Source organism: Bacillus cereus, from assembly GCF_002561295.1.
Classification (GTDB): Bacteria; Bacillota; Bacilli; order Bacillales; family Bacillaceae_G; genus Bacillus_A; species Bacillus_A cereus_S.
The window spans coordinates 1-115343 of record NZ_NTUG01000009.1 but is presented as its reverse complement, the minus strand read 5'-3'; the positions used below and the strand labels follow the sequence as shown (position 1 = coordinate 115343).

Here is a 115343-nt window from a genome sequence, read left to right as displayed (position 1 = left end):
CAATGGAAATGGTCAAGGAAATACGACTCCGCCAGGTAATGGAGATGGTCAAGGAAATACAACGCCGCCAGGCAATGGAAATGACCAAGGAAATACAACGCCACCGGGTAATGGAACTGACCAAGGAAATACAACGCCGCCGGGTAATGGAAATGGCGAAGGAAATACGACTCCGCCCGGTAACGGAAATGGTCAAGGGAATACAACTCCACCTAGCCAAGGAGAGACCGCTTCCAATCCCAATGGTGGTCAATAAATACAATACTTTTTAAAAGTTAAAAACATATAAGAATTACGAAAAACACTTAAGATATCGTAGAAAAATCGATAACTTAAGTGTTTTTTAGTTGTTATACATTGGTACACTCTATATGAGATGAAAATGCCTTTAAACCATTTTAGATGTTGAAGGTCCCATGAAAGTTTTGAAAATAAATTGCGGGGAAATGATAGAAAATTTGAAGAGATGGATACGGAGAAACGGGGAGAGATCCATGATAAGAGGGACTAGCTGAATGGCTTCCTTGATGCCAAAATGAAGGTGTTGTTGCTCCAGGTAACGGGTATTGCTGCCAAGTTGCTGGAAGTTCAATTCCAACATCGGAAGTTGCTGTATGAACAGGAGCAGTGTGGACAGAAGGGGCGATAACAGGGGCTACAACCGCAATTCTTGTTGGAAATACATACATAAAAGAATCACTCCTAAATTGAGTTATGGTGCAGTATATTCATGTATTTGTTATAAAGGTACATATTTCAAGACTATGATTTAGTAGTAAGTTATCACATGGAAATGGATGAAATTGAATTTAATTATGTAAAATAATAACTTTATTAAAAATAAAATTTTTTTATATGAAAATTATATTGTATCAATAGCAGTATATAAAATATCTGTAAGCGAGTTGGGGATAGATGCCACTCGCTTTTTTCTATATTTCAAAAAGAGAATGGATATATGGAAGTGAATGGTTTATTTTACTAGATTTATATAAAACTTTATTTAAAATTAATATATTTTGGTTTTTAAAAAGAGGTTAGGAAGAATCTTTTAATGAAAAACTTAGACATTATTCTTAAAAAATACTTTTATTACAGTAGGAAAAGCATAGGAAACTTATCATTATAAAATAAATTGAAATCTTCTAAAAACTCTGATACATTGAAATAGAAATGTAGTTTCGCAATGTTGTAAAGGCTTACAGTTAAGTACATGAAGACCTATTAGGATTGGAGGAAATGATAATGAAAGCTGAAGAAAAATTTTCCCCGGGATTAGATGGTATAGTTGCAGCGGAGACGAAAATTTCGTTTCTTGACACAGTAAAAGGTGAAATTGTTATTCAAGGATATGACTTAATTGAGCTATCAAAGACAAAAAGTTATTTAGACATTGTGCATCTTTTACTAGAAGAACATTTACCAAATGAGGATGAAAAGAAGGCACTTGAAAAGAAATTGAAGGAAGAATATGAAGTGCCAGAAGGTGTATTCAATGTTTTGAAAGCATTACCAAAAGAAACGCATCCAATGGACGGACTACGTACAGGCGTATCTGCACTAGCTGGTTACGATAACGATATTGAAAATAGATCGTTAGAAGTGAACAAAGCTCGCGGTTATAAGCTATTAAGCAAAGTGCCGAATATTGTGGCAAACAGTTACCATATTTTAAACAATGAAGAGCCTGTTCAACCGTTAAAAGAATTATCGTATAGTGCGAACTTCTTTTATATGTTAACTGGGAAAAAACCAACTGAGCTGGAAGAGAAAATCTTTGATCGTTCCCTTGTTTTATATAGTGAACATGAAATGCCGAACTCTACATTTACAGCACGCGTAATTGCATCTACGCAATCAGATTTATACGGTGCTTTAACAGGAGCGGTTGCCTCTTTAAAAGGAAGCTTACATGGCGGTGCAAATGAAGCGGTTATGTACATGCTGTTAGAAGCAGGAAATGTTGAGAAATTTGAAGAGTTACTGCAAAAGAAATTATATAACAAAGAAAAAATTATGGGATTTGGACATCGCGTTTATATGAAGAAGATGGACCCAAGAGCACTTATGATGAAAGAAGCTTTAAAACAGTTATGTGATGTAAAAGGCGATTATACATTATATGAAATGTGTGAAGCTGGAGAAAAGATTATGGAGAAAGAAAAAGGAATCTATCCGAATCTAGATTATTATGCTGCTCCAGTTTATTGGATGTTAGGTATTCCAATTCAACTGTATACACCGATCTTTTTCAGTTCAAGAACTGTAGGCCTATGTGCGCATGTGATTGAGCAACATACAAACAATCGATTGTTCCGTCCGCGTGTAAATTATATCGGCGAGCGACATGTGCTTAGCAAATAAAAACAACTGGGGAGTTGTTAGGGCCGCCCGCCAGGTGGGTGTTTGACCGACACCCATTCTTAATAATAACGAATTTTCGACAGAAAGGGAAGAATAGCATGATTAAAACAAATGAAATTAAACAAAAAGATGCATTATTAGAAGAAATTACGGATTATGTATTAAATAAAGAGGTGACAAGTGCAGAAGCATTCAGTACTGCTCGCTACGTATTACTTGACACACTTGGATGCGGAATTTTAGCACTACAATATCCAGAGTGTACGAAATTACTAGGACCAGTTGTACCAGGAACTATCGTGCCAAATGGTACACGTGTACCAGGTACATCTTATGTGCTAGATCCAGTAAAAGGCGCATTTAATATCGGTTGTATGATTCGTTGGTTAGATTATAACGATACATGGCTTGCAGCAGAATGGGGACATCCATCTGATAACTTAGGCGGAATTTTAGCAGTTGCAGATTATATTAGTCGCGTCCGTATTTCAGAAGGAAAAGAACCATTAAAAGTACGTGAAGTACTAGAAATGATGATTAAAGCACATGAAATTCAAGGCGTACTTGCTTTAGAAAACAGCTTAAACCGTGTTGGTCTTGACCATGTATTATACGTAAAAGTAGCGACGACAGCTGTAGTTGCGAAAATGCTTGGTGGAACACGTGAAGAAATCTTTAATGCATTATCACATGCGTGGATTGATAATTCTAGTCTTCGTACATACCGTCATGCTCCAAATACTGGTTCACGTAAATCATGGGCAGCAGGTGATGCGACGAGCCGCGGTGTTCATCTTGCAATGACTGCTCTAAAAGGTGAAATGGGTTACCCAACAGCATTATCTGCACCAGGATGGGGATTCCAAGATGTATTATTTAATAAACAAGAATTAAAATTAGCAAGACCGCTAGAATCTTATGTAATGGAAAATGTATTATTCAAAGTGTCATATCCAGCAGAATTCCATGCACAAACAGCTGCAGAATGTGCTGTGAAATTACATCCGGAAATTAAAGAAAGATTAGATGAAATTGATCGTATTACAATTACAACTCATGAATCAGCAATTCGTATTATCGATAAAGAGGGGCCATTAAATAACCCAGCTGATCGTGATCATTGTTTACAATACATTACTGCAATCGGTTTATTAAAAGGTGATATCGTTGCGGATGATTATGAGGATGAAGTAGCAGCTGACGTACGTGTAGATGAATTACGTAATAAGATGGTTGTTGTTGAAAACAAACAGTACAGTTTAGATTACCTTGATCCGAACAAGCGCTCAATCGCCAACGCTGTTCAAGTTCATTTTAAAGATGGTACTGTAACAGAAAATGTGGAATGTGAATACCCACTTGGCCACCGTTTCCGTAGAGACGAAGCGATTCCAAAAGTTGTTCAAAAATTCACTGCAAATATGGCAGGCCATTATTCTAGTAAACAACAAGAAAAAATTCATGAAGCTTGTCTAAATGAAGAAAAACTAGAAAATATGGATGTTAACGAATTTGTAGATCTATTCTTAATTTAATAATAGGGGGAATTTAGAATGGCTTGGGTTGTGAATAAACAGTCAACACAAGAGGAGCTTGCGAATCGCTTCCGAGCTTTAGTAGAAGCAAATGAAATTTTGCAAATTCCAGGTGCTCATGATGCAATGGCGGCTCTTGTGGCGAAAAATACAGGTTTTTCAGCTCTTTATTTATCGGGAGCTGCTTATACTGCAAGTAAAGGCCTACCAGATTTAGGAATCGTGACGTCTACTGAAGTAGCAGAGAGAGCAAGGGATCTAGTAAGAGCTACAGATTTACCAGTTCTTGTTGACATTGATACAGGATTTGGTGGAGTACTAAACGTAGCAAGAACAGCTGTCGAAATGGTGGAAGCGAAAGTAGCGGCTGTTCAAATTGAAGATCAACAATTACCAAAGAAATGTGGACATTTAAATGGTAAGAAACTTGTTACTACAGAAGAATTAGTTCAAAAAATTAAAGCGATTAAAGAAGTTGCGCCAAGCTTATATATTGTAGCACGTACAGATGCTCGCGGTGTAGAAGGGGTGGATGCAGCAATCGAAAGAGCGATTGCTTATGTAGAAGCAGGTGCGGATGCTATCTTCCCAGAAGCGCTTCAATCTGAAGAGGAATTTCGTTTATTTAACAGCAAAGTAAATGCGCCACTACTTGCGAACATGACTGAATTTGGGAAAACACCATATTACAGTGCAGAAGAATTTGCAAATATGGGATTCCAAATGGTAATTTATCCTGTTACATCACTTCGCGTTGCAGCGAAAGCGTATGAGCGTGTATTTACGCTTATTAAAGAAACAGGATCACAAAAAGAAGGTCTATCTAACATGCAAACGAGAAGTGAATTATATGAAACAATTTCGTATCATGATTTTGAAGAATTAGATAACGGAATTGCAAAAACAGTGTTATCTGAAGATCAATAAAACAAAGGGAAAAGGCGATGATGAGACATCTTTGGCAAAAACAACTGCTTGATGTGGAGAGTCATCGCCTTTTCATATTTCCTAATTGCTTGCAAAAGAGGTGGAAACATATGGACTCTATAGAAGATTACTCTGTAGAAAGATGGCTGAATAAAGACTTTCAGTTTGTGAATATGAGTAATACGGTTGCAGAGGCGATCAATCTACTTATCGCATTAAAAACTGATGAACTGCCTGTACTAGAGGGAAAAAGAATGATAGGTATTGTGAAATTACTAGATTGTGTGCAGTGGATGAAAGAAAACAGTGATGAAAGTACTTTTGTTCATATGATTATAGATAAATCTTTTCACAAAGGGTCAAGTTTAAATGCAATGGAAGTCATTCAACATGTACCGTTTTATGTGATAAATGAAAAAAACGGAGTGCTAGAAGGGATTATCGGTCAAAATGAGCTTTTCGCTTTTCAGAAATATATGAAACAACAATTGGAAGAAGCTAGGCATGTAATTGAATGGCTACGACTCTCTTTTGATACTGCATATGAAGGCATTGCAATTGTGGATGAAAACGGTGTTATTCAAATGTTTAATGACACGTATAGTCGCTTTGTTGGTGTAACGAAAGAAGAAGCAATCGGACAGCGCGCTGAGAATGTAATTGAGAATACACGGCTTCCGGTTGTTTTAAAAACAGGAGTACCAGAAAGAAATCAAGTGCACCGTCTACAAGGACAGAATCTAGTTGTGCACCGGATGCCAATTTGGAAGCAGGGTAGAGTGATAGGTGCTGTAGGGATGCTGATTCATGAAGGGATTTCAGATATTTATAAAATACTAGAGAGATTTGATCAAAAAGACGGTGCTGTCAAACCACTATTCTCGAAACCGAAGAAGAAGCAAATTCACTTTGAAGATATTCTCGGGGAAAGTCAGCCGATTTCTGAAACGAAAAAAATGGCTCGAAAAGCAGCTAGATCGAAAGCGTCTGTATTAATTACTGGAGAAAGTGGTGTTGGTAAAGAGCAATTCGCGCGAGCTATACACGGTGCTGGTGTAACAAACAACGGTCCATTTATTAGTGTGAACTGTGCTGCTATTCCTGATAATTTACTAGAATCTGAATTGTTTGGTTATGCAGAAGGTGCTTTTACAGGTGCGAAAAAGAATGGGAAGGCAGGGAAGTTTGAGCTTGCCAATCATGGAACGTTATTTTTAGACGAGATTGGCGATATGTCTCTATTAACGCAGGTGAAAATTCTACGCGTTTTACAAGAAAGAGAAATAGAAAGAATAGGTGGTACACATCCAATTCCTGTTGATTTCAGGCTAATTGCAGCGACAAATAAAGATTTAAAACAAATGGTGAGAGAAGGCACATTTAGAGAAGATTTATATCATCGCCTTCATGTCATCCCGATTCAGATTCCGCCGCTTCGTTTTCGAAAACAAGATATACCGCTCATCGTTGAAGAACATTTGCAAAAATTATGTCAGATGTATAATGCTGAAGAAAAGACACTTGATAAAGAAGTATTACGCCTTATGTTCCATTATAATTGGCCAGGTAATGTGAGGGAATTGATCAATGTGCTGGAAAGGTTATTCGCGTTGTCGGATGATGTGCATATACGTGCTAAGGATTTACCAGAAGAATTCTATTATCGGGATATGGAGCAAAAGAAATTAGTACCTATGATTCAGTCTTTACCAGCAAAACAAGAAGCGATGAAAGTGGTACGTGATGAGGAAGAAAGAGGATTAATTGAACGTGTTTTAAAAGAAGCAAAAGGAAATAAGTCAAAAGCCGCTGCATTGTTAGGGATTTCTAGGGCAACATTGTACAACAAATTGTCACGATTCAAAATCTAGACAATTGGTATATGAATTGTAAAACTGTCTAGACAGTTTTACGTTTTCTTTTCATTTTGCCCTTGTTTTATCAAGTTTTTAATTTGGCATAGATTTTGCATATAAATAAAATGAAGACCGAAATGATAGGGGGATACAGATGGAGAAAACAAAGTTGCAATGGGACGAATTTTTTTCGCTGAATAAGGAGCTTCATACATCCTTTTTTACGCCTGAGGATTTTTCGGGTGATGAAGATTTAATTGCAAAAACAACAGAACAATTTGTTAAACAAGAAATTGTTCCACAAATTGAAAATATTGAGCAGCATAATTATCAAGTTTCTCGCCAGTTGTTTGAAAAAGCTGGAGAACTTGGATTACTAAGTATAGAAGTTCCAGAAGAATACGGGGGATTTGAATTAGGAAAAGCAGTTTCTGGCTTGGTGGCAGAAAAGATGGGATACGCAGGAGCGTTTAGTGTTTCCTTTAACATTCATGCCGGAGTAGGAACATTGCCATATATATACTACGGAACGAAAGAGCAGAAGGAAAAGTATTTACCTAAAATTGCATCAGGCGAATGGATTGGAGCTTATGCATTAACAGAGCCAAATGCTGGATCTGATGCGTTAAGTGCAAAAACAAGTGCGGTCTTAAGTGAAGATGGAACTACATGGACATTAAACGGTGAAAAGCAGTGGATTACGAATGCTCATATGGCTGATGTATATGTTGTTTTTGCGAAGACAAATAAAGGAATGACAGCATTTATTGTCGAAAGAACATGTGAAGGTGTTTCGATTGGTCTAGAAGAAAAGAAAATGGGTATTAAAGGCTCTTCTACTGCAACATTGATACTAGAGGATGTTGTAATTCCAGCTGAAAATGTATTAGGGGAAGTTGGAAAAGGGCATCACGTAGCTCTTAATATTCTTAATTTTGCGAGATTGAAACTTGCTTTCGGAAATATTGGGACAGCAAAGCAAGCAATTGGCCTATCTGTTCAATATGGAAAAGAACGAAAACAGTTTCAGAAAGAATTAGTTGATTTCACGATGATCCAAGAGAAAATTGCAAATATGATTATTGCTACATATGGTGCAGAGAGTGCAGCTTATCGAACAGCAGGTGTAATTGATGATGCGATTCATGAGAGTGATGAAAGCATTATGCAGAAAATGTCTCAATTTGCAATGGAATGTGCGATTAATAAAGTGAATGCTTCAGAAACACTTGGAAATATTGTGGATGAGGCGGTACAAATTCACGGTGGTTATGGTTATATGCAAGAATATGAAGTAGAACGATTATATCGTGATGCTAGAATTAGCCGTATATTTGAAGGAACGAATGAAATTAACCGCTTAACAGTTGCGAAAATGTTAATGAAAGAAACGAAGTCATTAGGTGACCAAGTAGAGGAAGACACATTTGAAAATGTAGAACGAAATCATCGTTATATTTTATTATCGAAACAATTATTGAAGCAATCTTTGAAAACGCTATCTCAAACTCCTGAATTAAAAATCGAACAAGAACAAGAATATTCACGCGTATTAGCAGACATGTTGAAAGATGTATATGTCATGGAATCAGCATTTTTACGTACAAAGAAAGCGGTAAGTAAAAATGGTGACGAAAAAGAACGTACAAAACAGTTCGTAACAGATGTTCTTTGTGAAGAAGGGTATCGAAAAGTAGAATCAGCGGCAATTGTTCTTCTTTCTGCAGCAGTACAAGAAGAGCAAAAAAGAAACGCTATTCTAGATGAAATTCGCCAATTATCAGTACCTTTATATACGAACGTATTTACGAAGAAGAGAGAAATCGCAAAAGTGATTATAAATCGCGGGAAATATATTGTTTAAATAGGAGGAGAACAATATGAAAAAGATTGGTTTTATTGGTTTAGGTAATATGGGTCTTCCGATGTCTAAAAATTTAGTTAAATCAAATTACACGGTATATGGAGTCGATTTAAATAAAGATGCTGAAGCTTCCTTTGAGAAGGAAGGAGGAATCATAGGCTTATCAATTTCCAATTTGGCAGAAACATGTGATTTGATTTTTACAAGTTTACCATCACCGCGAGCTGTTGAAGCCGTCTATTTTGGAGAAGAGGGCTTAATTGAAAATAGTCATCCGAATGTAGTTTTAATTGATACAAGCACAGTGGCACCACAGCTAAATAAAAGGTTGGCAGATGCTGCAAATGCTAAAAAAGTAGATTTCTTAGCAGCGCCAGTTAGTGGTGGAGTGATTGGAGCGGAAAATCGCACATTAACTTTTATGGTTGGTGGATCAAAAGAGGTATATGAAAAAGGCTTACCGATGATGGAAGTATTAGGAGCAAATGTTTTTCATGTGAGTGAGCAAATTGATAGTGGTACAACTGTAAAGCTGATTAATAACTTACTGATTGGTTTTTACACAGCAGGTGTTAGTGAGGCTTTAACTTTAGCGAAGAAAAACAATATGGATTTAGATAAAATGTTTGATATTTTAAATGTGAGTTATGGACAAAGTAGAATTTATGAGCGTAATTATAAAAGCTTTATTGCACCAGAAAACTATGATCCAGGATTTACTGTAAATCTATTAAAGAAAGATTTAGGGTTTGCAGTCGATTTAGCGAAAGAAAGTGAACTTCATTTACCAGTGAGTGAAATGCTTTTGAATTTGTATGAGGAAGCTGGGAAAGCAGGGTATGGTGAAAAAGACATGGCTGCTTTATACCAAAAGGTAAGTGAACAATTAACCTCTAATCAAAAATAATAATGATGCTAGCAAATATAAAAAATAAAAAGGAGCGAATACAATGATTACAACAGAAATTAAACGCGTGAAAAATCATATTAATGGTGAATGGGTAGAATCTACTGGAACAGAAGTGGAAGCTGTCCCGAATCCTGCGACTGGGAAAATAATTGCTTACGTTCCGCTTTCTCCAAAAGAAGATGTGGACCGTGCTGTTGAAGCTGCAAAAGTTGCTTATGAAACATGGTCTAAAGTACCGGTTCCAAATCGCTCAAGACAGCTATATAAATATCTACAACTCTTACAAGAAAACAAGGATGAACTTGCAAAAATCATTACATTAGAAAATGGTAAAACGTTAAAAGATGCAACTGGCGAAGTGCAGCGTGGGATTGAAGCTGTAGAACTAGCAACATCAACACCAAACTTAATGATGGGGCAAGCACTTCCAAATATTGCGGGCGGGATTGATGGTTCAATTTGGCGTTACCCAATTGGAGTTGTTGCTGGAATTACACCATTCAACTTCCCGATGATGATTCCTTTATGGATGTTCCCACTTGCAATTGCATGCGGTAATACATTCGTATTAAAAACATCGGAAAGAACACCACTTTTAGCTGAAAGACTGGTAGAATTATTCTATGAAGCAGGTTTTCCAAAAGGCGTCTTAAACTTAGTACAAGGCGGTAAAGATGTTGTAAATAGTATTCTAGAAAGTAAAGATATTCAAGCTGTTTCATTTGTTGGATCTGAACCAGTTGCACGTTATGTGTATGAAACAGGAACAAAATATGGAAAACGCGTACAAGCACTTGCAGGAGCAAAAAACCATGCGATTGTGATGCCAGATTGCAACATGGAAAAGACGGTACAAGGTGTGATTGGATCGGCGTTTGCGAGTAGTGGAGAGCGCTGCATGGCATGTTCTGTTGTAGCTGTTGTGGATGAAATTGCTGACGAGTTTATTGATGTTCTAGTAGCGGAAACACGTAAATTAAAAGTAGGTGATGGTTTCCACGAAGATAATTATGTAGGACCATTAATTCGTGAATCTCATAAAGAACGTGTACTAGGCTATATTAATAGCGGTGTAGCAGATGGAGCTACTTTATTAGTAGATGGTCGTAAAGTGAATGAAGAAGCAGGCGAAGGGTATTTTGTTGGAGCGACCATTTTTGATGGTGTAAATCAGGATATGAAAATTTGGCAAGATGAAATCTTTGCTCCAGTACTGAGCATTGTGAGAGTAAAAGATTTAGAAGAAGGAATTAAGCTGACAAACCAATCAAAATTTGCAAATGGTGCCGTTATTTATACATCTAGTGGTAAACATGCACAAACATTCCGTGATAACATCGATGCAGGAATGATTGGTGTAAACGTTAACGTTCCAGCCCCAATGGCATTCTTCGCATTTGCAGGAAATAAAGCGTCCTTCTACGGTGATCTTGGAACAAATGGAACAGATGGTGTTCAATTCTACACACGTAAAAAAGTTGTAACAGAGCGCTGGTTTTAATAGATAGAACGCATATATAACTTGTTACATGCACAAAAAATCCACCACTCATTTATGAGAGGTGGATTTTTATTGTTAACTGTTTTTTTCGAACGCTAATTTTATACCAAATCCAATTAATATAATACCAGTAAGTCCTTGAATATATCTTTGTGTGGCAGGCTTTTTCATAAAGACACTTATTTTATCGATTAAAAATATATAAAAAGCAAACCATATTACAGTTAAAACAAGGTAGGTAAGTCCCATAATCAAAAACTGAATAAGTGTATTATGATTAGGATTTAAAAATTGCGGTAAAAAGGTCAAAAAGAAAACAGCAATTTTAGGATTTAAAAGGTTAGTAAGAAAACCTTGACGGAAACAAGAGCTTTTTTCATTTGCATGTTTCATAGGTAGCTCATTTGTATCTATGCTATTTTTGTCTTTTAAAGATAAGAGTGCTTTTATTCCTAAATAAACGAGATAGAGGGCACCAACGTATTTAAAAATAGAAAATAAGAAAGCTGATTTAACAATAATAGCAGAAAGCCCAATTACAGCAGCTAACGTATGAATTAAAAGAGCAATACATGTACCGAATACCGTTTTCACTCCTCCCATTTTTCCTGAAGTAAGAGTGTTTTTCGTAGCCATTGCAGTGTCTGGTCCTGGTAAAATGATAAGACAAATCGACATAATAATAAAAAGAAGGTAATTTTCCACCATCACTCCGCCTTTCTGTTTGTATATTTTGAAAATTTAATTAAAATCAGTGTATCATAATTTAAGTGTTATGTTAAATTAAATTTAAGTATGTTAAAACTTATTTAATAAAATTGTTAAAAGGGGGATGAATTGTGGGGAATATAAACATTGAAAAAAGCTAGATAGAGCAGAAAGGAAGCTGCCTTTATCTAGCCTTTTTCCTATGCATTAAGAAGGTTAAAGAAGCGATTTACCTCTTCATCTGAAACATCACTTAATTGCTTATATTTGTATTGTGGGTTTTGATCTTTATCGACTACGACAGAACGAACGCCTTCAAAGAAATCTTCGTGTCTCATGAAATTTTTAGCGAGTACGAGATCCGTTGCAAAACATTCTTCTATTGATTTTTCTTTCCCGTCAATCAGTTGTTTTAATGTTACTTTTAGTGAAAATGGAGATTTTGAGAGTAATGTTTCTTTTGTTTTTACAGCAAAAGTACTTTCGGAATTCTCTAATGAATGGATGATATTTTCGACTGTTTGGAAAGCAAAGTGTTGGTCAATTTCTTCTTGCATGGAAGCAAGTTCACTTTCGCTACTAGGTGTTGTTTCATATTTATGAATAAGTTCTTTTAAAGTACTAGGTACATTTTGATTGTGCCAATTTACTTTTTCGAGAGCATCAAGAAAAGTAGGTAACGTTTCAGATGGCATATAATGATCAGCAGCATTTATATATAACACATCAGCAGCTTTTAAGACAGATGCTGATAATGCGACGTAGCGTCCAGTTTGTCCAGGAGCTTTATTTAAGAAGTAAGCAGCACCGACATCTGGGAAAAATCCAATGTTCATTTCAGGCATTGCCCATTTTGTACGATCTGTGACAATTCTATGTTTGGCACCATTCGTAAGGCCGACGCCACCACCCATTACAATTCCATCTAAACAAGCGATAATTGGCTTTGGATAATGATATAAATAAGTATCTATTTCATACTCTTCTTCAAAAAAACGTTCTGCATGTTGTAATGCAACTTCATTTGAACGCGCTTCATATAATGTTTTAATATCACCGCCAGCACAAAAGCCTTTTGTACCAGCGCCTTTTAATACGATAATAGCGATGCGATCATCCTTTTCCCATTCTTTTAGTTTTTGCCCAATTGGTTGTAACATATCATAGGATAAAGAGTTAAGTGCTTTTGGACGGTTTAACGTAATGGATGCAACACCGTGTTCACTAGTGGAAAATAAAACATTTTCAGTCATTTTGAATCCTCCTATTATATATCTTCTCGTTCTTATTTCTCGATACAATCTAAAATGTCCTTTATAATTTATTTAGTAAGCAAGTATTGTGCCAATTCCAATGCCCTTTATAAAAGCAGAAATACTAGTAAAAAAGTGTCTAACTGTCTAAACAAATGAACATTTAGACATAATAGTAGACCTTTTGTAGAAAAATGCATATTTTGGCGAGTTCTATTTGCAGGATTTCTACGTACGAAAAGGAATATTACAACAATCATGATTGATTATAGGTTGAAAGCGGAGGATATACTATATATGACTCTTATGCTTGCCCAAAAAGAGTGTACACAGATAAGAATCATATTTTGTTATATTCGCTGAATTGTCAAACTTTTAACGGTGCTTGAGTTTGTATATAATAAGGAATAGAGAAAGGAGAGATCGGAATGCCAGGACCTTTGCTATTATCGGTTATTATTTTGTCTTCTCTCATGATAGGAATTACACAGTATTTTCATCATACAGATACGACAGAAGAAGTGAAAGATAAAGTACGTCTCGTGTTTCCGGTTTTTATCATATCTATTTCACTTTGTTTTATGTTAAATAAAGACGGATATATCGTGGCCTTATTTTCATTTTTTATTGCGATTATTTTAATTACTGTATTGTACTATGTAATGAAAGATTATTTGCAAAAATAAAATTTGATTAAAGATATCCCGCAAACTAAATTATTTTCTGTTATAACAAAGGAATCGTTTTGAAAAAAGCTTGATCAAAATGGTTTCTTTTCTTTTGGAAAGAACAATCATTGTTAGCAAAATAAGTACACAAGGAACCGGTAGACATCATCATAGTATTCTCTAAAATTATGAAATTTCACATACCGTATTATAAAATGAAAAATATGCAAACACATAAGTAAATTCTTCCGCATCTATTCACTTGTCAATCATGAGAAGCCACTATACTATTGAAGTATAGAGAATAATAAGAGGAGTTGTGTTTATATGAAATTTGAGATGCACATGAAAATTATTTCAAATGAACAAGAAACGAGATTACATATAGAAGAAAATGTTTTTCAATTAATTTTAGATGGTTATCATTTATTCGCTATGAATGAACTGTTACCTTTATATAAATCCAATCAAGAAAGAATCGGTAATGCAATCGTTCAAAAGTTAGAGTGGGAAAATGGAAAGACAACACTTAACTATCAACTTGTTTCATTACAATCAGTAAATTAAAAGAGAGAAAGGAAGGGGAAAATGAAGTTTTTTCATACAGCAGATTGGCATTTAGGAAAACTTGTTCACGGTGTATATATGACTGAAGATCAACGAATTGTTTTAGATCAGTTCGTTCAAGCTGTGGAAGAAGAAAAACCAGATGCCGTCATTATTGCAGGTGATTTATATGACCGAGCAATTCCACCAACAGAAGCAGTAGATTTATTAAATGAAGTATTACAAAAAATAGTGATTGATTTACAAACACCAGTAATCGCGGTAGCTGGAAATCATGACAGTCCAGACCGTATTCATTTTGGTAGTAGTTTAATGAAGAAACAAGGGTTACATATTGTGGGGCAATTTCAATTTCCATATGAACCAGTTGTTTTACATGATGCGTATGGAGAAGTACATTTTCATTTAGTTCCATATGCGGACCCAAGTATTGTTAGACATGTGATAAAGAATGAAGATATTCGCTCTCATGATGATGCGATGCGTATTTTTATGAATGAACTTTCAGAAACAATGAATCAAGAAGCAAGACATGTATTTGTAGGACATGCATTTGTGACTTCTTCAGGCGAAGCAGAAGAAAATACGAGTGATGCAGAACGTCCGCTTTCAATTGGTGGTGCTGAGTACGTAAATAGCCATTATTTTGATAAGTTTCATTATGCGGCGCTTGGTCATTTACATCAGGCGCATTTTGTACGCAATGAAACAATTCGTTATTCAGGCTCACCACTTGCATATTCCATCTCTGAAGAACGTCATAAAAAAGGATATTATATTGTTGAATTAGATAGGGAAGGAGAAATGACAATAGAGAAACGCTTATTTGCACCTCGACGCCAGATGCGAACTGTAGAAGCAAAAATAGACGATTTATTAAAGCATCCGACAAGCGAAGATTATGTATTTGTTAAATTATTGGATGAAAATCCTGTCTTGCAGCCAATGGAAAAAATTCGTTCTGTATATCCAAACGCAATGCATGTTGAACGTTCTATACAAAGACGAGAATTTACAGAAGCCAATGAGGTGACTGTTTCGAGACATAAGACGGATGATTTGTCTCTTTTAAAGGCTTTTTATAAAGAAATGAAGGGATCAGATTTATCAGAGGGGAAAGAATGTCTATTCTTAGAAGTATTACAAACAGTGCAAGAACGGGAAGGTGAACGAGGATGAGACCACTGCAGCTTATTATGACAGCGTTTGGTCCATATAAACAGCAAGAGGTCATTGATTTCAATGATTTAGGGGATCATCGTATTTTTGCGATTTCAGGAAATACAGGAGCAGGAAAAACAACGATATTCGATGCGATTTGTTATGTGTTATATGGAGAAGCAAGCGGAGAAGAACGAAGTGATACGAGTATGCTTCGTAGCCAATTTGCTGATGATAATGTATATACGAGTGTAGAATTAACCTTTCAACTGAAAGGGAAACAATATGAAATAAAAAGGCAGCTTGGCCATAAAAAGCAAGGGAATAAAACCGTTACTGGGCATGCTGTTGAATTATATGAAGTAATAGGTGATGAGAAGATTCCATGTGTAGATCGTTTTCATGTGACAGATGTGAACAAAAAGGTTGAAGATTTAATCGGACTTAGTAAACATCAATTTAGTCAAATTGTCATGCTTCCGCAAGGAGAATTCCGAAAACTACTAACATCTGAAACAGAAAATAAAGAAGAAATTTTACGTCGCATTTTTAAAACAGATCGTTATAAATTAATGCGCGAATTATTAGATCAAAAACGGAAACAGTGGAAAGACGTCTTGCAAGAAAAGCAAAAAGAAAGAGAACTGTACTTCCGTAATGTTTTTAAGTTACCAGTTCGAGATGGCTCGTTGTTAGAAACATTGGTGCAGCAGGAGCATGTTAATACGCATCAAGTAGTCGAAGCACTGGAACAAGAAACGGGTTGTTATGAAGCAGAAGTTGAACAGTTGCAAACGCAGCAAATAGGACAAGCGCAGCAATTAAAAGAAGTAGAAGTTCGTTTTCATGCAGCAAAATCTGTTAATGAAAAGTTCAAAGATTTAGAGCAGAAACAAGAGCAACAAGAAGCTTTACAAGCAAATCGTGAACAAATCGAAATAGAAGAAAAACGTTTTAAACTGGCGGAACAAGCAAAACGATTAGTACCATTTGAACAATGGTATGAAGAAGCAATGCAAAGTGAACAGAACGCTGAACAATTACTGAAGCAAATATTTGCTAAGAAAGAAAAGACTGTTGAATCTTTCCGATTGGCACAAGAGAAATATGAAGAATTAAAAGGTAAGGAATCTGTACGTGAAGAAGCTAAAAAAGACGTACAGAGACTAGAGGAATTAGAGTCGATTATTGCTTCATTAGCAGAGAAAAAATCCAATTTGCAAAAGGTAGAGATTCAGAGAGAGAAATTGAACGAAGGTATTCATAAATTTGAGCACCAGCTAGAAGGGCAAACTTCTCAAAAACAACAAGTAGCTGGAGAATTACAACAGTTAGAAGCAGCGCTTGAGCAATACGTAACAAAAGTGGAAGAACTGACAAATATGCGAGAAGATGCAAAAATATTAAAGCAAGCATATGACGTTTGGAACGAGAAGCAAAAATATGAAAAAGAAAAAGAATCATCTTCTCAAAAAGTAGAAATAGTTGTGAAAGCGTATGAAGAGATGGAACAACGCTGGTTAAATGAACAAGCTGGGATGTTAGCACAGCATCTTCATGATGGAGAATCGTGTCCAGTATGCGGTAGCACGACACATCCTAACAAAGCTACAGAGCGAGGAGATTCCATTGATGAGCAACAATTAAATGAACTGCGTGAAAAGAAAACAGTTGCAGAAAAACTACATATGCAAGTAGCTGAGAAATGGAATTTCTACAGAGCACAGTATGAGCAAGTAATAGAAGAAGTAGCCAACCGGGGATATCGTTCAGAAGAATTAGCAGAAACGTATCGCACATTGGTACAAAAAGGAAAACAACTAGTTGCTGAAGTGAATGCATTAAAAGAGAGTGAAGAAAAGCGTAAACAATTAGCTTCCAGTCTAAAAGGATTCGAACAGCAAGTAGAAGAGTTACAAAAACAAAAACGTGAAGCGGAAGCGATGCTGCATCGCACTGAGTTAGAGTGTATAGAACTGCGAACGTCTTATGAACATGATCAGCAAAAAATTCCTGAAAGCTTACAAACGTTGGAAGCATGGAAGAAACAGTTTCAACACGCTGTTAGCACACTCCGCTTTATGGAGGATGAATGGAAGAAAGTACAAGAAGTATATCAACATTGGCAAAATGAAAATATACGTGTGCAAGCTGAGCATGATGGGGCTATGAAGCAGGTAACTCAGACAAAAGAAAAGAAAGAAGAGACTTTACTTCGTTTTATGACAGAGCTACAGCAGGGTGGGTTTATTAATCAGCAAGCTTATAAAGAAGCGAAATTAACAGATGTAGAAATAAAACATCTGCAAGAGCACATCAAAGAATACTATTCATCGCTTGAAGTAGTAGCGAAACAAATTGAAGAATTAACAAATGAATTAGCCGGGAAAGAATGGATGGATATTACAGTTCTAGAAGAACAAATGAAAGAACTAGAAATCCAGCTTGATATTACGAAAGAAAAACGTCAGCGCGCTCAAAATGCAGTTGCATATATTTCTGATTTGCATGATAACATTAAACGGATTGATGAACAAATTCATGAAGAAGAAAAAGCTTTCCAAGAACTTGTTGATTTATATGAAGTCATGAAAGGAGATAACGAAAGTCGTATTTCCTTTGAACGATACATTTTAATTGAGTATCTAGAACAAATCGTTCAAATTGCCAATGAAAGACTTCGTAAACTATCAAACGGACAGTTCTATTTAAAACGAAGTGAACGAGTTGAAAAACGAAATCGACAAAGTGGGCTAGGGTTAGATGTGTATGATGCATATACAGGTCAAACACGTGACGTAAAAACGTTGTCCGGCGGTGAGAAATTTAACGCATCGCTTTGCTTAGCGCTCGGTATGGCCGATGTGATTCAAGCGTATGAAGGCGGAATTTCTATCGAAACGATGTTTATCGATGAAGGGTTTGGCTCACTAGATGAAGAGTCATTAACAAAAGCAGTTGATGCATTAATAGACTTACAAAAATCCGGACGATTTATCGGTGTGATTTCACACGTACAAGAGTTGAAGAATGCGATGCCAGCAGTACTTGAAGTAACGAAGCAGAAGGATGGTTGTAGTCAAACGCGGTTTGTGGTGAAATAACTTTTATAACGTACATTTTTATTCGGGTAAACCATATGTTTTGGTTTACCTTTTTTAGTCGTTCACAATTTAAAAAGATAAGATCGCTTCATCAATAAATGTTCCAGCGCGGAAAGTATATGAATTGATAAATAAGAAACCAGCCTATTTTAAGGCTGGTTTCTTATTATTTTACAGCTTCTTTTAATTCTTTACCTGCTTTAAACGCTGGAACCTTTCCAGCAGCAATTTGAATTTCTTCGCCCGTTTGAGGATTTCGTCCTGTACGAGCCGCTCTTTCGCGTACCTCGAATGTGCCAAAACCGATGAGTTGTACCTTATCACCAGTTTGTAAAGCATTTGTAATTGCATCGAATACAGATTGGACAGCTACTGAAGCGTCTTTTTGTGAAATATCAGCTGTTTGAGCCACGTTTTTAATTAATTCAGTTTTGTTCATTTTTTCACCTCATATTCATTTTTTTATCTAGGTTTGTTTTTGTAATGAGTGATAGAATGTAGCAATATTGTTGAAAGCATTGATAGAACCACATTGTTATCTTAATTTCGGTGAAAGAGGCGGAATCCCTGCAAAATATAGAGGAATTTATTTTTATTACCTTTTTAGAAAGGAGGATTTGTATAGAAAATAATAAATTTACTATATAAAATAGAAGGAGGGGGGGAATGCAATTATGATTATTCGTACAAATCAAGAAGAAATCATATTAATTCGGCAGCATGACCACGGATTGTTGGCAGGAGAATTTGCAAAAAAGTTTAGAAAAGATTTTTTTGAAGAAACAGCCTACTTAAATGAATGTGTGGATGCGATTGATCAACATGATAAAGGCTGGATTGGATTAGATAAAACACCTATTTGGAACGATGCAAAGAATGTACCATATTCTTTTATGGATTGCCCAAGCTCTTTGCGCTTCGTTTTTTACTCGATAGGCCTGAATGAAATCGAAAATTCAAATCCTTACGGTGCTATGCTATGTAGTAAACATTTCACCTCATTTCCTCTTAATCCAAAAGATCCGGAAATGGTATCATTTTATAAGCAAGAATTGGATCGTCAAAAGAAATTTTTGAAAACGCTAACAAAAGAGCGGTATAAGATGTTTGATAAGCATTATAAACTTTTGAAGTTTTGTGATGAGCTATCTTTATATGCTTGTATGAATGAACCTGGTGTAACGAAAGAAGAAGAAATTGATTTATTTAAAAAAGGATTTGAAGGCACTGAAATTTTTAACACTGTTACCGATAAATCGTTTACAGCTGAGTGGATAGATAAAGAAAAAATCCGAATTACGCCGTTTCCCTTCGAATCAGAATTTAAGACACATGTAAGATATAAATCTATACCTAAAAATATAATAGAGGAAATTGGTATTGTTAAAGCGGATGAAGAAGCAGAATGTAAGAAACTAGAATTACATTTTATGAGATAAGTATGTAGTTATATAAAAATAAGGAAAAGAGGGGAAAGAAATGTATGATGAATGCAGTAGCGAGCATTTTATGCTTGATACAAGCAAAAGGCATCCCATTTCTATAGGGGATACCTTTTGCCTGTAAATTTTATTAACTTGCAATTTTTTTATTTGAGTTTTTTAATTTCTCTGCTTGTAAAAATCGATTAGTTTCTGCTACCACAACACCACTTAATCCAATTAGACCAATTAAGTTTGGAATAGCCATAAGTCCGTTTGCGATATCAGCAAATGTCCAAACGATTCCGAGTTTTAAGTTGGCACCAATTGCAATCATAACAATGAAGATGGCTTTATAGTATTGTACAGCACCTTGTCCGAATAAATAGGCTACACATTTTTCACCATAATAAGACCATCCTAAAATAGTAGAGTAGGCGAATAAGATAATTGCAATACCAAGAATCATGCTACCAGCATTGCCAAATACAGATTGGAAAGCAAGTGTTGTTGCTTCAACACCAGTTTTTCCAGATTTCCATGCATCTGTTGTAATTAATACTAAACCAGTAATCGTACAAACAATAAATGTATCAAGGAAAGTGCCTGTCATTGATACAAGCGCTTGTTTAGCGGGTGAATCTGTTTTTGCAGCCGCCGCAGCAATTGGTGCACTTCCTAAACCAGCTTCATTGGCGAATACCCCGCGTGCCATTCCGATTTGAATTGCGGAAGCAACTGTTGCACCGATGAAACCACCAGCAGCTGCAGTACCTTGAAATGCACCAGAAAAAATAAGTGAAAATGCTTCTGGGACTTGATCAAAGTGATAAAAAATAATAATGAGACCAGAAATTACATAAAAGAAAGCTTTAAGTGGAACGAAAAATCCAGTGACTTTCCCGATTTTTTTTACACCACCTAAAATAACAATCGCAATTAAGAAAGCCATTAATATACCAGTTAAAGCAGGAGGAAATGCAAAATTTATTCTCATAGCTTCTGCAACGGAATTTGATTGCACCATATTTCCTATTCCAAAAGAAGCGGTTGTTCCGAAAATAGCAAATAAAATAGCGAGCCATCTTTTTCCTAAGCCACGCTCTAAGTAATACATTGGACCGCCGGAATATTCGCCGTTTTCATTACTAATACGATATTTTACCGCGAGGATTGCTTCTGCATATTTTGTTGCCATACCGAACAAGGCAGTGATCCACATCCAAAATATTGCCCCGGGTCCACCGATTGTAACAGCAGTTGCGACACCAGCTATATTTCCCATACCAATGGTCGCGGCCATTGCTGTCATGAGTGCTTGGAAATGACTAATATCTCCTGAAGAAGACGTGTCTTCTGATTTTCGAAATGCTAGTTTGTGAGCGTATAATAGTTTACGAAACTGTAAACCTTTTAGACGCACTGTGAGAATGATTCCGGTTCCGACTAGAAGGAATAAGGTTGGTAACCCCCATACGTAGTGATTGATTTGTTCTAATACTTTACTTACTGTCTCCATTTTTATTCTCCTTTTTAGAAAAAATAAAAAACCACTTCACATAAATGAAATGGTCTCTGGAGAAACAAGGGATAGAAAAATAAACCGATCCAAATCGGCGTTTTCTTTCGCTTGTCTCTGTCCTTTTACCTGAGAGATTATCCGCTAATACAGCGGATTTGCTCCTTCGGTGCTCTGTTTCCTCTGCACTATATGATAGGCGAGAGGGAGTCTCTCCAGAGATTCGTCCCCATGCAGTTCTACTTGTAACAAGACCTGAGAGTTTCAAAGCTGAGTCATCAACTTTTTGCCCCGTCGGTAGATCAATAGATCTTCTCCTGAATGGTTCATCCGAATTATGTGATTAAAAACTTAGTTATATTGATATGAAATGACTTTTACATAATCAATAAACAACATTATAGGTTCCTTATAAATGAATTGCAATCATTTTTTATTGGGAGATACTTTTAAACAAAAATTTTATCCCGCATTAACGGGTAGTAAGACCCCCTACTTCAAGATTTAGAGAGAAACAAGGAAGGTGGGGGATCAACTGCCCNNTAATAATCAGTGGGGGATGAAGAAAATCCCCACTGATTAAAGTTTCACTTTATCTCCTGAAATGGCAGGAGATTATAGAGGGAATTTATTTTTGGGTTATCCCGAATATACCTTCTAGTTCAGCTAACATAGATAAAGCCATGACAATATTTTGATCAGCAAGACCTAAAGATTGCGTAGCATTTTCTAAACTATCTTTTATGGGTTTCTCATTGTTTAAGCCTTGCGTAACAGATAATGCGGCATTTTCCATACAATTTGAAGCGGCTATAAACGCGGTTTTAAAATGATTTATTTTCTGCTTCAGTGCAGGATCATTCATTTTTCCTTCAGCTTTAAATGTCTCCGTATTTTTAGAAATCTCGTTGAATTGGTTTGCTATATTATTCATTTTATCTAGTAATTCAGCTGTATTTATGTTATCTGGATTTGAATTTAGTTTAGTCCATGTTGGTAACCATTCCTGTTCTACAATATTATCGTACTTTGTAGTAAGTGAATCAATTTGAGATTTTAATTCTTGTTGATAGATTTTTTTATCGATAGGTTCTTTTATAGTTTGTATTTTTGTTTCTTTCGTGTAGTTCAAAAAAACAATGGTCCCAATGCTTGTGATAATCAGTATGCTAAAAAGCCAAAACCACCATTTTTTATAGAACGATTTTTTCATTTGGTATTCCCTCCTAATATACAGAATATAAGATATATCAATCTATAATAACAAGTTACATAGTTGGAAGTTGTTTTATTTTGTCGAAAAAAGGAAGGGTTTGAGAAATAAATAATAGGATTATATAGAAATAATTAGTAAAATATTAAATGATATTACTCTTAATAACATGTAAGGAGGGGGTTTTCAATGGAGAAAAAGAGACGGAAAATATACTCTAATATAATATAATTAGGGTATTAGTTTTAGGTGGACTATTAGTGCTAATATTCATGACGAGAGAATCAAAGATTAAAGATTTTCCAGTCCCAATGTCAGCTATTTATATTGAAGATGAGAATCAAGCACATTATCAATATATAAGTTTAATGCCTATTTCGAAAATAAAGGGATGGGAGAAGATGGGCATACTGTAGTATTTCAAAAAGGAGATAGGAAAGTTATCGTATTGCGTTATCCGGGGGGAAATACATATTATTTGTTTGAAGAATAGATTCAGATATTGAAAAGTGGAAAAAATAATCGCCATGAAACAAGGAGAGAGAAGAGGATGGGATCACATGAAACGGATTCTAACATGTATAGTACCGATTTTTTTAATGGTGTTGGGAAGTTGCAGTATGTTTCATAAAGAAACAACTGATGTTATATATTTGATTCCTGAAGGCTATGAAGGAGATTTGATTGTGCTATATAATGTGCCAGATGCCAAACTGCTTGAAACAGAAGAAGGGTTTCAGGTTGTTTCGTTTACAAACGAAGGAACTGCTATCACATCTACCAAAGATATGAAATATGGTAGGGTAAATGATCAGTATTTTACGGTTGATAAGAACGGAAAGCGCAAGAAATTAGATCAAACTTGTATTCATATGATGTCAAACGGAGTTTCTACAAATCATGTGGGAGAACCTAATGAACAGACGTTTCCTTTTAATAAACTAGAAGTCACACAGTCACTGTGTGGTCCGCAATTCAATTCAGATGGAAGAAAGGTATCTGATAATGAGGAACACCCCATCGAAGAGAAACTGGAAAAACTAATTCAAAGTGTATATGACAAAGGGTTAATCCAACAAAAATAATGTCCGCAAAGTTCCTTTCATGATACGAAAAGACACGTTCCTTTTTTACCTTCCTGCTCCCATATAGATAGGGATACGCCTACATGTTGCTAAAATTGTATCAAAATAGATAGATTTTTCGGTTTTCCATTCTAAATTTTTTGATTTATAACTCATTTCTATATAACATGGAAGTAACACTTTATATAGAAACGAGTTGATAGATTGGCAATTATTAAAAAAATAGGCCGTTTTTGTCCTGTAGATGATACGGGATACATTATAAATGATTCACATATCAATAAAATTCAACCAGTTTTTCTAGAGGTAATACAAGAAGTAAAGAATATGTGTTTTCAATCGTTACAGGATGATTTGCATAGCATTTATATAAGAGGATCTGTTCCAAGAGGGATTGGAATAGAGGGGATTGCAGATATAGACACAATTATATTAGTTCGAAAAGATACGAAGGAAATGGATTTGGGATGGAGCGAAAGTATACAGCAACAATTGCTTCAAAAATTTGGTTGTATATCTGGGGTGGAATTAAGTTTTTATGATGTTGAAGAAGTGTTACATTCCAGTCGTTTTTCGTTCATAAGTTTTATGATTCAAACACATGGAGTATGTATATTCGGTGAAGATATAAGGTCTCAGCTACCTAAATATAAAGTAAGTCAAGAATTAGCTCGTGAACATCTCATACATTTACAGTCACAAATCGAACAAGCATGTGAAGAGTTAATTCATAATAAAGGCAGGGATGATGTAACCGATTGTTGTCGCTGGATTATGAAGATAGTAGTTAGAGCAGGGTTAGCTTTAACAATTGATAAAGAAGGGCTTTATTCTAGAGATCTCTATCCAGCATATGAGTTGTTTAGTAGGCACTTTCCAGAGCAAGAACAAAATATGAGGAAAGCGCTGCAATATGCAGTTAATCCTATAGAGGACATAAAAGAAATTGTAGTGTTTTTAGATGATTTTGGGAGTTGGATGATAAAAGAAGCGGATTACTATTTAGAAAACAGCGAACGAAATAAAACATAATTTTATTATGTAAACAGAAGAAATTCATTTTTTACGTTATAGGTGAGGGAATGTATAATAAGGGGGATTTTATATGTTATTAAAAACAATATTTTGCAAAGTAGATAAACAGAAAAAAGATTTGTTTTCAACTGCCCAAAAGAAATGGTGTGATTTGCAACACTTAAAGGGATTTCATGGGCAATTCGGAGGCTGGGATGAAGATGAAGCCTGTATATTTTCTATTTGGGAAAGTATGGGTACGTATCAAGCATTCATGAATGAAGTACACGATACAATTTTTTTAAATAGTAATCAAGAGGATACATATGTTTCATGTGAAATAGAGAAATTTCAAACGTTATATGACATAACAAGTATTCCTTTTATGGATGCAATTGCTAAAGGTTCATTTGTAAGAATCGCAATTTGTGATGTGAAGAGTGGAAATGAGCAACATTTTTTACATGTACAAGAAACGATTTGGAATAAAGGGATGGAACATGTAGAAGGAATGTTAGGTGGCGTTGTAGGAAGATCGATTACAAACTCAAATCGTTATGTAGTTCTATCTTATTGGCAAGATGAAATGGTACATCAACGTTATGTGAAAGGAATTTTCCCGGAGCTATATAAGTTAGCTAATGTAAAAGAGTATGTTGAAAACATAAATGGAAAGCAAGTTGTATGTAAGGAAGAATGGTCCGTTGTAGGTTTGAAATAAAGTCACAGTACGCATAAAGGTTCACTTTATAACACCTAATTTTAATTCTGCTGAAGAAGAATCTTTTTTCAAAAGGATTCTTTTTTGTTTACAAAATACTGTGGATTATTTAGATGCTTAATTGAGCCGTATTCCAAAACTATGTTTGTATATTAACTATGAAAAAGGTAAATAAATGATGTTATATGCAGCAAATATTCATTTGGTGGCAATATAGTATAAGGTAAAAAGGAAAAGAAGACCAATTATTTTCTTATAAACATGTAATTAATTGAAGACGCCATATACTCTTTCATGTTAATATATTTAAGTTATAATAGGAGGCTTACCCTTTTGTATTGTACGGTAGAAGCAGTGTGAGCTTGAAATTTTTAGAGAAAAGGATGTGCCTAACTTGCGTATAAATAAATTTATTAGTGAATCTGGAAAAGCATCTAGACGTGGAGCAGATAAATTAATTAATGAAAGAAGAGTAATTATTAACGGAAAGGTTGCAAAAATAGGTGACCAAGTACAACCAGGTGATGACGTGCGAGTAAATGGAGAGCAGCTTCGAATTGCTCGAGACCATGTGTATATCGCTTTAAATAAACCAGTAGGTATTACATGTACAAGTGAAAAGGCAGTTAAAGGTAACATTATCGATTTAGTGAATCATCCTTTACGAGTTAATCACGTTGGGCGTCTTGATAAAGATTCAGACGGTTTAATTTTGTTAACGAATGATGGCGATATTATTAATGAAATTTTACGTGCTGAAAATAAACATGAAAAAGAATATATTGTTTCAGTAGATAAACCGATTACGCCTGAATTTTTAAAACAAATGGCAGCGGGTGTTAAAATTTTAGGAACAAAAACGCTTCCTTGTGAAATAACACAGTTATCAAAATATGAATTCCAAATTATTTTAACACAAGGATTAAACCGCCAAATTCGTCGTATGTGTGAAGCTTTAGGTTATCAAGTTTACACATTAAAACGTACGCGGATTATGAATATTCAATTAAATAATTTACCAGTTGGACAGTGGAGAGATTTAACGAAGAAAGAGAAAAAAAGATTATTTGCAGACTTAAACTACGAACCACAAGATTGGTAAAAAAGATAGGGAAAATCAAAAAACATGAAAATTGTTTTTGATTTTCCCTTTTTTTATTGAACAAAAAAGATTTTTTGACACTTGCAAAAGTAAAATGAATAGGATATAGTAAATAACAATTAATGGATGTATTATAAAAGCAAAGAAAAGGACACGAGTTATTTTAAACGGTTATACAGAGAAGGAAGGAAAGCTGAGAACTTCCTAACGCAGAGAAATAACTTACCACCTTAGAGCTGCACTGGGGAAAATGAAAGTATCTAGTGCCGTGTAAGCGACGTTACCTGCAAAAGAAGCCATTGTACGATGAAGTATGATGGGAATCTGGGTGGAACCACGAATATAAGCATATTCGTCCCTATTTATTAGGGATGAATATGCTTTTTTATATTTAATTTCATAATAAGCGAAGAAAAGGACACGAGTTATTTTAAACGGTTGTACAGAGAGGGAAGGAAAGCTGAGAACTTCCTAACGCAGAGAAATAACTTACCACCTTAGAGCTGCATTGGGGAAAATAAAAGTATCTAGTGCCGTGTAAGCGACGTTACCGTAAAAGAAGCCATTGTATTTTTATGATGGGAATCTGGGTGGAACCACGGGTAAAAGCACACTCGTCCCTATTATTAGGGATGAGTGTGCTTTTTTATTATGAAATGGAGAGATGAACAATGAGAGAACAGATGATTGAAATTATATTTCCGGATGGTAGTATAAAAGAATTTGTAAAAGGAATTACTTTAGAGGAAATTGCAGGATCAATTAGTACTAGTTTAAAAAAGAAAGCAGTAGCGGGAAAGGTGAATGGGCAGGTTTTTGATTTACGCCGAAACATTGAAGGAAATGCGAAAGTGCAAATTATTACTATGGATTCAGCGGAAGGCGTAGAAATCGCAAGACATACTTCTGCACACATATTAGCGCAAGCTGTAAAAAGAATATATGGTGATGTGAAATTTGGGATAGGACCTGTTATTGAAAATGGATTTTATTATGATATGGATCTTCCAAACAGCATAGCTGTAGAGGACTTACCTAAAATTGGGAATGAAATGCAGAATATTGTGAATGAAAATTTAAAAATAGAGAGAGTTGAAATTACTAGAAAAGAAGCAGAGGAGCTTTTTCAAGATGTAAATGATCATTTGAAGTTGGAACTTTTAGAAGCGATTCCTGAAGGTGAAGTTGTTACAATTTATAAACAAGGAGAATTTGTTGATTTATGCCGTGGTCCGCATTTACCGTCAACTGGTTATTTAAAAGCATTTCGATTAACTCATGTTTCCGGTGCATATTGGCGCGGAGATAGTAATAATCAAGTACTTCAGCGTATATATGGTGTTGCGTTTTCTTCGCAAAAAGAATTAGAAAGCTATTTGCAGTTTGTAGAAGAAGCAGCAAAGAGGAACCACCGTAAGCTAGGCAATGAACTTGAACTATTTATGTTTTCAGAAGAAGCACCAGGAATGCCTTTTTATTTGCCAAAAGGGCAAATCATTCGTAATGAACTAGAGTCCTTTTTAAGAGAAATACAGCAAAAATATGATTATCAAGAAGTTCGTACTCCTATTATGATGAATCAAGGGTTATGGGAAGAATCAGGGCATTGGGATCATTATAAAGATAATATGTATTTTTCAGAGGTAGACAATAAAAGTTTTGCATTAAAACCGATGAATTGTCCTGGACATATGCTAATGTTTAAGCACAAACTACGTTCGTACAGGGATTTGCCAATCCGAATGTGTGAATTTGGGCAAGTGCATCGTCACGAATTCAGCGGTGCATTGAACGGACTACTAAGAGTTCGTACATTCTGTCAGGATGATGCACATTTATTTGTCACTCCTGAACAAATAGAAAGTGAAATAAAGTCAGTGCTACAACAAATTGACTATGTATATAGAACATTTGGTTTTGAATATGAAGTTGAGCTTTCAACAAGACCTGAAGATTCAATGGGAGATGTTGAGCTATGGAACCAAGCTGAATCAGCTCTCGAAAATGTATTGGAATCACTGAATTATAAATATAGAGTGAATGAAGGAGATGGCGCATTTTACGGTCCGAAAATTGATTTTCATATTAAAGATGCTTTGAAAAGAAGTCATCAATGCGGAACTGTTCAACTAGATTTCCAAATGCCAGAGAAATTTGATTTAAATTATATTGATGAGAGAAATGAGAAAAGAAGACCAGTTGTGATTCACCGTGCTGTTTTAGGTTCTTTTGATCGATTCTTAGGAATATTAATAGAACATTTTGGGGGAGCATTCCCAGCGTGGTTAGCTCCAGTTCAAGTGAAAATAATTCCTGTTTCCAATCTAGTACATGAAGAATATACAAAAGAAATTGAAGAAAAATTACAGAGCGTTGGTCTTCGCGTCGAACGAGATGTTCGCGGTGAAAAATTAGGATATAAAATACGGGAAGCTCAGATTCAAAAGGTACCATATGTCCTTGTTATAGGGGATAAAGAAATGGAGAATGGAGCGGTAAATGTACGCAAGTATGGTGAAGAAAAATCTGAAGTGGTTTCGCTAGCTACATTTATAGAAAGCTTACAAGTAGAAATTCACAATAGGAAAGATAGAGTATAAAAGTAAATGTTGAAGCACACCGCTTTTTATAAGTGGTGTGTTTTTTATCCCGTATCTTATAAATTGAGACCATTCATGCCCTATATAAACAAAGGCGAAGTTTTCAAAGAGATTCCGCCTGTTCAACGTACAATGAACTTCAACAATTACTAGCTACTTCCTAAACATTGTTCCTCATTTACCAACCTGTTTATGCTTTTTTCAAAATTTGCAACAGAACCCTCAATTTTTATATTTATTGAACAGATGATTACTCCAAAATCGATAGATGCTCCTTCTACCCTATAGAGATTGTAGAGCCTGCATCTAATCTCGTTTACTGATGAAATCTTTATAAGCGTCAATTTTATATTCAAGCATCTCATCTGCAGCCTTTAATGTTCTGATTTGTTTCTTAATAGCGTCTTTATGTTCTTCTAAAAGGCTTAACCGCTCTAGTGTAGTATGTTCTCCTTCTAAAACTAATGAAGCATATTTCTTTATTTTCGCGATAGGCATTTGTGTTTCTTTTAACTTGACAACAAATTGTAGCCATTTAATATGTGAATCATTATATCGCCTGTCTCCGCTGGCATCACGAACCGGCGTTATAATTTTTTCCTTTTCGTAATACCGCAATGTATGTGTACTTATCCCTAAAATTTTAGCCACTTCACCAATGGTATGCATAAGAAACCTCCAGATTAATTTTTTCTTGACTTAGAGTTAACTCTAATCATTATAATCAACTCATAGTTCGTTCACAATAAAATTAATTGGATAAAATTCAGGAGGGATTTATATGAAATATACAGTTATTACGGGTGCCAGTTCAGGAATTGGGTATGAAACGGCTCTTGCTTTTGCGGCTCGCGGAAAGAACTTAATCATAGTAGCTCGCAGAACGGAGGAATTGGAAAAGCTAAAATCAAAAGTGGCTGACGTTAACGCAGACCTGGATGTTGTCATTCGAACTGTTGATTTATCTGTTACTACAAATGTTTATGCATTCTACGAAAGTCTTCAGGACTATCAGATCGAAACCTGGATCAACAATGCTGGGTTTGGAAACTTTGCTTCTGTTGGGGAACAAAATTTAAATAAGATTGAGACGATGATTCATTTGAATATTGAAGCCTTAACCGTTCTGTCCTCTCTTTATGTGCGTGACTATGCAGATGTTAAAGAAACGCAAATCATCAATATTTCTTCAGGAGGAGGATATCTGATTGTTGCAGATGCTGTGACCTACTGCGCGACAAAGTTCTATGTAAGTGCCTTTACAGAAGGGCTTGCACAAGAATTGAAAGGAAAAGGAGCAGCCATGCAAGCAAAAGTCTTGGCTCCTGCTGCAACAGAGACCGAATTTGCGAAACGCTCCTATGATATTGAGAATTTTGAATATGATGGTATTGTTCCTAAGTTCCATACAGCTGAACAAATGGCCGGTTTCTTACTGGATTTATATGACAGTGAGAAGGTGGTAGGAATTGTGAATGGAGAAACGTATGACTTCGAATTAAGAGATCCGATTTATCCGTATGTGACGCGGACAAGAAACTAGTCTTTTAAAATCCGAATATAACAAAAAGCAGATAATTCTTTAGCGTATATTTTCGTTAAAATGTGGCGGTAATTTTAGTAAATCTTTTGCATTTACGATAGATATATTAAAAATAATCATTTAGCTTTAACACAATATTATTGTTGGTATCAAGTATATGAAGTTTCGCTTAACAAAGCTCGTCTAGAAAATCAGCAAATTAGAAAATAAAACAGGATGGGAGTCGCTTATTATGGAACAATCAAATAAAGCGTTTAGCGAGGCATTAGTAAAATCGTTAAGAGGAGAACGAGGACATCTTCCTATCAAGAATGCTTTGTCGGATATAGACTTGGCGCTTGCGGGAAAACGCAGAGAGGAACTGCCTTATTCTATTTATCAATTAGTGAAACACATGACCTACTGGCAAGATTTTCTCTTATTATTTGCTCAGGGGGAGAATCCTGCATTGCCTGCCCATGTGAAAGAGAGCTGGCCTGAAGAAGAATGTCCTGGCAGTGAGGAAGAATGGGAACAAATTATTCAGTATTTTCTTCAAGGGATTGAACAGGCATGCACGATTGCTCAAACTGTTCAATTGGACAAACCATTGGAGAAATGGCCTAGTGAAACCCCGGGCGGTGTGCTACGTAATATTGCATCTCACAACTCCTACCATTTAGGTGAAATTGTGCTGATTCGCAGATTATTTAGTGCTTGGCCACCGCCAACAGGTGGATATCCGGTCTAAACAAGGTTATGGGTGGAACCCTTTCCTTTGAATTGATTCAATATAGTTATATTGCGGATATTAAGTGGATTTTGAGGGGAATGGAAAGTTGTAAGAAGAGTTGAATACTATTATGTGAAGAGACACCGCCTGTTAAAACAGGTGGTTTTTTTCTCTCGACCTATATTCTTTTAGGGGTTCTGTTGCAAAGTTTTCTAAATGAGTTGTCCCCGCATTTTAATATTCACTTATTAATGAGGAAATTGAACCGTTTCTTTTTTTACTAGTTGTGTTTCTACATTGTTAGAACAACCTGTAATTATAAATAAAGAAGTAATTGCTAATCCTGTTGCTACATAATATTTCACGTTTTTAGACTCCTCTCCTATTGTACAGAGATAATAAAGTTGTTTAATTTACAATAAAGTCGTTTAAAACATAATAAAGTTGTTTGAAAAATGTCGGTCATGTTATTCAGCAATCGGGCCATTTAATGGAGGAAGAATCTCAAGAGAAATTGAATACTTTTGGTATTGCTAGTGTGAACAAAAATAAACCATAAAAAAGTAATCCATAAAAACTAGAAAGTATAAATATAAATGATCACAATTGGGATTAAAGAAATGTATGATAAAACTTGCAGAGGAGGTGTATTAATATTTGGAAATAAAAATGTCTTTAATGATATAGTCGCTGATTATGAAATAGCTCGACCAGGTTATACAACTGATTTGTTTACGGATATTGTTGAATATGCAATGATAAAGAATGAAGCAAAAATACTTGAAATAGGTCCAGGTCAAGCTACTGAATATTTTGTGAAAAATCGATATTCTATTACAGGATTAGAGCTTGGAGAAAAACAAGTTGAGTATTTATTAAAAAAATACTCTGAATATCAAAATTTCAACGCTTTATGTACATCCTTTGAGGATTTCAAGGGTGAACAGGAAACATATGACTTAATTTTTGCAGCTACAGCATTTCATTGGATTAAGCCAGAGATTGGATACCCTCAAGCTTACAACTTACTGAAAAAAAACGGAGTAATGGCTGTTTTTTGGCATATGTCGTCAATCATTGAGCCGAAAACTGAAATGTTAAATCAAATTAGAAATATTTTTCGGAAATATGCTCCTGAGTTTGATAATTATATAACTATGGAAGAAGCTGAAGACCTACATAATTATATGATTTTAAAATCTTCGTTAATACTGACTTTGAAGTAGCGAGAAAAAGAGGGGCTAAACGGGAAGAACGAGCTTTTGGAAGCTATGAAAGAGCCGAAGAAATGTTCATTAAAAGGTATCATGCAGCTTCGAAACTCTACTTAGAGAAACATTCACCTCAATTTAATGCGGATGTAGTTATTAAAAATAATGATTTAAATAATCCCGATTTTGTTTAGAATTAAACACTTTTCTTCTTTCGCTAACGGAGGCTTTAATTGAAGTTCCCTTTTGAGATTTAAGTGATTGTTTTGTAGAATCGATATTCAAGTATCGGGCGCTATTTTTTCATTATCCGTCATTTATCTTAAAGATTTAGATTATATATAGGGCGTGTCTTAAGTTGTTTTCTATAACGTTAGTAATTATAGGATGGGTTATTGCCTGTGATTCGAACCATTTCTATAAAAAAGGAGAATAATAACGTATAGGTGTTACTATTCCCAAATTTTTTATACGTTTTTTTAATCAGAGAATCATATAGTAAGGTTAATATGTGTATTTTTAATCAAACATTATTTTAAAACTACAGAAGTATGTAACAACATGTCGCTACAAAAAGAACGGAGGAAATACGGTGAAAATGCATCTTCAAGAAAGTTTATATGTTGAGTTGAAAAATGCAATTCGTTGTCATTATAACGAACTTATAACTAGGTGCGGTGTTGACACAATATATGGGTACTCCATATTAACAGACGATTGTGTCAATAGCATTGGACCAGTGGCTAATAAAGAGAGACTGATCAAAGTTAATAAATCGGACCCTTTATACAATTATTATAGATATGGAGCTGTTGAGTGGAGCGAATGGGACGATTTCGGAATGTTTGATGAAGTGAACAAAATTATTAAGAAATATCATGAAACCGTCGAAGATGACTTTAACATGCGAGTAAATACACTGTTGAAAGAATCGTTAAATGTGTTAATGGAACTTGAATCAGAAGGATTGTTTGGAGACAGAAATGATAATCGATTTATTGTCATTTGTGTAACGGATTCATCGAACGAAATCATGATTGAATCAGCTCGATTGCTTAATACATTAAAGATATACGAAGAATATGCTTCAGAATTTGCATAAGAATGAATATAAGTAAAACTGCTCTCTATAAGAGGCGGTTTTCTTTTGTTCGAAAGTCAACAATTTTAAACAACTCTATTATGTTTTAAACGACTTTATTGTTATATTTTTGAGTACAGTGAAGTATCTTATATCGAAAATTAAACAAGCATAACCCCGTCTTAAATTTGGAACGGGGTTATGCTTGTTTTTGGTGTTAAAATATAATAGCTTTATTGTTTTTTTACACCTATATGTATGAGATTTTGAGTATATGGAATAAATGTTAAGAAATTATGGAGTGATATGCATGATTTCGAGTGAAAAGGAATTGTTGGAGAATCTTTATCTCGCTTAAACTGGCAGTAGGACGCTTATTGATTAATGTTTTACTTTCTACACGATAATTATTAATTGACGAAAAATTATAACAATAATAAAATGAATTACATTGGATAATTTGTTTTGATACATAGAATTCAAGGGGGATTATTATGAAGCCAACATTTTTTGCCCAAAATAGAGAACGATTAACGAGAACATTGCCAGATGGATCGATTACTATTTTATTTGCCGGACAGGCACCACATATGTCAGCTGATGCACACTATAAATTTGTGCCGAATCGAAATTTTTACTATTTAACGGGAATCGATGAGCCAAATGTTATTTTTATTTTAAAAAAGTTTGGAGATAGTGTAGAAGAAACTCTTTTCATTGAAAAGCCAGATCCAGTGCTTGAAAAATGGGTTGGTAAAACCGTTTCGAAAGAAGAAGCAGAAAATATTTCCGGTATTAAGAAGGTTGTATATATAGAAAGTTTTGAAGTAACAATTGCGAATACACTTTTCGCAGAAAATGTGAAACATGTGTATTTAGATTTGGAACGTCGTAATTGGAAAGGTACTGAGACGAAGGCGCTAGCATTTGCGAAGCACGTAAGAGAACAATATCCTCATCTTTCAATTGGGAATGTCTATCCGAACATTTGTGAATTACGAGTGTTCAAAACAGATGAAGAAATTGAAAAAATAAAAGAAGCAATTGCGGTTACTCAAGAGGGTATTTATAATGTGCTGAAACAAGCGAAAGCAGGCATAATGGAATATGAATTAGAAGCGCATTTTGATTTCACATTAAAATCGTCTGGTATTAAATATCATGCATTCGATACAATTTTGGCGAGTGGTAAAAATGCTACTGTGCTGCATTATGAAGATAATGATGCGAAAGTGCAACAAGGTGATTTAGTACTGCTCGATTTAGGTGCTCAAAAAGACTACTACAATGCTGATATTAGTTACACATTCCCAGCTAGTGGAACATTCTCTAATCGCCAAAAACAAATATATAATATTGTATTAAAGGCATTAAAAGAAACAACTGAACTTATAAAGCCAGGATTAAAATTCGCTGCATTAAATGAACATACAAAAAAAGTACTGGCAGAAGAGTGTAAAGACATTGGTTTAATTCAAGAAGATGAGGAACTATCTAAATATTATTATCATGGTGTGAGCCATTTCCTCGGTTTAGATACTCATGATGTAGGAACATACAAAGATAGAGTATTAGAAGAAGGTATGGTCATTACGATAGAACCAGGTTTGTATATTGAAGAAGAATCAATTGGAATTCGTATTGAAGATGATATTCTTGTCACAAAGGACGGATATGAAAACTTATCAAAAGATATCATTAGAACGGTTGAAGAGATTGAAGAGTTTATGAGAGAAAATAATGAAAATGTTAAGGCAAGACAAGTTGTTACAAAATAGTAAATGTAAAAGACGCTCAATTTTTGAGCGTCTTTTTATTTTGTTCATTTTTATAAAGGTGGTAAGTCAATTTTCCCTTCTTCAAATAACTCTTTTAACATATGTTTCGTATAACCTGCAGCTTGTCCAAATGTAATTTTGGCAGGCATCGGTGCTTCATTTACATCTACTACTACATCAATAATACACGGTTTATCTTGCTTAACTGCATTTTCAAAAGCAGGAAGTAATTCATCGATATGTTCAACACGGTAACCAACTCCGCCACATATCTCTGCGTATTTTGCAAAATTAGGGTTTGTTAAATCTGTGCCAAATTCAACATTTCCCATTACTTCTTGTTCGAATTTAATCATAGCGATTTTATGGTTATTTAAGACAACGACGATAATTGGTAATTTATACTTAACAGCAGTTACAAAATCATTCATCGTCATTCCAAATCCACCATCACCGCAAATTGCAAAGACTTGTTTATTTGGATAAGCAAGTCGCCCAGCAATTGCGCCAGGTAGGCCGCACCCAAGCGTTGCAAGCCAACTGGAGATGATGAATTGTTGGTTCGTCATCCGAAAATGACGGGCAGCCCATACTGTTACATTCCCAACATCTACTGATAAAATGGCATCATCGTGCGCAACATGTTGCAGGGCATGCATCACTCTTTGTGGTTTAATTGGTGTAGAAGAGTCCTCTTCTTGATTATGCAATTTTTCTTCCCATTTTTTCATTAGTTCTTGATGATGTTCTAGGAATGAGTGATCGTCATGTTTCTCCACATTTTCTAAAAACCATTTCAATGTTTTATCTGCGTCACCGGCTAATCCGATATCTGTCGCATAACGTTTTCCAATTTGAGCAGGATCCGTATCAATGTGAAGTGTTTTTGCTTTTTCAGGTAAAAAGCCAGTGAAAGGATAAGAAGTACCAACCATGATTAATGTATCTGCATTTTTCATTGCTTCGTAAGACGGTTTTGTCCCAATTAACCCTAATCCACCTATACAAAGAGGATGTTCATCAGGGATGATCCCTTTTGCTGGAAGTGTTAAAACGATTGGAGCACCAATGTGTTCTGCGAATGCAAGTAAAGAGTCTCTTGCATGTTTTGCTCCTTTTCCAGCTAAAATAACGGGCTTTTTCGCTTCATTTAATGCTAGTTTTGCTAATTTTAAATCCTCTTCTTGCGGAAAAAGTTCAGGCAATGTAAAAGAAGAATTTGTTATACGTGCACCAGCTTCTACTTCGAACTTCGGAACATCATCTGGTATGGTAAGGACAGATACACCTTTCTTTGTATATGCCATACGAATCGCTTGGTTTACAACCGCAGGGAGTTGTTCAGCTGACATAATTCGTTGATTATAAATAGCCACATCATCAAACATTCTTTCTAAGTTGACCTCTTGGAAAAACCCTGTTCCTAGTAAATCAGATTCAACTTGACCTGTAATCGCAAGAACGGGCGCTTGATCTAGCTTCGCGTCATATAATCCATTTAATAAATGAATCGCCCCAGGCCCAGCAATCGCCATACAAACGCCGAGTTTACCTGTTAATTTTGCATAGGAAGCTGCTGCTAAAGCACCGGCTTCTTCATGACGAACTTGAATGAATTTAATTTTGTCTTGTTTTTTTCGAAGTGGTTCAATAATAGAATTGATTGAATCCCCAGGCATGCCATAAATGTGATCAACGCCCCATTCGATAAGCAAATCAACAAGTACTTCACCCGCTGTTTTACGAAACATAATAGATCCTCCTTGTGTATTGAAATACTATTATGTTTTGAAAAAATAGGTAAAATATACAAAAACAAATTCTTATTTTAATGATGACCAAAGAAAAGAGTAAAGACTGCTATGAGTAAAAAGCCACTAATAGACCAAGCAAGAAAGAGAACAGGAGAAAGGAATTTCTTCGCTTTCCATAACATTTCATGTATTGTGACATAGCCTAAAGAACCGATTGCACTCCCCATTATGAGCCCTTGTAAGTGAAGTGCGTTCCCTTTCATCATAATTCCAAAGAGTGTACCAGTGCCGAGGATAATTGATAATAGCAAAATTGTTAATAAAAATGAAATATATTTATGATGTGTAAATAGAAAAGGAATAATTAAGGCTAATCCTTCTGGAATATGGTGTATGACAATCGCAAATAAGAACTTAATTGCAGTTTCGTTATGACTTGTAAAGGCAGTCCCTAATGCAAATCCGCTTGGCATATTGTGAATAAAGATAGCAAAAGAGAGAAATAAAAAAGTTTGCCATGCTTGCTTGTCTGTTTTATGCATAATAGGGTGATGGCAATAATTATCTAGTAAACTCATAATGAATATACCCATGGTGATTCCGAGCATAGGGCCAATGACTTCATAGCTTGAAAAAGTTTCGGGAATGATTTCTAAAGATAATAATCCAAATAAAATACCGCCACATAGTGCATATAAACAGTGCATTTTCTCTTCAATAAGTTGCCGCGTTGCAAGTCCAACAGCGCCGCCTAATAGTAATCCACCAAATGAAAAGAACGTAACGATCATCGGAATCCATAACCGTTCCATAAAATCACACTCCATTTTTATAGCCTTCATTTTCAGCTTACTATGATAAAGAGGAGATTAGTCCAAATTACTAGCAGGGGGAGAAAACACTGCTAGTAAATGACTTGAGAAAATTATGATTAAAGTTCTATTCTTTTAATAGAAGTTTACGTAAAAGAAAGTATATTGGTAAAAAGACGCTTAAATAAATTCCAACATCCAACGTGAACAATAAGAAGTCAAATTTATCAATAAACAAGTTATAATTAAGATCGATAAGAAAATATATTAAGTCGGAAATCATACTTGCTATCAAAATAGAACTAAACATTACTATAAAGTGTTTCATTGGGATCACTCCTATAAAATAATAATTCGTTACTATAAAAGTGTATGATACTCACGGCTTTAAATTCTAGCTACATAAAATGAATACATGAAAAATGTAATAAAAATTAGTAGCAGTAATATTGGGGGAATATATCGTGAAACGCTAGTTTATCAACAATGAGAAAACAGATGTTATTGGAGACATAAAATGCTAAATGCTATTCGCTCTCTTGGTCATCAACCACTTGAAGGAATTGTTGAGAGTGACGAAACATTTTTCTTGGAGAGTGATAAAGGAAAAAAGAATATTCTTCATAGAAATGATTCTTAGTTCTTGTAGTTTTAACTGTTAATACAATCAGAATGACTGTTACGGAGGTATAATAAATGGATATTTATGAAAAATGCGATGATGTGAGAACAAAGGAGGATTTAATAGCATTTATTAAATCCTTAAAAGTAGATTTAGATAAAAACAAAGATGAATGGGAAAATCTCTCCTTGGAGATGTATCTTGATGCGATAGAGGCTTGGATGACTGATACAAATACACTATCAGATAAGCCTAATTGGAACAGCTTTGCACAAATTCTATTATCAGGTCGATTTTATGAATAACAATTTGTTATTTATTTTCAATAGCAACAATCTTTTAGAAAAGAGCCTTTTTTGTTTTTGTAATGAAAAGTACGCGTTTGTTTAATAAGGATATTATTACTTGTTATATCTTTTTTACATATTGAAAATAAGAATAGAAATCTTTAGTCGTTAAGCTAAAGATGGCGTTAATACAAATAAAATATGATTTGCTTCATCGCTTTTATTCAAAAATCGATGTTTTACATTTGGCGGAATACGCACTACATCACCTTCGTCTAAAAAATATTCAGTTCCTTCTAGTTCAACATACGCTTGTCCTTTCATAACAACAGCGATTTCTTCTTTTTCTTCGTGTGAATAATGGCTTTCCGTAGTGATTGCGTGTGCATTTAAGTCCATCATTAAGAGTTCAATACGTGCTTTCATAAAATCTGGCGTTAATACATCATAGACGATATGATCGTTATTTTCACGATAAACTTTCTTACGATCTTTTTTTCTCGAAATGAGTGAATCTGTATCAATATCGTTAATAAAAAGTGTAAACAATGGTACATTTAATGCTTTGGCGATTAATTCTAGTACGCTTAATGAAGGATTTGCTTGACCTCTTTCGATTTGGCTAATAAGTGATGTACTGATACCTGCATAGTCAGCAAATTCGCGAATTGTCATATCGTTTTTCTTACGATAGCTTAATACAGTTTGACCAAGGCGATGATTGATCATGGTAAAGCTCCTTTCCATCATAATGTATATTTGAATTCCTTTGTGCTGACATACTAAACATAAGCAATTTGCACTTTCTTTCATTGCTTAATAGCTTTATACTTACGTTTGTACATTATAATGTATATATTTTATTATTATAAACGAAGCAGTGGGGGATATAAAATTGAAATCACCAATTTTTTCTTATTTAGTTTTATTTTTTGGCGTATTTGCTTTATCAACTTCGGCAATCTTTGTAAAGTTAGCAGATGCACCAGCGGCAATCACAGCATTTTATCGACTATTTTTTGCGACAATTATGCTGTTGCCATTTTTACTGATCAATAAAAAGGATCGAAATGAACTATATTCATTATCAAAAAAACAGTGGGGATTTGGGCTATTATCCGGTATATTTCTAGCAGCACATTATGTTTTATGGTTTGAATCACTACATTACACTTCTGTAGCAAGTTCAACGGTTATTGTTACATTACAGCCACTTTTTTCAATGGTTGGAGGCTATTTTCTATTTAAAGAAAGATTCAGTAAAGGTGCTGTACTAGGTTGTCTTATAGCGATTGCTGGAAGTATCGTTATTGGGTGGCAAGATTTTCAAATTAGTGGCCAGGCTTTATTTGGCGACATATTAGCTTTTATTGCTGCGGGTATCATAACTGCTTATTTTTTCGTAGGTCAACATGTTCGTAAAAAGCTATCTCTTGTTCCATATTCAGTTATTAGTTATGGAAGCAGTGCATTATTTTTAGGAATGTTTGCCTTTAGTCAAAAAACATCTTTCGTTAATTATTCCGCACAAACATGGTGGTCTTTTATTGGATTAGCACTGATTGCAACGATTTTAGGGCAAACCATTTTCAATTGGTTGTTGAAATGGTTAAGTACTACAGTTATTTCTATGAGTATATTAGGAGAGACGATTGGAACGTGCGTCCTTGCATACTTTATCTTGGAAGAGGTTATTTCTTTGCAACAAGGGATAGGAATTGTACTTATTTTAATTGGTTTAACATTATTCTTATTACAGCCAAAGAAATAAGTAATGGGATTCTGCAGAAAGGTTAATTTGTAAGAGGAGCGAGTATGTGTGGAAATTATAAAGTGAAACTTTAATCAGTGGGGGTTTTCTCCATCCCACACCTAACTTCTTTGTTTTCGCTGAATTTTGAGGTGGGAGTGTTACTGTCCGTTAATGCGGGATAAAATTAAAAATCAGATTTCTTATGTAATAATAGGGAAAGAGTTAAGCATTATATAGTAGTTGGTATCTTATATTTGTAAACAACTAAAAAATAAAAAAGACCTTAGTAGTAGGTCTTTTTTGTTAGGATTTTAGGGAGTTAATTTAAATGTATTGTACAATTATATAATTCTGAATCCCATCCGTTCTCTAGTTTTCTAATTTTCGTTATGGATGTGTTTTTAAGAGAATCTGTCATGTTCAACTGCGGTACTAATTCCTTAAGAAGGTACTTAATAAATGCACCATGGCTAACGATTAAGACGTTTTTGTTAGGATGTTTATATGTAATTTCTTCAATAAGAGGTAAAGCTCTTGCCAAAACACTGTCAGCACTTTCAATCCCTAAATTAAGATTTCTCCAATTTTCTCCCCATTTTGAAATGCGCTCTTCTTCAGTTGTTCCTTCAATTTCTCCACCACCGGCTTCACGGAGTCTAGGATCTAAATAGATTTCTATATTATCAATATTTTTTCCTATTGCTTCAGCAGTTTGTTTTGCTCTTAATAGATCACTAGAATAGATAATATCCCAATTTTCTGTAGCTAAACGTTCTGCAAGTTTGTAAGCATCAGAGAAACCGTCTGGATCAAGTGGGATATTGGAATTCCCTTGCGCTCTACCTTCTTTATTCCAGTGTGTACTGCCGTGACGAATGATTCCTAGTGTTGTCATTTTATACTCCCCCTTAAAACAAATTATGAACTTAAGTATTATATAATAATTAAGGTAAAATAATCCATTATTACGAATATAATATGAACCAAAAAGAACAGGATGTATTTTTACGATTAGATTTTAGAAAATGAAGGGAGATCCAGATGAAAGAAAAATATGAAGGTATTGTGGAATGGTTTAAAAAAGAAGAAGGATATGGGAGTATTTTATTAGATAGAAATAAGGAGGAGCCTGTTTTTGTCCATTTTAGCTCAATCGCACCTGATTTGGATAGGTTTCCAGATAATGTTAGATATTTATCGAAAGGGCAAAGAGTCTCATTTGATTTAATTGAAATACCAGGGTTAAGTGAACAATCAAAAACTGCCAGCAATGTTGTCATTCTATCAAATTAACCATCCTTAAGCAGGATTTTTTTGTATGATAAAGAATCTTTACTGTATGAGGTAGGAGGAGAGAAGATGATGGAAGTTATCATTCGAGCAGTAGAGGTACAAGATGCTAGAGCAATTCATCATATATGCATACAAAATGATGTTTTACCATACATGGTTTTCTTGCCTAGTATGCGAGTAGATGCAATGGAAAATAGAATTCGAAACTTAGCTCCCAACCAATTTGAATTTGTTGCGGAGTATGATGGGAAAGTTGTTGGGTTTGTTGGTTTAACACAAGGGCAGGGGCGCAGGTCACATTCGGGAGACTTATTCATTGGTGTAAATAGTGAATACCACAATAAGGGCATTGGAAAAGCTTTGCTTACAAAAATGTTGGATCTTGCAGATAATTGGTTAATGCTCGAGAGAGTAGAACTTGGTGTTTTGGAAATAAATCCTGGTGCAAAGGCGTTATATGAAAAATTTGGATTTAAAGAAGAAGGTATAAAAAGAGGGAGTTTAAAATCTCACGGTAAGTTCATTGATGAAATTATGATGAGCCGTCTTAGACCCAATGGTTTAATTGTACATAATTAAGTAAATAATAGAAAGCGATACGAATGCTTTCATACCATATAAAAAAGAGGCTTAGGAAATGATCTTTCTAAGTCTCTTTTTTCTTTTGGCATAGTATAATATATGCTCTTTTATCTATCGCATTTAAATTGGGAGTATCCGTTTATTTATTTTTTTAGATGTCATATTTGCTTAAAAATGATACTTTTACTTATTATGTAAATACTTTATACTAAAGTACATACATTTTAAATTGGAGCGATTCATTACGATATGGAGATGGGAAAATTAGAACAAATCATTGAAGCGAAAAAAGAAGAACTATTTACACTAGTATCTAATTATGGATTTCAGCATGAAAAGGTACTTACAGTAAGTCAAGAACTAGACAAATTAATTAACTATATAATGTTATTGAAAGCTTAAGTAGAAATAGTATGTACATTTTGCGAACTTTGTCAGCTGCTAGTCCAGTAAGCTAATTTTTGGTTATAATAATAAAGGAGTTTATTATCGTATCGGTTAGGAGAGCAGCAAGTATGAAAACAGTTGTTGTCATAGGTGGAGGGATTACAGGTCTTTCTACGATGTATTACTTAGAAAGATTACAAAAGGATTCCAATATAGACTTAAAATTAATCCTGGTAGAGAAAAGTGAATATTTAGGCGGGAAAATTCACAGTGTGAAAGAAAATGATTTTATTATGGAAACAGGAGCAGATTCGATTGTTGCTCGAAATGAAAATGTTATACCATTTGTAAAAGAACTGAATTTAGAAGACGAGATGGTATATAACGAAACGGGTATTTCTTACATCTACTCAAATAATACGTTACATCCGATTCCTGCTGACACAGTATTTGGTATACCAATGAGTGTAGAGTCATTATTTAGTAGTACGTTAGTTTCAACGAAGGGGAAAATTATTGCACTGAAAGACTTTATTACAAAAAATAAAGAATTTACGAAAGATACCTCACTCGCTATATTTTTAGAAAGTTTTTTAGGAAAAGAATTGGTTGAGAAACAGATTTCTCCTGTTCTTTCAGGCGTGTATTCTGGTAAATTGAATGAGCTTACAATGGCATCTACATTACCTTACTTACTTGATTACAAAAATACATATGGCAGTATTATGAAAGGGTTTGAAGTAAACAAAAAACAATTTCAAGCTGCTGGAAATAAAAAGTTTTTGTCATTTAAAAAAGGTCTTTCTACGATTATTGATCGTCTAGAAGAAGAGTTGACTGAGACTGATATACGAAAAGGAATAACAACGACGAATGTACGTAAGGTTAATGAAGGATATGAAGTTTCTTTTGCCAATCAAGAGGTAATTCAAGCGGATTATGTTGTTTTAGCTACCCCACATGATGTTGCACAACCTTTACTAGGTTCTAAGGAATTAGAAAATGATTTCAATAAGCTGAAAAATTCTTCACTGATTAGTATTTATTTAGGATTTGAAATACCGGATGAACAATTGCCGGCGGATGGGACAGGCTTTATCGTTTCAGAAAATAGCGATTTATTTTGCGATGCGTGTACATGGACGAGCAGGAAGTGGAAGCATACATCGGATAAGCAAAATTTATTAGTGAGAATGTTTTATAAAAGCTCAAATCCTGCTTATGAAAAAATAAAACAAAAAAGTGCGGAAGAATTAGTTCAAGTTGCTTTATCTGATATTGAAAAAAGTCTTGGGATTCAAGGGGAAGCACAAGTCATTGAAGTGACAAATTGGAAAGATTTAATGCCAAATTACCATTTGGAACATAATCACGCAGTTCAATCTTTAAATGAGAAATTATCGGCTGTTTTTCCAAATGTTTATTTAGCCGGGGCTTCATATTATGGTGTAGGTATTGGGGCTTGTATTGGAAATGGAAAGAAAACAGCAGAGAAGATTGTAAAAGCTTTGAATAATCACTTTGAATAAAGGAATCTTTATATTTTTGACGAAATCCCTCTCTAGTATAAGAGAGGGATTTCGTCTGTTTTAATTTTACTATTTAACTTTTATTACAGTTTTTGCACGCATCGTTTTATTTTCTGTAATTGTTAATGTGACGTTCCCGGGTTCTTTAAATGAATAGGGAGAGAGCTCATAAATCTCTTTTATTTTATATTTTTCTTTCAGTTCTTTTGAGGATGCGTTTTTTATTAGAGATATATTCGGTTTCCAAGTTTCTTTTTTACCAGAAGGATATTCTATGATAATTTGAGGGTTTTCTAAATGTAATGTTTTCCAAGAAGCAAAATAGAGTTCAGTTTCTTTTTCCTGTTTGATTAATTGTTCTGAGAAGTAACCAAATTCACCGATATCTCCTGAAACGATATATGGTGTGTTGTTTATTTCAATGTGTAATAAAGAAGGTTGGTAAGTGGCTGCGTGATAAATCCCATAAGAAAGTGATAATGCTGAGGCAATTACTAGTCCAATTATAAATGTCTTGAGGCTATTTCCTCTGAAGCTTGTCATCATAGCTGAGTTGGGTGCGAATTTCTGTGCGAATAAAAAAACAAACAAAATGAACAAGAGAGCAATACCTATAAAAATATACATTTTTCAGTCACCTCCGCTAATATAACTCTAATCTTCATGTTGAATAACCATTTGCCGCATTGTTTATGAATATTTTAACAAAAATATCCAATTTTAGATAGGTAAAGATGATAGAGCAGCCAATTAAGAAAATATCAGGAAAGCTTGTTTCATCTATTTTGAAAACAGGATTTATTTATGATAAACCTTCCAATAAGAGAAGGTTTTTCTGATATAATAAATCAGTAGCAAGAAAAGGAGGGGTTTCATGGCATTTCCAATTTTAGAAACAGAACGGTTACATTTAGTTGAAATCGATCAATCGTATTGTCAAAAAATATATGAAATCTTTTCGCTTGAAGAGGTTACGCGTTATTACGGAATGAATTCTTTTACAGAATTTGGCCAAGCTTCCCGTATGATTGAATCTTTTTCGAAGAACTTTTTTGAGAAGCGTGCCATCCGCTGGGGAATTGTATTAAAGGAAACAGGTACGTTAATTGGTACAATTGGATTAAATAATTTACAACTTTGGAGTAAACGTTCTGAAATTGGTTATGATTTGCATCCTTCTTATTGGGGAAAAGGCTATGCGACAGAAGCTGTAGAACAAATCATCACATATAGTTTTCAAGAACTTGGGATATTCAGAATTGGTGCAATTACATATCCTGAAAATGTAGCATCTTGTAAGATGTTATCCAAAATAGGGTTTCAGAAAGAGGGACTACTAAGGGGCTATATTCATCAAGGAAATCAACAACGGGATGTATATATATATTCCATTATAAGAACAGACTTAGACAAGAACCATGAGAAATAGTAGGCATGGTTTTTCTTTTATAATTAAATAGTAAGGAAAAAATAAAGAACCCCTCTTACCAAAAGATAAGAGGGGTATGAAACCATTAACCTAATTTAGGTAGTAAACGTTCTCCGCTTTTCATGTTACTTTTACATAAAGGGCATTTTGGCTCTTCTTCAAATGAAAAGTTCTTTCTCATCCAACCTAAACAATCCTCTGATTCACATTCCCAAACAGGTGTTTGTTCTGGTGGTACTTCTGCTACATCGTTCTTGCGATTGCGATACATGTGACCACTCCTTTTATGTAAAATTTTTTAATTATATATTAAAAAGGTTGTTAACCGTGCGATGGTAACAACCTTTTTATTGTTTAAATTATAGCTTTACAACGTTTTTAGCTTGAGGTCCGCGGTTGCCGTCTTCAACTTCGAAGCTAACTTCTTGACCTTCGTCAAGAGATTTGAAACCGTCGCCAGTGATAGCAGAGAAGTGAACGAATACATCGTTACCGTCTTCAACTTCGATGAAACCGAAACCTTTTTCGCTGTTAAACCATTTTACTTTACCTGTTAATGTCATGGTAAATGCCTCCTAAAAATAAGAAAAATAAATTACAATATGATCCGTCTTATTTCAACGAAAATAAAAATTCACATATTATCAAAAACCGATTAGGAACACTCATTATCCATAATAGATGCTTGATAATATGTAAAGTGAAACTTTTATAAATTTGACCTTAAGACCTATCTTACAACAAATGGTGGGAAATAGCAAGTGTTGGAAACAAATGGTTTTTTATGCCGGCATATGTTTCAATAACGTTACTGCAACAAGGGGGGGATTATATAGCGTGCATCTAACAAAATGAAAGAATAAGGTCCTTTTTATGAATGTATTATTTCTAATTTAAACATCCCCTAGGTAATTATAAGTAGCAGTCCTTGCTGTATTTAAAATTATGGGAAATAATAGATGTAATGTAGAACAGGAAATATCTGTAATAGGTGGAAATTAAAAAAGAAAGGGAGGAAGGACGTTGAACAATAGTCGATTTAAAACAATCGAAGCAGCAAAGGAAGGACGCAAGAAAGTACATCCAATTTTAGCAGTAATATTATCGGTTGTATTTTTAACTCTCGGTGAATTGTTTATTTTATTTATGTTGTTCTTGCCAAAAGCAGAAACGACATTTATGAAGGGTATTTATAATGATTTAGAAATGTTACTCATATTTGGAGGAGCAACTGTAATTGTTTTTTTATGGGTTCGGTTTGTAGAGAAACGCCCATTTTCATCGATTGGCTTTGGGAAAGAACAATTCTTAAGAAAGTATGTAAAGGGAGCTATAGTAGGGTTTATATTTATATCAATACCGGTATTACTCCTTGTTATAACAGGATTTGTACAGTTGCAAATTCAGCCCATTACTACCACTGTCATATTTGGTATTCTAGGCTCTTTAGTTGCATTTTTAGTACAAGGCGCTACAGAAGAAATCGTTATACGTGGTTGGTTATTTCCAGTTATTTCAGTTAGAAGCCGGATATGGGTTGGAATCGTTGTTACCTCATTAGTGTTTGGATTCCTCCATCTACTTAACCCAGGTATTACAATTCTTTCTATATCAAATATCATATTAGTTGGTGTATTTGCGGCATTTTATGTGTTAAAAGAGAATAGTCTTTGGGGGATATGTGCTTGGCATTCTATTTGGAATTGGGCTCAGTATAATGTTTATGGTTTTGCAGTAAGTGGAATGACAATATATTCGTCCCCTTTATTTAAATCAACAACGAGCGGGCCAGAAGTATTACATGGCGGAGCGTTTGGAATTGAAGGAAGCGTAATTACTACATGTTTACTTACTATTGCTTCGGTAGTAATATGGAGACAGATATGGAGAAAAAGAACAAGACAGCGTAATATTGAATCATGATGATAATCATTTGCTTAGAAAAAATTGTTCATAATGTAAAAAATAACGAGTGCATTGTATCAATCAATGTACTCGTTATTTTTTGTGGATTATCACGTATGACTATAATCTTTAGAGGTTTGATAGATGGTTTTTAAGATTTGTTCATTTGCCGTTTCATTTTTTATAATAGCTTCTTGGTACGCTGGTAAAAATATTTCAGTTGATGAGGGTGAAATTTCACCACAAATATCAATGCCGTGAACGGATGTTTTGTTTTTTATAGAATGAACATATTGTAATAATGTTGATAAATTCATATGTCCTTGATCCCAATTTGTAATAGCGTCACGAGGTTCTAATACATCTTTATCAATACTCATATAGACTGTACTGGTTTCTATATGTGACAAAATTGTATTTACGGAGACTGTATGTGTAGATTCTATTGGAAACACTTCCACTTTTGACGATACAGAAGACTGTATTTGAAAAAAAGATGGCCCAATGATTATAGCTTTTTGCAACAAAGGATTGTTTCGAAGGGCAAATGATACCCAAGACCCGCAAGAAATCATTGTTGTTCTTCGAGAAGGGGATAAGTCCATGTCAGAGTGATGATCGAAAAGAATAAGTGTAAATGGTTCTGCAACTTCTTGTAATAGTAAATAGGATACATAATGGTAATTACCTGAACCGATGAAAGTAACCCCCGTTTGTTTTCTATTGCGCAATTGTTCTTTAATATGATGCAAGGTCTTTTTTTCGCAATATAAATTTGAGTGTTCTAGATGTCTAAAATCAATATTTTCATGTGGATAAGAACAGAGTTTATTTTGTAATTCATACGTTTCATCAAAATGAAGAAACGTTATACCTTTATGTAATAGACTCATATTCAGTCATCTCCCTTACGTACTAACCTAGCACAAATTTAAATGATATTAAAATAAAATACTTTCTTAATTCAATTGATGTTAAAGCGTATAGTTCACATAAAGCCAATCACATTTTGCGAAAAGAGATAAAATGTGGAAAAATCCCTATCTGAATGTTAGAAAATTACAATCATTTTACAGAATAATCTTGCAATATAAAAGTGGAAAGAAATACAATAAAAGGAACCTGTGAAAGATGTTGTAAAAATAGTATCTTGGGGGAGAGAATGGATGGGGGAGTTTTGTGAAAAAAGCATCTTCAATGAATCTTTTATAACGAGTTATAAAAAATAACTAGAAAGAAAATGAATGATGGAATGCTGGGGGGACATATTGTCAATGAAAACACTTTTAAAAATGTTAGGGATAATTGCTGGGATGGCAGTAATCGGTGTGGCACTTACTTACGGTATCTTACATTATCTTAATACTAGTAAAACAGCTGCTAAAAAAGTACCAACTGCAGCGCCTGCAGTAGAAGTGTTGGCTGATAGTAAAGTAAAAGCAGAGAACGCAAACCTGTTAGAGAATGGGAATTACTCATTGCCGAATAGTGATTTTAACAAAAACTTTAATTGGACTGATGAAAAAGTCCAGGTCGCATTACATGAAATGGCGCATCAAAAAGTGAAAGCAGATCAAAAATGGGGTTATATTTTTATAACACAAGAACGAATTGAAAGTTTAATAGAGATTGTTAAGAGTAGTAATTTGAATCAAAAAAATGCATATATAGATATTTTAGAAAGATGGAAACAAGGGGAATATAAGAAAGTTGATGCCGATCATAATACGATTTGGAAATTACAAAGCGGAAATCTTGGCGAGGGTAAAGGTGTAATGTCACAAGAGGAACAGAAGGAATTGGTCAATAACGTTTTCATGCAAAAAGAGACATTTTCAGGAAGTACGTTAATAGTGGGTGGGAACAAGTGAAAAAATAACTTGTAAAATATACATCATTATATTGAAAAGATGAGAGTGGTGTAGATCTTGTCTAGGTGGAGGTATAGGGAACATCCACCTAGACAAGATTATTTTATTTGACATATGAAATATATGGGAATAAACTTCATGTATGAAATAAAAAAGAAAGGCTTTTTCGAATGAATATGAAAAAAAGAGAATTATACGGAAGTATTCGAGATGTCTATCATCAATTGCAAAAACATTTGGATAAGGCGATAGAAGAGCATAATATAAGTTACGTCCAATTTGGTGTGATACAAGTGCTTGCGAAGTCTGGAAAGGTATCGATGTCTAAGCTGATTGAAAATATGGGGTGTGTTCCAAGCAATATGACTACGATGATTCAGCGGATGAAGAGAGACGGATATGTTGCGACGGAAAAAAACCAAAATGATCAACGTGAAACACTTGTCTTTCTAACTGAAAAGGGAGAAGAAATTAGAGAGAAAGTCGATGTGAAGTATGAAGGGTTTTTACAAGGAAATTGCAGCTGTTTTACTACTGAAGAAGAACAGAAGCTGCAAGAACTCTTATTAAAATGGAAGCATCATTTAGTTTAAGCATGATATATAAGAAAAAGTGTAACGCTCTGTTACATTTTTCTTTATATAAATAATTCATATGTGAAATAAAATACCATGTATAAAACAGGAGGTGTGAGGATAATTTTAAATATTTATTTCATATATGAAATAAAAGGAAGGAATACAAGATGCAAGTAAAATCAATGTTACGTATTTTAGCAATTATCGCTTTTTTTATCGGTTTAGATTCTTTGATTGTTTCACCATTATTGCCTGCGATTTCACCAACAACAGGAATTCCAACTGAAAAGGGTGGGCTTTTCATTACAGCGTACGCACTATGCTATGGAATAACAGCTCCATTTTTTGGATCATTATCTGATAAAGTCGGTAGAAAGCAAATGATTGTCATAGGTTTTATCATTTTTTCGGTTGCAACATTTTGCACGGGGCTTACGAATCATTTTGGAACAATCTTATTGTTCCGTGGACTGACTGGTTTATCAGGAGCGATGATAATGCCAAGTATATTTGCATTAGTAGGAGATAAAGTACCGTACCAGTCACGAGGAAAAGCAATGGGGATGATTATGGGAGCTATGGTTGGATCAACAGTATTAGGTGTACCTATTGGTGCTTTTTTATCTGAGGTAGGAAATTGGCAATGGACATTTTATTTCATTGGACTATTGGCTTTTCTTGTTACGATGATTGCAAGTCAAGTGTTAGAAAAAGAGGTTTCGAAAAATCAGTTATCAGTTTCTGCAACGAGAGCAATGATTCAATCATGTAAAGTCGTATTTACAAATCCCTCTGTTTTCTTTGCATTATTAGCAACACTTTTATGGACTGTCGGATTACATGGTATGTTCTCATACATAGGTGTATATTATGAAAGAAATTTCAGGTTTACAATCGGGCAAATTGGAATTGTAATTTTCTTTGCTGGCTTAGGAAGTGTAATTGGTAATATAGTTGGTGGGAAACTAGCAGATAAGGTGGGGAAAAAAATAGTGGTTTCCATCGCAAGTGTCATTGCTTCGGTTAGTATAATTACATTTTCACTATATATTGATTATATAAAAATCGCGATTATGGCACACATGGTTTGGAGTATATTTATTGGGTTTGGTCAAGCGTCATTAACGGCTTTGATTTCTGAATTAAGTCCGGCAATAAGAGGGACTGTTATGGCGTTGAATAGTTCTGCGATGTACGTGGGGATGACGATAGCTTCAGGAACTGCAGCATTTGCTTTGAGTCAAGGATTACCATTTGTTTCACTAGGGATTATTTGTGCAATCGCTAGTTTGCTTGTTCTGCCAATGATTCATTTTTTTATTAGGGAGAAAGTTACACCTAATAAAAATTAAATTGGTGTAGAAAAGAACGATAAAAAATAACTGGTTACTATAGTGTGATTTTGAATTTTTTACACAAAAACAACCTCGTCCTGATAAGAACGAGGTTGTTTTTTAAATTCTTCACTCTAACTGAGAACCCCTTTTCCTCTAAGCGAAGTGTAAGTGGTCATTCTTTTAAATGAGAGGTTATCGTTGGCCACCAATGAAAACCATCTTTTTCTAACAGAGCATCAGATTCTTTAGGACCCATTGATCCAGACTCGTAGTTAGGGAAATCTGTAGCTTGTTGATTACCCCAAACATTTGAGATTGTATCAACGAATTTCCAAGAAAGGGATACTTCATCCCAATGAGTAAAGTTGGTTGAATCACCCCGCATACAATCATATAAAAGGACCTCATATGCCTCTGGTGTATTCATTTTATCCGTGCAGTTATTACAATAGCTTAATTGAATTGGTGTCGAAGTAGTACTACTGTCAGTTTTTTGTGCGTTTAAATGTAGTGTAATTCCTTCTTCGGGTTGAATATGAATAACCAATAAATTAGGATGAACTTTTTTTTCAGTATTAAAATAGAGATTCATTGGTAAGTTTTTAAACTGTATGATAATCTCGGTTGATTTTTCTTTCATACGCTTCCCGGTTCGAATATAGAAGGGAACGCCTGACCATCTGAAATCTTCAATCAATAGCTTACCAGCAACAAAGGTTTCTGTATTTGATTCTGGATTTACTGCGTTTTCCTCACGATAACCAATTACTTTTTGTCCGTCTACTATACCTGATCCATATTGTCCACGTACAAAATGTTGTTCTACCGTATCTTCTGAAAGTGGTTGTAATGCACGAAGCACTTTTACTTTTTCACTTCGAATTTCATTTGCGGTTAGCTTTATTGGAGGTTCCATTGCAAGGAGCGCTACCATTTGTAACATATGATTTTGAACCATGTCACGTAGTGCACCTGAATCTTCATAATAACGCCCACGTTCTTCTACTCCTAAAGTTTCACTTGAAGTAATTTGAATGTTAGCTATATATTGATTGTTCCAAAGGGGTTCAAAAATTGCATTCGCGAATCGAATGACTTTAATATTTTGAACCATCTCTTTACCTAAATAGTGGTCAATACGATAAATTTGATCTTCTGTGAAGGCATGACGAATTTGATCATTTAATGCTTGTGCCGATTCATAATCATGTCCAAATGGTTTTTCAATTACTAAACGAATCCAGCCTTCTGTTGAGGTTAGCCCTTCTGATTTTAAATTTGTAGCAATTGTGCCAAAAAAATCAGGAGCCATCGCTAAATAAAATATGCGATTTCCTTCAGTAGCATACTCTCCATCTAGAGTAGTTAACAAACTATGTAGTTCTTGATAAGAAGATAGATTGGTTACATCAAAAGGGTGATAATGAAAATGGGAAACGAATGCATCGTGAATCGTGTCGTCCTCTTGTATACTGTGGATAGATTCTTTAACATTTTGACGAAATTCTTCATTGGATAATGGTCTTCTTGCCACGCCAACAACAGCAAAGTTATTAGAGATTTTCTCTTTTCGAAAGAGCCTGAAAAGAGAAGGGAATAATTTTCGCTTCGCTAAATCACCTGTCGCACCAAAAATAACAATAATACATTTTGGAGTAGTATAATTTTTCATGGTTATATAACCCTCACTTTAAATGAAGTTAGTTCCCACTTAGTATGTTGATTATTGAACAATACATGTAAGAGTAAGATAAAATAATTTTTACCTACTATCTATTTAGTTAGCCGGGAATATAAAGGATTACTGGTAAAGAGGTTGAACGAATTGGGATTTTATGGGCAGTTGATTAAAGGGTGTATGTATATAAAAGTAAGACAGATTGATTGACGGATTAAACATTAATATTTATCATTTAATAATGTTAAATATTAATGTTTAGAATATAAATAATGATAATCGAAAGGTTCATATGAAGGAATAAAAAGGAAGGTGATATTTGCGTTATAAAATGACAATTTCATAAGAAAAGGAGATAGTGTATGAAATCATTCCGCAAATTGTTGCAGTATTTAAAACCATACATGTTCTTCGCTATTATTGGACCACTATTTATGGTACTTGAGGTTGCGATGGACTTAATTCAGCCGACAATTATGCAACATATTATTGATGTTGGAATTGCAAATCGAGATCTACAGTATGTAATTCAAATGGGAATTTTGATGATAGGAGCAGCGGCACTCGGATTAATTGGCGGGCTTGGATGTATGATGTATTCTACGAAAGCGGCTGTTAATTTCGCAACGGATATCAGAAAAGACGTTTTTACAAAAATCGAAGCGTTTTCTAGTGAAAATAGGGACTCATTTGGAACTGGAAAATTATTAACGATCGTCACAAATGATATTACATCTATTCAAGCAGCTATGACGATGACATTACGTGTTCTTGTTCGCGGACCCTTATTATTTATAGGTAGTATCATTATTGTATTTATAACAGCAAAAGACTTATTTTCTATTTTACTCGTTGTTGTACCTATTCTGTTAGTGGCGATTATTTTTATTGCTGGGAACGCAAGCGGGTCTTTTAGGAAGGTACAAGAAGCATTAGATAAAGTAAATATGAAACTACAAGAAAATTTATCTGGTGTTCGAGTTGTAAAGGCGTATGTAAGACAAAATCATGAGATTTCCCAGTTTGAAAAAGTAAATAAAAACTTAACTAGCATCAATATTCGGGCGGTACAAATTGTTTCATTAATGATGCCGATTATTATGCTTGTTGTAAATGGCGGTATTGTAGCGACGTTATGGATAGGTGGCGTGAAAGTTTTTAACGGTACATTACAAGTTGGAGCAATTTTAGCATTTATTAACTATTTGAATATTATATTAATGTCACTTATGTCAATCAGTATGGTATTTATTCAAATCGCTCGTGCTTTCCCATCTGCGGATCGTGTACAACAAGTACTAGAGACGAAAGTTGATATTGAAAATGAAAAAAATGCATTTCAACCGGAGAAAGTGAATGGAAATATTGAATTTAAGCATGTCAGCTACAGTTATAGCAAAAATGATGAATATGTTTTAAGCGATATTTCATTTACCGCAAGAAAAGGTGAAAAAATAGGAATAATTGGTCCGACAGGAAGCGGGAAATCTACTTTAGTGAAATTATTACCTCGTCTATATGATGTTGATCAAGGAGCAATTTTAGTTGATGGTGTGAATGTCAAAGAATACGATTTACAGGTACTTCGTTCTTCCATTGGATTTGTTCCGCAAAAAGCATTGCTGTTTTCAGGAAGTATTGAAGAAAATATGAGGTATGGTAAAGAAGAAGCGACGCAAGATGAAATAGAATCTGCATCAGAAGCAGCTTGTGCGACGGAGTTTATTCATAAGCTTGAAAATACATATCAATATAACTTAACGCAAGGTGCAACGAATCTTTCTGGTGGGCAGAAACAACGTCTTTCTATCGCGAGAGCGCTTGTTCGAAAGCCATCTATCCTTGTATTAGATGATTCGACCTCGGCTGTTGATGCAAAATCAGAAGGGATTATACAAGAAGCATTGAGAGAAGAACATACAGAAACAACGACATTTTTGATTTCCTCAAAAATATCATCTGTTATAGATGCTGATCAAATTCTCGTTTTAGATCATGGGGAGTTAGTTGGAAGTGGGACACACGAACAGTTAATAGAAACATGTGAAGTGTATCAAGATATATATCTTTCCCAAGGTGGTAGTTTACATCAAGAAGGAGGGAAAGAACATGCGTAATTTTCAAGGGCAGTTCGGAAATAAAGGCGGACGTAGCAATTCCAAATCAGGAAAACCAAAAGATACAAAAGGAACTGTAATGAGAATTTGGAACTATATGGGGTATCAAAAAGCAGCTCTTATGTTCGTTATTATTCTTGTATTTGTTACAACGTTACTCGGTTTACTAGGCCCATATTATATGGGGGTCATTATTGATGAGTATATCGTGCCAAGAGATTTAAATGGGACAGCAAGAATGTGTATGCTGCTTATCGGTATTTATGGTGTTACAGTATTATTAACGTGGCTACAAACATTCCTAATGGTTAATGTTGCATTAAAAACGATACAAAAAATAAGGCAAGATATTTTTGAAAAAATCCAAACGCTTTCTCTTCGCTTCTTTGATGTTCGTTCACAGGGAGATTTGATGAGTCGTGTTACAAATGATATTGATAGTTTAAACCAAGCGTTAACACAAAGCGTCGTTCAAATCATTTCGTCTGCGCTAACATTTATTGGTGTAACAATTGCGATGTTTGCACTAGATTGGATTTTAGCAATCGTGACACTTATTACAGTACCAATCATGTTTTTTGTAACAAAAAAACTTGTTACGTATAGTGGGAAAAACTTTGCGAAGCGCCAAAAGGATTTAGGAGAATTGAATGGCTTTATTGAAGAAGCTATTACAGGTTCAGATGTTATTACGTTATATGGAAAAGAAAAAGAAACAGTAAATAAATTTCATGTGATTAATGAACAACTTAGAGTTTCTGCTACAAAAGCTGATACATTTTCAGCGTTTATATTTCCAAGTATGAACTTTATTAATAATTTAGGTATGGGACTTGTTATATTGGCAGGTGCGATTATGGTTTTAAATGGCATGACAACAGTTGGTGTCATCGCGGCATTTATTAACTATTCTCGTCAATTCTCAAGACCGCTCAGTCAGTTTGCAACGCTTATGAATACAATTCAAGCTGCAGTGGCTGGGGGAGAGCGAGTTTTTGAAATTATGGATGAAGTACCAGAAATTCAAAATAAAAAAGACGCATTTGTTGTTAAAAATCTAAAAGGAAATGTTGCTTTTGAACATGTATCATTTGGATATACGAAAGAAAAAGAAATTTTAAAAGATGTAAACTTACATGCGCGTCCAGGAGAAACAATTGCACTTGTTGGACCAACGGGATCAGGAAAAACAACTGTCATTAATCTATTAACACGATTTTATGATATTCATAAAGGCCAAATTAAAATTGATGGAAAAGATATAAAAGATTATGACATTAGTTCCTTACGGAGCAAAATAGGAGTCGTCTTACAGGATACATATCTTTTTGCAGGTACAATTATGGATAATATCCGTTATGGACGACTAGATGCGAGTGATGAAGAAGTGATTGCGGCAGCAAAAGCAGCCTCTGCGCACTCTTTTATTAAACATTTACCAAAGCAATATGAAACAGAGATTGCCTCAGAAGGATCGAATTTAAGTCAAGGGCAAAAGCAATTGCTTGCAATTGCACGAGCAATTTTAGCAGATGCAGACATTCTAATTCTTGATGAAGCTACATCTAACATTGATACAAGAACAGAACTCCAAATTCAATCTGGATTAAATCATTTGATGAAAGGACGTACAAGTTTTGTAATTGCCCATCGATTAAAAACAATTGAAAAAGCAGATCAAATTTTGGTTATTCAAGACGGAGAAATTATTGAGAGGGGCAATCATGAATCTTTAATTGAAAAACAAGGATTCTATCACGGTTTGTATACGAGTCAGTTTAAAATTTAAATATAAATGTTGATGTAATGCGGTTTCTACTGATAAAAGAAACCGCATTTTTTCGTTTGCAAACATTCGTTATTCAAACAGATTTTTAGAGAATATTTTTTATTGCTTTTTCCTGCATATTAGGAAAAATATGCAGGAAGAAGCAATTTAAAGTAATGTATTATTGGATAGAATCACTTTGTTTTGAGCAAATATTTTCTATACAAGTATTCTTTCAAAATTAATAACTATTTAATGATTTAATCAAAAAAGAGCATCTGTTAAGGATACTCTTTTTTGATGTGTATATATTACACGGTAGATTTAATTAACTCTATTTGTTTTTTCCACAATTACATCCTTTTTTCTTTACATATCCTTGTTGATATAAATTTTGTGATGATTGATAGTTTGAAGATTGAGAAGATGAAGTGCGGATATCTTTATTAACGGAAGATCTTTTGTTATAAGAATATTTGTTAGAATTGTACTCTTTACTCATGATATCACCACCTCCAGTTTAATATATAGATATTATATGTGAAAACTCTAGTAATTGTTACGGCTGTATAAACGTTGGAAGTAGTTTAGATAATATGATCTATTTATCCCGCTATTTGCGGGCAGTAATACTCCCACCTCAAAATTCGGGGAAAGCAATGTCCAGCTCTAGCGGCTAGAACCTCCGGTCGTTTCGCCCCCCTCGGACGAGGCAAAANNGGATGAAGCCCCCCACTGATTAAAGTTTCACTTTATGAATAGGGAACTGAGAGATGAAAGTAGGCAATTTAACATTAAGTATTATATATTTTGGAAAAACATTTATCATTTTTATTAATAGCCCCAATATGGAGGGAATGGAAATTGTTGCTGGTAGTAAGAGGATGGCCGCTCGGAGTAGGTTGGATTTTGGGGTGGTGTATTGTACATAGCATTTCGATTTTGATTGCAGTTTGCTGGAGGACCAATTACGGTAGCTGATTGAATAGGTGATATTGCTTTCTTCCACTCTTGTTCATCGAGACAATAAGTATGAGCCATTACATTTGATGGTGTCAGTCTTAAAATATCTGAACCAAATATAACTTCGGGTGTAGGGGCGTTAAAAATTGCTAATAAGTGGGTATTGTCTACAGAGGCGATCTCATAATGCCACCAACCTTGGGGAATGTTGGCCACTTGACCTGGTTTAATAGGGAGATTAAGAATTTGATTTGTAAATGGGTTAAGTAATGAAACGACAGCTGCTCCAGAAATACAGTAAACAAGTTCAGCAGCGTTTTGATGGACATGGGGTTCTACGACATTACCGGCGCTGAGAAAAATATCTAATAAGGATGTATTGTCTAATGTATTTAATTGTTTAATCCCCAGCACATTTATATAATTTTGCCCATCCTTTTTAAAAAAATTACTCGTACTTAGATCATGAGTGAAACGAACAGAGGGAGATGTGTAATCGATATAAGAAGTCATTTTTTATGCCTGCCTTTCTGTTTTCAAATAGGATTAAGTATACGAATTAGGATATGAGTCTAGTTATTTTAGTGTGCAGTATTGCTTGTACCTATTTGTGTACAATGAATGTATTTTTGAATGAAATATAAAATAGAGTAAATAAATGATATTTTTTGAAAAATCATAGGCTTTATTTACCTTGCAAACATCAAACTATTTTCGTAAATACATTCATATCTTTGAGTGGTGTAACGTTCACTGAAAAAAGTATTGTGTCCTTACATATAAGTTATTGATAATTATATTATGTAAACAAAAAATATTTAATATGTACTAAAGGATCTTTTTGTTTTTGAAGGGGAAATAAATTTTAAAAGATGTCACATTTCTCTTTCTTCATCCGTCTTGTATGTAGAACAACAAGGGGGTATTAATATGAAAACGTTTGATGTGGCAATTATAGGCGGAGGACTTGCTGGATTAACAGCTTCAATTTATTTAGCCAAGGAAGGGAAAAAAGTAGTTGTACTAGAAAAATCAAATCGTCTTGGCGGAAGAGCAATGACAACAAATAAAAATGGCGTCCGTATGAATCTTGGGGCACACGCTTTATATCGCGGGGGAGAAGCACTATCTACTTTTGAAGAACTTGGAATCAATATTCCTGGAGGCATTCCTTCTACTAACGCGCATGGTATATGGAAAAATGATGTGTATACAATACCAACAGATTTTCGATCAATCTTATCCACCCAATTACTTTCATGGTCTGCTAAAATACAATTTTCTCATCTGGTGTTGAAGCTAGGGAAATTAGATTTGAAGACAATTCCTAAAATGAGTCTGAGTGTATGGGCGGAAAAAGAAATCAAAGATCCGATGGTAAGAAATATATTCTATGCATTATGCCGGACAACAACCTACACATATGCTCCGACAATACAACTTGCATCTTCTGTATTAAAGCAGATACAAAGATCAATGAAAGAAGGAGTTATTTATGTAGATGGTGGTTGGGAGACAATTATAACAAAACTAAGAGATGAAGCTATGAATGCTGGAGTCCAATTTATGGCTAATAACAATGCAGTTGAAATTGAGCACTCAGATTATATGCAAAGAATTCATTGTTCCGGTGATCAAATATATGAAGCTTCTACGGTTGTTGTTACGCTCCCACCAAAAGAAGCTTGTGAAATTATAAAGGGAGCAAAAGATACTGCGCTACAAATATGGAAAGAACAGTCTATACCAGTTACAGCGGCTTCATTAGATCTCGGTTTAAGAAAATTACCCAATCCATCTCACCAATTTGTTTTAGGTTTAGATCAGCCTGTATTTTTTACGAATCAATCGAGAGCCGCTAAGTTAAGTGAAGATGGGACGGTAGTGGTGGGGTTGATAAAATATCATAATCCAGCATTGCAAATTAGTAATTCTAATGATGATAAAATTATGTTAGAGCATACAATGGATTTATTACACCCAGAGTGGCGACAGGAGTTAGTTGTAAAGCAATATTTACCTAGTATAACAGTCACATATGATTTTCCTCATATTGGTCGCACTGAAAATCCAGGACCTATTGTCCCTGAAATGCCAGGGATATATGTTGCAGGGGATTGGGCTGGCCATGATGAATTATTAGCTGATGCTGCAGTTTCTAGCGGTAAACGAGCAGCGCTACAAATTTTAGAGCAAAGTAAAGTCACAAATTGAAAGAGGGCATGTGAGTGTGGAAATGGAACAATTGTATCAATTGTATAAACCTTTATTGTTTTCTTTAGCCTATCGTATGCTCGGAAGTGTTATGGATGCTGAAGATATTGTTCATGATACCTTTCTTTCATTAAGTCAAATTGAAGAGAAAGAGTCTGTTGATAATGTAAAAGCGTATTTATGTAAGATGGTTACGAATCGTGCAATCGATAAATTACGTTCAGCAGCTCATAAACGAAATGTTTATGTTGGTGTGTGGTTACCTGAACCACTTGTTGAAGAAAGTGATGATCCCTCAATGACATATATAATGAAGGAGTCTATATCTACAGCGTACCTTTTATTATTAGAACAGTTATCTGAAGTTGAACGGGCGGTGTTTATATTACGAGAAGTTTTTGGTTATGATTACGATGAAATCGCATCAATTGTTGAAAAGAGCAGTGTAAACTGTCGACAAATCTTTCATCGGGCCAGAAAAAGTGTATTAGCTAAACCGAAACCATCAAAATTAAATACAAAGCAAATGGCTGAATATGTGGAACAATTTGTTGCATCTTTGCGGCGAGGAGACGTACAAGAAATGTTAGCAATTTTAAAGACAGATGCCATTTTCAAATCCGATGGTGGAGGGAAGGTTACAACGGCTTCTAAACCAATTTACACATCTGAAAGGATTGTACGTTTATTCTCAGGGATCATTAAAAAATTGCCAGAAGAACACTCCATTACATTTAAAATGGTAAATGGGATACCAGGTGTTATTGTAAATGTAAATAATCACGCTACGTATGTGCTTTCATTTGAGTTTCAAGAAGAGAAAATTGCATCTATTTACATGATGGTGAATCCTGAAAAGCTTATTCATTTAAATCGGAATGTATAGGATGAAAAAGACGCACTTCTACTGAAATGCGTCTTTAATTTATTTCTCTAATATTTCAAGAGGAACATCTTTTTCGCCTAATACCTCGAATTTGATTTCTCCGTCTTCTTCATAAATACGTTTAATAATCGGTATAGTTATCATTTGCTTTTTATGCTGCTTTCGCTTTCTAGCAGCTTCTAAACTAATCACGTTCATATTTAGAGCATCCTTTCTTACTTTCAGTTATAAACAAAAGAAAATGCGTCCAAAAGGGCGCTTCTTTCATGTGAAATACCGATTAGAGATGAAGTTTATAATTACGTTTTGATTGTAAAATAATGTGAATGGAATAATTGCACGTAGAAATTAACTTTACCAAAAAACGTAACAATATGCCACAAAAAAATTCAATTCTTTGTCTTGTAACAGGAAAAACGTCTTCATTTAGCATATAATGAGAAGTAGACAAACATAATCAAGTTTTCCATCAACTTTGATCATTTATTAAATTTGCTTGGAAAGGCGATGAATAACATGCATCATATAGAATTATTGTTGTTAGAACTTGAAGAATACGGAAAAAACTATGATCGCACAAAAGAAAAGAGAGAAGAAAGGTTAAGAAATATTTCTCGAGAAATGGGACAATTCTTATCTATTTTAGTGAAAGGATGTAGTGCTCAAAGGATATTGGAAATCGGAACATCGAATGGATATTCCACAATATGGCTTGCAAATGCTGTGCAAGAAACAAAGGGGATCGTGACAACCGTGGAACTTTCTTCAGAACGTGTTGCAGATGCGCTTATGAATTTCGAAAAAGCAAATTTGAGACATCGTATTGATATTCATAACCAGGAAGCTGGTGCATTTTTAGAGGCACAAGTGAATCGTTCATTTGATTTTATTTTTCTAGATTCAGAGCGTACCCAATACATGTGGTGGTGGGAAAATATAAAGCGGATATTAGAACCTAAGGGATTTCTGGTAATCGATAATGCAACTTCGCATACAGAAGAATTAGTAGAATTTATTCAGATGATTGAAGAAGATGATACGTTTGAAACGGTATTGCTTGCTTTTCAAAAAGGTGCTTTTGTGGCAAGAAAAAAATGAAGAGATACAGTCATATTCAACAAGGAGATTTAATAAAAAATGCGTATACATTCTTATTTCTATGAACAGGCGCAAAAATATCCAGATTACGTTGCGCTTTCGGAACAACATAATAGATGGACTTACAGAGAATTGGCAGAATGTGTTTCAAATCGTGCCTCAGCTCTTATACAAGACGGAGCGATGCCAGGACATATTTTTATTATCAAGTTAGAAAATCGGATGGAATGGATTCAAGATGCACTTGCGGTTTCAAAAATTGGTGGAATTATAATGCCAGTTCATCCAGACGTTACAGAAATTGAATGGCAAACAATTATAAGTAGTGCGGAGCCTAATTGGATTATTACATCTAAAGAGACTTTATGTCAAACAATTGAGCCTAGTACCATCTCATTACCTTTTAGACATGTGAACAGTAAGGATGAGTTATACTTCATTGGTTATACTTCAGGCTCAACAGGTACACCGAAAGGGTTTGTTAAAAGTCATCAATCCTGGACTAGTAGTTTTGAAGGGTGGAGTAAGGCATTTTCACTAATTGAAAGCGATCGTGTAGTAGTTCCGTTACATTTATCCTATTCAGCTCAGCTATATCCGGCACTTCATGCATTAGCTATAGGAGCTGAGATTGTTTTACTATCTAAGTTCACACCAGATGCTTTTTTTAAAGCGAAAGGATCGTGTGCTTCTATTACACCAGCTTTAATTGAATCTCTAATTCGTCACGCAAAGAACAAAGGAAGTGTGCAGGAAATGATTCCGAGGTGTATGATTTCAGTTGGGACAAAATTATTGCCTATACAAAGACAAAAATTCGAGGAATGTTTTCCTAAATCATTTTTGTATGAATATTACGGATCATCAGAAATGGGCTATGCCTCACTGTTAACACCAGAAGATGCAAGAGCTGCACCTGAAACAGTCGGGATATCATTCCCAGATGTAGAGATTGCCTTTTTTAATGAGAAAAAAGAACGAGTAGTAACGAACAAAGAAAACTTTGGGAAATTATTTGTTCGATCCGGTCAGGCTTTTGAAGGGTATATTGAAAATGCAAAACAAACAAAAGCTACTTTCATAGAAGATTGGGTAACATCACATGATATTGGTTTTCAAAGAGAAGATGGGAAAATTGTTTTAGTAGGTAGAGACCGAGACATTATAAAAGCTGCTGGAAGCTTTGTGTACGCTGGTGAAATAGAGGGTGTATTACTTGGAATCACCGGGGTGAAAGAAGCAGTAGTGTTTTCGGAGAAAGATGAGAATCGTGGAGAAATTATACGGGCTGTTATTGTTAAGGAATTTTCTCAAGAGTTAGTCGATATTCAAAAAGAGTGCCGTCAAAAATTAATATCTTACAAGCAACCAAGAAATTGGACTGTACTATCACATTTACCCAAGAAGCCGAATGGGAAGGTAGACAAAATGAAATTGAGAGCTGAATTGCTAAGCGATAAACTGAGTAACACGTGAAGAATCCGCCTCCAGCACGTAGCTTTCTAGGTCTTAAGTCTGAGGAAAAGAATGCACAAAACAGGTATACTTATAGTAAGAAACAGGGAATGACTGCATAAGCGGAGATTCAATGTTCGGTTATCTTGAGTATGATATTGAAGTGGAAATACATGGGGTATCAAAATATAGTGCAAATAAATTCGCACATATAAATAAAGGAGCGATTTTGTTGACTGAATTAGAGAAAAAAGAACCCGTATCAGTAGGGAAAGATAATATGCAAGTAGTTGTGGATACAGTTATTAAAGATGAAGAACTTGTAGAGCTAAATAAAGAAGCTGACTTATACGTACAAAAGTTAAATAGTGAACAAAATACTGATCTTTCAAAAGTATTATCCCAGCTTGGAGATTTAGGAGACAAGGAACAGCAAGCAGCAGGACAAACATTATCAGCACTAAAACGTCCTGTGACTGCAATGATGAACGGGAAGAATGAAGAGATTCCAAATACATTGTTAGAACTACGTAAAGTTGTATCAGAACTTGATCCCAATTCATTAAAAGCATCAGGTATGAAGAAATTTATGTTTAAGGTTTTCAAGAAAAATCCACTTGAGACATATGTTCATAAATATCAATCCATAGATAAACAAATTGAGGAGATTATAAGAGCCTTACTTATTGGACGTGATAATCTTCAAGAAGATACAGTCGGTTTAGAAATGTTAAAAGAGCAATCACATGATAAAATTCATGCGCTTGATAAGCAAGTGTATCTTGGTAGAAAACTTGCTGGAATGCTTGAAGCAGAAAAGCAAAATCCAGAACGCCAAAGAGATATTCCGTTAATTAATGATGCATTAGAAAAAATTCTTGTACGTACGCGTAACATGCAGCAAGCAAAGAGCGTATTACTGCAATCTATTGCATCTGTAGACATCATTAAGAAAAATAACGAAAAGTTAACAGAAGCAATTCGTAATGCGATTACAATGACGCAAAATGTTGTTACGGTTTCTGCGGCAATTCAGCTTGCATTAACAAATCAACGGAAAACGATTGATGCAGTTAATGCAACGAATGAAGCAATTGAATCAATGGTATTAAGTAATTCACAAGCTTTAAAACAAAACACAGAAGAAACGACGAAGTTGCTTGAAAACCCAGCAATTAGCATGGATAAATTGCGTGAATCATTCCAAAATGTATTTGCGGCTATTGAAGCATCTGAGAAATCGTCAGAGCGTATTATTGAATCTAGTAAGAAGTTTGTTATTGAACTTGACACATTTAATGATGAAATGAAGCAGAAGCTCATTCAGCGTCCGAAGAAATAAATAAGCATTAGAGGAGGTGAAAAAATGGGTTTCTTCGAATTTGTTTTAATGATTGGTGGGATTTTGCTTTTACTAGGATTTACAGTTGTTGTTTTATTCGTTTATTTCGGTCGGAAATTTTATTTATCATGGGCGAAGCCATATAAACGAGCGCATGAATCGATTGAAAAGTTATCAAATAAATCAACGCCATTTCTACAAGAGTTTACGCAACATCCACTTTTTTATCGCTGGATTCGTACAGAAGGGAAAAAGGAGCAAAAAGCATTTAACACCCTTTTCTGTTCGGCGGATCAACGTACAAGAGAACAAGTTTTCTCTATGTTACCGAAAGATAAACAAAAGAAAGTGCATGTTATGGCGAAAACAACGAAAAAAGTTACAAATGAAGACATCGACGTAGCAGCGATGAAAGTAAAAGATTTCTTAAGACAAGAATCACAACAATCATCTAAGCCGACGGATCTATCTTTTTATAAATTGTATTTTTATGACCGTTACCCAGATGCATTGAATAAAATCCAAGCGTATAAACGTTCAGTTAATCCATCATTACAAAGAACCGTTGATGATATTACAATTTCTGTATTAAACGCACTTCCATATTATCAAGAACAACGTATGTTTGAACAACAACACAAACTGGAAACGTTCTTAATGAAAGATTTAATTGCTATGTTGTCACTCGTAGCGCAGTTGCCACCTTCACAACGTCCTGAAAAAGAAGAAGAATTACAAGTTTACTTACAAAACTTCCAAAAAGAAATGGAAGTAGTAGAGCGTGATATTCGTGACTCTATTGATCATGATTTGAATGTGAAGATGAGAGCGGCGAAGGAAAAATTTAAGAATAAGTAAAAGGAAACCTCTTGCGTAATGTACGCAAGAGGTTTTCTTAATTTCATTATTTAATTTGAAGTGTATCCAAACTTACGCGTGTCTAATTTTTCTTTATATAGGCTTTCAATTTCAAGCAATTCAAGAGGTGTTACGGTTTTGGATAGTGTTTGAAGGAGGGAAAAAGAAAAATTATATTTGTAATCAGAAACCGTTATGTTCTGTTTTTGACACCATGCAGCTTTTGATAATCCGCTGTTTTTATAGTCTTGGATATTAGTTTCCCATTCTTTCTTTAATAGGTGTCTTTAGACGAGCAACATTATCACGGTGTCGTTTGGTCATGATGGATGAAACGGAAGTGATACATTTTCTGGCGTAGAGCGATTTGAAATGCAATCTATGACAGAAGACCATAATCAACCTTTACATTCCAGACAGACTCACGATAAGCTTTCTGTCATGGTACTGGAGCAAACGAAAAGACAAGAACGTGTAAAAGAAAGTATGGGGAAAATCGGCTGTGATGACATGATAGGGAAATTAAAAATTGAGGTGATAGCAGATATTCAAGATTGTCTTACCGTATATGGGAGTTGGAGTTCGTTAAGCATATTAGATGTATTTCGTGATTGTTTCTGGTAAATTTAAATAAACTGTACATAAGGAAGGAAACGATAGAGTGAATAGAACAATAGGTTTAAAACAATTTGAATTAACACGTGGGGCATTAGTTAAGTTTATGGAGACGTTGGATGATAAAACTGTCGATAAGCAGCCGGAGGGCTTTAACAACACAATTCGTTGGCATATTGGTCACGTGTTAACTGCAGCAGAGACTTTTATGTTTGGAAAAGAGTTTAAGCATTTGCCAAGTGAATATCCAGGTTTGTTTGGATATGGGACAAAACCATCTGAATGGAAAACAGAAGGCCCCTCATTAGAAGTGTTAAGGTCTCAATTACAAGAGCAAGCACAACGCATTAATGGAATTCCGGAAGAAGTATTTGAAGAGAAACTTTCAGAGCCATTCTTAGGGTTGGAAACGGTAGGTGAGCTTTACGGTATGATGTTGTACCATGAAGCTGATCATATTGGTCAAATGAAGGCGATGAAACGTATTATAGAAGTAGAAAAGTAACGAAGAAAAGGCCTGTACAGTGTACAGGCTTTTTTAAGTAAAAGAAAAAGTATCCGTCTATAGCTCTACCTGCAGGATACATGGAAAGTGGAAGGCCGTTTGGTATAACTTTTGCGGGTTCTGCTTTTAGTGAGGGTATATTAATTAAACTTGCTTATGCTTTTGAGCAAGCTACAAAACATCGGAAATGCCCGAAAATAATATAGAAATAAGAAAATGACCTTCAACTACTCAGTGCTTATCTTGAAAGACACTATATATTTTATACATTTCTCTAAGTCTTTTAAAAAGCCAAAAACCCCTGTTTATCGAAATAAAACAGGGGTTTTTCATATCGGAAAATATTTGCTAGTTTTCTAAAGTACTACACTACATTTAAAAGTATAGAAATGGCATTCTGGGATTTGTATTGTATACTTGTATAAATAAAGACTGAATTTAAATGTGGGGCTGATTAAGTGTTTAAATATAACGTATGTTTCTTAAAAAGTAATAATAAAATCTTAATGCTGAATCGTGAAAAGGCACCAATTATGGGAGTATGGAACGGTGTTGGTGGTAAAAATGAAGTAGGTGAAACAGCTGATGAGGGGGCAATTCGTGAAGTGTTTGAAGAAACAGGATTTAAGGTAAATCAGTATTATTCAAAGGGTGTCATTACATGGGATACTAGTGATCGTAAAAAAGATGGGTTATATGTGTATTTATTTGAAGTAGATGCAACATTAGGTAATGAATCCATGAAAAAAACAAGAGAAGGTATTCTCGATTGGAAGCACATTGATTGGATAATGAATCCTCATAATTTAGGGATTGCTGAAATGGTAAAGCAATATTTACCTGTTCTATTAGAAAAAACGGGTGAATATTCATTCGAATATAAACATGATATATTAACACTTATAGAGTGAAAGTCTCTATATAAAGATTTCATAATTAAATTTCATCATTCAAACTTCTCTACTCTTTTACTACAATTGGCTTAGTTGTGCCATCACTTATGAATGGAATAGACGTAAGCGTCAAATATTCCCCACCTGCCATATCTTTGTAGGTAAACATACAATAAAAGAGTTTCAAGTCAGACAGTATGGTAAACCAGTAATAGTAGAAGTAGTGGATAAGAAAGAATATTCAACTATGCGAGGTAACTCCTATGAAATCAAGTACAAAATAAAAGATAAGACTTACTTAGGTAATATAGATAAAGAGTTATACAAGAAGTTAGACAAAGGCTCTAAAATAGAAGTACTAGAATACAAAGGAAAGACAATCATGTATGATAGTTACGATGTAAAGTAAGGGGTATTATATTGAAAAAGAAACGATTTAGAATTGTTTGTATTGTAGTGTTTCTAGTGTGTACGTTCCTACTCATAGGGGTAGGAACGTACAACGAGATACAAGCCAGACAACATGGTAAGTCAAGTATAGCGGAAGTCGTAGACATGAAAGAGTACACACCTAGAGGGTTTAAGACTTATGAAATCAAGTACAAAGTAGATGGTGAAACGCACACAGGTAGCGTAAGTAAGAAAGTATACAAACGTTTAGACATTGGTTCTCGCATTGAGGTTGTTGAGTACAAAGGAAAGACTATGCTATTTGAAAGTTACGATTCAAAGTAAGGGGTATGAATAGTGAATTATAGGTATGATAAATTTCACTAAGCGAGTGTACAGATGTATCAAATGAAATAGGTGTGGGGGATGGAAGATAGAAGTCAATTAAGAGGATAACAGTTGAAGTTAGTGATGATAGTATTAGAATCTACAAACCGAAATTGTAATCAATACCGAGGATGGTGTATTGTTTCACTTCCGTTATAAAAAATGGGTTACAAGTAATGTGTGACATACGTGGTAAACAACATACTGATGTATAAGCAGGTATATAATTTCATATAAATTGCTGTGATCAAATGCTTGATGCGAAGTCTATTCTATGGCTTCGCATCTTTGTTTTTAAATAGAACTTTGCGTCAGTCAGTATACATAGTAATATTTAGGCGTGAATTACATGTAAAATCGAAACTTTATTTGTAGTACATAGTAAATAATTTTGTTTTAGTGTTTTAATTACATGTAGATTTAGAATAAAGTTTGATTAAAATCCTATATTAAAATAAAAACAAACCACTGTTCGATTTTAATGTTCCACGATATAATGGTGAGAGTTTATGCCTGAATAAATATTTTTATAAGAAGTGAGGTACTGTATGAAAAAAAGAACCACAGACATTAGTTTTATTATTATTGGCGCATTCCTTTTTGCGTTAGGTGTGAATTTGTTTGTTATCCCGAACGAGTTTGGTGAAGGAGGCGTAACTGGTATCACGATTATAACCTACTATTTATTTGAGTGGTCACCAGGTTTAGTCAACTTAATTCTAAATGCGATTCTGTTAATAGTTGGCTATAAATTTTTGAATAAGGTAACAACGATTTATACGATTATTGCTGTAGTTACCAACTCGCTTTTTCTTCATCTAACAGAAGGCTGGACAATTGCTTCGGATGAAATGCTAGTAAATGCTATTTTTGGAGGAGTATTTATAGGATGTGGTATCGGTCTAATCATTCGTGTTGGTGGAACGACAGCAGGTACTACCATTTTAGCAAGGATGACACATAAGTATTTAGGCTGGAGCATTAGCTATGGTTTACTGTTTTTCGATTTAATAGTAGCTTTTTCATCTTATTTCATCATTGGTGCAGAAAAACTGATGCTGACAATTATTATGCTATATGTAGGAACGAAAGTAATGGAATTTGTAATTGAAGGTTTGAATCCGAAGAAGGCCATTACGATTATTTCTGATAACCCGAATGAAATTGCTAAAAAGGTGACTACCTTAATGGACAGAGGTGTTACTGTATACTCAGGTCATGGTTATTACACAAAAACCCCAAAGGACATTCTTTATATTGTTATTAACAAGCAAGAAGTAATAAAGTTAAAACGGATTGTTCAAACTACGGATCCGAGTGCTTTCATCGCTATACACGATGTTCGTGATGTATTCGGAGAAGGATTTGTAGATATTTCTAAGGCTTAATAAGAGGTTGCTTAAAAAGAGGTAGAATTTGTAGAGTTGTAATCGATAGATATCTACATGCTTTATTTACTAATCTACAGGCAGAATCAACCCCTTATTAATGGTTTCGTATTTTAACAATTCTCTTGTAAAAAAGTTGTCTTTCGGATGGAGATTACCTGAAGGTTTAAACTGAAGAGTTATATTACACTATATATAAAAGTTCGGTTTATATTTGTTTAATCCATTATAGAGAGCTATTGTTTAACAAAAAGGCAGAACATGTTCAATTTTTTAAGAAAATAAATCTAAATGCTAAAATAGGAGAATCTATTTTGAACAATCTTTTTTCAAAATAGATTCTTTTTATTTATCGTAAAATGTTCGCTTGTTGGGTATTATTATTCAATCTTTATTCTAAATCTACATTACAATACGATCTGTTGTGCTGTATGCTGTTCCAATGCGGATTACATCTGCTTTTTCAACATCAGCATACGTAATATCTTCGGTAACCTCAATAATTTCATTTAATGGAATACGAATCTTTGCTAATTGCCATGTAATAAGTAATTCTTCTTCTGTCTTTCTTATATCAATACCTAGCAGGTTACCAAAACCTTTCCATATTAGATTTATGGATTGCATTTCTATCGGTATGAATAAAATCTATTTCTATAAGTTTACGTCTTTGTAAAATGAAGAAATAGGCAGATGACAAACTTCAGCTGCACTTTAAAATTTCCATTTAACGAATACCTGAATAGATAGCAGAACGTATATTTGGTATAATCAAAACATACTACTTGAATCTAAATTTATGAAGAATATCTGACCGATGTAACCTGATAAATACTGAGCTACTTTAATTAGATTTTGAAAGTTATCGTAGGGCTGAACAACAGTTAATACTTTAAAAGGTCATTATTAGAAAGGAAAAGATGAGATGAATCAAATTTCATTTGAAGATTTATTTGAAGAGAATACAGTGGAGGCTGCTGAAATACAAGTCCCTTTATCGCCACTGCAGAAAAATATCTTGGAATTGCTTAATTCTGAAGAAATAAGTGCATTGGAGCTATGCGAAAAATTAATACTATCTGGTAAAATACCAGATGAGAGATTCACAACCGATAAGCCTAAAGTTTACGGACAAGTATGCTTAATTCTAGAAGGTTTTGTTACTGAAGGGAAGCTTACTTTTATAAAAAATGATGAGAAAAGAGATAGGGTATATAAAATGAAAGAATAGTAAATATAATTAAAGTTTTATTCTTAAATATATTTATAAATCTAAAAGCTTTCCGTAAAGGAGAGCTTTTTTGATTAAACTTTATTTCAAACCAACATCTGATTAAACTTTATTTCAAACCAACATCTGATCAAACTTTATTCGAAACCTACAACTAGAAATGATATGATTGCATTGTCAATATTGTTTAATTATTAAAATACAATATACGGAAACAGAAAAGAGGAGGAGAAATTATGGGCTTTTTTAGTAGGTTGTTCAAAAAGGTGGAACAAGTAAACGAACGTGAGGCAACCCTCAATGAATTAAATGAAGAATTATATGTTGAATCTCCAATAGAAGAAGCAAATAGTTATTGGGTATCAATGGCACAAAATTTAATCGTCAATACTGTAAAAGCTGCTGACAATAATGTGGAACGTGCTTTTATTTTGGTTAATTTTAAAAAAGGTGAAGCTTCTTTTGATATTTTCTATCAAATTAATGGACAATTGTATTTTGGGAATCAGTTAGAAGATCAGGCGATTAGAGAAAGGATTAAGAACGAGTTGTTACCACAAGCTTCGGAAGTTTCAGATGCAGTAAACCAGCAATTTCTTGAAGCGGACCATCCTACAATCTCGTTTGCAGAATTGCAATTTGAATGGGAAACAAAGGCATGGTTTTCACACATCATCTGGGAAGACGACCCAGCCTCTCAATTACCAAAAGCTCAAATATTAAACGAATGGTTCAGCCTAATCAAAAAGGAAACTCAGAATAAACCACTTGATAGTGATACAAAATTTTCTTGGTATCCATCAATCTCTTGAAAATCTAACAGTATTTGAAAGAAGGGGTATTGTTGAAATCATTTGATAGATTTAAAAAGAAGGAAGATTGTGACAACACGAAAAGTATTGTAGAAGAACTCGAAACTTTGAATGTTGAGACGATACACGGATATAAACAAAAGTACTTTCAAGAATCAAAGCACATCTGGAAAACTTTGGTCCCAAAACAAGGGCAAGCGGATAATTTACAAGGGGAATTACTGCGTCAAATCGAAAAACTTAGGTATGAAGCTCAGAATAATGGGAATATAAATTGGGATGATAATTTTGAATATTTTTGTGCTTTTATAAACACATCTCTTAAAAATGAATCAAGTCTATCAACGAATCAAAAAGAAACTGTAGATTTAATCATGAGGAAAATTCAAAAACATGGTCAATATGCTCATAGCTTAAATACGAATCAAGTTTCTGACAGCCTTTTTGACGTTATGAAAATTGCCTATGTTGACGACGACATATATGATTTTATTGCAGATTGCATTAGTGTTGTTTATATTAACCATCCTGAACCAATCACCTTTATAAAAAAAGAGGGTGTTTATAGGTAATACGAGTATCTAAATCACTAAATCTAGTATATAAAAGAAGTCAACAGCAACATTATCCTAAGATTGCTGTTGACTTTTTTTATATGGTGTTTTTAATGCTGGATATTAATCACTGCAATAAGCTGTAGGAGATTTATATATATACACTTATTTTTGCAACCTTTTTATTCTCTTATTCGACTATATTAGTAAAGGGAGGAAGAAATAAAAATGGACATAGCCTATCTAGTAAAACAAGCAAAAAGAGGAAATGATCAAGCATTTGAACAACTTATTACTTGTGTTCGCCAAAAATTATATCGAACAGCCTATTCGTATGTAAGAAATGAACAAGATGCATTGGATATATACCAAGAAACAATTTACGAAGCATATCTTTCATTGAGAAAATTAAAAAAAACGGAGAAATTTCAAAGTTGGATTACCAAAATTCTTGTATTTAAATCCATTGATTTTGTAAGGAAATCCTCTAGACAATTCGTTGCAAATGATGAAATATTCGCCAATTTATGTACAGAAGAGAGCATGAATAAATTAGAACAATCATTGGATTTAACCGAGGCATTTAATTTCTTAGATCCTACTTACAAAACTATTATTTTATTAAGGTATTATCACGATTTATCTATTAAGGAAATTGCTGAGGTTCTTAATTCTCCAGAAGGAACGGTAAAATCTCAATTACATCGAGCAAAGCAAGCCTTACGCCCCATTTTAAAGGAGGGATATAGTTATGAATAAAGAAGAATTTAATCACCATATCAATGATATTCTTATACCAGAAGATCGGTTAATTCAAAGAGAAAGAACAGCCATGCTTCAAGCTAAGAAAAATCAATACCGTAGAAAAAAAACAATCAGGTATTCTAGTTTTGTTGCTTGTGGAATATGTGTTTCTTTCTTAGGCTTTGGATTCATTTCTCCTGCTATAGCACAGACATTATCGAGTGTTCCAGTTATAGGTCCCATTTATGCACAATTTAATGATATTGCTTCTGATAAAATTGAAAAGGATAGGCTTGCTACATCAATTGAGAGACAAGATAACCATAGTGGTTTAACGATGAATGTGAAAGAAGCTGTTTACGATGGTGGACGTTTAGTGGTCACGGTGGAATACAAAGGAGAAAATATAGCTTCCATTAGCAATAATGAAGAAAAAGCTGGATTTACTTATGTAACCATTAATGGGAAAGAAGAAATCAGACCTGCAATTGGTTCTGCTGCACAGAAGTCAACAGGACGAAACACTATTATTGAGCAGCATGAATTCACTCTGGCTAATTACGGTGAATTTGGTGATAAAATTGATGTTGCTGTCCATGGGAAAGATTTATTTGGAAAAACAGGAACATGGAACGTAGCATTTCCTCTTGCAAAAATTGAAGGTAAGATTCATAAATTCACCCCTAATATAAAAACATTAACGAAAGATAATCTGTATGCATTAACAGTAGACCAAGTGACCTTTTCTTCACTTTCAACGAGGATTGATTTGACCTTTGATTATCCAAAAGAAATGGAAGCTAATGACGGTTGGCCAGCACTTGATTATACTGTGACTGATGATAATGGAAAAACATATGAAGGAGAAAGCTTACAAGTTGGTAGCACGGGACTTTACGGACACCATATTGTTTTAGCTCTTCCACCAATGGATAATCCTCCAAAATCCTTAACAATTGAACCTACGTATCTTAGTGGTCCAAATAATACATTAAAAAATGGAGGTGCTGAAGATTTGAAAATGACTGTTTTGCTACAATAATTGAAGGATTTTGCTAGGTTTCTATGTCTATTGACTGCTAATAAGTGATGTTATGTTAACTTGACGTGTTTGGAAAAAACATCGCTATCAAGCTAAGATAAATTTGTATTTATATAATCAAAAAAACGCTATTCTTTTTGTAGAAATATACAGAAAGAATGGCGTTTTGTATGACTCTATCGATTCAAGATGAGTTTCATTTATTCGCTGAAGAACTACAGCGATCTCTATCTCCAAACATCCTTCAACAACTCGCGCAGGAGACGGGTTTCGTAAAACGTAAAAGTAAGTATGGCGCACGAGATTTGGCTGCTTTATGTATTTGGATTAGTCAACACGTAGCAAGCAATTCTCTCACTCGATTATGTAGTCAACTTTATGCAAATACAGCTACACTCATGAGTTCAGAAGGACTTAATCAACGTTTTAACCGATACGCTGTTTTATTTCTACAGCGCGTATTTTCCCTATTAGTCAAAAGCAAACTAAACGATTCATCTCAAATTTCAAACAAATACACTTCTTATTTTCAACGTATACGTATTTTAGATGCTACTATTTTTTAACGAATTATCCGAAAGAATTCTCCTTCCTCAAGCGTGTGCAGGGCGATAGCCCAACGATAGGTGGGAGATGAATTTCGGATAATTCATTAGATACGTGGATCTTCCCAGAAATTTAAAGGAAAGTGATTATTCTCTTGATAAGCTTCAAATTCATACCCTTTTTCCTTTAAACTTTTTATAATGGCTGGTACGGCTGCAATAGCTTGAGGATTAATATCATGCATTAATATGACTTCTTTAGACCTAGTCGCACTAATAAGTACATTTTGTGCAATGCTCTGGGAAGCCGCCTCAATTGGTAAGTTATTATATTTCCAATCTAAAGAGTCAATTGTCCAATCCCATACTTTAAAGCCACCTTCTGCTACTTGATTACGAAGTGCTTCGTTTAATCCAGGCATGGAGCCATATGGGGGTCTTGTTAATTGAGGTTTCTCACCAATAAATTCTGCTATTAAACTTTGATTTGTTTTCATTTCATTTACATAGTCACCATTTGTGTATAATTTTTTGAAATCATGCGTCATGCTGTGCATACCAACATAATGTCCTTCAATTTTTTCTCGTTTTACTAAATCAGGATATGCCTTTACATTCTTACCAGTTAAGAAAAATGTTGCTTTAACATCATGTTGTTTTAATATGTCTAAAAGTTCAGATGTATACTTTCCCGGTCCGTCATCAAATGTAAGATATGCCACTTTTCTTACTTGACCATTAAATTGATTAGGAATTGGTTTACTTATCTCCACTTTAGGTTGTTCACTTACAAGCTGAATTGGATTCTCTTGGTTTGCTACATCTCTTGTGAGTGATGTAGTGGATTGAAGCACAAAATAAATACTGACTACTATGGCTAATGCCAGAATTGATATTACGAATTTTTTGGCCTGAAATATTTTTTTCAATCTCTATATTCCTTTCTCTATCTATCAGCAATAATTTCTTTAAATACAATTATACCAAATTTCATCTGGTACAAAAGAAGGGTTCGTATTTACCATAATTTCAATTATTTTACTAATTAATCCGAAATATATTTTTGGGATTCAGCTGAGATACGTGTGAAAATGGGTCATAGATTGATAGAGGGAGGCTTGGTTTCAAACGTAAATATGTAAGATGTTAAAAATTAGCCTAGTATCGGGGTGTTGATCCAAGAAAGATTGACACTCTTTTTGTTGAAGTTACTGAACTAACGGACAGAAAGGTGAAGGAGAATTCAAATCAAAACGTTATATATTGAAATGAAAAGATATATATGTGTATAAGGATTCGTTTGAAGAGGGAGAACTGTATGCGCGATTGTCCCGGAAAGGGCTCTTCTGATATTTTATATGGCTAACCAACCTCGTTGATGGGAAGGGTTTCTAAGTTTTTAGAGATCTTAATCCCCTACTTCAAACAGTCCGTAAGGATGCTAAGTGGTGAGTAATTCAACACATGATGGTTACATATTTCAACGAGCTATTTATAATGAAGCTATGATGAATTATTAGGTTGTAAATAGGATAGAGGAGTGTTATAAGTGGGTTTTTTTGATAATTTAAAAGCGAATGTAAAAAATGCAAAAGAGGCGATTGCAGAGCAAAAGGAAATTGATAAGTCATTAACAGACAAGTTAAATTGCGAGGTGGTTGGAGGAGAAAATCATATATTCACAAAACATTTTGCAATGGGTAAAACGAAAGATGGCTATGCAATGATTAACCGAAAACATAAAGTGAAAATTATCGCTTGTAGTGAGTATCATGAAACAGAAATAGGAAAGTCTGCAACTAAAAAAATTGCAGGTGCAGCTGTTGGTGGAGCATTAACAGGAGGTGTTGGCGCAGTTGTAGGTGCAATTGCAATTGGTAATAATAAAAAGATAGTACATAAATTTGATAAATTAGTGGCAGTTGATGAAAATGGTTATACACATGAAATAATTCTGAAAAGCAAACTTTTACAAAGGCAGCTCATCAACACACAATATATCAATTAAAAGAGAGAAACAATGTCTTTAAAAATATTATTGTATTGAGATGAATCGGTATAATTTAAGAATATAGTAATGCTCAAGGGCGTGCATTTGTTCTTGTTAACAATGGAAAGTATATTAATAAGTATGAGAGATGGGCTAGAACTTGGAATGATGAAGCTTCGTCAGCAATCGTAAAATCGAATTAAAATTAGTGAAAAAAGAACCCTTAGGGGTTCTTTTTTCTTGGCATATTTATAACATGGAGACTATTGAGATGACTCTTTCAAATCTTTATCAGGGGAAAGAGTTTGAAAAAGTTTAGCCTGTATTTATTTTTACATAAATGCTAAATATAGTAAATTGATAATATGTAGACTCACTATTACCAATATTCAATTAAAATAGTTAATAATATGTTTATAGTGTAATGGTGTTTAAAAAGAAAAGACACCCTAAGGTGCCTTCCTTCGACTTGATAACCACTTTAATTTTAAGAATATATATTTGGACTCCCATCCAATTACATTTTACCATATTTATCTATATTGGTGGTTGAGAAAGCAAATTCAAACCAGCATTTTGTTTGGAATTATTTTTCTCTTAGACTCGTCTCATATTCTTTTACTTCATCCATCGTTCTAAATACTAACACATTAAAAATCTCTTTTTCATTACCACAAATAACAACAAATCCATCAGTTGCTTGTAATACTCTTCCTACATTTCCATTTGGAAGTGGAATGCTAGTTGGATGTTTAATATTCATCGTATTTTTCTTAGCAATATATTCATCAATCGGCATCTCAATGGGGAATTCATTTTGCAATTCTTTGGTGGTATACATGGAAGCTGAATTTTCATTCTTTGCTGAGGCTTTTTGATAACTTGGTGTACAAGCTGTTAAAGACATGAATAATGACCCGGAAACAAAAAGCAAAGAAAGCTTTTTAAACATAAAATAATTCACTCCATTCAGTATCCAATTAGTCACCACATTAGAATAGCAAAAGGGTTCTATTAATTTTGTTGCAATATGTCTGTCGTAAAAAGAAAAGAATGTACTTATTTAGTGATTTTCCTCGAAATACTAAAAAGTTACTACGAATCTTTGTGAATATACGGATAATATATGCATTAGGGGGAGAAAAGTATGGATAAGCTTTATATGAAGGGCATAAGTAAAAAAAGACCTCTTCGGAGTATCTTTTTGTGATAATTAGTTTATAAATTGTGAAAGTGGACCTTGTAGGATTCGAACCTACGACCGGACGGTTATGAGCCGTCTGCTCTAACCAGCTGAGCTAAAGGTCCATGGTAAGCGATTAGTTTTCCAGTCTAATCGCAATAATGAAGTATAACGATGTAATTATATGGTATTTCGAATGAAAAGAAAAGACACTCAATGAGTGCCTTCCTTGTTAGGATTAAAATCATTTCGTACAGAAACCTTGATTTTGAGAGGTATCGAAGCTATGTATATGATGAAAAAAGGACAACTTGTTTTACCGGATAAGTCTGTCCAAGACCAGAAAGAATTTATTCATAAATTGCTTGGCTTAGCTTCATAAGAGGGAAATGTAGAGGAATTTGCGACTCTATGTTTCTCACTAACATTTTTGTACCAGAACCAAACTGTTTATAAAGTAAGAGGAAGATAAAATTACAGAATATAAATAAAATTAGGTAAACAAAACAAATGATGGTAGAATATGGTTGTGTTGTTCGGGTCACTGTTTAGCACACTGAGAAAATAATCAACAAATCTGGCTTTAAAGGGGGAATTAATTTGGAAAGAAGAAGTCATAGAATTATTCATCATTTTCGAAGTTTATTAGTTATAAGCCTATGTTTCTTTCTAGTATTTTTGGGTGGTAATAATTCAAAGGCTGAAACAGTTTCTTCTATAGCGTTAAATGCTAAAGATGTAGAAGCTTTCACAAATAAAGTCATCCCAGAGAAAATGAAAGCAGAAAATGCGCCTGGTGTAGCTATTGTCGTTGTCAAAGATAATCAGATTCTATTTCAAAAAGGATACGGTTTTTCCAACAAAGAAAAGAATATTCCCATCGATCCTAAAAAAACAGTTTTTCGATTAGCGTCAGTATCAAAGGTTTTTACTGCTAGTGCTGTAATGCAGTTAGTTGAACAAGGAAAAATTGATTTAAATACAGATATAGTAAATTATATGGGGGGATTGAAGTACCAAAATAATGTGGGTGAACCAGTTACAATGAAACATTTACTTACCCATACAACAGGTTTTGATGACGTGGATCCTAGACCGGGGGATATTCATGATCAAATAAATGACTATACAAAACTTAAAGATTATGTAGAAGAAAATATGCCCACAGTAGTGAGGAAACCAGGAGATACGTATACATATGATAATTTTGCTTCTATGCTTCAAGGATATATTGTTCAAAATTTGACAGATACACCTTTTTATAAATATATGGCAAAAAATATTTTTTACCCTTTAGAGATGCAAAATAGTAGTTTTGTTATGACTAGTTTTATTAAGGATAAGCTTGCAACAGGATACGATAAAAAAGGCGATGCCATCCCATTTTATCAAACAAGACCGACGGACATGCCACAAGGGAGTATGTTTTCTACAGGAAGTGACGTAGCCAATTTTATGATTGCTCAATTGAATGGTGGTAAATTCAAAAGTAAACAAATACTAAAAGCAGAAACTGTTCAAGATATGCAAAAAACAAAATTTGCGTTGCATCCAAAATATCCAAATATGGCATATGGATTTGAATTCTTTTCACCGCAAAGCCATAATGGTCAATATGTTTTTGGGAAAGGTGGAAATATACCAGGGTTCTCTTCTTTAATGTGGTTAATTCCTGAACATAAAATAGGTGTTTTTGTTGTCACGAATAAAGATGCTTCATCACTCCCTTATGAATTATTTGATGAATTTATGAATCACTATTTTCCAGATAAAACGAAGCCAGAGTATTTAAAACCTAGCGAGGAAGAGTTAAAGAAATTTGAAGGTGTGTACCGTGATTTGCGGGTGAAAAACCTTATTACACATGTAAAAATAAGTGAAGGAAAGTTATTTGTAGCTGATAAAAGATATGGTAAACAGGAATTAAAACAAATAGATCCTTTACTATTCGAAGATGAAAAGGGTAATTACATGGCGTTTAAACTTAACAAAGATGGTACTGTAAAAGAAATGATACATTGGAACTCTGGTAGTTCAGCGGTGAAATTGAGTGAACCTAAGAGATTTCAAGATGTAGAGGTGAATCATCCATATGCTAAATTTATAGATCCTTTACATCAATATGATATATTAAAAGCAAATAAGGAGGGGAATTTTGTTCCTGAAGCCCCTCTTACACGTGGAGAGTTTTCATATTGGTTATCTCAAATTGCGTACTTTGTACCACCTTCAAAAAAAGACCCTGTATTTTCTGATGTAAAGGGTCATCAGTATGCCTCTCATATTCAAAAGTTATATGAACTGGGTATTTTATACGAAAAAGAGGGAGAACAATTTTATCCAGATCGTGCTATTACTAGACAAGAAGCAGCATGGATTGCTTGGCATTATTTAGAGATGCTAGAGGCTCCACCTGCAGAAGCTATTTTAAAAGGAGAAACTGATGATTGGGCGATAGAGTCTGTGAAAAACATTGTAGGTCATCACTTAGTCGGACCAGAGGTTATATATAATGAAGATGGATCGGCAGATTATCTATCAAAACAAATAATGAAACGGCAAGAGGCAGCGGCTTTGTTATTTTATGTTATGTTAGGTAGTTAACTTGCCGAAAGAATAAGTAAATATCTTACTTGTTTTTTTGAATCGTAAATAAGGATGATATTAGAAAGTTTAATAAAGAAAATGAATAATTAATATGTTAAATAAAAGAACAAAATTTCTTGGAATTTTGTTCTTTTATTTGGTTTTGGAATTTAGATTAATGTAAATATTATGTTGTAGTTTTAATCAATGCGAATTTTTCTTTAATAATAATTATAAAGAGAACGGTTTGAACTGCCAAATGCTGTTGTGACAGGAATGTATGAAATCCTGCATATAGCGGAGGTAACGGAAAGTTGGTGAAATGTCGGCATAAATGACTTTCTGGGATTTGGTTACTGCTGATAATTAGAGCTTATGTAAACTCGATATGTATAGTGTATTCACTTAAAAAAACATTATCTAGCTCAAAATAAAGAAAATTTAATTATAAGAATAACTTGATAGAAAAACATGATATAATAAATAAGTCTAAAAATTATAAATTTAAAGATAATTAATGATAAGAGAGGCGTTCTTTATGGCGAACGTAAGGCCTTTTATCGGTAATGATTTTAAGGGAATAACACCTAATTAAAATAAATGGTATAGGTATTCCCTAAATTCGAAAGGGGAAAATTTATGATTAAAACCGCTGTGAAACTTGTAGAATTAAATGCAGAAAACTGGTATGAATGTTGTGAATTAGAGTTATCCGATGGACAAGCAGAATATATTGAACCAAATGCCATTTCAATAGCTCAATCAAAATTCGAACCAACTTTAAAACCTTATGCAATTTATTGCGAAGAAAAAGTGGTAGGGTTTTTAATGTTTAATTCTGAAATGGAAGAACTTGATGGATATTGGGTATATAGAATAATGATTGATAAGAAATTCCAAGGTAATGGTATAGGGAAAGCAGCAACTAATTTAATGATTGAAGAAATGACTAAATTACCAAATGCAAAAAAAATAGTAGTAGGTTATCATCCTGAAAATAAAGGGGCCCATTATTTGTATTCGAGTTTGGGTTTTGTTGATAATGGTGACAGGTTCGGTAAAGAAATGGCAGTTATAAGATATATAAATGACTAAGAAATCAATATAAAAAAAGAAAAACTCAGAGTGACATGTAGGGAAGGGTTTGCTTTTACTTCCGAAAACGAAGGTTATGTAATCAAGAACAAACAAAAAAAGGTGGGAATATATGTAATTAAAACTAGGAGAAACTTTAATATTTGAAAAAATATTAGTTCGTGTCGTTAAGATTACAAAAGAAAATATCACATTTGAAGTACTACATGGTGGATGCGAAGAAGATACAGGAGCAATCATGGAGTTTCCTCTATGGTACATAACAATGAATCAAGATCAGATAGAAAAATAAATAACTACCGATAACAATGATTATGTGAACGAAAAGTCCCTTCAGATTTTTTTGAGGGGACTTTTCTAGGTTTTTAGATGTATTGAGTTCTGATAAGTGGTGTTATGTTAATTGTTTTTAAAATTTCTTTCTTAGTTAAATTAGATTCTTTGCATGAGAATGAAACAATATAGCACATTAAAAACATTAAAGAAAATATAAACGTGTTACTTTACATTCTTGTGATAAGATTGCATAGTAATTTACTATAAAGTATTCATATTGATAGGATATTCTTATCAGAAGGAGAGTGGGGATTGTGAGAGAAACTTGTGTTCCGACCGGCGTAGAGCTAAAAAACACTGGTTTTGGATATACGTTATCCTTAATAGGTGGTAAATATAAAATGATTATTTTGTATTGGTTGTCTGAAAATAAGGTTATGAGGTTCAATGAGCTGAAGCGATGTATTGGGACTATTTCCTTTAAAACACTAAGTGTTATGTTAAAAGAGCTTGAGGAAGATGGTCTTATTATACGCAAAGAATTTCCCCAAATACCTCCAAAAGTTGAATATTCATTATCTGAACGTGGTTGTTCACTTATTCCATTGTTAGATATGATGTGCGAGTGGGGAGAGAAAAATAGTTTTCAAGCTCTAGAAGATGTAACAAAATAGGCATAGTGTAAAAAGGAAGTACCTTCTTGTTTAGAAGGTACTTCTTATTTTAACTTTTATAAAAGTTACCTATTACATATTATCAATGAAATTTAAATAATCTTGAGTACTTTTTTCTATTTCACTTACAGATGGCTCAAATTCTGCTCCATAAAACGCAAAGAACGAACGATAATCTGCTTTACAATAGATGGCTGTCGTCTCAAACGGACGCAATACTTGTTCAAGTGTATAATGGTAGCTTCCAGCTTCACTATAATCCACATTTTTGATCCCGGCAGATACCCCTAAAGCAACTTTACGATTCTTTAATTTATCCCCTTTTGAACCATAAGCCCATCCATAAAGGAAAACATCATCCAGCCACTTTTTTAAGAGAGGAGGACAGTTGAACCAATATACAGGAAATTGGAAAACAAGGTTCCCGTGAATTTCAACCAATTTTTGTTCTTTTTCCACATCTATGTTCTCATCAGGATAAACCTTATACAATTCGTGCACAGTATATTTTTCTGGATATTTTTTTAATTCTTCTACCCATCGCTTATTAACAACAGATGTTTCTAAACTAGGGTGTGTTACGATAACAAGAGTTTTCAATGTTTCTTCCTCCTTAGGCTGATTTCATTTTTATTGTAAAGTCCAAGCTAAAAATATGTAAGTACGCACTTTTATTACAGATACTTACATAAAGGTAAGTATCTCCAATTTGCAGTCTTTTTTTATCGTGCCGAATGGCCAATAAACTGATGAAAGGGAAAGAAGGCTGCATAAGATGTCTGCCCACGGTAAATTTTGTTACAATATCCCATGAAAACCAACGTTTGGAAAATGATGTATCACTATAACCTAGTTTTAGACGTATCCCGGCTGAACCCCATGTATTGCTGATAAAGTGTTTTTTTCTATGGATGTGTTCAGAAAATTGTATGTCTCTGGACACGTTAATATTGAACAAAGGGGGAGAAAAAGGAATGAAGGTTGGATTGGAGCTCCTCTTAAATCGAAAAATTCATAAAAAATGTCACCCATTCTAATCTAGCTTATTTAGAAAGGATAACGTTTTTTGTATTTGAGGGTATTAATTTTTCAAAAAGGATACATAACATAATATACTCACATTAACTATAAGCGCAAATATAGTCATAAAATCACTTAAAGGCATTAGCAGAAAGAAGAGTGAAAATATTGCGGAAACAAGTGGTATAAATTTTTGTGAATTACTTATCTCTTTATTTTTATGTAGTTGATAAGATTTTAAAAAAATGATTAATAAAACTAAAGATGTTACCAGTAATCCTAAATGTCCCCAACCATCTTCAATAAACCATGGTAAAAAGGGCATTCGTGATGTGAAAATAAATAAATTTAATATTAACATACTAATTATCCCAATATTTAAATAGCCGATAGTTGTGTTTTTTCTCATTTTAATCACCTTCCAAAGTGTTTTTTATTTATTTAAGATTTTTTATAGTATTAATTAGTAAGTTTTTCTATAAATCTATTGTAATGATTTTGTGACTTCTACAAATCTTTTTTCAATTTCATCTAATTCAAATGAACTACATAGCCTATGGTTTTCATTATTTAAAATTCGATAATGTTGTGAAAGAATATTTTGTTGTATTTTATAACCATTTAACTCCTTTATTTGTCGCCACCATAGTTTTCCTCCTAAGGTTTTTGGGAAATTATTATTATAATTTGTAAAAGCAATTGTTTTGATAATCTCGTTAATATCGTCTCCAAAAGTCATATGGATCATATCACTGTCTTCAAAAAGAGTGACCACACACACTGCACCTGTCCATGTGAGACTACGTCTTCCTTTTTCTATTTCTATTAAGGTTTTTTTTGATAAACCGATAATTTCAGACATTTTATCTTGTGATAAATCATTTTCAATACGAATTAGTTTTAACTTTTCATTTACTAATTGAATAAATTCTTGTTTATCCATATTACCACCTCTTTCTTAGTGTAATTTTACACTAAATGATACCTTTTATCTATATAAGTGTTATTTTTTACTATAGATTATCATTAAGTTGAAATTTTATAATGCCCCCACAACCAAAAATTAAAATCTTTTATAGCAATGAAGTTCATTTTTAGCATTTTGGGGTACTTTAAACTTTTAGCTTGATGGCGATGTGGTAACACCCCACATCCATCAACTTAAGATATATTTTTATATAAAACGCGGTCTTTTCACGTAGTATTTTATTATTGTTTATAGATGTTATAAAAGTAGGCATATCAAATAAACCCTAACGGGTTTGAATTTTTTTACTATGCTACCTGATGAGTAGAAGTGGTATACTCATAAACAACACCCAAAATATCAAAGACTGTCTTTTTCTCATATCGATGAGATTTTCGTCCGTTGTGCTGTAGGAGGTTAAACAGACGAAGGAGAACCTTTGATAATTCTTGGGTGTTTTTGTGTAATGCTTGGTAAAAAAGTGAAAAATAATCCTTAATTATGTACATCGCTTTATATTCACTTAGCTCTTTCTGTTTCTTACGTAACAGGAGTTCTCGCATTTTAAACATAGTAGAAGAACATAATAGAATACTAATGAGTTGCCCATAAAGGTGACATTCTAATCGCTCTTGTTTAATAGATTTACAACGATGGATTTAAAACCAAGATTTCCATATTTTAAATAACAGCTCAATTTGCCAACGTAGTGAATATAAATCATAAATTTTCTCTTTTGGTACCCATTCCATAGGAATGTTTGTCATATATACCGTAATACCTTGTAAAAGTTTCGTACGCTCTGTATATGTAATTCCTTTTTTCTTTTCGCGAATAGCTCGGTCACGTAAGCGTTTCTGTTTTTGCTCCTCGGTACATCTGTAAACTACAATACGAGTAGGCAGTTTGTCTTTACTCCCTACATATACATCATGTAATTCATACACTTGGCCAGGCTGCAATTGTTTCATGATATCTTCCAAATGAATTTGTATATATACTGGTTTTAATTGAGCGGGTTTTGTTTTAAATACCACTGTTTCAAATTCTTTTCTATATATTTTAGTTGGTAACTTAAGACGTGATAAATAATATCCCTGCTTATCTTGAATAGACTTAAAGTCTTGTAGACGAAAATATCCTAAGTCACGAATATATAGTTCATTCTTTTGTGCCATGCCTGATCGAGTCGCACTATATGCCTGATCACTTCGTTTTCCTGGTTCAATTTTCACATCAGAAAATTCTCCACTCAACAAGTCATACTCTAGTTGAATTTTCACACCAGCTGTATGACTACATCCTCCGGCACCAGGATAAGTAGTTGCGAATCGATCTGGAACTTGGAAGGTTGTAGAATCAAGGACGAGAATCCGCTCAAAATAAGAAGAAAGAGAATGAGAAATCTTAGATACTCCTTCAATTTTAGCTTGTAGAAGTGTAGTAAATACAGTTCGAAAGAAGGCTACAGAAGCCGAGTTAAATCGCCGATTAAGTCCCTCAGGACTTAATAAAATTCCTGTTGAAGTTTCTAATTGACTACAAAGTTGAGTAAGAGAGGTAGTAGCGATTTGTTGATTTAACCATACACACAAAGATAAAAAGTGGTGCCCATGGCACTTACGTTTTCGTTTCATTCCGCCTGCGTCTATAGCTAATTGATTAAGTGTAGCGGGAGACATATAGCGATATAACTCTTCGGTAAATAAAGACAACTCTTGTTTTTGGTGCATATTCATAAAAAGCACGTCACCCTTTCTCATTAACATAAGAGAATAGTAACGTGCTTTTAACTTCAAGAATAGTCTAATTCCTTAAGTTGATGGATGTGGGGTACCGTCCCATGCCCATCAAGCTAAAGAATCCAAATCCCCCCATAACGAAAATTCTATTTATTTGAAGTAGCTTTGCTCATCTAAATTTGATATTATGTTCAAGCGCAAAATACATAAGGGGGATTAGGAATATGGAAAGACCAGTTGTTATTGAGGAGTATACACCGGATTGGGCACTACAATTTAAAGAAGAACAAAGGCTTCTAAAAGGTACAATGGGAGATAAAGCTATTACAATTGAACATATTGGAAGTACATCTGTTGAAGGATTAGGAGCTAAACCAATATTAGATATTATGATTGGAGTTCATAATTTAAAACAAGTAGATGAGTTTATTGAACCTTTAAAAAAGATTGCATATGAATATGTATTTCATAAAGAGTTTCCACACAGAAGGTTTTTTAGAAAGGGATTATGGAGAGCGGGAACACATCATTTGCACGTTTATGAACTAGGGAGTGAAGAATGGAACAGTAATATCTTATTTAGAGATTATCTAAAAAACCATCCTGATACACTCCAACAGTATTATCAATTAAAACAAAAATTAGCTGAAAAACATCATCATGATAGAGTCGCATATACAAATGAAAAAGCGCCATTTATAACAGATATTATTCAGAAAGCTAAAAATGAAATTAACTTCCGCTAACGAAAATCATGTAAATATATAAAGTTATCAAACGACTATATGAGGTACCGTCACATCGCCATAAAGATAAAGTTTTACACTATCCATTAAGTAAAAAAGACGTTATTCTTTTTGTAGAAATATACAGAAAGGATGGCGTTTTTGTATGAATCTATCGATTCAGGATGAGTTTCATTTGTTCGCTGAAGAACTACAGCGATATCTATCTCCTCATATTCTTCAACAACTTGCACAAGAGACAGGTTTTGTAAAACGTAAAAGTAAGTATGGTGCATGAGATTTGGCTGCTTTATGTATCTGGATTAGTCAAATAGAAGAAACTCATTCAAAATGGAAAAGTGGAGAAATAACTGCCGTTATGTTTATGGAAATGTTAGAACTGAGGAAAAACACGTTTTATAAAATAATGAAGGAATATGAAGAAGGAAAGTAGCATTGCTCCTATAATAAATGCTACTTTACCTCTAGTTGTAAGAACGCTGGTACTACCACATATAAAATGAAACAAAAAGCTAATTTTCTGTAAGCTGAAGTGAACCCGAATAGTGGTACATGAAAAAAACACCTCCTGAATTCGCATACTAAGTATGCAAATTCAATGGAGGTGTTTTTGGTTTGAAAACAAGAGTTCATTATCCAGAAGAAGTAAAGTGGAAAGTCATTGAAATGAAAAAGGATGGGTATTCCAATCAGACCATTATGGAGAAGCTTGGAATTAAAAATGTTTCCCAAATTAAGACATGGATGAAATGGTATCGCACCGATCAAACGTACCGTTTTCAACAACCTGTAGGAAAACAATATTCCTATGGCAAAGGGCCAAAAGAGTTAAATGAATTGGAACAGCTACGGTTAGAAAATAAACAGTTAAAAACAAAATTACTTATATGGGGAAAGTATCTGGAAATCGAAAGGAGTTGAACCCGGAAACTGTAGTTACTTTATGGAACGATTCTAAAACAAAAATAACGGTAAAAGAATTGTGTAATGTATTAGAATTACCCCGTTCCATATTTTATCGCTGGTTACAACGAACAGAAGACCTTAGAAATGATATAGAAGAGAAAATAAAGGACGTTTGTCTTAGGCATAAATTACGGTATGGATATCGAAGAGTGACCGCTACTCTTCGAAAAATGGGGCTGTGTGTCAATCATAAAAAAGTATTACGAATCATGAGACAAAATCAGATTCTCTCAAAAGTGCGTCGAAAGAAAAAGAAATATATCAATGGTGCGGAACCAGTGGTAGCTCCTCATCGATTGGAACGTCAATTCGATGCATCCGCACCAAATGAAAAGTGGTTTACGGATGTGACGTATCTATTATTTGGAGAGCGTACCTTGTATTTATCAACGATTATGGATGCCTTTAATCGTGAAATTATTAGTTATGTCATCAGCGAGTCCCAAGCACTACCATTAGCAATGAAGACATTAAAACATGCAATGCGAGGGCGAAAAGTAAAAGATGTCCTTCTTCACTCAGATCAAGGAAGTATTTATACAGCGAAGGAATTTCAAGCGTATGCCAAAGAAAACGGCATTATCACCAGCATGTCCCGGAGAGGAAATTGCCATGATAATGCCGTCATGGAAAGCTTCTTTGGTCATTTGAAAAGTGAAGCTTTCAATTCACAAGAGATAACAAAAGTATCCAACACAACTGTGCGAAAGATTGTGCTAGAATACATTCATTACTACAATTGTGTGCGAATTCAAGAAAAATTAAACCACCTATCCCCTAAAGAATTTAGGGAACAAGTGGTTTAGGTGTTTTGATAGGTATCCCGTTTTCGGGGTTCACTTCAAAGCAAAGGAAATTGGCTTTTTGTTTAGAGGAGTTAGTTATTTTCACCTAAAAAAAATAACCATGGAAATAAAATACAGTTTATGACCCGTTTTTACACGTATCTCGGCTGAATCCCAACTTATAGGGAATTGGCGCTTTTTACTTTAGACTCCTATTATAGGTATTAGACAAGTTTGAATTTGTTAGCGATAGGATAATGCTTGTTTCCCTAATGCATCCCAAGATTGAATGAAAGTTTCTTGATTCACCTTATACGCTTTTTTTCCACTTAAAGGATCATTAATATAAATGTACCCATCCTCAAAACCTATAAGTACAACAGCGTGTAAATCCAGAGGAGCTGTGATTTGTTTGTTCTCATGTTTCCAAGATTCCCATCTATCCGGAACTTTGTAATCTCCTGTCGTCCAAACCACTACAGGTTTACCTATTTTAATTTGAGCTAATACATCATTAAAATTTTTTCCTGTTAAGTTCACGGTACGATTGGGAAGGTACTGTTCCATCAATTCTTGTAGCGGTTGGACGTAAACAGCATATCCTTTATTTTTACCCGTTATATCTCCAACGAATCCTTCTTTGGGATCTCCCCATCGAGTAATGTCTCCGTTTTTACTCATAGACAGAGGGGCATTATCTTTTTTGATACTATTAGCTAACTGCATTTTATTCACTTTAATACCAGCGTGCTGTAATACCATCGCCAAGCTCGTAACTTCGCAGCCATATTTCAGTTCAGGTTTTTGTGATATTAATGGCACATCTAAAATGACCTTTTCTTGGGATGATGGAGCTGGTGATTGTTGTGGTTTGTTTTGAGAAGTTAGTTGTTTTACATTTTTCGTTAATCCCCTATCTTCATATCCAACACTAGATTCATGCTTTTTAACGAGAGGTTGTTTAGCAGAGCAGCCTGTTAAAATTGAAAATAGGATATACAAAGTTAGAAGTCTTTTCATATTATTCACCTTCTTTATGTAGTTCAATACATATGTCATAATATCTCATTAAATATCGTTTTTTATTAATTATGTTCTTTAATTCCCTGTAAAAATATTTAATATTTATGTGGCCGATATTGGTATACAACTCAGGTGCGTGTGAAAATGGGTCGTATACAATATTTAATGAATAACAACTTACAATTTTCAAATGTTTTTATTGAAAATTGTAAGTTCTAGAAGTATCATATACATATTCAAACATTTGAAGATGTATATGATACTTTTTTACTAAAAATAAGTACTAGAGGTGTTTTAATGGGAAATGAAATGCAACAATTTAAAGCCGATTTTTTTAAAGCCTTATCACATCCTTTGCGAATAGGTATTCTAGAATTATTGTCAGAGGGTGAAAGAAGTGTAAATGAAATTCAAAATATCCTTAACAAGGAAGGTTCAGCTGTTTCTCAACAATTAAGTGTTCTACGTTCAAAAAACATTGTTGTTGGTACTAAAGATGGAAAACGAGTTTTATATTCTCTACGAGACCCTATGATTGTTGATTTACTAGTAGTTGCACGGAAAATTTTTAACAACCATTTAATCGATACGATTTCAATGTTAGAAGAACTAGATGAAACAGAACTTGAAACGATAGTTAAGGAGGATTAGGTTGAGCATTGAAGTTAAGAAAGAAGATATCATTCAACATGGAATGGAAATATTTCGCTCAATAGGAGCTCATCGTGTTTGTAATGTTTGTATTGAAAGTGGGAATTCTTGTTGTTTTTCATGCCAGCATTTACAGGATGGAGTTGGATGTCAAAAAAGAAATACAGCTTGTACAGCTTGGTTATGCGGAATTCAGAGCTTTTTATTTAATGAAATAGGATTACTGGATGAATGGAATCGTTTTTGGAATGAAATTCCAGGTCGGATGTTTCGTAGAGATAGTACCCCGGACAAGGTATGGATTAAATCCTTAATAGATACACAGAATCTCGATAGTCGAGGTGGAGAACTTTTAGCAGAAATATTAAAATCCTATGTAGAAGAAGGAGGAGATATAGGTAAACTAGAACGTCATTTAAGCAAAACATATAACCAATATTAGGCTGATTTTCTTGTGTAAAGAGATAAAAATCGTCTGTATAAGACGTATGAGAAATGCTTTTGTAACTCTAATTTATCAAAAGAAAATATTCTTTCAGAAGAAGTAAGATTTATTATAAAAAGAAAAGAAGGGTTTGTAATGAGAGGGTTATTTACGGGAAGGTTTGAAGGGTATTCAGTGGGACATTTTCAAAAGGATCTTCTTTCAGGAATAATTGTTGGAGTCGTTGCAATTCCACTTGCTATGTCTTTTGCTATCGCTTCTGGGGTGAAGCCAGAGTACGGGATTTATACAACGTGTATTGCTGGGATTCTCACTTCGTTATTTGGTGGTTCGAAGTATCAAATTGGAGGGCCGACAGGTGCTTTTGTTCCAATTCTTTTAGGCATTGTTATTACCTATGGGTATGAAGATTTACTACTTGCTGGTTTGTTAGCCGGAATTATCCTATGTTTTATGGGGATTTTTAAACTAGGATCATTAATTAAGTTTATTCCACGTCCTGTAACGGTTGGTTTTACATCAGGTATTGCTGTTACTATTTTTACAGGACAACTTGCTGGCTTTTTGGGGCTGACAGGTATAAAAAAGCATGAGGAATTTATAGCAAATTTGAAGGAAATCTTTATCCATATTGATACCATCAATTTTTATAGTATTATAACTGCTTTGATTTGCCTTTTTGTGATATTGATAACACCAAAAATTTTACCAAAAGTTCCTGGGTCATTAGTAGGTATTGTTATTTCAACTGTAATTGCAACGGTATTTTTCTCAGGTCATGTACCTACGATCGGTACAGCATATGGTGCGATTCCGAATACACTTCCTCATTTTCATATTCCAGAAATCACATTGGAGCGTATACAACAGTTGATTGGTCCTGCATTTGTTATTGCTATGTTGGGTAGTATTGAATCTCTTTTATCCGCTGTCGTGGCAGATGGTATGACAAATAGTAAGCACAACAGTAACAAAGAGCTTATCGGTCAAGGAATTGCTAATATTTTTACACCTTTATTCGGAGGAATTCCGGCAACTGGAGCGATTGCCCGGACAGCAACTAATATTAGGAGTGGAGCAACTTCTCCGATGTCAGGTATTATTCATGGGGTGCTTGTTTTATTAACGCTTCTGCTGTTAGCTCCATCTGCTTCACATATTCCGCTTGCTAGTATGGCTCCCGTTTTAATGGTAGTAGCTTGGAATATGAGCGAACAAAAACATTTTGCTCACATCCTTAAAATGAAGACAGGGGATTCTCTTGTATTACTTGTAACATTTTTACTCACTGTATTTACTAGTTTGACAACAGCTGTGGAAATCGGTCTTATTTTAGCTGTTATTTTGTTTACAAAACGTATGAGTAATATGCTTGTCATATCTAAAGTGCTTCCTGATCATTCAAAAAAGAATGAAAAATTGTTACCGCATGTGGTAAATAAAGCTCATGATTGCCCACAAATTAGTATTTACACAATAGAAGGGCCATTATTTTTTGGGGCTGCTCAAACATTTGAACAAAACATTTTAGCAACCATTCATTATAAACCTAAAGTTTTAATTTTACGTATGGGAAAAGTTCCTTTTATTGATACAACAGGAGAGTCCTATTTTAGGAATATTGTCCAGCATTTTAAAAAGGAGGGTGGCGTACTTCTTGTTTCAGGAATTCAATCGGAGTTGAAAACAAATCTAGCTAAAAATGGATTATACGCTGAAATTGGGGAAAAGAACTTTTTTGATCACACAGGGGACGCGATTAATCACTCTCTAGAGCACTTAGAGAAGAAAAAATGTATAGGGTGCAAACATTTTGCCTTTCACGAATGTACCGGGCTTTCTCAGCAAGGCCAGGACGTTAATAGAATAAATAATAAAACCAATGCATTAGATTTTTAAACAATTTATTTAACGTACAAAGTTTTTTTGATGTCTAAGAAAAAATTCATTATAAACCATGGGTACAAAGGAGAATGAACAATGTCTGAATTTAAAGATCAAGTATTAAATATTTTAGAAGAGGTATGTGAAAATGATATCGTAAAAGAGAACCCAGATATGCAATTATTTGAAGAAGGAATTCTAGATTCTTTCGCTACAGTATCTTTATTAGTAGAATTTCAAGAACGTTTAAACATCGAAGTGTCTATTTCTGACTTTGACCGTGATGAATGGGCAACACCGAACATGATCATTAAGAAACTGAAAGATATGCGATAAAAATAGATGCTTGAGACACAGATAAGAAAAGCTTCTTGAATTTTAAGTTCGTAATTGCTATTCTTACGAAGTTGTAAAAAGGAAATTGAAAAAATTGCTTATATATTAGAATGAATGATAACGAGTGGAGGAAATAAAAATATGTCTAATTTACCAAATTGCCCAAAATGTAATTCAGAATACACTTACGAAGATGGAAATCTTTTTGTCTGTCCAGAATGTGCTCATGAGTGGACTTTAGAAGCAGAAACTGAAAATAGTGAAGATACAAAAGTTATTAAAGATGCAAACGGAAATATCTTAAATGATGGTGATTCTGTAACAGTAATCAAAGATCTTAAAGTAAAAGGAACTTCATCGGTTGTGAAAATCGGTACAAAAGTAAAAAGTATCCGTTTAGTAGATGGAGACCATGATATTGATTGTAAAATTGACGGTTTTGGAGCTATGAAATTAAAATCTGAATTTGTTAAAAAGGTTTAAATGTGGGTTTAAATGCAACAGAACTAATTTGAGTTAATTGTGTAAGGCCAATGGATGTACAACATTTTTAAGATAGAAATTAAATAACTTTTATAATAGAAAGACCTCATTCATGATAAGTATTCTTGAATGAGGTCTTTCTATTTTTTGAAAAATGATGCTGTAAATATACGATGAAACATAAGAACCGAAATTCCTTAACGTGAGTTTTATGACATTTGGTTAGCGCCTCTTTTTATATGGATAATTAATGTCCGCTAATGCTTATTGCGTGATTTGGTTCCATTGCTACACAGACCCCAATATAAAGAGAACAAATTACAAACTAAATAAAGCATAAGAGCCGAATATTCCTTAGAGTAGGAAATTCGGCTCATTTTATGTCGAAATTTGCTTAGCGTATATTTTCGTTAAAATGTGGGCGGTACCCCTTCTATAACTCTGTAAGCAATTCAAGTGGAAGATTTCAAATTAAAACTAGAATGAGTTTTTTCTAGAGAATTTTCATTAAGAATAAGCTCCTTATATTTCATGTTGCATAAAATACCATATGAATTTATGGGAGGTAATACAATGTATTATATGGATTTTAACCAATACAATAGATATTCTAATACATTGATTAAAGATATTGAGAAAGCAATAGATGGAGAATATAGTGCAATAAACTGTTATGAAAAATTAGCCAGCATGGCGCCGAACCAGGCAGAGCAAAAACAAATTATTGAAATTCGCAATGATGAAATAAGACATTTTCAGCATTTTGTACAGATTTATATTCATCTAACTGGGCAACAACCTAAACCACAAATAACTGAAGAATGTCCAAATATGTATTTGCCAGGATTAGAGTTTGCTATACAAGATGAGCAAAAAACTGTAGATTTTTACCTAGATATTGCAGATGAAACATCGGATGCACACATTAAAAAAATTTTACAAAGAGCGGCTGCAGATGAACAAAATCATGCAGTTTGGTTTCTTTACTATTTTACGAAATTAAAGTGAATTGTGGAAATTCGACTTATAAGGTTTGAGTCGGATTTTTTAACGCATTATCCGAAAGAATTCTCCTTCCTCAAGCGTGTGAAGGGCGATAGTCCAACGGTAGGTGGGAGATGAATTTCGGTTTGGCGTAGCCAAAAAGAACTTGGCTTTGCTTTTTATTTTGTCTCCGATATAATCAGTCTTATAAAATATAAAGGTTGGTATAACAGTGAAATTAGATAGTAATAATCATTCTGTGTTCTTATTATGTTACCAATTTGTATTAGTCGTGGAATACAGAAGAAATGTATTTGATCATGATATATCAGACTATGCAAAAGACATGTTTGTAGGATTATCTGAGAAGTACAATATAACATTGGTAGAATGGAATCATGATGTTGACCATGTACATATCTTGTTCAAGGCACATCCCAATACAGAAATGACAAAATTCATTAATGCTTACAAAAGTGCAAGTTCTCGACTAATTAAAAGAGATTTTCCACAAGTAAAAAAAGAAACTTTGGAAAGAGATGTTTTGGTCAAGAAGTTTTTGCTTACTAACTACTGGTGGTTCACCAATAGACGTAGTAAAGAAGTATATTGAAAATCAAGGTGAAAAGTGAGGTGAAATGATATGACCAAGCATAATAAGGCGTATAAATTTCGTTTGTATCCAACAGAAGAACAAGCATATCTTATGCGTAAAACCTTCGGTTGTGTACGCTTCGTGTATAACAAAATGTTAGCTGAACGTAAAGAAGTATACGAGAAGTACAAGGGGGACAAGAAAGAACTAAAGAAACAAAAATTCCCTACCCCTGCAAAATACAAAGCAGAATTTGAATGGTTGAAAGAAGTTGATTCATTAGCTTTGGCAAATGCTCAACTAAACTTGCAAACTGCCTATAAGAATTTCTTTAGTGGTCAAAATGACTTCCCAATATTCAAAAGCAAAAAAGATAGAAAGTCTTATACAACGAATGTAGTAAATGGAAATATTATGTTGCTTAATGGTCATATCAAATTACCGAAACTTAAAATGGTTCGTATCAAGCAACATAGAGAAATACCACAAGACCATATCATCAAATCATGCACGATTTCCATGACACCAGCTGGTAAATATTATGTGTCCATCTTGACTGAATATGAAAAAGAAATCGTTCAAAAAGAAGTGGAAACTGTGGTTGGATTAGACTTTGCAATGGTTGAATTGTACGTTAGTAGTGAAGATGAGAAAGCCAATTATCCTCGTTTCTATCGTCAAATGTTAGACCAATTAACAAAAGCACAACGAGTATTAGCAAGACGTATCAAAGATTCAGAGCGTTGGAAAAAACAACGGATTCGTGTAGCAAAATTACATGAAAAGGTTGCAAATCAACGTAAGAATTTCCTTCATCACAAGTCTAAGGAGTTAGCAACTAAGTTCGATGTTGTAGCAACAGAAGACTTGAATATGAAAGGAATGTCACAAGCACTTAACTTTGGTAAAAGCGTTGCTGACAACGGTTGGAGGATGTTCACGACATTTTTGGCATATAAGCTACGAGAACAAGGAAAACAACTTGTAAAAATAGATAAGTGGTTTCCTTCTACAAAGATGTGTAGTAGTTGTGGAAACGTAAAGGATATGCCAATGTCTATTCGTACTTATGAGTGTTCTTGTGGGCTAACAATAAGTCGTGACTATAACTCCGCTATTAATATCAAAAATGAAGCCATACGCATATTAGCGTTAGCATAAATAGCAACAAAATAACCTTTGGAACAAGGGAGGTAGCTCGGCTGTCTTAGGACTAATTCGTTAGCTATCAAAAGTAACGACTAACCGAGAAGCCCCCACTTCAAGTAAGCTCGTAAGAGCTACTAAGTGGGGGGTAGTTCACAGATAAAGTATTGTATACATGTAAGTATGATTAAAAATGAAAAGTTGTAAATGCTAAATTTAATTAAATACGCCTTACTCTCTTTACCATTGGCCTGAATGAATAGTTTATAGGAGATTACACTGGCTAAAGATGCGATAATTGTTCCAAGCCCTCCAATATTTACTCCTAGTAATAAAGGTTTCCAATCAGAGGTAAAGTTTGATAGAAGAATTGAAGTAGGAAAATTGCTAATCAATTGACTCAAAAATATGGAACTAAAGAAGACTGAAGTATCTCCTCTTAAATTAGCGCGAGCAAATGTCTCCAGCGCATCGGAATGGGAAATGTTTCCGATAAAAATAAAAAAACAGACAAAGGTTATTAGAAGAAAGTAATCGATCTTAAATAGTAAGTTTCTATCTAAAGTAAATGCTGCCATCAATGTGACTATTAGCGCAATGTAATAATTAATGACACCAAAAATAGATGCAATGATAGTGATAAGTATCAAAATCCAGACGGTAGCTTTTTTTCGATTCTTCACGGTAATAACAGGTAGTTCTATTTTTAAATCTGTTTTTTGAAGTTTTTGAGTAAATATAAATAACAAACTGATTCCAAGTACAGCTAAAAGCAGGATTGAGCCTAAAAATGGGATGAGCTTAATTCCATAGTAAGAATATAGGTATAAATTTTGTGGGTTTCCCATAGGCATCAAGCTACTGCCGATGTTTGCCGCAATTGTCTGTAGGATGATTGTATCCATCATGTTCATTTGTGTTTTTTTACTAATGACAAGTGTTATTGGTACGAAAGTGAGGAGAGCGACATCATTTGTTACAAACATGGAGCAAATAAAGCATAATAAAATTAGAATAATAGATATTGACCTGCTGTTATTGCATTTATTTAAAATAGCAACGGCAAGTTTGTCTAATATCTTTAGCTGTTCAAAGGCCTTAATGGCCACCATTAGATTAAATAAGCTAATTAACACTTCAAAGTTAATATATTCGATCTTTGGCGAATATATTAAGCAGCTTACAATTGCTAGTATCAGTGAAATGGTAAGTACTATATCCTTTTTTAAAAATTCGAATTTCATAAGGAGTCTTTTTTTATTTTGAACGAATACTATTTCTTTCACAATACACCACCTGTAATCTATGTTAGTAGAATGAAACGCAAGGGAAATATACATTTAATAATAGATATTCAACAAATCCTCTTATATTGCAATAAAATTAATAGCTTTTCTTATCAATTGGTTGTTCTAAAATTTGAAACTTAAATGGAAATAATATTAATAACGTTTTCAAAAAATAATAATATGAGTAGTTTTTTATTTGTGGAGCTGTCAAAAATCATATTTTTGGATAACTCGATATTGCTAGAAAAGAGGATGTCATAAGGTCTTAAATAAGAGTTTTGTAATGTTTCATCCCTTCAACAAAATCCTTTTTTGCTTAGTGTCTTTAATGTTGTAAACATGTGCAATATGGACGAATCCCACTAGGGGGATTAATTGAGAAAACAAATGTTTTTTGTATGATACCATAAATAAATTAAATGTTTTACTTTTTAAATATTCTTATAATATTCTATCGATTCTTGATTTCAAATACTTTATATGGAGTTCTAAAAGAGAAAAAGTATGCATGTTTTTATAAAGAAAATAGAGGCTTGTCAAAGGTTAGGTAGAACAGAATCCGCGACGTTTGGATACTGTATAAAATTCACAAAATCTCAGTGTTTTTTAGATGAAAAAACCTTAAAATATTTTTTTGTTTTTATAAAAATCTGTACTTTTTCGTAACATTCTGTACTTTTAATTATAAATTAAAGACAAGGTTCTCTTAGTTGAAGGTTGAAAGCGCTTTATAGATTTTTCGTGAAGTTTTTACCTATCCTATTTTTGAGATTAGTAGTGAGAAAGGAGATATTTCCATGTTCTTGAGAAAATTAACAAAAAACCACTTAATCACTATTGATTATTATGATTTAAATTTAAATCACCGGTAAACGAAACAAACATAATAGTACAACAGTATTAGTGGATAAGAATATTAGTTTTGCAGAAGGGGGGAGAGCATCCGTGTGTGTAAGCGTTAAGTTCTTCAAAATTCCAGTTTTACGGTTACATGTTGTGATGTTTGCTTAAACAGGCCAATCCTATTAATATAGAAAATTTCTATCCTTGTTGTATTTGAATATGAATGAGGTATTTATGCCAGGGAATATAGGTGATTTTATATAGATTATGATATATAAATTTTTGGTATGGAGTGATAATATGGCAAGTTTTTTGATAGATTTAGTCGGCTCAACGAATGATTTTTTATGGTCTAAATTGTTAATTATTATGCTTGTTATTTGCGGAATTTATTTTACATTTAATTTGAATTTTGTACAGTTTCGAATGTTAAAAGAGATGATCCGTGTGTTAATGGAGGGAAAAAGTGGTTCTAAAAATCAAATCTCTCCTTTTCAAGCGTTTTGTATTGGTATGGCAGCTCGCGTTGGAACAGGGAATATCACAGGAATTGCGATTGCGATTGCATTAGGTGGTCCTGGAGCTGTATTTTGGATGTGGATTATTTCTATTATTAGCTCGGCATCCAGTTTTGTTGAAAGCACATTAGCACAGATATATAAAGTAAAAGATAAAACTGGTTTCCGCGGTGGTCCATCCTATTATATGGAAAAAGGGTTGAATAAACGTTGGATGGGAGTATTATTCTCTATTTTAATCACAATTACTTTTGGTCTTGTATTCAATTCAGTACAATCAAATACAGTTACAATTGCTTTTCAAAACTCATTTGGTACAGATCGTCTAACAGTTGGGATAATCATGGCCATTGCTTTCGCCGCGATTATCTTTGGTGGTGTACAACGTATTGCAAAAATTGCTGAATACAAGGTGGTATTTTTAGCGGTATTATACATTGGAGTTGCATTATTTGTTGTAGTTACCAACATTTCAAAAATGCCGGAAGTTCTTTCTCTTATTGTTCAAAACGCATTTGGTTTTAAACAAATAGCAGGCGGTTCAATTGGTGCAGCACTTATGAATGGGGTTAAACGTGGTTTATTTTCAAATGAAGCTGGTATGGGAAGTGCACCAAACGTTGCTGCAACAGCAACAACAAGTCATCCGGTGAAACAAGGACTGATTCAAGCATTTGGTGTATTAACGGATACACTAATCATTTGTACTAGCACTGCCTTTATTATTTTGCTTTCTGATGCATATAAACAACCGGGGTTAAATGGTATTGCACTTACACAAGCAGCATTAAGTGAACACATCGGTTCTTGGGCATCGGGTTGTCTTGCTATCTTTGTTTTTTTATTTGGATTTGGTGCGTTAATTGGCAACTATTATTATGGTGAAACAAATATTCGCTTCTTACATACAAGTAAAGTGTGGTTAATGATATACAGAATAAGTGTGTTGGCTATGATTGTATTTGGTTCTGTTGCAAAGATCCAAATTGTATGGGATTTAGCGGATTTATTTATGGGCTTTATGGTTATTATTAATTTAATTGCTATTACCTTACTTTCAAAAGTAGCATTTGCGGCGTTACAAGATTATATAAACCAGAAAAAAGCTGGTAAAGATCCTATTTTTTATACAGAAAACATTAAAGGGCTTGAAAATATTGAGTGTTGGGATAGTTATGAGAAAACTTCAAAAAAGAAAAGTGTGTAATAAGAAAGATATTCAGACTGCAATATGTCTGAATATCTTTCTTGGTTCTAGTGCAAATATTATTGATGATATTAAAGAAAAAATTATTCTATATAAAGCTAATAGTACGGGGGAATATTGTTAAATGATAAAGGATTCTAGCGTGCAAGTTGAGGGTCAAGAAAAAGTTTGCTTAGATCAATGGGTAGCTCATTATCGAACGTATGCAGCTAAGGGGCGAAGCGCCAGTTATATTCCCGCTCTGGGGAAAATAAATGTATCGCAGTTAGATATTTGTATAGTAAAGCCAGATGGAACAATGATAAAGTCAGGAGATTGGGAGGTACCTTTCACATTACAAAGTATATCAAAAGTAATCGGTTTTATAGCCGCTTGTTTAAGTCGCGGTATTTCTTATGTATTAGAACGAGTTGACGTAGAGCCAACTGGAGATGCCTTCAATTCGATTATTCGTTTAGAGATACATAAACCAGGAAAACCTTTTAATCCTATGATTAATGCTGGAGCGATTACGATAGCTTCACTTTTGCCAGGGATATCGGTGCAAGAAAAATTAGAATCTCTATACGTATTAATTGAAAAAATGATAGAGAAGCGTCCTGCTATTAATGAAATAGTATTTCAATCAGAATGGGAAACGGCTCATCGTAATAGAGCTTTAGCATACTATTTAAAGGAGAATGGTTTTCTAGAATCAGATGTGGAGGAGACACTAGAGGTTTACCTAAAACAATGTTCGATTGAAATAAATACAGAAGATATTGCCTTAATAGGGCTTATACTAGCACATGATGGATATCATCCTATTCGCAAAGAACAGGTGCTCCCTAAAGAAGTGGCTAGGTTAACAAAAGCTTTAATGCTTACTTGTGGAATGTACAATGCTTCTGGAAAATTTGCTGCTTTCATTGGATTACCAGCTAAAAGTGGGGTATCCGGCGGAATTATGACACTTGTTCCCTCAAAGTCTAGGAAGGATTTACCGTTCCAAGATGGATGTGGTATTGGTATTTACGGACCAGCCATTGATAAATATGGGAATAGTTTACCAGGAATTATGTTGTTAGAACATATTGCAAAAGAATGGGATTTAAGTATATTTTAAAAAGGAGCACAGATATTTTGGTGTCAGAGCGAGTCCAAAAGTGTTCAGACCTTATATTGTGTCTGAACATTTTTGAGTTATAAAGTATCTTTACTAAAGTAGAAGAGTGTAATGAATACTCACAATCTGTAATGCTTTCGTTTATATCTTATTTATCAGTTTTTGAAAAAAATAGAGTAAGTGTTGTATTAATGCAAATAGGTTTGTATACTGACTGTTAGGCGAAAGTGAGAAGTGATTATTTTGAATCTTAGTAATTTAGTAAAAAAAGACATCTATATTCTGGTTTTAATGATACTTACAGTACCCTTAGTAGGTGAAATAAAGTCATTTCCCTTAAATGAAACATTTAGAATGAGCTTTGGTGCACCAACATTTTTCTTTTTTTTGTTATTGTTTCGACGAGTCCCAGCATTTTTACCGGGTTTTTTAACAGCGATAGTCGTTGTAGTATTTCGTATCTCAATGGATGTCATTATAAAGGAAAATATGGATTGGCTAGCCGCTTTTCATACTCACTATCCTAGTTTTTTCTTTTATTTTACTTATTCGTATCTCTTTCATTTAGCAAAAATCAAACGTTTTCATCATCAACCACTAATGATTGGTTTTATTGGTTGCATTATTGAAATATTGTCAGACTGTGTGGAATTAATGATTCAATATTTCGTATTAAAAACATCGATCACATCCGAGGCAATAAATGAGATTATTGTTATCGCATGTTCCCATAGTTTTATAGTTCTAAGCTTTTTCAATATGATGAAATTGTATGAAGCGCAGTCAAGGGAGAGACACATAAAGAAACAAAATGAACACATGCTTATGCTCATCTCTAATTTATATGAAGATGCTGTTCATTTAAAAAAAACATTACAAGATGCTGAGAATATAACAAAAAAATCCTATGATTTATATAAAACCTTAGACTCTTTTGAGCATAAACAGATGGATTTTCAGTTTGAGGATTTAAGGCAACAGGCATTACAAATTGCTGGTGAGGTCCATGACGTTAAAAAGGATAACCAACGTATTTTTGCTGGGCTTTCAAAACTAATTTCTGATGAAAGTTTTACAGATTATATGTCTGTACATGAACTGGTAAATATCATTATACGGGCGAATACGAAATATGCACAGTTACTAGAGAAAGACATCCAATTTGTGTATAAAATTGATGGTGTGCATCCTCATTATCATATTTACACAATCTTATCTATTATAAATAATATCGTTACAAACGCTGTAGAAGCTATCCAAGATATGGGAACCATCACAATTGACATTAATAAAGACCATCATTTTGTTGAATTTCAAATAGGAGATAACGGTCCCGGTATTTCTTCAAAATATAAAGATTCAATTTTTGAGCCTGGGTTTACTTCTAAATATGATGATTTAGGCAATCCATCGACAGGCATCGGATTATCGTATGTTAAAGAAATGGTCGAACAACTTGAAGGTGATGTTACGCTTGAGGACAGAACCGAAGGAAAAGGATCAATTTTTATAATTAGATTAGGGATTGATCATATAATTTCGAAAGGGTGATTCTATGTATTTTTATATAGTGGATGATGAAAAAGCGGTTCGCTCAATGTTGGCTCAAATTATCGAGGATGAAGATCTTGGAGAGGTTATAGGAGAAGTTGAGGATGGTTTATCTTTAGAGCAACACATGCTAATCCTTCAAAATATAGACATTGTATTTATTGATTTGTTAATGCCGATTCAAGATGGAATAAAAACAATTCGTCGAATAAAACCGTCGTTTAAAGGGAAAATCATCATGGTCTCTCAAGTAGAATCAAAAGAATTAATTGCTGAAGCTTATTCGCTTGGCGTTGAATACTATATTATTAAGCCAATTAACCGGATTGAAGTATTAACAGTTGTTCAGAAAGTCATTGAACGAATTCGTTTGGAAAAATCGATAAAAAATATTCAAGAATCGCTTAATATGGTACTAAAATTGGATAGTGATTCCAGTACGCAAGAAAAATACCGTAATGAAAAACATTTAAATACTTTCAATCATTTTCAAAATTCCATTCATTTTCTTTTATCTGAATTAGGAATAGCCAGTGAAAGTGGAAGTAAAGATTTAATGGATATGCTAGATTATTTATATAAATATGAACAAGATAAAACGTTGGAACAAGGTTTTCCCTCACTAAAAGAAATTTTTATGAATTTGGCTCAAAAAAAACTTGGGGATTCAGCTGAGGATGCCGAATTAAAAAGGTTCATAGAAGCTTCCAAACAACGGATTCGGAGAGCAATTTATCAATCACTAAACCACTTAGCATCCCTTGGACTTACTGATTTTTTAAACCCGAAGTTCGAAAATTATGCTTCTAGATTTTTTGATTTTACTACCGTAAGGAGAAAGATGACAGAATTGAATAATGAGCCAACATTACCTGCTCGTATTGATACGAAAAAATTTATTCAGGTTCTTTATTTTGAAGCAAAACGAATACACTTGGAATTACGATGATAAACTCTTGTTAATTATTATTTTCAATTCATAGATTGCTAACTGTTTTAATGTAATTTATTTTATATAGTTTTTCTTTTTGTTTCATATTAGTTTTAAAATCAGAAAATTCCGTGTGGATTCAGTGGAAATATATTAACTTAGAACAAGAGAATATGTATGCTCTATTTTTAATAATTTCTCTAAAATTTGTGAATACTTATTCAAATATCGTGCATATTAAGGATAGGCTAGCAGCCATAATTCTATTCCCATGAAATCGTGCTAAAGTCTATCTCCTTAAGAGACCGTTGAGACAACCGAGCAGTTGGTTTATTGAGCCAGCTGCTTTGTTGTATAGATTATCGATGTAAGTACATACTACGTTTGTAGGGCTTGATTAATTGCCATTTGAGAAGCTCTCTAGTTTACCCCACTTCTGTTTAGGAAAATAGCTATAAAAGCTGTTTTCCTCTATTTAGTAGAACAAAATTTTTGTTCTCAAATGAAATTTTCATTAACTTCCCAAAAACTTATGCATAATTTTCTAATTAAAATTCATAATATAATTAGGCTGATATCAAGAACCCTCATTTCAAGTTACAGCCTAATGAAATCCCTCTATCTTTCCAGAGATTAAACAGTTAGCTTTATTCGCTAACTGTTCTTTTTCATTGTAAATGAAAATAATGCGTAAAGTAATTAAAGGGATATTCTTCGCAATTGGAAATACCCTTTGTTTTATAGTAGTAGTAGTTACAGCCATTTACAGAGACTTTTTAAATCCTCCCATCACATTCTTATTCCTCTTTCATTCTAAAATAAAGTTTTTATAACGGTGAGATACCTTAATTGATATTATATTTGCATCAAAACAAAAAGTTATAAAAGTTTTAATTTGAAAATTTTTGTAACTTTTTGTTTTTTTATGTCCTTCTTATTATAAATTAAAGAAATAATTTTATTAAAAGTTCATTATTTCTTTACCCTATGCATTTCTTTTGCTCTATAAAGTAGATAACAACAGTTACTATTGGCGTTTTATTTAACGTTAGGAAAGAGGAATAGCTATATGTCTTGAATAGGAGGGAGTTTGAAGTGCAAGCGAAAGCAGTGCAAATAGAAGAAATCTATCAAGAAATATTAGACGGTAAAAGAAGTAGGTTTCCACCGAATACATGGAAAGAAGATAGTAATAGAGAGCTATCTAAAAGGGTCACAAAATATTTAATTGAAACAATTTTAAAATGGAATGAAGAGGATATTAAACAAAAATGGAATACGCCTTTAATTATAAAATATCGATTACTCGGCGCGCTCAAACATGGTTATGATAACAGTCCCTATAAGATGATTGAAGACTTATATCCTAATAGATTTAAAGAATGGGAGTTTGGTATGGCCCCATTAAATTTTTGGACTAAAGAAAAAGCCCTTGAAGCATTAAAATGGACTGTTGAAGAAAAAGAAAAGCTAAGTAAAGTGAAACTACTCAAATTCTATAGTAAAAAATGGTTAGAGAAAAATAAACTCAGTGCGCCATTAGTTATGTATTGGAATGGTAGCCCTTATGCAATGATAAATTCTTTATATCCTAATAAATTTAAAGAGTGGGAATTTAGTATGACTCCTAACAAGTTTTGGACTAAAGAAAAAGCATTGGTAGCATTAAGGTGGACTATTGAAGAAAAAGAAAAATTAACTTCTTTTCAATTATTACAAGTTTACAGTCTAAAATGGCTTACTATTCATAAATTAATTTCTCCTTGTCAAATATTCTGGAATAACAGTCCGTACTCCATGATCAATGAGTTATATCCTGGTCAAAATAAAGAATGGGAATATAAATTCACACCTACCGGATTTTGGACTAAAAAAAAAGCATTAGAGGCGCTGAAGTGGACTATTGAAGAAAAGGAAAAACTAACAGAGGAGCAATTACTATCTATTTACACACAAAGATGGTTAATTAAACATAAGTTATGGACGCCATTAAGAAGATATTGGAAGGGAAGTCCATACAATATGTTAAATACTTTATACCCCAATCGTTATTCAAAAGATATGTTAAAAGGTTATAAAAATAAATAATGATTATATTAGAAATCTTACTTATATCATACAATATCAAGTTTAAGATAGAGTTAATAAAATATTGATTTAATTAATTCTTAACTTAATTATAGGAGCGAAATTATATGTCACCTTTACGAGATGAAGCATTAAAAATGCATAAAGAAAAACAGGGGAAGATTGGTGTTTATTCTAAAGTTAAAGTACAAAATTCAACAGATTTAAGTCTCGCTTACTCACCAGGTGTTGCTGAGCCATGCTTAGAGATTTATAAAGATGAAAGCAAATTATATGATTATACAATGAAAGGGAATCTAGTTGGAGTTATATCCGATGGAACTGCAGTATTAGGTCTTGGGAATATTGGACCTAAAGCAGCTATGCCAGTAATGGAGGGAAAAGCTTTACTTTTCAAATCATTTGCTGAGATCGATGCTTTTCCTATTTGTTTAAACACTAATAATCCGGATAAGATTGTTGAGGTTGTTAAATTATTAGAACCAAATTTTGGTGGGATAAACTTAGAAGATATTGCAGCACCTCAATGCTTTGAAATTGAGGAGCGCCTAAGAAAATCTTGTGATATTCCTATTTTCCATGATGATCAACACGGTACAGCTATTGTAACGATTGCTGGCCTAATTAATGCACTTAAGTTAACAAATAAAAAAATTGAAGATGTGCAAATCGTTGTAAATGGCGCTGGTGCTGCTGGGATAGCCATTGTTAAGCTGTTACTTCATATGCATGTAAAAAATGTTATTCTGTGTGACACAAAAGGGATAATATATGAACAGCGATCTATTGGAATGAATGCGCTTAAAGAAGAAATAGCTCGTATTACAAATATAGAACAGAAGCGAGGAACATTAGCAGAGGCCCTTATTGATGCTGATGTATTTATTGGAGTATCAGCTGCAGATGTAGTTGATGAGGATATGATTCGTTCTATGAATCATAATCCTATTATTTTTGCCTTGGCTAACCCTACACCTGAAATTATGCCTAATAAAGCAAAAATAGCAGGAGCACTAGTAGTTGGTACAGGACGTTCTGACTTTCCTAATCAAGTAAATAATGTACTAGCTTTCCCCGGAGTTTTTCGTGGAGCCTTAGATGTACAAGCAAAAGAAATTAATGAAGAAATGAAGCTAGCAGCTGTTTATGCAATAGCTGAGTTAATTTCAGAAGAAGAGCTTCATGTCAACTATGTCATTCCAAATCCGTTTGATCCTAGGGTGGTGCCACATGTAGCATATGCTGTTGCACGTGCTGCAGTGGAAACCGGTGTTTCAAGAAAAAATATCAGCATGTCTGAAATTAAAAACAATCTATTAAGGTTAACAAAAGAGGAAAATATATTAAAATAAATATTTTTCTTAAGAAAATATTATGTAGTAAAGATTACATGAAATTGAATCAGGCTATCTCGCCTAAGATAGCTTACTATATTCTTAAAGTTTTTTAATTGTTTTATGTGTTTTTGATTGGATTTTGTAGTATTAATTATCAAATTAAAGATACGTTTCTATTAGAATCAGCTTGAAAGTGGTTTGAATCCTTTACTTACAGGCTATTTATATAAGTTAGTTGTAAGAAAGTGAATAAATCCATGCTCTTAAGAAATTTAATAGAAAATTACTAAATGACTATTAATTATTATTAGAGTGGTTTGTTGTAAACATGTAAAGGATTTGTTTAAAACTTTGATTTAAAACAATAAACCCTTCTTTTAATAGATTAATAGCAAAGGTTCTCTACTTAGTTCTTAGCGTATAAAAAGTTAAATTATGTATATCTCCCTTTCTGATATTTGTAAAACGCATATATTTATTCCTTGTGAAGTATGAAAATTAACAAAGTCTTAAAAGGAGCGAGTTTAAATGATGATTGTTCTTCAGGTAGTTTTAGCAATTTTTATTGTAGTAGGAGGATTCATAAAAATTTTCCGTATATCTTTTCAGGTAGAACATTGGCAACAATATCAATATTCATTATGGTTTATGTCTATAATTGGTTTTATTGAAATTATTGGAGCAATAGGTATAATCGGTGGTATTTGGAATCAATACTTAGCGCTAGGAGCAAATATATTATTAGCAGTTCTCATGGTCGGAGCCATTCATGCTCATATTTTTCGAGCAAAACAATCTATTTTAATGGTAATCCCTGCATTACTTTGTTTCATACTATCTACGGTGATAATTATTTGGAATTTAAATACATTTTCTTAAGATTAACTATAAATTTTGAAAATAAGTAATTATTAGAGGAATATGTAAGCTCTATTTAAAATGGTGAATAGTTAAAGAATATTAATTCCGAAAAATTATCACCATTTTACTCTTGTTTTTAATAGTTCTATGAATAGAAAGTCTCTTCATTTTTTTAAATGCATGCTTGTAAAGTACATACAAAAACATAGCTCATTATAGGAAGGAGAATTTTTAAATTCTATTGATAAACCCAGTAATTGTAATAGCTCTTATTTAGAATAATAATTTCAAAATCAATAAAGTTTAGAATAGAAGGAGCAAGATCAAATTATTATGAATAAACAAATAGGATTTATCGGATGTGGAAACATGGGTATCGCTGTGATAGGTGGGATGATTAATAAAAATATAGTGTCTCCAAATCAAATAATTTGTTCAGATTTAAACGTCAGTAATTTAAAAAATGCTAGTGATAAATATGGCATAACTATAACTACTAACAATAATGAAGTCGCTAACAGTGCCGACATTTTAATTTTATCAATTAAACCAGACTTATACACATCGGTAATTAACCAAATAAAAGACCAAATAAAAAATGATGTAATAGTCGTAACTATTGCTGCAGGCAAAAGCATTAAGAGTACTGAGGATGCTTTTGGTAAAAAGTTAAAGGTTGTAAGAGTGATGCCTAATACACCAGCTCTTGTTGGCGAAGGAATGTCTGCGTTATGCCCTAATGAAATGGTTACAGAAAAAGATTTAGAGGATATACTAAACATTTTTAAGAGTTTTGGCCAAACAGAGATAGTAAACGAAAAATTAATGGATGTTGTAACATCTGTAAGCGGCTCTTCTCCAGCATATGTATACATGTTTATAGAAGCTATGGCAGATGCTGCTGTACTTGACGGTATGCCGAGAAATCAAGCTTATAAATTTGCGGCTCAGGCTGTATTAGGTTCTGCAAAAATGGTACTAGAAACAGGAATACATCCAGGTGAATTGAAGGATATGGTTTGTTCTCCAGGTGGAACGACGATAGAAGCTGTAGCAACACTAGAAGAAAAAGGTTTAAGAACAGCTATCATTTCAGCTATGAAACGTTGTACGCAAAAATCTATGGAAATGTCTAGTTTAACTAGTAAGTGAGAAGCTTTGTTTAAGTGGAACGTCATCTCCATTAATTTAAGCTGTTATTTAAATTAAAAGTTTGTTGCTATTCTCTTATAGGGAGCGGGGTCATAAAATGGCCTTTCGCAACGGTGCTCTAGGCTGAAATAAACTAGATTAATATATAAATTATGGGAAAAATAAAGAGCGTATACAAATGTATAATCGGAGGAGTTGTTATGTCAAATAAAGTTCCTACTTCCTTTATCATTATTATAGGATTGATGCTGTTTGCATTGTTTTTTGGAGCAGGAAATTTAATTTTTCCACCTATGCTTGGTCAAATGGCTGGAAAAAATGTATGGATAGCCAATGCAGGATTTTTAGTTACTGGAGTTGGTTTACCATTGTTAGCAATAACAGCATTTGTTTTTTCAGGTAAAAGTGATTTGCAATCTTTAGCTAGTCGTGTACATCCGGTGTTTGGTATTGTATTTGCGATCGTTCTCTATCTAGCGATTGGTCCCTTTTATGCCATCCCTAGATCTGGAAATGTATCATTTGAAATTGGAATTAAACCGTTTTTATCAAATGATGCAGGTCCTGTTGCATTAACCGTATTTACAATCTTATTTTTCACAGTTACATGCTTATTATCCCTTAATCCTACAAAAATTATTGATGTAGTTGGAAAAGTTTTGACTCCTATCAAATTGACTGTTATTGGGATCCTCGTAGTTGTTGCTTTTATTCACCCAATTGGAAGAATTCAAGCACCTATTGAAGTGTATGCATCAGATGCATTTTTTAAAGGTTTTCAACAAGGGTATTTAACATTAGATGCTCTTGGAGCTTTTGTTTTCGGAATCATTATTGTGAATGCAATTAGAGAAAAAGGAGCTACGACTAAAAAGCAGCTTATGATTGTTTGTGTAAAAGCAACGGCTATTGCTGCTACACTCTTAGCTCTTATTTATACTGCTCTTTCCTATATGGGCGCTTCTAGTGTAGAAAAACTAGGTCGTTTAAATAATGGGGCTGAAGTTTTAGCAAAAGTTTCGGACTATTACTTTGGTTCGTATGGTGCAATTTTGTTAGGTTTAATGATTATAGTAGCATGTTTAATCACAAGCGTAGGACTTATCACTGCTTGTTCTTCTTTTTTTCATAAATTATTTCCAAAGATTTCTTACAAAAAACTTGCTATTATTTTGTCTGTTTTCAGTACACTAGTTGCGAATATAGGATTAACACAATTAATTATGATTTCAATCCCTGTATTAATAACTATGTATCCAATTGCTATTACCTTAATATTCCTAACATTTTTACACTCTGTATTCAATGGTAGATTTGAAGTATATCAAGGGAGTTTGATATTGACATTTATTTTTAGTTCATTAGATGGATTAAAAGCTGCTGGAATAGAAAGCGAAATAATTCATAATTTTCTTGAGCATTTTCTTCCTTTATATAGTGTAGGTTTAGGATGGGGATTTCCGGCTATTATAGGCGGTGTATGTGGGTATATTGTTAGTGTATTACGGAAGAAAAATACCTTAAGTTCTGGTGAAACTCAATTAAATAAATAAATTATTTTTGTTTATCATATCATTATCGGGGACACAAAACTAATTATCTCTTTGGAATGAAAAAATCTTTTATTTATATCTTTGGAGGTAAATTGAATTAGCTATAACACATTATAGCCGATGTTTGTTGAACACTGGATTAAAGAGAAAAAATAGAATGTATTAACCTAAAAATACGGATGAATTTATAGAATATTTCAAATTTATTTAACGTAAAAGAAATATTATGAGACTACCTAATAACTAAGTAAATTTATATACAACAATAATGAGAAGAACAAACCTTATTTTAAAGGGGATACAGAGAATATGAGTAATTTATTAAAAAAGAAATCCGTTACACAATTGTTAGAGCATAATCAAAGCAAGACCTTAACGAAAACATTAGGAGCATTTGATTTAATTATGTTAGGGGTAGGCTCGATAATTGGAACGGGGGTTCTTGTGTTAACTGGATTAGTAGCAGCAAGAGATGCTGGTCCAGCAGTTATTTTTTCATTTGTACTTGCAGCAATTATATGCGGATTTATAGCATTATGTTACGCAGAAATTGCTTCCACACTCCCGGCATCTGGTAGTGTATATACGTACTCATATGTAACAATTGGTGAGTTTGTTGCTCATCTAGTAGGTTGGTCGTTGCTGTTAATATATATCGTGGCAACAGCGGCTGTCGCTGCTGGATGGACAGGCTATTTCCACAATTTAATAAAGGGATTTGGATTAGAGATACCTAAAGCTCTAGTAACGATTCCTTCGCATGGTGGTATTGTGAATCTACCAGCAGTAATCATTACATTGATATTAGCATGGATGTTATCGCATGGTACGGGGGAAAGTAAACGGATTAATAATATAATGGTGTTGGTTAAAATTGGAATGATTTTGTTGTTTATTACAGTTGGTATGTTCTATGTAAAACCAATAAACTGGGTACCAATTGCACCATACGGTTTAAGTGGAGTTTTTACGGGTGGAGCAGCTATTTTATTCGCTTTTACGGGTTTTGATATATTAGCAACTTCAGCAGAAGAAGTAAAAGATCCGAAACGTAATCTTCCCATCGGTATTATTGCATCATTAATCATATGTACAATTATTTATGTTATGGTATGCCTTGTTATGACAGGAATGGTTTCCTATAAAGAATTAAATGTTCCTGAGGCAATGGCTTATGTAATGGAAGTTGTAGGACAAGGAAAAGTTGCTGGTGTAATTGCTGCAGGTGCTGTAATTGGCCTTATGGCTGTTATTTTTTCAAATATGTATGCGGCAACACGAGTATTCTTTGCAATTAGTCGTGATGGATTGTTACCGAAATCATTTGCGAAAGTTAATAAGAAAACTGGAGCACCCACTTTTATAACTGGATTGGCAGGAATAGGGAGCTCTGTAATAGCTGGGTTTATTGACTTGAAAGAATTGGTTAATTTAGTTAATATCGGTAGTTTGGTGACGTTTGCGTTAGTTTGTCTATCAGTTATTATCCTCCGTAAATCACACCCAAATTTAAAACGTGGATTTATGGTACCTTTTGTACCTGTATTACCAAGCGTTTCAATTGTATGTTGTGTGTTTTTAATGCTAAATTTACCGTTAAGGACATGGGTGTACTTTGGTATTTGGATTACTATTGGGGCAATAATATATTTCCTTTATTCGATAAAACACAGTAATTTAAATGAGGAAACGATCTCGAAATTACATGATAAAATTGCGAGATAATAACGATAGAAAATTTTATTAATAATCATATTGATAGTTGAGTAACATAGAAACAGTTTTTGACATTTAGCAAGAGATAAAATAAGAGATGCTAGGGCAGCCAAGTACTTTTTTAGAAACCTTGCCTGTTTTTCACGATTTAAAACTGCTAAGGAGAGGGAGAAGTATGAGTGAATTGCATTTTATGAGTCTAGAAGAGCTGGATAATAAATTGAAAAAATCTGACAGTGGTATTTATTTAATTAAAGATTATAATGACAATATTATTTATGTAGGCAAGGCTTTTAGTATAAAAAGTAGAGTATTAGCTCATTTTAATAGTTATTCCAATATTAAGGAATATGTACATTTATTTAATAAAGTAGCGTATCTCATTGAAGATAGTTTGTTAAAACGCTCATTGTTACAAATTACTTATATGATTAAATATAAACCAGTATTTAACAAAGACGTCCAAAAAGAATTCCCAGAGTTATATACTCAATACATTAAGCAGACAAATAAAAAATCTATGTTGTTAGAAATTGATGAAGCTAAAGAAAAAAGGGATGAGTTAAAGAATAAATTAGTAAAATTAGTGGGTGGAAAAACTATGTTTTATGACATAATTTCTCTGTTAAACAATGGATATAACTATCATGTCCTCGCAAAAGTATTGAGCATAGAACTTCAAACTTTAATTATAATGAAAGAACACCGAAACAAATTCCCGATACCACATAATTATACGAGGGCAATAAAGCATCAAGATATAATGTATGCTTTATCTGGAAAAAAGAATTTAAGTGCTTCAAGGTTAAACACTTAACTTTAAAGTAGTAAATTCGTTGCTTTTAGCAATTCAACTAGACTGTGCCCCCGAAAGTTAGAAAGGTCGGTTTATTAGGTAGCCTCTGGGATATGAGCCTAGTACAATACTGGGTTCATACCCTTTAATTTTTCCTTGATTCTTTCATGATTATAGTATTTTATATACTTTACTAATTCTTTTTTGAAATCTGTTATACTTCCAAATTCTTCCGATACAGAAATAGCCATACAAAAACGCCATCCTTTCCTATGATTCTACTGTTGGTTTGGAATAAATTTTGATTAAAATGGAACTACAAACGCTGAATTTATAACAAATTGAACTCACATNNATGTGAGTTCAATTTGTTATTAGATGATTATTTTTTATAAAAACGTTTGATCACTTTTAGGTACGTTTTATTGAATATAAGCTCCCGTTAGCGGAATCACACTGATTAATTTTTCAAGATGTAAATTTTTGCAAATGGAAAATCGTTACTTTAATGAAGTATTTTTGGGTTTTATAACAGAATCTTTTTTCGGCATTAAATCATCATTTATATCTTTAAAAAATAGAGGTAGTCCTTCTGCTAAGACAGGGTGTATAACTTTAGTTGGATCTTGTCTTTGATGATGAATATGTAAATGAGGTTCTGAGGATGAACCGCTATTCCCAACACGTCCTAAGATGTCCCCTGGCTTTACATGATCTCCTACTTCAACAGAGACACTATCTTTTTTGAAATGGTTAAGTAAAAGATAAGTGCCTGTTTCTTTTATTTTTATGTACACATGGTTTCCTTCCATTGAAATAAAATTTTCTGAGCCTGGTTTAATGTCAGCTTCATCATCCGAAACAGCAACTACTATTCCAGAAACCGGTGAATAAATTTCTTTATTCCATATTCCATAATCTTCATTACTATCACTATTAATATTATATGGTTCCATTACTAAATCATATGCCCATCTCTCAGATGCTCATGTTGCATGAGGTATATTATCTTTGACACTATTACCGCCCCAACCAACAACGGTTTTTTCAGTTAAAGGCCAACTTACAGTTACAGATGGCTGAGCATGTTTAATACTGTTTGGGTAAGCACAAAGAATAATATTCATGGTCATTAATATTGGAAAGATTAATACTATGTTTATCATTACATTAGTAAACAACTTTAAACTTCTTTTCTTTTTAACAATTAAAATGATAAACATGACAAAATTAATTAATAATCCGAGTGCTCCTATGATAGGTAAAACTAATTTGAGTATTGTCCATGAATACGCACCAAATATATCACCAATTAAAAAAACACTGAGCCATAATAATAAAATGAACCCTATTAACACACAATTTAGATAACCAATCTTTCGCAATAATTTTTTAAAAATAAACTACTCCTCCTTACTTAGAACTAATAAGATTAATATTTTAGTAGGTTCCTAACCAAATCCGTTCATTTATTGCCAAATAATAAGAACCACCCTCCTTAAATATAACAATTTAAGGATAAAATTTCCATATAACTTTAGGTGTAGATTCAGTTCGTTATTATTTTCTAATTAAGCAAACCTACTCCTATAATAAAAAAAGGAACTTATCCTTAGAAAAAAATTATCTAAAGGTGACCAAATATCACAATATTTTTTTACGTCGTGACTTTATTCAAATCCACATCTACAGAAAAAATAGTGTATTTTTTCATTTTAGGGGGTATTTTGTTTTGTTAGCTTGATAGCGATGTGGCTGTACCCCACATCCATCAACT

At 33.8% G+C, this 115343-nt stretch carries 104 protein-coding genes, 1 tRNA gene, 14 pseudogenes, 1 riboswitch and 2 other annotated features (1 of these 122 running past the window's edge); of the genes and pseudogenes, 86 read left to right on the top strand and 33 right to left on the bottom strand.

The genetic code is table 11. From position 1 onward, the window contains the following. A protein-coding gene (locus CN373_RS07710) for a transglycosylase domain-containing protein (RefSeq protein WP_098359034.1) crosses the window boundary here: on the top strand, window positions 1-256 show its end. It extends 2255 nt beyond the left edge of the window; 256 of the gene's 2511 nt are visible here — the last part of the coding sequence; the start codon falls outside the window, past its left edge; its stop codon occupies window positions 254-256. Between the two features lie 142 nt (window positions 257-398). Here CN373_RS07710 and CN373_RS07705 read toward each other — a convergent pair whose 3' ends face one another. Continuing rightward, entirely contained in the window at window positions 399-689 is a 291-nt protein-coding gene (locus tag CN373_RS07705; protein ID WP_098359033.1) for a hypothetical protein, read from the bottom strand. Window positions 690-1245: 556 nt separating this feature from the next. Between CN373_RS07705 and mmgD the strand changes: the two genes are divergently transcribed. The 7 genes from mmgD to CN373_RS07670 all read left to right on the top strand — a co-directional run bounded on the left by mmgD (window position 1246) and on the right by CN373_RS07670 (window position 10957). Next, a complete protein-coding gene (gene mmgD / locus CN373_RS07700; protein WP_000642641.1) occupies window positions 1246-2364 on the top strand; it encodes a citrate synthase in 1119 nt (372 codons plus the stop codon). Between the two features lie 98 nt (window positions 2365-2462). Beyond that, window positions 2463-3899 carry a 2-methylcitrate dehydratase gene (prpD, locus tag CN373_RS07695; RefSeq protein WP_000598134.1) on the top strand — a complete coding sequence of 479 codons (1437 nt, stop codon included), beginning with the start codon at window positions 2463-2465 and terminating at the stop codon, window positions 3897-3899. A gap of 18 nt (window positions 3900-3917) precedes the next feature. Further along, window positions 3918-4826: a methylisocitrate lyase gene (gene prpB / locus CN373_RS07690; protein WP_000312651.1), complete on the top strand. Its 909-nt coding sequence runs from the start codon at window positions 3918-3920 to the stop codon at window positions 4824-4826. Between the two features lie 110 nt (window positions 4827-4936). After that, window positions 4937-6697 (top strand): sigma-54-dependent Fis family transcriptional regulator, encoded by a 1761-nt coding sequence (locus CN373_RS07685; RefSeq protein ID WP_000377206.1) that lies wholly within the window; start codon window positions 4937-4939, stop codon window positions 6695-6697. 139 nt (window positions 6698-6836) lie between these two features. Then, complete coding sequence (locus CN373_RS07680) at window positions 6837-8546, top strand: acyl-CoA dehydrogenase family protein (RefSeq protein ID WP_000416038.1); 1710 nt, start codon at window positions 6837-6839, stop codon at window positions 8544-8546. Window positions 8547-8562: 16 nt separating this feature from the next. Beyond that, window positions 8563-9453: an NAD(P)-dependent oxidoreductase gene (locus tag CN373_RS07675; protein WP_000719418.1), complete on the top strand. Its 891-nt coding sequence runs from the start codon at window positions 8563-8565 to the stop codon at window positions 9451-9453. A gap of 43 nt (window positions 9454-9496) precedes the next feature. Next, the gene (locus tag CN373_RS07670) at window positions 9497-10957 is read left to right on the top strand and encodes a CoA-acylating methylmalonate-semialdehyde dehydrogenase (protein WP_000633336.1); all 1461 of its coding nucleotides are present in this window, start codon (window positions 9497-9499) and stop codon (window positions 10955-10957) included. Window positions 10958-11032: 75 nt separating this feature from the next. On the opposite strand, the gene CN373_RS07665 is transcribed toward CN373_RS07670, so the two are convergent. Further along, the gene (locus CN373_RS07665; RefSeq protein WP_002056664.1) at window positions 11033-11665 is read right to left on the bottom strand and encodes a LysE family translocator; all 633 of its coding nucleotides are present in this window, start codon (window positions 11663-11665) and stop codon (window positions 11033-11035) included. Between the two features lie 200 nt (window positions 11666-11865). After that, window positions 11866-12918, bottom strand: a complete 1053-nt coding sequence (locus CN373_RS07660; protein WP_000138559.1) for an enoyl-CoA hydratase/isomerase family protein — start codon at window positions 12916-12918, stop codon at window positions 11866-11868. Between the two features lie 428 nt (window positions 12919-13346). Here CN373_RS07660 and CN373_RS07655 point away from each other — a divergent pair, with 428 nt between their 5' ends. From CN373_RS07655 to CN373_RS07640, 4 genes are all read left to right on the top strand, one after another. Continuing rightward, the gene (locus tag CN373_RS07655; protein WP_001119411.1) at window positions 13347-13604 is read left to right on the top strand and encodes a hypothetical protein; all 258 of its coding nucleotides are present in this window, start codon (window positions 13347-13349) and stop codon (window positions 13602-13604) included. A 309-nt stretch (window positions 13605-13913) separates the two neighbouring features. Next, a complete protein-coding gene (locus CN373_RS07650; RefSeq protein WP_000667339.1) occupies window positions 13914-14153 on the top strand; it encodes a DUF2584 family protein in 240 nt (79 codons plus the stop codon). Window positions 14154-14174: 21 nt separating this feature from the next. Next, a complete protein-coding gene (locus CN373_RS07645) occupies window positions 14175-15332 on the top strand; it encodes an exonuclease SbcCD subunit D (RefSeq protein WP_000667659.1) in 1158 nt (385 codons plus the stop codon). After that, complete coding sequence (locus tag CN373_RS07640) at window positions 15329-18418, top strand: AAA family ATPase (protein ID WP_098359032.1); 3090 nt, start codon at window positions 15329-15331, stop codon at window positions 18416-18418. The genes CN373_RS07645 and CN373_RS07640 overlap by 4 nt, the downstream gene beginning before the upstream one ends. Before the next feature lie 166 nt (window positions 18419-18584). On the opposite strand, the gene CN373_RS07635 is transcribed toward CN373_RS07640, so the two are convergent. Further along, on the bottom strand, window positions 18585-18857 hold the full coding sequence (locus CN373_RS07635; RefSeq protein ID WP_001043909.1) for an HU family DNA-binding protein: 273 nt from the start codon (window positions 18855-18857) through the stop codon (window positions 18585-18587). Window positions 18858-19092: 235 nt separating this feature from the next. Between CN373_RS07635 and CN373_RS07630 the strand changes: the two genes are divergently transcribed. Then, window positions 19093-19857 carry a DUF3891 family protein gene (locus CN373_RS07630; RefSeq protein WP_000586926.1) on the top strand — a complete coding sequence of 255 codons (765 nt, stop codon included), beginning with the start codon at window positions 19093-19095 and terminating at the stop codon, window positions 19855-19857. Window positions 19858-19990: 133 nt separating this feature from the next. Here the strand turns inward: CN373_RS07630 and CN373_RS07625 are convergent, their stop codons facing one another. Beyond that, window positions 19991-21358 (bottom strand): alanine/glycine:cation symporter family protein, encoded by a 1368-nt coding sequence (locus tag CN373_RS07625; protein ID WP_098359031.1) that lies wholly within the window; start codon window positions 21356-21358, stop codon window positions 19991-19993. Between the two features lie 107 nt (window positions 21359-21465). Beyond that, a riboswitch (glycine riboswitch) is annotated at window positions 21466-21587 on the bottom strand. Window positions 21588-21986: 399 nt separating this feature from the next. After that, window positions 21987-22571: a hypothetical protein gene (locus CN373_RS07620; RefSeq protein WP_000748130.1), complete on the bottom strand. Its 585-nt coding sequence runs from the start codon at window positions 22569-22571 to the stop codon at window positions 21987-21989. 272 nt (window positions 22572-22843) lie between these two features. Between CN373_RS07620 and CN373_RS07615 the strand changes: the two are divergent. The 7 genes and pseudogenes from CN373_RS07615 to CN373_RS25810 form a co-directional block, all read left to right on the top strand. Beyond that, window positions 22844-23064: pseudogene (locus CN373_RS07615) on the top strand (hypothetical protein). Between the two features lie 67 nt (window positions 23065-23131). Continuing rightward, a complete protein-coding gene (locus tag CN373_RS07610; RefSeq protein WP_033664082.1) occupies window positions 23132-23656 on the top strand; it encodes a DUF6843 domain-containing protein in 525 nt (174 codons plus the stop codon). 204 nt (window positions 23657-23860) lie between these two features. Beyond that, window positions 23861-24688, top strand: a complete 828-nt coding sequence (locus CN373_RS07605; RefSeq protein WP_000974690.1) for a hypothetical protein — start codon at window positions 23861-23863, stop codon at window positions 24686-24688. Window positions 24689-24761: 73 nt separating this feature from the next. Continuing rightward, the gene (locus CN373_RS07600; protein WP_000925130.1) at window positions 24762-25391 is read left to right on the top strand and encodes a DUF4937 domain-containing protein; all 630 of its coding nucleotides are present in this window, start codon (window positions 24762-24764) and stop codon (window positions 25389-25391) included. 394 nt (window positions 25392-25785) lie between these two features. Beyond that, window positions 25786-26493, top strand: coding sequence for a 23S rRNA pseudouridine(2604) synthase RluF (gene rluF, locus CN373_RS07595; protein ID WP_001222175.1), 708 nt, complete (start codon window positions 25786-25788; stop codon window positions 26491-26493). A 133-nt stretch (window positions 26494-26626) separates the two neighbouring features. After that, window positions 26627-26856: a binding site (T-box leader), on the top strand. A 37-nt stretch (window positions 26857-26893) separates the two neighbouring features. After that, window positions 26894-27118: a binding site (T-box leader), on the top strand. A gap of 46 nt (window positions 27119-27164) precedes the next feature. Then, entirely contained in the window at window positions 27165-29093 is a 1929-nt protein-coding gene (gene thrS, locus CN373_RS07590) for a threonine--tRNA ligase (RefSeq protein WP_098359030.1), read from the top strand. A 62-nt stretch (window positions 29094-29155) separates the two neighbouring features. Continuing rightward, window positions 29156-29257: pseudogene (locus CN373_RS25810) on the top strand (IS6 family transposase); the annotation flags it as partial. A gap of 142 nt (window positions 29258-29399) precedes the next feature. Here the strand turns inward: CN373_RS25810 and CN373_RS07580 are convergent. Further along, window positions 29400-29762, bottom strand: coding sequence for a MerR family transcriptional regulator (locus CN373_RS07580; protein ID WP_098359029.1), 363 nt, complete (start codon window positions 29760-29762; stop codon window positions 29400-29402). A 112-nt stretch (window positions 29763-29874) separates the two neighbouring features. On the opposite strand from CN373_RS07580, the gene CN373_RS07575 reads away from it, so the two are divergent. Together CN373_RS07575 and CN373_RS07570 are read left to right on the top strand one after the other, a co-directional pair. Then, complete coding sequence (locus tag CN373_RS07575; RefSeq protein ID WP_098359028.1) at window positions 29875-30636, top strand: SDR family NAD(P)-dependent oxidoreductase; 762 nt, start codon at window positions 29875-29877, stop codon at window positions 30634-30636. Between the two features lie 232 nt (window positions 30637-30868). Further along, window positions 30869-31366 (top strand): DinB family protein, encoded by a 498-nt coding sequence (locus CN373_RS07570; protein ID WP_098359027.1) that lies wholly within the window; start codon window positions 30869-30871, stop codon window positions 31364-31366. A gap of 242 nt (window positions 31367-31608) precedes the next feature. Here CN373_RS07570 and CN373_RS07565 read toward each other — a convergent pair. Continuing rightward, window positions 31609-31713, bottom strand: a pseudogene (locus tag CN373_RS07565) (F510_1955 family glycosylhydrolase); the annotation flags it as partial. A gap of 231 nt (window positions 31714-31944) precedes the next feature. Between CN373_RS07565 and CN373_RS07560 the strand changes: the two are divergent. The 4 genes and pseudogenes from CN373_RS07560 (at window position 31945) to CN373_RS07545 (ending at window position 35418) form a co-directional block, all read left to right on the top strand. Beyond that, complete coding sequence (locus tag CN373_RS07560) at window positions 31945-32574, top strand: class I SAM-dependent methyltransferase (RefSeq protein ID WP_002056651.1); 630 nt, start codon at window positions 31945-31947, stop codon at window positions 32572-32574. Next, window positions 32532-32753: pseudogene (locus CN373_RS25805) on the top strand (hypothetical protein); the annotation flags it as partial. The gene CN373_RS07560 and the pseudogene CN373_RS25805, both read left to right, overlap by 43 nt. 398 nt (window positions 32754-33151) lie before the next feature. Next, complete coding sequence (locus CN373_RS07550) at window positions 33152-33661, top strand: DUF4303 domain-containing protein (RefSeq protein WP_098359026.1); 510 nt, start codon at window positions 33152-33154, stop codon at window positions 33659-33661. 473 nt (window positions 33662-34134) lie between these two features. Continuing rightward, window positions 34135-35418, top strand: a complete 1284-nt coding sequence (locus CN373_RS07545; RefSeq protein ID WP_000805080.1) for an aminopeptidase P family protein — start codon at window positions 34135-34137, stop codon at window positions 35416-35418. A 50-nt stretch (window positions 35419-35468) separates the two neighbouring features. Here CN373_RS07545 and CN373_RS07540 read toward each other — a convergent pair whose 3' ends face one another. Beyond that, window positions 35469-37169, bottom strand: coding sequence for a pyruvate oxidase (locus CN373_RS07540; protein WP_000488918.1), 1701 nt, complete (start codon window positions 37167-37169; stop codon window positions 35469-35471). 77 nt (window positions 37170-37246) lie between these two features. Then, window positions 37247-37984 (bottom strand): ZIP family metal transporter, encoded by a 738-nt coding sequence (locus tag CN373_RS07535; RefSeq protein WP_000440610.1) that lies wholly within the window; start codon window positions 37982-37984, stop codon window positions 37247-37249. Window positions 37985-38486: 502 nt separating this feature from the next. On the opposite strand from CN373_RS07535, the pseudogene CN373_RS07525 reads away from it, so the two are divergent. Together CN373_RS07525 and CN373_RS07520 are read left to right on the top strand one after the other, a co-directional pair. Beyond that, window positions 38487-38612, top strand: a pseudogene (locus tag CN373_RS07525) (IS1595 family transposase); the annotation flags it as partial. Between the two features lie 68 nt (window positions 38613-38680). Beyond that, on the top strand, window positions 38681-38911 hold the full coding sequence (locus CN373_RS07520; RefSeq protein WP_000356073.1) for a DUF7660 family protein: 231 nt from the start codon (window positions 38681-38683) through the stop codon (window positions 38909-38911). A gap of 150 nt (window positions 38912-39061) precedes the next feature. Here the strand turns inward: CN373_RS07520 and CN373_RS07515 are convergent, their stop codons facing one another. After that, window positions 39062-39622 carry a helix-turn-helix domain-containing protein gene (locus CN373_RS07515; protein ID WP_000607095.1) on the bottom strand — a complete coding sequence of 187 codons (561 nt, stop codon included), beginning with the start codon at window positions 39620-39622 and terminating at the stop codon, window positions 39062-39064. Between the two features lie 166 nt (window positions 39623-39788). Between CN373_RS07515 and CN373_RS07510 the strand changes: the two genes are divergently transcribed. Further along, window positions 39789-40664, top strand: coding sequence for a DMT family transporter (locus tag CN373_RS07510; RefSeq protein WP_098359025.1), 876 nt, complete (start codon window positions 39789-39791; stop codon window positions 40662-40664). Between the two features lie 301 nt (window positions 40665-40965). Here CN373_RS07510 and CN373_RS07505 read toward each other — a convergent pair whose 3' ends face one another. After that, entirely contained in the window at window positions 40966-41541 is a 576-nt protein-coding gene (locus tag CN373_RS07505; protein WP_000209214.1) for a histidine phosphatase family protein, read from the bottom strand. Window positions 41542-41687: 146 nt separating this feature from the next. Here CN373_RS07505 and CN373_RS07500 point away from each other — a divergent pair, with 146 nt between their 5' ends. The 4 genes from CN373_RS07500 to CN373_RS07485 all read left to right on the top strand — a co-directional run bounded on the left by CN373_RS07500 (window position 41688) and on the right by CN373_RS07485 (window position 44437). After that, window positions 41688-41939 (top strand): cold-shock protein, encoded by a 252-nt coding sequence (locus CN373_RS07500; RefSeq protein ID WP_000660921.1) that lies wholly within the window; start codon window positions 41688-41690, stop codon window positions 41937-41939. Between the two features lie 69 nt (window positions 41940-42008). After that, entirely contained in the window at window positions 42009-42518 is a 510-nt protein-coding gene (locus tag CN373_RS07495; RefSeq protein WP_033664689.1) for a GNAT family N-acetyltransferase, read from the top strand. 252 nt (window positions 42519-42770) lie between these two features. Continuing rightward, window positions 42771-42923 (top strand): aspartyl-phosphate phosphatase Spo0E family protein, encoded by a 153-nt coding sequence (locus CN373_RS07490; protein WP_000425134.1) that lies wholly within the window; start codon window positions 42771-42773, stop codon window positions 42921-42923. Between the two features lie 113 nt (window positions 42924-43036). Then, window positions 43037-44437, top strand: a complete 1401-nt coding sequence (locus CN373_RS07485) for a protoporphyrinogen oxidase (protein WP_000860389.1) — start codon at window positions 43037-43039, stop codon at window positions 44435-44437. A 69-nt stretch (window positions 44438-44506) separates the two neighbouring features. Here the strand turns inward: CN373_RS07485 and CN373_RS07480 are convergent, their stop codons facing one another. Further along, complete coding sequence (locus tag CN373_RS07480) at window positions 44507-45064, bottom strand: hypothetical protein (RefSeq protein ID WP_000275220.1); 558 nt, start codon at window positions 45062-45064, stop codon at window positions 44507-44509. A 247-nt stretch (window positions 45065-45311) separates the two neighbouring features. On the opposite strand from CN373_RS07480, the gene CN373_RS07475 reads away from it, so the two are divergent. After that, window positions 45312-45866 (top strand): GNAT family N-acetyltransferase, encoded by a 555-nt coding sequence (locus tag CN373_RS07475; RefSeq protein WP_000885369.1) that lies wholly within the window; start codon window positions 45312-45314, stop codon window positions 45864-45866. 85 nt (window positions 45867-45951) lie between these two features. On the opposite strand, the gene CN373_RS07470 is transcribed toward CN373_RS07475, so the two are convergent. After that, window positions 45952-46137: a cold-shock protein gene (locus CN373_RS07470; RefSeq protein ID WP_000286200.1), complete on the bottom strand. Its 186-nt coding sequence runs from the start codon at window positions 46135-46137 to the stop codon at window positions 45952-45954. A gap of 88 nt (window positions 46138-46225) precedes the next feature. Beyond that, on the bottom strand, window positions 46226-46429 hold the full coding sequence (cspD, locus tag CN373_RS07465) for a cold-shock protein CspD (RefSeq protein ID WP_000176367.1): 204 nt from the start codon (window positions 46427-46429) through the stop codon (window positions 46226-46228). A 460-nt stretch (window positions 46430-46889) separates the two neighbouring features. On the opposite strand from cspD, the gene CN373_RS07460 reads away from it, so the two are divergent. Continuing rightward, window positions 46890-47789 carry a CPBP family intramembrane glutamic endopeptidase gene (locus CN373_RS07460; RefSeq protein ID WP_001065988.1) on the top strand — a complete coding sequence of 300 codons (900 nt, stop codon included), beginning with the start codon at window positions 46890-46892 and terminating at the stop codon, window positions 47787-47789. A 92-nt stretch (window positions 47790-47881) separates the two neighbouring features. Here CN373_RS07460 and CN373_RS07455 read toward each other — a convergent pair whose 3' ends face one another. Further along, window positions 47882-48664 carry an arginase family protein gene (locus tag CN373_RS07455; protein ID WP_000054622.1) on the bottom strand — a complete coding sequence of 261 codons (783 nt, stop codon included), beginning with the start codon at window positions 48662-48664 and terminating at the stop codon, window positions 47882-47884. A gap of 381 nt (window positions 48665-49045) precedes the next feature. Here CN373_RS07455 and CN373_RS07450 point away from each other — a divergent pair, with 381 nt between their 5' ends. From CN373_RS07450 to CN373_RS07440, 3 genes are all read left to right on the top strand, one after another. Beyond that, window positions 49046-49642 (top strand): PRK06770 family protein, encoded by a 597-nt coding sequence (locus tag CN373_RS07450; RefSeq protein ID WP_000854490.1) that lies wholly within the window; start codon window positions 49046-49048, stop codon window positions 49640-49642. Between the two features lie 170 nt (window positions 49643-49812). Next, the gene (locus tag CN373_RS07445; RefSeq protein WP_001056336.1) at window positions 49813-50235 is read left to right on the top strand and encodes a MarR family winged helix-turn-helix transcriptional regulator; all 423 of its coding nucleotides are present in this window, start codon (window positions 49813-49815) and stop codon (window positions 50233-50235) included. 152 nt (window positions 50236-50387) lie between these two features. Next, the gene (locus CN373_RS07440; RefSeq protein ID WP_098359024.1) at window positions 50388-51572 is read left to right on the top strand and encodes an MFS transporter; all 1185 of its coding nucleotides are present in this window, start codon (window positions 50388-50390) and stop codon (window positions 51570-51572) included. Window positions 51573-51729: 157 nt separating this feature from the next. Here CN373_RS07440 and zwf read toward each other — a convergent pair whose 3' ends face one another. Further along, window positions 51730-53229 carry a glucose-6-phosphate dehydrogenase gene (gene zwf / locus CN373_RS07435; RefSeq protein ID WP_000801065.1) on the bottom strand — a complete coding sequence of 500 codons (1500 nt, stop codon included), beginning with the start codon at window positions 53227-53229 and terminating at the stop codon, window positions 51730-51732. A gap of 368 nt (window positions 53230-53597) precedes the next feature. On the opposite strand from zwf, the gene CN373_RS07430 reads away from it, so the two are divergent. Beyond that, entirely contained in the window at window positions 53598-55352 is a 1755-nt protein-coding gene (locus tag CN373_RS07430) for an ABC transporter ATP-binding protein (RefSeq protein ID WP_000834803.1), read from the top strand. Then, complete coding sequence (locus CN373_RS07425; RefSeq protein WP_001243574.1) at window positions 55345-57141, top strand: ABC transporter ATP-binding protein; 1797 nt, start codon at window positions 55345-55347, stop codon at window positions 57139-57141. Before CN373_RS07430 ends, CN373_RS07425 begins: the two co-directional genes overlap by 8 nt. A gap of 313 nt (window positions 57142-57454) precedes the next feature. On the opposite strand, the gene CN373_RS25500 is transcribed toward CN373_RS07425, so the two are convergent. Together CN373_RS25500 and CN373_RS07420 are read right to left on the bottom strand one after the other, a co-directional pair. Then, window positions 57455-57622 carry a hypothetical protein gene (locus CN373_RS25500; protein WP_165770739.1) on the bottom strand — a complete coding sequence of 56 codons (168 nt, stop codon included), beginning with the start codon at window positions 57620-57622 and terminating at the stop codon, window positions 57455-57457. Between the two features lie 332 nt (window positions 57623-57954). Further along, entirely contained in the window at window positions 57955-58596 is a 642-nt protein-coding gene (locus tag CN373_RS07420) for a cupin domain-containing protein (protein ID WP_000205127.1), read from the bottom strand. A 417-nt stretch (window positions 58597-59013) separates the two neighbouring features. Here CN373_RS07420 and CN373_RS07415 point away from each other — a divergent pair, with 417 nt between their 5' ends. Beyond that, window positions 59014-60297, top strand: a complete 1284-nt coding sequence (locus CN373_RS07415; RefSeq protein WP_000846443.1) for a phytoene desaturase family protein — start codon at window positions 59014-59016, stop codon at window positions 60295-60297. A 16-nt stretch (window positions 60298-60313) separates the two neighbouring features. Then, window positions 60314-61183 carry a sigma-70 family RNA polymerase sigma factor gene (locus CN373_RS07410; protein ID WP_000425120.1) on the top strand — a complete coding sequence of 290 codons (870 nt, stop codon included), beginning with the start codon at window positions 60314-60316 and terminating at the stop codon, window positions 61181-61183. Between the two features lie 39 nt (window positions 61184-61222). Here CN373_RS07410 and CN373_RS25495 read toward each other — a convergent pair whose 3' ends face one another. After that, window positions 61223-61381, bottom strand: coding sequence for a hypothetical protein (locus tag CN373_RS25495; protein ID WP_098359023.1), 159 nt, complete (start codon window positions 61379-61381; stop codon window positions 61223-61225). 318 nt (window positions 61382-61699) lie between these two features. Between CN373_RS25495 and CN373_RS07400 the strand changes: the two genes are divergently transcribed. From CN373_RS07400 to CN373_RS07385, 4 genes are all read left to right on the top strand, one after another. Beyond that, window positions 61700-62281: an O-methyltransferase gene (locus CN373_RS07400; protein ID WP_000546434.1), complete on the top strand. Its 582-nt coding sequence runs from the start codon at window positions 61700-61702 to the stop codon at window positions 62279-62281. A gap of 39 nt (window positions 62282-62320) precedes the next feature. Then, complete coding sequence (locus CN373_RS07395) at window positions 62321-63757, top strand: class I adenylate-forming enzyme family protein (RefSeq protein ID WP_001219911.1); 1437 nt, start codon at window positions 62321-62323, stop codon at window positions 63755-63757. Window positions 63758-63968: 211 nt separating this feature from the next. Next, window positions 63969-65078: a toxic anion resistance protein gene (locus CN373_RS07390; RefSeq protein ID WP_033664688.1), complete on the top strand. Its 1110-nt coding sequence runs from the start codon at window positions 63969-63971 to the stop codon at window positions 65076-65078. Window positions 65079-65102: 24 nt separating this feature from the next. After that, window positions 65103-65936, top strand: coding sequence for a DUF3974 domain-containing protein (locus CN373_RS07385; protein WP_098359022.1), 834 nt, complete (start codon window positions 65103-65105; stop codon window positions 65934-65936). Between the two features lie 50 nt (window positions 65937-65986). Here CN373_RS07385 and tnpA (CN373_RS26150) read toward each other — a convergent pair. After that, a pseudogene (tnpA, locus tag CN373_RS26150) lies at window positions 65987-66199 on the bottom strand (IS66 family insertion sequence element accessory protein TnpA); the annotation flags it as partial. A 109-nt stretch (window positions 66200-66308) separates the two neighbouring features. Here tnpA (CN373_RS26150) and CN373_RS07375 point away from each other — a divergent pair. The 6 genes and pseudogenes from CN373_RS07375 (at window position 66309) to CN373_RS07340 (ending at window position 70114) form a co-directional block, all read left to right on the top strand. Further along, on the top strand, window positions 66309-66560 hold the full coding sequence (locus CN373_RS07375; RefSeq protein ID WP_001191526.1) for a hypothetical protein: 252 nt from the start codon (window positions 66309-66311) through the stop codon (window positions 66558-66560). A gap of 37 nt (window positions 66561-66597) precedes the next feature. After that, on the top strand, window positions 66598-67056 hold the full coding sequence (locus CN373_RS07370; protein ID WP_001082290.1) for a DinB family protein: 459 nt from the start codon (window positions 66598-66600) through the stop codon (window positions 67054-67056). Window positions 67057-67097: 41 nt separating this feature from the next. After that, window positions 67098-67262, top strand: a pseudogene (locus CN373_RS07365) (amidase); the annotation flags it as partial. Between the two features lie 252 nt (window positions 67263-67514). Next, window positions 67515-67967, top strand: coding sequence for an NUDIX hydrolase (locus CN373_RS07360; RefSeq protein ID WP_000477645.1), 453 nt, complete (start codon window positions 67515-67517; stop codon window positions 67965-67967). A 402-nt stretch (window positions 67968-68369) separates the two neighbouring features. Continuing rightward, window positions 68370-68684 carry a hypothetical protein gene (locus CN373_RS07350; RefSeq protein WP_000730196.1) on the top strand — a complete coding sequence of 105 codons (315 nt, stop codon included), beginning with the start codon at window positions 68370-68372 and terminating at the stop codon, window positions 68682-68684. Between the two features lie 590 nt (window positions 68685-69274). Continuing rightward, entirely contained in the window at window positions 69275-70114 is an 840-nt protein-coding gene (locus tag CN373_RS07340; protein WP_000747505.1) for a YitT family protein, read from the top strand. A gap of 405 nt (window positions 70115-70519) precedes the next feature. Here CN373_RS07340 and CN373_RS07335 read toward each other — a convergent pair. Further along, window positions 70520-70702, bottom strand: a pseudogene (locus tag CN373_RS07335) (hypothetical protein); the annotation flags it as partial. Window positions 70703-71039: 337 nt separating this feature from the next. On the opposite strand from CN373_RS07335, the gene CN373_RS07330 reads away from it, so the two are divergent. The 6 genes and pseudogenes from CN373_RS07330 to CN373_RS07305 form a co-directional block, all read left to right on the top strand. Beyond that, on the top strand, window positions 71040-71345 hold the full coding sequence (locus CN373_RS07330; RefSeq protein WP_001071934.1) for a DUF3895 domain-containing protein: 306 nt from the start codon (window positions 71040-71042) through the stop codon (window positions 71343-71345). Between the two features lie 236 nt (window positions 71346-71581). Next, window positions 71582-72157 (top strand): hypothetical protein, encoded by a 576-nt coding sequence (locus CN373_RS07325; RefSeq protein WP_000505577.1) that lies wholly within the window; start codon window positions 71582-71584, stop codon window positions 72155-72157. Between the two features lie 32 nt (window positions 72158-72189). Then, complete coding sequence (locus CN373_RS07320; protein ID WP_000834470.1) at window positions 72190-72729, top strand: hypothetical protein; 540 nt, start codon at window positions 72190-72192, stop codon at window positions 72727-72729. Between the two features lie 210 nt (window positions 72730-72939). Then, window positions 72940-73470 (top strand): sigma-70 family RNA polymerase sigma factor, encoded by a 531-nt coding sequence (locus CN373_RS07315; RefSeq protein WP_098359021.1) that lies wholly within the window; start codon window positions 72940-72942, stop codon window positions 73468-73470. Further along, window positions 73463-74497 carry a DUF4179 domain-containing protein gene (locus CN373_RS07310; protein ID WP_098359020.1) on the top strand — a complete coding sequence of 345 codons (1035 nt, stop codon included), beginning with the start codon at window positions 73463-73465 and terminating at the stop codon, window positions 74495-74497. Before CN373_RS07315 ends, CN373_RS07310 begins: the two co-directional genes overlap by 8 nt. Before the next feature lie 170 nt (window positions 74498-74667). After that, a pseudogene (locus CN373_RS07305) lies at window positions 74668-75060 on the top strand (IS4 family transposase); the annotation flags it as partial. Window positions 75061-75149: 89 nt separating this feature from the next. Here CN373_RS07305 and CN373_RS07295 read toward each other — a convergent pair. Then, the gene (locus CN373_RS07295; protein ID WP_000719261.1) at window positions 75150-75971 is read right to left on the bottom strand and encodes a peptidoglycan-N-acetylglucosamine deacetylase; all 822 of its coding nucleotides are present in this window, start codon (window positions 75969-75971) and stop codon (window positions 75150-75152) included. Window positions 75972-76591: 620 nt separating this feature from the next. Here CN373_RS07295 and CN373_RS07290 point away from each other — a divergent pair. Beyond that, window positions 76592-77050, top strand: coding sequence for a hypothetical protein (locus CN373_RS07290; RefSeq protein WP_000505371.1), 459 nt, complete (start codon window positions 76592-76594; stop codon window positions 77048-77050). Window positions 77051-77618: 568 nt separating this feature from the next. Here the strand turns inward: CN373_RS07290 and CN373_RS07285 are convergent. Both CN373_RS07285 and CN373_RS07280 read right to left on the bottom strand, forming a co-directional pair. Next, complete coding sequence (locus tag CN373_RS07285; RefSeq protein ID WP_000473780.1) at window positions 77619-77984, bottom strand: hypothetical protein; 366 nt, start codon at window positions 77982-77984, stop codon at window positions 77619-77621. Window positions 77985-78266: 282 nt separating this feature from the next. Beyond that, window positions 78267-78340 (bottom strand) — tRNA-Ile (locus CN373_RS07280). 95 nt (window positions 78341-78435) lie between these two features. Between CN373_RS07280 and CN373_RS07275 the strand changes: the two are divergent. The 4 genes and pseudogenes from CN373_RS07275 to CN373_RS07260 all read left to right on the top strand — a co-directional run. Beyond that, window positions 78436-78597 (top strand): annotated as a pseudogene (locus CN373_RS07275) (IS6 family transposase); the annotation flags it as partial. Between the two features lie 218 nt (window positions 78598-78815). After that, window positions 78816-80819, top strand: coding sequence for a serine hydrolase (locus CN373_RS07270; protein WP_098359019.1), 2004 nt, complete (start codon window positions 78816-78818; stop codon window positions 80817-80819). A gap of 621 nt (window positions 80820-81440) precedes the next feature. Further along, a complete protein-coding gene (locus CN373_RS07265; protein WP_000597922.1) occupies window positions 81441-81896 on the top strand; it encodes a GNAT family N-acetyltransferase in 456 nt (151 codons plus the stop codon). Window positions 81897-82486: 590 nt separating this feature from the next. Next, on the top strand, window positions 82487-82846 hold the full coding sequence (locus tag CN373_RS07260) for a winged helix-turn-helix transcriptional regulator (protein WP_001209317.1): 360 nt from the start codon (window positions 82487-82489) through the stop codon (window positions 82844-82846). 72 nt (window positions 82847-82918) lie between these two features. Here CN373_RS07260 and CN373_RS07255 read toward each other — a convergent pair whose 3' ends face one another. The 4 genes and pseudogenes from CN373_RS07255 to CN373_RS07240 all read right to left on the bottom strand — a co-directional run bounded on the left by CN373_RS07255 (window position 82919) and on the right by CN373_RS07240 (window position 86572). Next, window positions 82919-83446, bottom strand: coding sequence for an NAD(P)H-dependent oxidoreductase (locus CN373_RS07255; RefSeq protein ID WP_098359018.1), 528 nt, complete (start codon window positions 83444-83446; stop codon window positions 82919-82921). Window positions 83447-83927: 481 nt separating this feature from the next. Continuing rightward, on the bottom strand, window positions 83928-84275 hold the full coding sequence (locus CN373_RS07250; protein WP_001230960.1) for a hypothetical protein: 348 nt from the start codon (window positions 84273-84275) through the stop codon (window positions 83928-83930). 75 nt (window positions 84276-84350) lie between these two features. Beyond that, a complete protein-coding gene (locus CN373_RS07245) occupies window positions 84351-84809 on the bottom strand; it encodes a helix-turn-helix transcriptional regulator (RefSeq protein ID WP_000360681.1) in 459 nt (152 codons plus the stop codon). Between the two features lie 332 nt (window positions 84810-85141). Then, window positions 85142-86572: pseudogene (locus tag CN373_RS07240) on the bottom strand (IS4 family transposase). Window positions 86573-86799: 227 nt separating this feature from the next. Between CN373_RS07240 and CN373_RS07235 the strand changes: the two are divergent. From CN373_RS07235 to CN373_RS07225, 4 genes and pseudogenes are all read left to right on the top strand, one after another. Next, complete coding sequence (locus tag CN373_RS07235) at window positions 86800-87321, top strand: GrpB family protein (protein ID WP_098359017.1); 522 nt, start codon at window positions 86800-86802, stop codon at window positions 87319-87321. 145 nt (window positions 87322-87466) lie between these two features. Further along, entirely contained in the window at window positions 87467-87598 is a 132-nt protein-coding gene (locus CN373_RS26005) for a hypothetical protein (protein ID WP_001053938.1), read from the top strand. A 24-nt stretch (window positions 87599-87622) separates the two neighbouring features. After that, window positions 87623-87754, top strand: a pseudogene (locus CN373_RS26145) (integrase); the annotation flags it as partial. A 182-nt stretch (window positions 87755-87936) separates the two neighbouring features. After that, window positions 87937-89093, top strand: a protein-coding gene (locus CN373_RS07225) for an IS3 family transposase (RefSeq protein WP_098359016.1) whose coding sequence is annotated in 2 segments (ribosomal slippage) — window positions 87937-88186 and window positions 88186-89093 — 1158 coding nt in all. Because the reading frame shifts where the segments join, the coding sequence is not laid out codon by codon here. Window positions 89094-89315: 222 nt separating this feature from the next. Here the strand turns inward: CN373_RS07225 and CN373_RS07220 are convergent. After that, complete coding sequence (locus CN373_RS07220) at window positions 89316-90092, bottom strand: C39 family peptidase (RefSeq protein WP_000826210.1); 777 nt, start codon at window positions 90090-90092, stop codon at window positions 89316-89318. A 300-nt stretch (window positions 90093-90392) separates the two neighbouring features. On the opposite strand from CN373_RS07220, the gene CN373_RS07215 reads away from it, so the two are divergent. The 8 genes and pseudogenes from CN373_RS07215 to CN373_RS07175 all read left to right on the top strand — a co-directional run bounded on the left by CN373_RS07215 (window position 90393) and on the right by CN373_RS07175 (window position 96634). Further along, window positions 90393-90746: an ArsR/SmtB family transcription factor gene (locus CN373_RS07215; protein ID WP_000526191.1), complete on the top strand. Its 354-nt coding sequence runs from the start codon at window positions 90393-90395 to the stop codon at window positions 90744-90746. A gap of 1 nt (window position 90747) precedes the next feature. After that, window positions 90748-91188: a hypothetical protein gene (locus CN373_RS07210; RefSeq protein ID WP_000021467.1), complete on the top strand. Its 441-nt coding sequence runs from the start codon at window positions 90748-90750 to the stop codon at window positions 91186-91188. A 138-nt stretch (window positions 91189-91326) separates the two neighbouring features. Continuing rightward, window positions 91327-93090 (top strand): SulP family inorganic anion transporter, encoded by a 1764-nt coding sequence (locus CN373_RS07205; RefSeq protein ID WP_001214624.1) that lies wholly within the window; start codon window positions 91327-91329, stop codon window positions 93088-93090. An 81-nt stretch (window positions 93091-93171) separates the two neighbouring features. Continuing rightward, complete coding sequence (gene dltC / locus CN373_RS07200) at window positions 93172-93411, top strand: D-alanine--poly(phosphoribitol) ligase subunit DltC (RefSeq protein ID WP_001288601.1); 240 nt, start codon at window positions 93172-93174, stop codon at window positions 93409-93411. 141 nt (window positions 93412-93552) lie between these two features. Further along, window positions 93553-93894 (top strand): zinc ribbon domain-containing protein YjdM, encoded by a 342-nt coding sequence (locus tag CN373_RS07195; protein ID WP_088059604.1) that lies wholly within the window; start codon window positions 93553-93555, stop codon window positions 93892-93894. 573 nt (window positions 93895-94467) lie between these two features. After that, window positions 94468-94902: a ferritin family protein gene (locus tag CN373_RS07190; RefSeq protein ID WP_000291655.1), complete on the top strand. Its 435-nt coding sequence runs from the start codon at window positions 94468-94470 to the stop codon at window positions 94900-94902. A gap of 208 nt (window positions 94903-95110) precedes the next feature. After that, window positions 95111-95510, top strand: a pseudogene (tnpA, locus tag CN373_RS07180) (IS200/IS605 family transposase). Between the two features lie 11 nt (window positions 95511-95521). Next, window positions 95522-96634 carry an RNA-guided endonuclease TnpB family protein gene (locus tag CN373_RS07175; RefSeq protein ID WP_000160669.1) on the top strand — a complete coding sequence of 371 codons (1113 nt, stop codon included), beginning with the start codon at window positions 95522-95524 and terminating at the stop codon, window positions 96632-96634. A gap of 122 nt (window positions 96635-96756) precedes the next feature. Here CN373_RS07175 and CN373_RS07170 read toward each other — a convergent pair whose 3' ends face one another. Beyond that, a complete protein-coding gene (locus tag CN373_RS07170) occupies window positions 96757-97905 on the bottom strand; it encodes an anion transporter (protein ID WP_000659268.1) in 1149 nt (382 codons plus the stop codon). A gap of 1146 nt (window positions 97906-99051) precedes the next feature. Between CN373_RS07170 and CN373_RS07165 the strand changes: the two genes are divergently transcribed. From CN373_RS07165 to CN373_RS07115, 11 genes are all read left to right on the top strand, one after another. Then, window positions 99052-100476, top strand: a complete 1425-nt coding sequence (locus CN373_RS07165; RefSeq protein ID WP_000135835.1) for an alanine/glycine:cation symporter family protein — start codon at window positions 99052-99054, stop codon at window positions 100474-100476. A 124-nt stretch (window positions 100477-100600) separates the two neighbouring features. Beyond that, a complete protein-coding gene (glsA, locus tag CN373_RS07160; protein WP_098359015.1) occupies window positions 100601-101581 on the top strand; it encodes a glutaminase GlsA in 981 nt (326 codons plus the stop codon). A 234-nt stretch (window positions 101582-101815) separates the two neighbouring features. Next, entirely contained in the window at window positions 101816-103132 is a 1317-nt protein-coding gene (locus CN373_RS07155) for a sensor histidine kinase (protein ID WP_098359014.1), read from the top strand. 4 nt (window positions 103133-103136) lie between these two features. Then, window positions 103137-104081: a response regulator gene (locus tag CN373_RS07150; protein ID WP_000274096.1), complete on the top strand. Its 945-nt coding sequence runs from the start codon at window positions 103137-103139 to the stop codon at window positions 104079-104081. A 1077-nt stretch (window positions 104082-105158) separates the two neighbouring features. Next, a complete protein-coding gene (locus CN373_RS07145; RefSeq protein WP_001148031.1) occupies window positions 105159-106151 on the top strand; it encodes a DUF4046 domain-containing protein in 993 nt (330 codons plus the stop codon). Window positions 106152-106258: 107 nt separating this feature from the next. After that, window positions 106259-107503, top strand: a complete 1245-nt coding sequence (locus CN373_RS07140) for an NAD(P)-dependent malic enzyme (protein ID WP_000074775.1) — start codon at window positions 106259-106261, stop codon at window positions 107501-107503. A 513-nt stretch (window positions 107504-108016) separates the two neighbouring features. Beyond that, window positions 108017-108367: a DoxX family protein gene (locus CN373_RS07135; RefSeq protein WP_000973722.1), complete on the top strand. Its 351-nt coding sequence runs from the start codon at window positions 108017-108019 to the stop codon at window positions 108365-108367. 315 nt (window positions 108368-108682) lie between these two features. Continuing rightward, the gene (proC, locus tag CN373_RS07130) at window positions 108683-109501 is read left to right on the top strand and encodes a pyrroline-5-carboxylate reductase (RefSeq protein WP_098359013.1); all 819 of its coding nucleotides are present in this window, start codon (window positions 108683-108685) and stop codon (window positions 109499-109501) included. Window positions 109502-109701: 200 nt separating this feature from the next. Then, window positions 109702-111054, top strand: a complete 1353-nt coding sequence (gene brnQ5 / locus CN373_RS07125) for a branched-chain amino acid transport system II carrier protein BrnQ5 (protein ID WP_098359012.1) — start codon at window positions 109702-109704, stop codon at window positions 111052-111054. A gap of 309 nt (window positions 111055-111363) precedes the next feature. Next, on the top strand, window positions 111364-112779 hold the full coding sequence (locus tag CN373_RS07120) for an amino acid permease (protein ID WP_098359011.1): 1416 nt from the start codon (window positions 111364-111366) through the stop codon (window positions 112777-112779). Between the two features lie 166 nt (window positions 112780-112945). Continuing rightward, window positions 112946-113587 (top strand): nucleotide excision repair endonuclease, encoded by a 642-nt coding sequence (locus CN373_RS07115; RefSeq protein ID WP_001292184.1) that lies wholly within the window; start codon window positions 112946-112948, stop codon window positions 113585-113587. Between the two features lie 98 nt (window positions 113588-113685). Here CN373_RS07115 and CN373_RS07110 read toward each other — a convergent pair. Beyond that, a pseudogene (locus CN373_RS07110) lies at window positions 113686-113793 on the bottom strand (IS3 family transposase); the annotation flags it as partial. Window positions 113794-114066: 273 nt separating this feature from the next. Next, window positions 114067-114522, bottom strand: a complete 456-nt coding sequence (locus CN373_RS07105; RefSeq protein WP_235674892.1) for a M23 family metallopeptidase — start codon at window positions 114520-114522, stop codon at window positions 114067-114069. Window positions 114523-115343: the final 821 nt, after the last annotated feature.

Bases quoted from the DNA above. Each gene is read 5' to 3' on its own strand.
- CN373_RS07705 (WP_098359033.1), bottom strand. From the start codon at position 689: ATGTATGTATTTCCAACAAGAATTGCGGTTGTAGCCCCTGTTATCGCC.
- mmgD (WP_000642641.1), top strand. From the start codon at position 1,246: ATGAAAGCTGAAGAAAAATTTTCCCCGGGATTAGATGGTATAGTTGCA.
- prpD (WP_000598134.1), top strand. From the start codon at position 2,463: ATGATTAAAACAAATGAAATTAAACAAAAAGATGCATTATTAGAAGAA.
- prpB (WP_000312651.1), top strand. From the start codon at position 3,918: ATGGCTTGGGTTGTGAATAAACAGTCAACACAAGAGGAGCTTGCGAAT.
- CN373_RS07685 (WP_000377206.1), top strand. From the start codon at position 4,937: ATGGACTCTATAGAAGATTACTCTGTAGAAAGATGGCTGAATAAAGAC.
- CN373_RS07680 (WP_000416038.1), top strand. From the start codon at position 6,837: ATGGAGAAAACAAAGTTGCAATGGGACGAATTTTTTTCGCTGAATAAG.
- CN373_RS07675 (WP_000719418.1), top strand. From the start codon at position 8,563: ATGAAAAAGATTGGTTTTATTGGTTTAGGTAATATGGGTCTTCCGATG.
- CN373_RS07670 (WP_000633336.1), top strand. From the start codon at position 9,497: ATGATTACAACAGAAATTAAACGCGTGAAAAATCATATTAATGGTGAA.
- CN373_RS07665 (WP_002056664.1), bottom strand. From the start codon at position 11,665: ATGGTGGAAAATTACCTTCTTTTTATTATTATGTCGATTTGTCTTATC.
- CN373_RS07660 (WP_000138559.1), bottom strand. From the start codon at position 12,918: ATGACTGAAAATGTTTTATTTTCCACTAGTGAACACGGTGTTGCATCC.
- CN373_RS07655 (WP_001119411.1), top strand. From the start codon at position 13,347: ATGCCAGGACCTTTGCTATTATCGGTTATTATTTTGTCTTCTCTCATG.
- CN373_RS07650 (WP_000667339.1), top strand. From the start codon at position 13,914: ATGAAATTTGAGATGCACATGAAAATTATTTCAAATGAACAAGAAACG.
- CN373_RS07645 (WP_000667659.1), top strand. From the start codon at position 14,175: ATGAAGTTTTTTCATACAGCAGATTGGCATTTAGGAAAACTTGTTCAC.
- CN373_RS07640 (WP_098359032.1), top strand. From the start codon at position 15,329: ATGAGACCACTGCAGCTTATTATGACAGCGTTTGGTCCATATAAACAG.
- CN373_RS07635 (WP_001043909.1), bottom strand. From the start codon at position 18,857: ATGAACAAAACTGAATTAATTAAAAACGTGGCTCAAACAGCTGATATT.
- CN373_RS07630 (WP_000586926.1), top strand. From the start codon at position 19,093: ATGATTATTCGTACAAATCAAGAAGAAATCATATTAATTCGGCAGCAT.
- CN373_RS07625 (WP_098359031.1), bottom strand. From the start codon at position 21,358: ATGGAGACAGTAAGTAAAGTATTAGAACAAATCAATCACTACGTATGG.
- CN373_RS07620 (WP_000748130.1), bottom strand. From the start codon at position 22,571: ATGAAAAAATCGTTCTATAAAAAATGGTGGTTTTGGCTTTTTAGCATA.
- CN373_RS07610 (WP_033664082.1), top strand. From the start codon at position 23,132: ATGAAACGGATTCTAACATGTATAGTACCGATTTTTTTAATGGTGTTG.
- CN373_RS07600 (WP_000925130.1), top strand. From the start codon at position 24,762: ATGTTATTAAAAACAATATTTTGCAAAGTAGATAAACAGAAAAAAGAT.
- thrS (WP_098359030.1), top strand. From the start codon at position 27,165: ATGAGAGAACAGATGATTGAAATTATATTTCCGGATGGTAGTATAAAA.
- CN373_RS07580 (WP_098359029.1), bottom strand. From the start codon at position 29,762: ATGCATACCATTGGTGAAGTGGCTAAAATTTTAGGGATAAGTACACAT.
- CN373_RS07575 (WP_098359028.1), top strand. From the start codon at position 29,875: ATGAAATATACAGTTATTACGGGTGCCAGTTCAGGAATTGGGTATGAA.
- CN373_RS07570 (WP_098359027.1), top strand. From the start codon at position 30,869: ATGGAACAATCAAATAAAGCGTTTAGCGAGGCATTAGTAAAATCGTTA.
- CN373_RS07560 (WP_002056651.1), top strand. From the start codon at position 31,945: ATGATCACAATTGGGATTAAAGAAATGTATGATAAAACTTGCAGAGGA.
- CN373_RS07545 (WP_000805080.1), top strand. From the start codon at position 34,135: ATGAAGCCAACATTTTTTGCCCAAAATAGAGAACGATTAACGAGAACA.
- CN373_RS07540 (WP_000488918.1), bottom strand. From the start codon at position 37,169: ATGTTTCGTAAAACAGCGGGTGAAGTACTTGTTGATTTGCTTATCGAA.
- CN373_RS07535 (WP_000440610.1), bottom strand. From the start codon at position 37,984: ATGGAACGGTTATGGATTCCGATGATCGTTACGTTCTTTTCATTTGGT.
- CN373_RS07520 (WP_000356073.1), top strand. From the start codon at position 38,681: ATGGATATTTATGAAAAATGCGATGATGTGAGAACAAAGGAGGATTTA.
- CN373_RS07515 (WP_000607095.1), bottom strand. From the start codon at position 39,622: ATGATCAATCATCGCCTTGGTCAAACTGTATTAAGCTATCGTAAGAAA.
- CN373_RS07505 (WP_000209214.1), bottom strand. From the start codon at position 41,541: ATGACAACACTAGGAATCATTCGTCACGGCAGTACACACTGGAATAAA.
- CN373_RS07500 (WP_000660921.1), top strand. From the start codon at position 41,688: ATGAAAGAAAAATATGAAGGTATTGTGGAATGGTTTAAAAAAGAAGAA.
- CN373_RS07495 (WP_033664689.1), top strand. From the start codon at position 42,009: ATGGAAGTTATCATTCGAGCAGTAGAGGTACAAGATGCTAGAGCAATT.
- CN373_RS07490 (WP_000425134.1), top strand. From the start codon at position 42,771: ATGGAGATGGGAAAATTAGAACAAATCATTGAAGCGAAAAAAGAAGAA.
- CN373_RS07485 (WP_000860389.1), top strand. From the start codon at position 43,037: ATGAAAACAGTTGTTGTCATAGGTGGAGGGATTACAGGTCTTTCTACG.
- CN373_RS07480 (WP_000275220.1), bottom strand. From the start codon at position 45,064: ATGTATATTTTTATAGGTATTGCTCTCTTGTTCATTTTGTTTGTTTTT.
- CN373_RS07475 (WP_000885369.1), top strand. From the start codon at position 45,312: ATGGCATTTCCAATTTTAGAAACAGAACGGTTACATTTAGTTGAAATC.
- CN373_RS07470 (WP_000286200.1), bottom strand. From the start codon at position 46,137: ATGTATCGCAATCGCAAGAACGATGTAGCAGAAGTACCACCAGAACAA.
- cspD (WP_000176367.1), bottom strand. From the start codon at position 46,429: ATGACATTAACAGGTAAAGTAAAATGGTTTAACAGCGAAAAAGGTTTC.
- CN373_RS07455 (WP_000054622.1), bottom strand. From the start codon at position 48,664: ATGAGTCTATTACATAAAGGTATAACGTTTCTTCATTTTGATGAAACG.
- CN373_RS07450 (WP_000854490.1), top strand. From the start codon at position 49,046: ATGAAAACACTTTTAAAAATGTTAGGGATAATTGCTGGGATGGCAGTA.
- CN373_RS07445 (WP_001056336.1), top strand. From the start codon at position 49,813: ATGAATATGAAAAAAAGAGAATTATACGGAAGTATTCGAGATGTCTAT.
- CN373_RS07440 (WP_098359024.1), top strand. From the start codon at position 50,388: ATGCAAGTAAAATCAATGTTACGTATTTTAGCAATTATCGCTTTTTTT.
- zwf (WP_000801065.1), bottom strand. From the start codon at position 53,229: ATGAAAAATTATACTACTCCAAAATGTATTATTGTTATTTTTGGTGCG.
- CN373_RS07430 (WP_000834803.1), top strand. From the start codon at position 53,598: ATGAAATCATTCCGCAAATTGTTGCAGTATTTAAAACCATACATGTTC.
- CN373_RS07425 (WP_001243574.1), top strand. From the start codon at position 55,345: ATGCGTAATTTTCAAGGGCAGTTCGGAAATAAAGGCGGACGTAGCAAT.
- CN373_RS25500 (WP_165770739.1), bottom strand. From the start codon at position 57,622: ATGAGTAAAGAGTACAATTCTAACAAATATTCTTATAACAAAAGATCT.
- CN373_RS07420 (WP_000205127.1), bottom strand. From the start codon at position 58,596: ATGACTTCTTATATCGATTACACATCTCCCTCTGTTCGTTTCACTCAT.
- CN373_RS07415 (WP_000846443.1), top strand. From the start codon at position 59,014: ATGAAAACGTTTGATGTGGCAATTATAGGCGGAGGACTTGCTGGATTA.
- CN373_RS25495 (WP_098359023.1), bottom strand. From the start codon at position 61,381: ATGAACGTGATTAGTTTAGAAGCTGCTAGAAAGCGAAAGCAGCATAAA.
- CN373_RS07400 (WP_000546434.1), top strand. From the start codon at position 61,700: ATGCATCATATAGAATTATTGTTGTTAGAACTTGAAGAATACGGAAAA.
- CN373_RS07395 (WP_001219911.1), top strand. From the start codon at position 62,321: ATGCGTATACATTCTTATTTCTATGAACAGGCGCAAAAATATCCAGAT.
- CN373_RS07385 (WP_098359022.1), top strand. From the start codon at position 65,103: ATGGGTTTCTTCGAATTTGTTTTAATGATTGGTGGGATTTTGCTTTTA.
- CN373_RS07375 (WP_001191526.1), top strand. From the start codon at position 66,309: ATGCAATCTATGACAGAAGACCATAATCAACCTTTACATTCCAGACAG.
- CN373_RS07340 (WP_000747505.1), top strand. From the start codon at position 69,275: ATGAAAAAAAGAACCACAGACATTAGTTTTATTATTATTGGCGCATTC.
- CN373_RS07330 (WP_001071934.1), top strand. From the start codon at position 71,040: ATGAATCAAATTTCATTTGAAGATTTATTTGAAGAGAATACAGTGGAG.
- CN373_RS07325 (WP_000505577.1), top strand. From the start codon at position 71,582: ATGGGCTTTTTTAGTAGGTTGTTCAAAAAGGTGGAACAAGTAAACGAA.
- CN373_RS07315 (WP_098359021.1), top strand. From the start codon at position 72,940: ATGGACATAGCCTATCTAGTAAAACAAGCAAAAAGAGGAAATGATCAA.
- CN373_RS07310 (WP_098359020.1), top strand. From the start codon at position 73,463: ATGAATAAAGAAGAATTTAATCACCATATCAATGATATTCTTATACCA.
- CN373_RS07285 (WP_000473780.1), bottom strand. From the start codon at position 77,984: ATGTTTAAAAAGCTTTCTTTGCTTTTTGTTTCCGGGTCATTATTCATG.
- CN373_RS07265 (WP_000597922.1), top strand. From the start codon at position 81,441: ATGATTAAAACCGCTGTGAAACTTGTAGAATTAAATGCAGAAAACTGG.
- CN373_RS07250 (WP_001230960.1), bottom strand. From the start codon at position 84,275: ATGAGAAAAAACACAACTATCGGCTATTTAAATATTGGGATAATTAGT.
- CN373_RS07245 (WP_000360681.1), bottom strand. From the start codon at position 84,809: ATGGATAAACAAGAATTTATTCAATTAGTAAATGAAAAGTTAAAACTA.
- CN373_RS07235 (WP_098359017.1), top strand. From the start codon at position 86,800: ATGGAAAGACCAGTTGTTATTGAGGAGTATACACCGGATTGGGCACTA.
- CN373_RS26005 (WP_001053938.1), top strand. From the start codon at position 87,467: ATGAATCTATCGATTCAGGATGAGTTTCATTTGTTCGCTGAAGAACTA.
- CN373_RS07220 (WP_000826210.1), bottom strand. From the start codon at position 90,092: ATGAAAAGACTTCTAACTTTGTATATCCTATTTTCAATTTTAACAGGC.
- CN373_RS07215 (WP_000526191.1), top strand. From the start codon at position 90,393: ATGGGAAATGAAATGCAACAATTTAAAGCCGATTTTTTTAAAGCCTTA.
- CN373_RS07205 (WP_001214624.1), top strand. From the start codon at position 91,327: ATGAGAGGGTTATTTACGGGAAGGTTTGAAGGGTATTCAGTGGGACAT.
- dltC (WP_001288601.1), top strand. From the start codon at position 93,172: ATGTCTGAATTTAAAGATCAAGTATTAAATATTTTAGAAGAGGTATGT.
- CN373_RS07195 (WP_088059604.1), top strand. From the start codon at position 93,553: ATGTCTAATTTACCAAATTGCCCAAAATGTAATTCAGAATACACTTAC.
- CN373_RS07190 (WP_000291655.1), top strand. From the start codon at position 94,468: ATGTATTATATGGATTTTAACCAATACAATAGATATTCTAATACATTG.
- CN373_RS07175 (WP_000160669.1), top strand. From the start codon at position 95,522: ATGACCAAGCATAATAAGGCGTATAAATTTCGTTTGTATCCAACAGAA.
- CN373_RS07165 (WP_000135835.1), top strand. From the start codon at position 99,052: ATGGCAAGTTTTTTGATAGATTTAGTCGGCTCAACGAATGATTTTTTA.
- glsA (WP_098359015.1), top strand. From the start codon at position 100,601: ATGATAAAGGATTCTAGCGTGCAAGTTGAGGGTCAAGAAAAAGTTTGC.
- CN373_RS07150 (WP_000274096.1), top strand. From the start codon at position 103,137: ATGTATTTTTATATAGTGGATGATGAAAAAGCGGTTCGCTCAATGTTG.
- CN373_RS07140 (WP_000074775.1), top strand. From the start codon at position 106,259: ATGTCACCTTTACGAGATGAAGCATTAAAAATGCATAAAGAAAAACAG.
- CN373_RS07135 (WP_000973722.1), top strand. From the start codon at position 108,017: ATGATGATTGTTCTTCAGGTAGTTTTAGCAATTTTTATTGTAGTAGGA.
- proC (WP_098359013.1), top strand. From the start codon at position 108,683: ATGAATAAACAAATAGGATTTATCGGATGTGGAAACATGGGTATCGCT.
- brnQ5 (WP_098359012.1), top strand. From the start codon at position 109,702: ATGTCAAATAAAGTTCCTACTTCCTTTATCATTATTATAGGATTGATG.
- CN373_RS07120 (WP_098359011.1), top strand. From the start codon at position 111,364: ATGAGTAATTTATTAAAAAAGAAATCCGTTACACAATTGTTAGAGCAT.
- CN373_RS07115 (WP_001292184.1), top strand. From the start codon at position 112,946: ATGAGTGAATTGCATTTTATGAGTCTAGAAGAGCTGGATAATAAATTG.
- CN373_RS07105 (WP_235674892.1), bottom strand. From the start codon at position 114,522: ATGGAACCATATAATATTAATAGTGATAGTAATGAAGATTATGGAATA.